Annotated in this window: 107 protein-coding genes (2 of these 107 only partly in view); 54 read left to right on the top strand and 53 right to left on the bottom strand. The window is 72.1% G+C overall.

All coding sequences use genetic code 11. The features are described from left to right. From ACFVGW_RS09420 to ACFVGW_RS09435, 4 genes are all read left to right on the top strand, one after another. Positions 1 to 283, top strand: the 3' portion of a protein-coding gene (locus tag ACFVGW_RS09420; RefSeq protein WP_385851478.1) for a hypothetical protein. The gene continues 128 nt to the left of window position 1, outside the view; only the last 283 of its 411 coding nucleotides appear in the window; its start codon lies beyond the left edge, outside the window; its stop codon occupies positions 281 to 283. 195 nt (positions 284 to 478) lie between these two features. Further along, positions 479 to 1282 carry a polysaccharide deacetylase family protein gene (locus ACFVGW_RS09425; protein ID WP_385851479.1) on the top strand — a complete coding sequence of 268 codons (804 nt, stop codon included), beginning with the start codon at positions 479 to 481 and terminating at the stop codon, positions 1280 to 1282. 394 nt (positions 1283 to 1676) lie between these two features. Then, positions 1677 to 2378 (top strand): hypothetical protein, encoded by a 702-nt coding sequence (locus ACFVGW_RS09430; protein ID WP_385851480.1) that lies wholly within the window; start codon positions 1677 to 1679, stop codon positions 2376 to 2378. Next, positions 2375 to 2743 carry a peptidase inhibitor family I36 protein gene (locus ACFVGW_RS09435; RefSeq protein ID WP_352192593.1) on the top strand — a complete coding sequence of 123 codons (369 nt, stop codon included), beginning with the start codon at positions 2375 to 2377 and terminating at the stop codon, positions 2741 to 2743. The genes ACFVGW_RS09430 and ACFVGW_RS09435 overlap by 4 nt, the downstream gene beginning before the upstream one ends. Before the next feature lie 51 nt (positions 2744 to 2794). On the opposite strand, the gene ACFVGW_RS09440 is transcribed toward ACFVGW_RS09435, so the two are convergent. The 7 genes from ACFVGW_RS09440 to ACFVGW_RS09470 form a co-directional block, all read right to left on the bottom strand. Next, positions 2795 to 3982, bottom strand: a complete 1188-nt coding sequence (locus ACFVGW_RS09440) for a globin domain-containing protein (RefSeq protein ID WP_385851481.1) — start codon at positions 3980 to 3982, stop codon at positions 2795 to 2797. Between the two features lie 90 nt (positions 3983 to 4072). Next, positions 4073 to 4525: an RrF2 family transcriptional regulator gene (locus ACFVGW_RS09445; RefSeq protein ID WP_383229038.1), complete on the bottom strand. Its 453-nt coding sequence runs from the start codon at positions 4523 to 4525 to the stop codon at positions 4073 to 4075. Positions 4526 to 4572: 47 nt separating this feature from the next. Next, on the bottom strand, positions 4573 to 5412 hold the full coding sequence (locus tag ACFVGW_RS09450; protein ID WP_385851482.1) for a hypothetical protein: 840 nt from the start codon (positions 5410 to 5412) through the stop codon (positions 4573 to 4575). Between the two features lie 95 nt (positions 5413 to 5507). Continuing rightward, a complete protein-coding gene (locus ACFVGW_RS09455; protein ID WP_383229040.1) occupies positions 5508 to 5903 on the bottom strand; it encodes an SHOCT domain-containing protein in 396 nt (131 codons plus the stop codon). Positions 5904 to 6045: 142 nt separating this feature from the next. After that, positions 6046 to 6501, bottom strand: coding sequence for a peroxiredoxin (locus ACFVGW_RS09460; protein WP_352192588.1), 456 nt, complete (start codon positions 6499 to 6501; stop codon positions 6046 to 6048). A 74-nt stretch (positions 6502 to 6575) separates the two neighbouring features. Further along, a complete protein-coding gene (locus ACFVGW_RS09465; RefSeq protein ID WP_383229041.1) occupies positions 6576 to 7166 on the bottom strand; it encodes a PadR family transcriptional regulator in 591 nt (196 codons plus the stop codon). Positions 7167 to 7207: 41 nt separating this feature from the next. Next, a complete protein-coding gene (locus ACFVGW_RS09470; RefSeq protein WP_385851483.1) occupies positions 7208 to 8422 on the bottom strand; it encodes an FAD-dependent monooxygenase in 1215 nt (404 codons plus the stop codon). A gap of 196 nt (positions 8423 to 8618) precedes the next feature. Between ACFVGW_RS09470 and ACFVGW_RS09475 the strand changes: the two genes are divergently transcribed. Next, positions 8619 to 9134: a TetR/AcrR family transcriptional regulator gene (locus ACFVGW_RS09475; RefSeq protein WP_385851714.1), complete on the top strand. Its 516-nt coding sequence runs from the start codon at positions 8619 to 8621 to the stop codon at positions 9132 to 9134. Positions 9135 to 9196: 62 nt separating this feature from the next. Beyond that, positions 9197 to 9991, top strand: coding sequence for an ArsR/SmtB family transcription factor (locus tag ACFVGW_RS09480; RefSeq protein ID WP_385851484.1), 795 nt, complete (start codon positions 9197 to 9199; stop codon positions 9989 to 9991). A 113-nt stretch (positions 9992 to 10104) separates the two neighbouring features. Here the strand turns inward: ACFVGW_RS09480 and ACFVGW_RS09485 are convergent, their stop codons facing one another. Together ACFVGW_RS09485 and ACFVGW_RS09490 are read right to left on the bottom strand one after the other, a co-directional pair. Further along, positions 10105 to 12603 carry an ATP-dependent Clp protease ATP-binding subunit gene (locus tag ACFVGW_RS09485; RefSeq protein WP_385851485.1) on the bottom strand — a complete coding sequence of 833 codons (2499 nt, stop codon included), beginning with the start codon at positions 12601 to 12603 and terminating at the stop codon, positions 10105 to 10107. A gap of 425 nt (positions 12604 to 13028) precedes the next feature. Next, positions 13029 to 14642, bottom strand: coding sequence for a poly(3-hydroxybutyrate) depolymerase (locus ACFVGW_RS09490; RefSeq protein ID WP_385851486.1), 1614 nt, complete (start codon positions 14640 to 14642; stop codon positions 13029 to 13031). A gap of 179 nt (positions 14643 to 14821) precedes the next feature. Here ACFVGW_RS09490 and ACFVGW_RS09495 point away from each other — a divergent pair, with 179 nt between their 5' ends. Further along, positions 14822 to 15376 carry a tetratricopeptide repeat protein gene (locus ACFVGW_RS09495; RefSeq protein ID WP_385851487.1) on the top strand — a complete coding sequence of 185 codons (555 nt, stop codon included), beginning with the start codon at positions 14822 to 14824 and terminating at the stop codon, positions 15374 to 15376. Positions 15377 to 15398: 22 nt separating this feature from the next. Here ACFVGW_RS09495 and ACFVGW_RS09500 read toward each other — a convergent pair whose 3' ends face one another. Together ACFVGW_RS09500 and ACFVGW_RS09505 are read right to left on the bottom strand one after the other, a co-directional pair. Then, on the bottom strand, positions 15399 to 15716 hold the full coding sequence (locus ACFVGW_RS09500) for a cupin (protein ID WP_352192580.1): 318 nt from the start codon (positions 15714 to 15716) through the stop codon (positions 15399 to 15401). A 121-nt stretch (positions 15717 to 15837) separates the two neighbouring features. Beyond that, positions 15838 to 17145, bottom strand: a complete 1308-nt coding sequence (locus ACFVGW_RS09505) for an amidohydrolase (RefSeq protein ID WP_385851488.1) — start codon at positions 17143 to 17145, stop codon at positions 15838 to 15840. A gap of 114 nt (positions 17146 to 17259) precedes the next feature. Here ACFVGW_RS09505 and ACFVGW_RS09510 point away from each other — a divergent pair, with 114 nt between their 5' ends. Continuing rightward, positions 17260 to 17601 (top strand): DUF5713 family protein, encoded by a 342-nt coding sequence (locus tag ACFVGW_RS09510; RefSeq protein WP_383296115.1) that lies wholly within the window; start codon positions 17260 to 17262, stop codon positions 17599 to 17601. A 106-nt stretch (positions 17602 to 17707) separates the two neighbouring features. Here ACFVGW_RS09510 and ACFVGW_RS09515 read toward each other — a convergent pair whose 3' ends face one another. Further along, positions 17708 to 18292, bottom strand: coding sequence for a TMEM165/GDT1 family protein (locus tag ACFVGW_RS09515; protein ID WP_385851489.1), 585 nt, complete (start codon positions 18290 to 18292; stop codon positions 17708 to 17710). Positions 18293 to 18601: 309 nt separating this feature from the next. Between ACFVGW_RS09515 and ACFVGW_RS09520 the strand changes: the two genes are divergently transcribed. From ACFVGW_RS09520 to ACFVGW_RS09530, 3 genes are all read left to right on the top strand, one after another. Further along, the gene (locus ACFVGW_RS09520) at positions 18602 to 19207 is read left to right on the top strand and encodes a TetR/AcrR family transcriptional regulator (protein WP_385851490.1); all 606 of its coding nucleotides are present in this window, start codon (positions 18602 to 18604) and stop codon (positions 19205 to 19207) included. A 35-nt stretch (positions 19208 to 19242) separates the two neighbouring features. After that, positions 19243 to 20667 carry an MFS transporter gene (locus ACFVGW_RS09525; RefSeq protein WP_385851491.1) on the top strand — a complete coding sequence of 475 codons (1425 nt, stop codon included), beginning with the start codon at positions 19243 to 19245 and terminating at the stop codon, positions 20665 to 20667. An 89-nt stretch (positions 20668 to 20756) separates the two neighbouring features. After that, positions 20757 to 21860 carry a PP2C family protein-serine/threonine phosphatase gene (locus ACFVGW_RS09530; RefSeq protein WP_385851492.1) on the top strand — a complete coding sequence of 368 codons (1104 nt, stop codon included), beginning with the start codon at positions 20757 to 20759 and terminating at the stop codon, positions 21858 to 21860. Positions 21861 to 21908: 48 nt separating this feature from the next. Here the strand turns inward: ACFVGW_RS09530 and ACFVGW_RS09535 are convergent, their stop codons facing one another. Beyond that, a complete protein-coding gene (locus tag ACFVGW_RS09535; protein WP_385851493.1) occupies positions 21909 to 22766 on the bottom strand; it encodes a hypothetical protein in 858 nt (285 codons plus the stop codon). Between the two features lie 273 nt (positions 22767 to 23039). Continuing rightward, positions 23040 to 23453, bottom strand: coding sequence for a cupin domain-containing protein (locus ACFVGW_RS09540; protein WP_385851494.1), 414 nt, complete (start codon positions 23451 to 23453; stop codon positions 23040 to 23042). A gap of 52 nt (positions 23454 to 23505) precedes the next feature. Here ACFVGW_RS09540 and ACFVGW_RS09545 point away from each other — a divergent pair, with 52 nt between their 5' ends. Continuing rightward, a complete protein-coding gene (locus tag ACFVGW_RS09545) occupies positions 23506 to 24540 on the top strand; it encodes a GlxA family transcriptional regulator (protein WP_385851495.1) in 1035 nt (344 codons plus the stop codon). Here ACFVGW_RS09545 and ACFVGW_RS09550 read toward each other — a convergent pair. Next, entirely contained in the window at positions 24537 to 25121 is a 585-nt protein-coding gene (locus ACFVGW_RS09550) for a nucleosidase (RefSeq protein ID WP_385851496.1), read from the bottom strand. The two genes, ACFVGW_RS09545 and ACFVGW_RS09550, sit on opposite strands and share 4 nt — an antisense overlap. A 78-nt stretch (positions 25122 to 25199) precedes the next feature. On the opposite strand from ACFVGW_RS09550, the gene ACFVGW_RS09555 reads away from it, so the two are divergent. Next, the gene (locus tag ACFVGW_RS09555; RefSeq protein ID WP_383229058.1) at positions 25200 to 25403 is read left to right on the top strand and encodes a cold-shock protein; all 204 of its coding nucleotides are present in this window, start codon (positions 25200 to 25202) and stop codon (positions 25401 to 25403) included. 21 nt (positions 25404 to 25424) lie between these two features. Here ACFVGW_RS09555 and ACFVGW_RS09560 read toward each other — a convergent pair whose 3' ends face one another. Next, a complete protein-coding gene (locus ACFVGW_RS09560; RefSeq protein WP_385851497.1) occupies positions 25425 to 25796 on the bottom strand; it encodes a hypothetical protein in 372 nt (123 codons plus the stop codon). A gap of 109 nt (positions 25797 to 25905) precedes the next feature. Here ACFVGW_RS09560 and dnaK point away from each other — a divergent pair, with 109 nt between their 5' ends. Beyond that, the gene (gene dnaK / locus ACFVGW_RS09565; RefSeq protein WP_385851498.1) at positions 25906 to 27786 is read left to right on the top strand and encodes a molecular chaperone DnaK; all 1881 of its coding nucleotides are present in this window, start codon (positions 25906 to 25908) and stop codon (positions 27784 to 27786) included. Positions 27787 to 27795: 9 nt separating this feature from the next. Here the strand turns inward: dnaK and ACFVGW_RS09570 are convergent, their stop codons facing one another. From ACFVGW_RS09570 to ACFVGW_RS09580, 3 genes are read right to left on the bottom strand one after another with little or no spacing between them, the layout of a single operon-like run. After that, positions 27796 to 28002 carry a helix-hairpin-helix domain-containing protein gene (locus ACFVGW_RS09570; protein WP_352190029.1) on the bottom strand — a complete coding sequence of 69 codons (207 nt, stop codon included), beginning with the start codon at positions 28000 to 28002 and terminating at the stop codon, positions 27796 to 27798. Between the two features lie 25 nt (positions 28003 to 28027). Beyond that, positions 28028 to 29422, bottom strand: a complete 1395-nt coding sequence (locus tag ACFVGW_RS09575; RefSeq protein ID WP_385851499.1) for a VWA domain-containing protein — start codon at positions 29420 to 29422, stop codon at positions 28028 to 28030. Next, positions 29419 to 30291, bottom strand: a complete 873-nt coding sequence (locus tag ACFVGW_RS09580; RefSeq protein ID WP_385851500.1) for an AAA family ATPase — start codon at positions 30289 to 30291, stop codon at positions 29419 to 29421. Before ACFVGW_RS09580 ends, ACFVGW_RS09575 begins: the two co-directional genes overlap by 4 nt. A 253-nt stretch (positions 30292 to 30544) precedes the next feature. On the opposite strand from ACFVGW_RS09580, the gene ACFVGW_RS09585 reads away from it, so the two are divergent. The 5 genes from ACFVGW_RS09585 to ACFVGW_RS09605 all read left to right on the top strand — a co-directional run bounded on the left by ACFVGW_RS09585 (position 30545) and on the right by ACFVGW_RS09605 (position 34745). Continuing rightward, a complete protein-coding gene (locus ACFVGW_RS09585) occupies positions 30545 to 31741 on the top strand; it encodes a PP2C family protein-serine/threonine phosphatase (RefSeq protein ID WP_385851501.1) in 1197 nt (398 codons plus the stop codon). A gap of 163 nt (positions 31742 to 31904) precedes the next feature. Beyond that, positions 31905 to 32519, top strand: a complete 615-nt coding sequence (locus tag ACFVGW_RS09590) for a hypothetical protein (RefSeq protein WP_385851502.1) — start codon at positions 31905 to 31907, stop codon at positions 32517 to 32519. 226 nt (positions 32520 to 32745) lie between these two features. Beyond that, positions 32746 to 33114, top strand: coding sequence for a luciferase family protein (locus tag ACFVGW_RS09595; protein ID WP_352190034.1), 369 nt, complete (start codon positions 32746 to 32748; stop codon positions 33112 to 33114). A 144-nt stretch (positions 33115 to 33258) separates the two neighbouring features. Then, positions 33259 to 34140, top strand: a complete 882-nt coding sequence (locus ACFVGW_RS09600; RefSeq protein WP_383229065.1) for a YhjD/YihY/BrkB family envelope integrity protein — start codon at positions 33259 to 33261, stop codon at positions 34138 to 34140. Positions 34141 to 34244: 104 nt separating this feature from the next. Next, complete coding sequence (locus ACFVGW_RS09605) at positions 34245 to 34745, top strand: NUDIX domain-containing protein (RefSeq protein WP_383296818.1); 501 nt, start codon at positions 34245 to 34247, stop codon at positions 34743 to 34745. A 63-nt stretch (positions 34746 to 34808) separates the two neighbouring features. Here the strand turns inward: ACFVGW_RS09605 and ACFVGW_RS09610 are convergent, their stop codons facing one another. Beyond that, the gene (locus tag ACFVGW_RS09610; protein ID WP_385851503.1) at positions 34809 to 35330 is read right to left on the bottom strand and encodes a hypothetical protein; all 522 of its coding nucleotides are present in this window, start codon (positions 35328 to 35330) and stop codon (positions 34809 to 34811) included. 171 nt (positions 35331 to 35501) lie between these two features. On the opposite strand from ACFVGW_RS09610, the gene ACFVGW_RS09615 reads away from it, so the two are divergent. Both ACFVGW_RS09615 and ACFVGW_RS09620 read left to right on the top strand, forming a co-directional pair. Next, positions 35502 to 35720: a hypothetical protein gene (locus ACFVGW_RS09615; protein ID WP_385851504.1), complete on the top strand. Its 219-nt coding sequence runs from the start codon at positions 35502 to 35504 to the stop codon at positions 35718 to 35720. A gap of 57 nt (positions 35721 to 35777) precedes the next feature. After that, positions 35778 to 36275: a peptidylprolyl isomerase gene (locus ACFVGW_RS09620; RefSeq protein ID WP_352190039.1), complete on the top strand. Its 498-nt coding sequence runs from the start codon at positions 35778 to 35780 to the stop codon at positions 36273 to 36275. 102 nt (positions 36276 to 36377) lie between these two features. Here ACFVGW_RS09620 and ACFVGW_RS09625 read toward each other — a convergent pair whose 3' ends face one another. Then, the gene (locus tag ACFVGW_RS09625; protein ID WP_352190040.1) at positions 36378 to 36635 is read right to left on the bottom strand and encodes a type B 50S ribosomal protein L31; all 258 of its coding nucleotides are present in this window, start codon (positions 36633 to 36635) and stop codon (positions 36378 to 36380) included. A gap of 112 nt (positions 36636 to 36747) precedes the next feature. Further along, the gene (locus tag ACFVGW_RS09630) at positions 36748 to 39246 is read right to left on the bottom strand and encodes a SpoIIE family protein phosphatase (protein ID WP_385851505.1); all 2499 of its coding nucleotides are present in this window, start codon (positions 39244 to 39246) and stop codon (positions 36748 to 36750) included. A 136-nt stretch (positions 39247 to 39382) separates the two neighbouring features. On the opposite strand from ACFVGW_RS09630, the gene ACFVGW_RS09635 reads away from it, so the two are divergent. The 4 genes from ACFVGW_RS09635 (at position 39383) to ACFVGW_RS09650 (ending at position 42058) form a co-directional block, all read left to right on the top strand. Beyond that, positions 39383 to 39700 carry a hypothetical protein gene (locus ACFVGW_RS09635; RefSeq protein WP_385851506.1) on the top strand — a complete coding sequence of 106 codons (318 nt, stop codon included), beginning with the start codon at positions 39383 to 39385 and terminating at the stop codon, positions 39698 to 39700. A 15-nt stretch (positions 39701 to 39715) separates the two neighbouring features. Then, on the top strand, positions 39716 to 40225 hold the full coding sequence (locus tag ACFVGW_RS09640) for a DinB family protein (RefSeq protein WP_385851507.1): 510 nt from the start codon (positions 39716 to 39718) through the stop codon (positions 40223 to 40225). Positions 40226 to 40332: 107 nt separating this feature from the next. Continuing rightward, on the top strand, positions 40333 to 41739 hold the full coding sequence (locus ACFVGW_RS09645; protein WP_385851508.1) for an FAD-binding oxidoreductase: 1407 nt from the start codon (positions 40333 to 40335) through the stop codon (positions 41737 to 41739). A gap of 52 nt (positions 41740 to 41791) precedes the next feature. Further along, a complete protein-coding gene (locus tag ACFVGW_RS09650; RefSeq protein ID WP_352190044.1) occupies positions 41792 to 42058 on the top strand; it encodes a hypothetical protein in 267 nt (88 codons plus the stop codon). 25 nt (positions 42059 to 42083) lie between these two features. On the opposite strand, the gene ACFVGW_RS09655 is transcribed toward ACFVGW_RS09650, so the two are convergent. The 13 genes from ACFVGW_RS09655 to xylA all read right to left on the bottom strand — a co-directional run bounded on the left by ACFVGW_RS09655 (position 42084) and on the right by xylA (position 57393). After that, the gene (locus ACFVGW_RS09655; RefSeq protein WP_385851509.1) at positions 42084 to 43952 is read right to left on the bottom strand and encodes a hypothetical protein; all 1869 of its coding nucleotides are present in this window, start codon (positions 43950 to 43952) and stop codon (positions 42084 to 42086) included. Positions 43953 to 44042: 90 nt separating this feature from the next. Further along, entirely contained in the window at positions 44043 to 44255 is a 213-nt protein-coding gene (locus ACFVGW_RS09660) for a DUF4287 domain-containing protein (RefSeq protein WP_385851510.1), read from the bottom strand. Between the two features lie 181 nt (positions 44256 to 44436). Further along, positions 44437 to 45747, bottom strand: coding sequence for a polysaccharide lyase family 1 protein (locus ACFVGW_RS09665; RefSeq protein WP_385851511.1), 1311 nt, complete (start codon positions 45745 to 45747; stop codon positions 44437 to 44439). Between the two features lie 61 nt (positions 45748 to 45808). After that, on the bottom strand, positions 45809 to 47149 hold the full coding sequence (locus ACFVGW_RS09670) for an ABC transporter substrate-binding protein (protein WP_385851512.1): 1341 nt from the start codon (positions 47147 to 47149) through the stop codon (positions 45809 to 45811). After that, positions 47146 to 48711 carry a family 43 glycosylhydrolase gene (locus ACFVGW_RS09675; RefSeq protein WP_385851513.1) on the bottom strand — a complete coding sequence of 522 codons (1566 nt, stop codon included), beginning with the start codon at positions 48709 to 48711 and terminating at the stop codon, positions 47146 to 47148. Before ACFVGW_RS09675 ends, ACFVGW_RS09670 begins: the two co-directional genes overlap by 4 nt. Continuing rightward, positions 48708 to 49547 (bottom strand): PmoA family protein, encoded by an 840-nt coding sequence (locus ACFVGW_RS09680; RefSeq protein ID WP_385851514.1) that lies wholly within the window; start codon positions 49545 to 49547, stop codon positions 48708 to 48710. The genes ACFVGW_RS09675 and ACFVGW_RS09680 overlap by 4 nt, the downstream gene beginning before the upstream one ends. Next, positions 49544 to 50710 (bottom strand): Gfo/Idh/MocA family protein, encoded by a 1167-nt coding sequence (locus ACFVGW_RS09685; protein ID WP_385851515.1) that lies wholly within the window; start codon positions 50708 to 50710, stop codon positions 49544 to 49546. Before ACFVGW_RS09685 ends, ACFVGW_RS09680 begins: the two co-directional genes overlap by 4 nt. A 5-nt stretch (positions 50711 to 50715) precedes the next feature. After that, the gene (locus tag ACFVGW_RS09690; RefSeq protein ID WP_385851516.1) at positions 50716 to 51642 is read right to left on the bottom strand and encodes a carbohydrate ABC transporter permease; all 927 of its coding nucleotides are present in this window, start codon (positions 51640 to 51642) and stop codon (positions 50716 to 50718) included. Beyond that, positions 51642 to 52598, bottom strand: coding sequence for a carbohydrate ABC transporter permease (locus ACFVGW_RS09695; protein WP_385851517.1), 957 nt, complete (start codon positions 52596 to 52598; stop codon positions 51642 to 51644). Before ACFVGW_RS09695 ends, ACFVGW_RS09690 begins: the two co-directional genes overlap by 1 nt. 88 nt (positions 52599 to 52686) lie before the next feature. Further along, positions 52687 to 54447, bottom strand: a complete 1761-nt coding sequence (araD, locus tag ACFVGW_RS09700; RefSeq protein ID WP_385851518.1) for an L-arabinonate dehydratase — start codon at positions 54445 to 54447, stop codon at positions 52687 to 52689. Continuing rightward, positions 54444 to 55352, bottom strand: a complete 909-nt coding sequence (locus ACFVGW_RS09705) for a dihydrodipicolinate synthase family protein (protein WP_385851519.1) — start codon at positions 55350 to 55352, stop codon at positions 54444 to 54446. Before ACFVGW_RS09705 ends, araD begins: the two co-directional genes overlap by 4 nt. A 4-nt stretch (positions 55353 to 55356) precedes the next feature. Further along, positions 55357 to 55998 (bottom strand): GntR family transcriptional regulator, encoded by a 642-nt coding sequence (locus ACFVGW_RS09710; RefSeq protein ID WP_383224379.1) that lies wholly within the window; start codon positions 55996 to 55998, stop codon positions 55357 to 55359. A gap of 210 nt (positions 55999 to 56208) precedes the next feature. After that, positions 56209 to 57393 carry a xylose isomerase gene (xylA, locus tag ACFVGW_RS09715; RefSeq protein WP_385851520.1) on the bottom strand — a complete coding sequence of 395 codons (1185 nt, stop codon included), beginning with the start codon at positions 57391 to 57393 and terminating at the stop codon, positions 56209 to 56211. Positions 57394 to 57605: 212 nt separating this feature from the next. Between xylA and xylB the strand changes: the two genes are divergently transcribed. From xylB to ACFVGW_RS09735, 4 genes are all read left to right on the top strand, one after another. Next, positions 57606 to 59093: a xylulokinase gene (gene xylB, locus ACFVGW_RS09720; protein WP_385851521.1), complete on the top strand. Its 1488-nt coding sequence runs from the start codon at positions 57606 to 57608 to the stop codon at positions 59091 to 59093. Positions 59094 to 59272: 179 nt separating this feature from the next. After that, positions 59273 to 60100 carry an FAD binding domain-containing protein gene (locus ACFVGW_RS09725; protein WP_385851522.1) on the top strand — a complete coding sequence of 276 codons (828 nt, stop codon included), beginning with the start codon at positions 59273 to 59275 and terminating at the stop codon, positions 60098 to 60100. Continuing rightward, complete coding sequence (locus ACFVGW_RS09730) at positions 60097 to 62823, top strand: molybdopterin-dependent oxidoreductase (RefSeq protein WP_385851523.1); 2727 nt, start codon at positions 60097 to 60099, stop codon at positions 62821 to 62823. Before ACFVGW_RS09725 ends, ACFVGW_RS09730 begins: the two co-directional genes overlap by 4 nt. Continuing rightward, entirely contained in the window at positions 62820 to 63809 is a 990-nt protein-coding gene (locus ACFVGW_RS09735; protein ID WP_385851524.1) for an antibiotic biosynthesis monooxygenase, read from the top strand. Before ACFVGW_RS09730 ends, ACFVGW_RS09735 begins: the two co-directional genes overlap by 4 nt. Positions 63810 to 63837: 28 nt before the next feature. Here the strand turns inward: ACFVGW_RS09735 and ACFVGW_RS09740 are convergent, their stop codons facing one another. Both ACFVGW_RS09740 and ACFVGW_RS09745 read right to left on the bottom strand, forming a co-directional pair. Further along, complete coding sequence (locus ACFVGW_RS09740; protein ID WP_385851525.1) at positions 63838 to 64764, bottom strand: universal stress protein; 927 nt, start codon at positions 64762 to 64764, stop codon at positions 63838 to 63840. 42 nt (positions 64765 to 64806) lie between these two features. After that, positions 64807 to 65706, bottom strand: a complete 900-nt coding sequence (locus tag ACFVGW_RS09745; protein ID WP_385851526.1) for an Lrp/AsnC family transcriptional regulator — start codon at positions 65704 to 65706, stop codon at positions 64807 to 64809. Positions 65707 to 65911: 205 nt separating this feature from the next. Here ACFVGW_RS09745 and ACFVGW_RS09750 point away from each other — a divergent pair, with 205 nt between their 5' ends. The 3 genes from ACFVGW_RS09750 (at position 65912) to ACFVGW_RS09760 (ending at position 68778) form a co-directional block, all read left to right on the top strand. Further along, entirely contained in the window at positions 65912 to 66913 is a 1002-nt protein-coding gene (locus ACFVGW_RS09750; protein ID WP_385851527.1) for a C-terminal binding protein, read from the top strand. Next, positions 66910 to 67689, top strand: coding sequence for a class II aldolase/adducin family protein (locus tag ACFVGW_RS09755; protein ID WP_385851528.1), 780 nt, complete (start codon positions 66910 to 66912; stop codon positions 67687 to 67689). Before ACFVGW_RS09750 ends, ACFVGW_RS09755 begins: the two co-directional genes overlap by 4 nt. Positions 67690 to 67827: 138 nt before the next feature. Next, on the top strand, positions 67828 to 68778 hold the full coding sequence (locus ACFVGW_RS09760) for a tellurite resistance/C4-dicarboxylate transporter family protein (protein ID WP_385851529.1): 951 nt from the start codon (positions 67828 to 67830) through the stop codon (positions 68776 to 68778). A gap of 38 nt (positions 68779 to 68816) precedes the next feature. On the opposite strand, the gene ACFVGW_RS09765 is transcribed toward ACFVGW_RS09760, so the two are convergent. Together ACFVGW_RS09765 and ACFVGW_RS09770 are read right to left on the bottom strand one after the other, a co-directional pair. After that, entirely contained in the window at positions 68817 to 69410 is a 594-nt protein-coding gene (locus ACFVGW_RS09765; protein WP_385851530.1) for a hypothetical protein, read from the bottom strand. A 287-nt stretch (positions 69411 to 69697) separates the two neighbouring features. Continuing rightward, positions 69698 to 71047, bottom strand: a complete 1350-nt coding sequence (locus ACFVGW_RS09770) for a serine hydrolase domain-containing protein (protein ID WP_385851531.1) — start codon at positions 71045 to 71047, stop codon at positions 69698 to 69700. A 180-nt stretch (positions 71048 to 71227) separates the two neighbouring features. On the opposite strand from ACFVGW_RS09770, the gene corA reads away from it, so the two are divergent. Then, on the top strand, positions 71228 to 72310 hold the full coding sequence (corA, locus tag ACFVGW_RS09775; RefSeq protein ID WP_383224679.1) for a magnesium/cobalt transporter CorA: 1083 nt from the start codon (positions 71228 to 71230) through the stop codon (positions 72308 to 72310). Between the two features lie 40 nt (positions 72311 to 72350). On the opposite strand, the gene ACFVGW_RS09780 is transcribed toward corA, so the two are convergent. Then, on the bottom strand, positions 72351 to 73715 hold the full coding sequence (locus ACFVGW_RS09780; protein ID WP_385851532.1) for an NAD(P)/FAD-dependent oxidoreductase: 1365 nt from the start codon (positions 73713 to 73715) through the stop codon (positions 72351 to 72353). A 177-nt stretch (positions 73716 to 73892) separates the two neighbouring features. On the opposite strand from ACFVGW_RS09780, the gene ACFVGW_RS09785 reads away from it, so the two are divergent. From ACFVGW_RS09785 to ACFVGW_RS09815, 7 genes are all read left to right on the top strand, one after another. Next, complete coding sequence (locus ACFVGW_RS09785; protein ID WP_385851533.1) at positions 73893 to 76532, top strand: SpoIIE family protein phosphatase; 2640 nt, start codon at positions 73893 to 73895, stop codon at positions 76530 to 76532. An 81-nt stretch (positions 76533 to 76613) separates the two neighbouring features. Beyond that, positions 76614 to 78128 (top strand): carboxylesterase/lipase family protein, encoded by a 1515-nt coding sequence (locus ACFVGW_RS09790; protein WP_385851534.1) that lies wholly within the window; start codon positions 76614 to 76616, stop codon positions 78126 to 78128. A gap of 106 nt (positions 78129 to 78234) precedes the next feature. Then, a complete protein-coding gene (locus tag ACFVGW_RS09795; protein WP_352190070.1) occupies positions 78235 to 78579 on the top strand; it encodes a hypothetical protein in 345 nt (114 codons plus the stop codon). Between the two features lie 240 nt (positions 78580 to 78819). Continuing rightward, the gene (locus tag ACFVGW_RS09800) at positions 78820 to 79707 is read left to right on the top strand and encodes a hypothetical protein (protein WP_385851535.1); all 888 of its coding nucleotides are present in this window, start codon (positions 78820 to 78822) and stop codon (positions 79705 to 79707) included. A 170-nt stretch (positions 79708 to 79877) separates the two neighbouring features. Beyond that, positions 79878 to 81293 carry a serine hydrolase domain-containing protein gene (locus tag ACFVGW_RS09805; protein ID WP_385851536.1) on the top strand — a complete coding sequence of 472 codons (1416 nt, stop codon included), beginning with the start codon at positions 79878 to 79880 and terminating at the stop codon, positions 81291 to 81293. A 277-nt stretch (positions 81294 to 81570) separates the two neighbouring features. Further along, on the top strand, positions 81571 to 82278 hold the full coding sequence (locus ACFVGW_RS09810) for a tRNA-dependent cyclodipeptide synthase (protein ID WP_385851537.1): 708 nt from the start codon (positions 81571 to 81573) through the stop codon (positions 82276 to 82278). After that, positions 82268 to 83452 carry a cytochrome P450 gene (locus ACFVGW_RS09815; protein ID WP_385851538.1) on the top strand — a complete coding sequence of 395 codons (1185 nt, stop codon included), beginning with the start codon at positions 82268 to 82270 and terminating at the stop codon, positions 83450 to 83452. The genes ACFVGW_RS09810 and ACFVGW_RS09815 overlap by 11 nt, the downstream gene beginning before the upstream one ends. Positions 83453 to 83530: 78 nt before the next feature. On the opposite strand, the gene ACFVGW_RS09820 is transcribed toward ACFVGW_RS09815, so the two are convergent. Beyond that, complete coding sequence (locus ACFVGW_RS09820; RefSeq protein WP_385851539.1) at positions 83531 to 84535, bottom strand: MBL fold metallo-hydrolase; 1005 nt, start codon at positions 84533 to 84535, stop codon at positions 83531 to 83533. Between the two features lie 82 nt (positions 84536 to 84617). Then, positions 84618 to 85400 (bottom strand): LysR family transcriptional regulator substrate-binding protein, encoded by a 783-nt coding sequence (locus ACFVGW_RS09825; protein WP_385851540.1) that lies wholly within the window; start codon positions 85398 to 85400, stop codon positions 84618 to 84620. A gap of 58 nt (positions 85401 to 85458) precedes the next feature. Between ACFVGW_RS09825 and ACFVGW_RS09830 the strand changes: the two genes are divergently transcribed. Then, on the top strand, positions 85459 to 85866 hold the full coding sequence (locus ACFVGW_RS09830) for a DUF5997 family protein (RefSeq protein WP_385851541.1): 408 nt from the start codon (positions 85459 to 85461) through the stop codon (positions 85864 to 85866). Positions 85867 to 85908: 42 nt separating this feature from the next. On the opposite strand, the gene ACFVGW_RS09835 is transcribed toward ACFVGW_RS09830, so the two are convergent. Continuing rightward, the gene (locus tag ACFVGW_RS09835) at positions 85909 to 86694 is read right to left on the bottom strand and encodes an SGNH/GDSL hydrolase family protein (RefSeq protein WP_385851542.1); all 786 of its coding nucleotides are present in this window, start codon (positions 86692 to 86694) and stop codon (positions 85909 to 85911) included. Positions 86695 to 86854: 160 nt separating this feature from the next. Between ACFVGW_RS09835 and ACFVGW_RS09840 the strand changes: the two genes are divergently transcribed. Continuing rightward, entirely contained in the window at positions 86855 to 87517 is a 663-nt protein-coding gene (locus tag ACFVGW_RS09840) for a class I SAM-dependent methyltransferase (protein WP_385851543.1), read from the top strand. 4 nt (positions 87518 to 87521) lie between these two features. Here ACFVGW_RS09840 and ACFVGW_RS09845 read toward each other — a convergent pair whose 3' ends face one another. Next, positions 87522 to 88043 carry an NUDIX hydrolase gene (locus ACFVGW_RS09845; protein ID WP_385851544.1) on the bottom strand — a complete coding sequence of 174 codons (522 nt, stop codon included), beginning with the start codon at positions 88041 to 88043 and terminating at the stop codon, positions 87522 to 87524. Positions 88044 to 88165: 122 nt separating this feature from the next. On the opposite strand from ACFVGW_RS09845, the gene ACFVGW_RS09850 reads away from it, so the two are divergent. Beyond that, positions 88166 to 88906, top strand: a complete 741-nt coding sequence (locus ACFVGW_RS09850) for a class I SAM-dependent DNA methyltransferase (RefSeq protein ID WP_385851545.1) — start codon at positions 88166 to 88168, stop codon at positions 88904 to 88906. Between the two features lie 26 nt (positions 88907 to 88932). Here the strand turns inward: ACFVGW_RS09850 and ACFVGW_RS09855 are convergent, their stop codons facing one another. Both ACFVGW_RS09855 and ACFVGW_RS09860 read right to left on the bottom strand, forming a co-directional pair. Beyond that, positions 88933 to 89199 carry a hypothetical protein gene (locus ACFVGW_RS09855; protein ID WP_385851546.1) on the bottom strand — a complete coding sequence of 89 codons (267 nt, stop codon included), beginning with the start codon at positions 89197 to 89199 and terminating at the stop codon, positions 88933 to 88935. Between the two features lie 5 nt (positions 89200 to 89204). Further along, on the bottom strand, positions 89205 to 89663 hold the full coding sequence (locus tag ACFVGW_RS09860; protein WP_385851547.1) for a DUF2269 family protein: 459 nt from the start codon (positions 89661 to 89663) through the stop codon (positions 89205 to 89207). An 83-nt stretch (positions 89664 to 89746) separates the two neighbouring features. Here ACFVGW_RS09860 and ACFVGW_RS09865 point away from each other — a divergent pair, with 83 nt between their 5' ends. Together ACFVGW_RS09865 and ACFVGW_RS09870 are read left to right on the top strand one after the other, a co-directional pair. Beyond that, positions 89747 to 90088: a helix-turn-helix transcriptional regulator gene (locus ACFVGW_RS09865; RefSeq protein WP_352190084.1), complete on the top strand. Its 342-nt coding sequence runs from the start codon at positions 89747 to 89749 to the stop codon at positions 90086 to 90088. Continuing rightward, the gene (locus ACFVGW_RS09870) at positions 90085 to 90795 is read left to right on the top strand and encodes a permease prefix domain 1-containing protein (RefSeq protein WP_385851548.1); all 711 of its coding nucleotides are present in this window, start codon (positions 90085 to 90087) and stop codon (positions 90793 to 90795) included. Before ACFVGW_RS09865 ends, ACFVGW_RS09870 begins: the two co-directional genes overlap by 4 nt. 26 nt (positions 90796 to 90821) lie before the next feature. On the opposite strand, the gene ACFVGW_RS09875 is transcribed toward ACFVGW_RS09870, so the two are convergent. Further along, a complete protein-coding gene (locus ACFVGW_RS09875) occupies positions 90822 to 92195 on the bottom strand; it encodes a cytochrome P450 (RefSeq protein ID WP_385851549.1) in 1374 nt (457 codons plus the stop codon). A gap of 151 nt (positions 92196 to 92346) precedes the next feature. Continuing rightward, positions 92347 to 94512: an RNA polymerase recycling motor ATPase HelR gene (gene helR, locus ACFVGW_RS09880; protein WP_385851715.1), complete on the bottom strand. Its 2166-nt coding sequence runs from the start codon at positions 94510 to 94512 to the stop codon at positions 92347 to 92349. A gap of 260 nt (positions 94513 to 94772) precedes the next feature. On the opposite strand from helR, the gene ACFVGW_RS09885 reads away from it, so the two are divergent. From ACFVGW_RS09885 to ACFVGW_RS09895, 3 genes are all read left to right on the top strand, one after another. Next, on the top strand, positions 94773 to 95207 hold the full coding sequence (locus ACFVGW_RS09885) for a DUF5990 family protein (protein WP_385851550.1): 435 nt from the start codon (positions 94773 to 94775) through the stop codon (positions 95205 to 95207). 83 nt (positions 95208 to 95290) lie between these two features. Continuing rightward, on the top strand, positions 95291 to 95737 hold the full coding sequence (locus tag ACFVGW_RS09890) for an SRPBCC family protein (RefSeq protein WP_383224444.1): 447 nt from the start codon (positions 95291 to 95293) through the stop codon (positions 95735 to 95737). Positions 95738 to 95903: 166 nt separating this feature from the next. Next, entirely contained in the window at positions 95904 to 96764 is an 861-nt protein-coding gene (locus tag ACFVGW_RS09895; RefSeq protein ID WP_385851716.1) for an endo alpha-1,4 polygalactosaminidase, read from the top strand. A 102-nt stretch (positions 96765 to 96866) separates the two neighbouring features. Here ACFVGW_RS09895 and ACFVGW_RS09900 read toward each other — a convergent pair whose 3' ends face one another. Both ACFVGW_RS09900 and ACFVGW_RS09905 read right to left on the bottom strand, forming a co-directional pair. Next, the gene (locus ACFVGW_RS09900) at positions 96867 to 97532 is read right to left on the bottom strand and encodes an HAD family acid phosphatase (RefSeq protein WP_385851551.1); all 666 of its coding nucleotides are present in this window, start codon (positions 97530 to 97532) and stop codon (positions 96867 to 96869) included. Between the two features lie 141 nt (positions 97533 to 97673). Continuing rightward, positions 97674 to 98693, bottom strand: coding sequence for an AraC family transcriptional regulator (locus ACFVGW_RS09905; RefSeq protein WP_385851552.1), 1020 nt, complete (start codon positions 98691 to 98693; stop codon positions 97674 to 97676). A gap of 100 nt (positions 98694 to 98793) precedes the next feature. Here ACFVGW_RS09905 and ACFVGW_RS09910 point away from each other — a divergent pair, with 100 nt between their 5' ends. Next, positions 98794 to 99723 (top strand): MBL fold metallo-hydrolase, encoded by a 930-nt coding sequence (locus ACFVGW_RS09910; RefSeq protein ID WP_385851553.1) that lies wholly within the window; start codon positions 98794 to 98796, stop codon positions 99721 to 99723. Positions 99724 to 99856: 133 nt separating this feature from the next. Here the strand turns inward: ACFVGW_RS09910 and ACFVGW_RS09915 are convergent, their stop codons facing one another. Beyond that, positions 99857 to 102916: a glycoside hydrolase family 3 N-terminal domain-containing protein gene (locus tag ACFVGW_RS09915; protein ID WP_385851554.1), complete on the bottom strand. Its 3060-nt coding sequence runs from the start codon at positions 102914 to 102916 to the stop codon at positions 99857 to 99859. Between the two features lie 181 nt (positions 102917 to 103097). Further along, the gene (locus ACFVGW_RS09920; RefSeq protein WP_385851555.1) at positions 103098 to 104081 is read right to left on the bottom strand and encodes a LacI family DNA-binding transcriptional regulator; all 984 of its coding nucleotides are present in this window, start codon (positions 104079 to 104081) and stop codon (positions 103098 to 103100) included. 382 nt (positions 104082 to 104463) lie between these two features. Between ACFVGW_RS09920 and ACFVGW_RS09925 the strand changes: the two genes are divergently transcribed. Together ACFVGW_RS09925 and ACFVGW_RS09930 are read left to right on the top strand one after the other, a co-directional pair. Beyond that, on the top strand, positions 104464 to 106308 hold the full coding sequence (locus tag ACFVGW_RS09925) for a ricin-type beta-trefoil lectin domain protein (RefSeq protein ID WP_385851556.1): 1845 nt from the start codon (positions 104464 to 104466) through the stop codon (positions 106306 to 106308). A 72-nt stretch (positions 106309 to 106380) separates the two neighbouring features. Continuing rightward, positions 106381 to 107880, top strand: a complete 1500-nt coding sequence (locus tag ACFVGW_RS09930; protein ID WP_385851557.1) for a hypothetical protein — start codon at positions 106381 to 106383, stop codon at positions 107878 to 107880. On the opposite strand, the gene ACFVGW_RS09935 is transcribed toward ACFVGW_RS09930, so the two are convergent. Continuing rightward, entirely contained in the window at positions 107873 to 108526 is a 654-nt protein-coding gene (locus ACFVGW_RS09935) for a Tat pathway signal sequence domain protein (protein ID WP_385851558.1), read from the bottom strand. The two genes, ACFVGW_RS09930 and ACFVGW_RS09935, sit on opposite strands and share 8 nt — an antisense overlap. A gap of 390 nt (positions 108527 to 108916) precedes the next feature. Between ACFVGW_RS09935 and ACFVGW_RS09940 the strand changes: the two genes are divergently transcribed. The 3 genes from ACFVGW_RS09940 to ACFVGW_RS09950 all read left to right on the top strand — a co-directional run. Then, positions 108917 to 109675 carry a TetR/AcrR family transcriptional regulator gene (locus ACFVGW_RS09940; protein WP_385851559.1) on the top strand — a complete coding sequence of 253 codons (759 nt, stop codon included), beginning with the start codon at positions 108917 to 108919 and terminating at the stop codon, positions 109673 to 109675. Positions 109676 to 109889: 214 nt separating this feature from the next. Then, the gene (locus tag ACFVGW_RS09945) at positions 109890 to 110555 is read left to right on the top strand and encodes a DUF6230 family protein (RefSeq protein ID WP_383224684.1); all 666 of its coding nucleotides are present in this window, start codon (positions 109890 to 109892) and stop codon (positions 110553 to 110555) included. 209 nt (positions 110556 to 110764) lie between these two features. Next, a protein-coding gene (locus ACFVGW_RS09950) for a DUF6114 domain-containing protein (RefSeq protein WP_383224465.1) crosses the window boundary here: on the top strand, positions 110765 to 110841 show its 5' portion. Its footprint extends 262 nt past the window's final position; the window shows 77 of its 339 coding nt (coding positions 1-77); its start codon is at positions 110765 to 110767; the stop codon falls past the right edge of the window.

Below are 110841 nucleotides of genomic sequence, written 5' to 3' on the forward strand. Positions count from 1 at the left end.
CGACCATGTCTACCGGCTGGAGGACATGAGCGCCCCCGGCCCGAAGGCGGCCTCGGCGCCCGCCCCCACCGTCTGGATGGCGACGTTCGACACGGCCGGCGGGCGTCGGGAGGACGCCGGTCCGGTGCATCTCAGCGGACAGGTCGGCGCGCTGCTGACCGGTGGGTACCACGCGGTCGAGGAGGTCGAGAAGACGCTCGCCGCCACCTTCGCGGTGCAGTCGACGCAGTCCGTCTCCGGCGACCAGGAGACGGAGGCACGCCTCCTCCTCGCATCCCGCTGACCCGGTCGGCCCCACCGGCCCACTGACACCCCGGACGGAGCGGACGGGCGCCGTCCGGGGCACATGCATGCCCCGCACCCCCCTATGCATCGCGTGTATACACGATGTGTAGAGTGCTTCCGTATGTACGCGACGGCGCCCCTGACCAGGCGTGGTCGCCCTTCGAAGCCATCTACGGGGAAAGCGGGTTGCAGCATGTTCCGAACCGATACGGGGAAGCGCCGGGGATCGGCCGCCGCCCTTCTGGCGGCGGCCTCTCTCGTGCTCGCCCTCACCGGGTGCGGGGTCGATCCGATCACCCCGGCCGACGCCAGGGGCAAGGCGGCCGGGTCGGACGACAAGCGGGGCGGGGAGGATGCCGCGGGACCGGGCGGCTCGGCCAAGCCCGTCGACTGCGCCAAGGTCAAGTGCATAGCGCTGACCTTCGACGCCGGCCCCGGCAAGGACACGCCCCACCTCCTCGACGTGCTCAAGGAGAAGGAGGTCCCTGCGACGTTCTTCCTGCTCGGCAGGAAGCATGTCGACCGGTACCCCGAGATCGTCAAGCGCATCGCGGACGAGGGGCACGAGGTCGCGAACCATACGTGGACGCACCGCATCCTGACCGACCTGGAGGCCGGCGAGGTACGTGAGGAACTCTCCCGCACCCAGGACGCGATAGAGAAGATCACCGGAAGCCGGCCGACCCTCATGCGGCCTCCGCAGGGGCGGACCGACGGCACGGTCTCGGAGGTGAGCCGCGATCTCGGGCTGGCGCAGATCCTGTGGAGCGTCACGGCCAAGGACTACTCCACGACCGATTCGGACCTCATACGGAAGCGCGTGCTCGAAGGGGCGCAGGGGGACGGGATCATCCTGCTGCACGACATCTACGACGGCACCGTCCCCGCCGTACCGGGGATCATCGACGAGCTCAAGGAACGAGGCTTCACCTTTGTGACGGTCCCTCAGCTCCTCGCGCCCGGCAAGGCGGAGCCGGGGTCGGTCTACCGTCCGTGATGTGAGACGCACGAACGGTAAAAAAGGGGGTGAGGTGTCTCACATCGGGCACCCTGGGCGCCGCGGAACTCGTCTTGAAGGTTTATCGTTCATCAATGTGTGATGGCGAAGGGGCCCGGTCCCCAGGTCCCCCCCTTGCGGTGACCGCTCTTCGTCGTCGCGGCAATCGGCCCCGGTTGGAATCCCCCGTCCAACCGGGGCTTTGTCGTTCCTCGGCCCGTGTCCGCGGTCGGTTCCCGGGCGCGGACCGCTCGTGAGGGGCGCACACTCCGGCGCGTTCAACCCCTTCGGGTGACTCCTCGCATGCCCTTTCCGTGACCGGGCAAGATCGTCACGGGCTGTGACGAACCCGTTACTCGCCCCGCTGACCTGGGGCGTCACGAGGGGGGCCACCATGCCGGACACAAGTGCGCACATCCGCCGTGCGGTCGGCGCCCTTGCCGCCGGGCTGTTGCTCGCGGGATGCGTCACGACCGAGCCCGGACCGGCCGTTCCGCGGACTCCGCAGGCGCAGGACGCCCTGCTCAGGACCGTGGAGCGCACCCTGGTCGACCGCTGCCTGGACGCCCGCGGACTCACCCTCGCCCGGCGGCCCGACACCCCGGAGGGAGACCGGCACCTCCAGGCGGCGCTCTTCGGCACCGGTCCCCGCGAACTGTCACTCACCCTGGCCACCGGACACACCGTCACCGCCCACACCGACGGCTGCCTCGCCTCCGCCCGCCGGACCCTGTACGGAGACCAGACGCGCTGGTTCCGCGCTCAGGTGACCGTCGACAACCTGCGGGCCGAGGCCCAGAACCGGATGAAGGACGACCCCGCCCACCGGGCCGCCCTCAGGCGCTGGAACCGGTGCGCGACCCCGTCCGGCCGCCCGCGCACCGAACGACCCGACCCCGCGCTCGTCGCCCGCTGTGACAGGGAGAGCGGACTCGCCGAGGTCCGGGCGCGGCTGGAACCCGCGGAGCTGGCGAAGGTGCGCACCCTGCGAGGCGACCAGCTCACCACCTACCAGCAGCTGCGCACCCGCGCACTGCGGCGGGCAGCCGAGCTGTCCGCACCCGTCACCGCACAGGAAGGCAACGACGCTTCATGAAGCGCATCCTCACCACGGCCGTCGCCCTGCTCGCCCTCACGGGCGGACTCGCCCTGACCGCACCCGCCCAGGCGGCCGATTGTCCGAGTGGCGAGTTCTGCGCCTGGGAGAACGCCAACTTCGGCGGCCAGCGCGCCAACTGGAGCGGCGACGACGGCTGGTGGGAGAGCTGGATCGCCGACACCGACTCCTCCTGGGCCAACCACGGCATCTCGGGACCGGGCATCAAGGACCACGTCCGGGTCTACGAGAGCGCACATCAGGGCGGCGCGATGACCATCTGCCTGACTCCCGGGCAGGAGGTCGGGTACAACGGCGTCGCCAACGACCGCGGCGACTCCCACACCTGGGCGATGAGCTGCTGAGCGGTTCTCCCGCCATGACACGCTCCCGCACCTCTCCGGGTGCGGGAGCGGTCAGTTCCCGGCGCCGAGCCACAGGTCCGGGCCGAAGACCTCGTAGTGGACGGCCGAAGCGGCGACGCCGCCAGCCAGCAGGTCGCCGCGCACCTGGCGCATGAAGGGCAGCGGGCCGCACAGGTACGCCGTCACGCCGGCCGGCAGGTCGAGCGTGGTCACGTCCGCGTGGCCGCGGCGCGCGTCCGCCGCGCCCGGCTGTTCGTACCAGAGGTGCAGGGAGCCGTTCGGCAGTGCGCCGACCAGCCGGCGCAGCTCCTCGCGGTGTGCGTGGTCGGCGGGGGAGCGGTCGGCGTGCACGACCGTGACCGGACGGTGCGAGCCGGTGGCGGCGAGGTGGTCGAGCATGGCCAGCATCGGTGTGCTGCCGATTCCGGCGGAGGCGAGGAGCAGAGGCCCTTCCCCCTCGGGCAGGACGAGGTCCCCGAACGGTGCGGACACCTCGACGGTGTCGCCCACGCGCGCGTGTTCGTGGAGCCAGGTCGACACCTCACCCGCGGGGTCGCCGTCGACCCGCTTGACCGTGATCCGCCACTCAGGGCGGCCCGGTGCGGCGGAGAGGCTGTACTGGCGGATCTGGCGCGCGCCGTCGGGCAGTGCGACGCCCACGCTCACGTACTGTCCGGGCCGGAAGGATCCCGTGGGGCGTCCGTCGGTGTGACGCAGGGCGAAGGAGACCGTGTCGGCCGTCTCCCGATGCCGTCCGGCGATCTCCATGGGGTGGCGGACCCCGCCCTCCTCGACCCCCGTCTCCTCGTAGAGCCGGGACTCCAGCGCGATGAGGGCGTTGGCCATCAGCCAGTAGACCTCGTCCCAGGCCTGGGCGACCTCGGGTGTGACGGCGTCGCCGAGCACGTCGACGATGGCGGCGAAGAGGTGCTCGTGGACGACCTTGTACTGCTCGGACGTGACTCCCAGCGAGGCGTGCTTGTGGGCGATGCGGGAGAGCATGACGTCCGGCCGGGTGTGAGGGCTCTCCAGGAGCGCCCCGGCGAAGGCGGCGATCGAGCCGGCCAGCGCCCGTCGCTGATCGCCGTTGACCTGGTTCCCGCGGTTGAAGAGGTCGCGGAGCAGTTCCGGCCGGGCCGCGAACATTCCGGCGTAGAAGCGCTCGGTGATCTCGCCGAGCGCGGCCCCGACGACGGGGAGGGTGGCTCGGACGACGGGGGTGGCCTGCTCGGACAACATTGAAGCTCCTATTGTGGTAGATGATCTACGTATTTAAAACTGCGCGTTTGGACAGGGTGATCGGGGTCTTGCGGAAAGGGGTGGTGGGTGTCAGTCGTCGTGCCGGATGCCCAGCGAGACAAGCACAGGTCCCGTGGGCGACTCGACCAGGTCCGCCACGGTCAAGGGATCGAGCGATGCGTAGAACGCCTCCTGCGCATGGCGCAGCGCGCCGCGCAGCCGACAGGCCGCGCGCAGCGGGCAGGGGGTCTCGCCCTCGCATTCGACGACCTCCTCCTCGCCCTCCAGGGTCCGGACGAGCCACCCCACCGAGGCGCGTCGCCCGGTCTCCGTCAGGGTCAGGCCGCCGCCGCGCCCACGTCGCGCCTCGACGACGCCGAGGTGCTGGAGCCGTGTGACGACCTTCGCCATATGGGCGTAGGGCACGGCCATCACCTCGGCCACCTCCCGCGTGGTGACCGCGGACTCCTGGCCGGGTGTTCCGGGGACCGCCAGACGCATCACGGCACGCAGCGCCAGGTCGGTGAATTTCGTCAACCGCACACCGGGACCGTATCAAACAAGCATCTTGGATGCCGATTAGGGGTGGGTCAGTGTGAGCGGCGCGCCGAGAGGTGGCGCCAGACCCAGGTGCCGCCCACCACCAGGGGGATGACCACCAGGACGAGGGCGAGCAGAGGCCACCGCCCTCCGCCGAGCTCCCGGTCGGTGAAGAGGACCAGGATCACCGCCACCAGCGGGAGCACGATCGATGCCAGCGCCCGCAGCGAGGCCACCACCATCTCCGGCTGAAGTCGTCCCGTGCGCGGCGGAGGAGGGTCCGGAGTGCCGCAGTAGAAGACGACGGCCCGATGCAGCAGCGCGGTCGTGGCCTTGTGGTACGAGACCCCCATGTACGGCAGCCACACCAGGGGCGCCACCAGTCCGGTCACGAACACCGCGATCAGCAGCAGCCACTGCCCGATCCGGGCGAGCCTGCCCGGGCCGTCGTCGCCCGGCGTGACGATGCCGAGAAGGCGGGACATCCGCAGTGTCAGTTTCCAGAGGGACGCGATCCGGCCCGGGCGGGGCTCTGTGCCGTCGGTGGGAGCCGGGCCGGCGCGCAGCCCGGCCGCGGCGGCCGTCGTGTCCGCGTACACCCCCTGCAGGACCAGGAGTTCGGCGGCGCGCTCGGGGTCGGTGGTGTCCCGGCCGTCCAGACCCGCCAGTACGAGGATCGCCCGCGCCTGGAGCAGCAGCGCGCCGCAGAAGGCGACGGGGATGAGCAGCATGAACGGCCCGCCCACGAACGCCCCTTCGGCGGTGACCGCCCGCCGGCCGCGCGCCGCGACCAGGGCGCGCAGTTCGGCGGGCGTGGCGTCCGGATGGTCCCGGCGCAGCCGCTCCACAGCCCGCCCGGCCTGCGGGCCCATGTGCCGCAGGGCGAACATGGCGAGCAGTTCGGGCAGCCGGCCGGGTTGGGCCCATGCTTCCCGCAGCAGTCGGCGGGAGAGAACGGGAGCCGGTGGGTCCGCGCCGCCCTTCCTCAGGAGAGGACCTTGGCCTTCGCCTTCTCGAACTCCTCGTTCGTGATGGCGCCCTTGTCCTTCAGTTCGGCGAGCCGTGCCAGTTCGTCGGCGTGGCTGCCACCGCCACCCGTACCCGCCGTCTTGCGGATGTACGACTGGAATGCGGCCTCGTTCTCCTTGGCCTGTGCCACGTCCCGCTGGGTCATGCTCTTGCCGCGGGCGATCACGTAGATCAGCACACCGAGGAAGGGGAGCAGGATGCAGAAGATCAGCCACCCCGCCTTGCCCCAGCCGCTCATCTCATGGTCGCGGAAGATGTCCGTGATGACCCTGAACAGGAGGAACAGCCACATGATCCAGAGGAAGAACCAGAGCATGGTCCAGAAGAGGTTGAGTGCGGGGTAGTCGTCCATTCCTGCGCTCCGTTCCTGCGGTGGCCTGAAGTCGGCCACATATGAGCGAGTTTCGCCCACCCCCCGTCGGCCCGCATGTCGAAGGCGCCGTGGATCATGGATATTGGATCCACGATCTACGATCCAATGTCCATGACCGGGCTCAGGCCGTGCGTGCCCTCAGCGCCGCCAGGGCGCGGTCGGCGTGGGCGCTCATCCGGAGCTCGCTGCGGACGACCTCGAGGATCCGACGGTTCTCGTCGATGACGAAGGTGACCCGCTTGGTCGGCGCGAGCGAGAAGCCCCGCTTCACCCCGAACAGGTCGCGGACCGAGCCCTCGGGATCCGAGAGCAGCGGGTAGCCGAGGGAGTGGCGGTCGGCGAACTCCTGCTGTCGTTCGACGACGTCGGAGCTGATGCCGACGGGGCGCGCCCCCGCCTCCCGGAACTCGGCGGCCAGGTCGCGGAAGTGGCAGGCCTCCGCCGTGCAGCCCGCCGTCATGGCCGCCGGGTAGAAGAACAGCACGATGGGTCCGTCCGCGAGGAGATCGACCAGCGATCGGGGTGTCCCCGTCTCGTCCGGAAGAGTGAAGTCCTTGACGATGTCACCGACGTTCATCAGGCCCGCCCCTTGTCTCCGACCGGCCCGTCCGGTCGTCGACGGGTGACGCTACCGCAGGGTAGGAACGTGCGTCACCGGCGGGCCGCCGAGCCTCCGGCCCGCTGCCGCGCGGCCAGCCGCCGGTCCAGAATCGCGAGTACCTGCTCGCCCCAGCGCAGGTTCTCCTCCTCGAGGTAGCGGCCGCGCATCAGCGTGAGGTACGGCCCGATCCGCTCGGCCTCGCTCAGGTACGTGGCCTCGTCGCGGCCGGCGAGCATCCACTCCCGGAGCCTCTCCCAGCGTGCGAGCTTGCCCCGCGCCCACTCCATCCGCTCCTGGACGAAGCCGCGCACCGCCTCGGTGTCGCCCTCGTCGCAGGCCTGCACCTGGACCATCAACTCGTCCCGGATCGCGGTCGGGCGCGGCGGCTGGGCCGTGTACGCGACGAGGTCCTGCCGGCCCGCGTCGGTGAGGGAGAACATGCGCTTGTTGGGGCGCCGTTCCTGTTCCACCACACGGGCGGCGATCAGTCCCGCCTCGGAGAGCCGGTCGAGCTCGCGGTAGAGCTGCTGAGGTGTGGCGGCCCAGAAGTTGGCCACGGACACGTCGAAGATCTTGGCCAGGTCGTATCCGGACGCCTCGCCCTCCAGGAGGGCTGCGAGGACCGCGTGCTTCAGGGACATCCGGACACGCTAGCAGCCCCGTTGACCAGGTGGTTTCGCACCTATTCACCAGGTTGGGGCGTCGCGGCGGATCCCGGCAGCCACGGCGGGGTCCAGTCGGCGTGCCTCAGGATCACCCGCAGCGTGGCGCCGGACGGCGCGAGGCGCAGGGCGGCGTTCCGCAGCCGCACCGCTCCCGGCCGGGAGAGTTGCTGCCCCATGCGCCCCGCCTTGCGGGCGGCGACGCCGACGGACTGGGACCGGGGGCGCCTCTCCGCGTCGTAGGAGGCCAGCGCGCTGTCCGTGTCCGGTCCGCTCGCCAGCGCGGCGGCGAGGACGACGGCGTCCTCCAGGGCCTGGCACGCGCCCTGCCCCAGGTTCGGGGTCATCGCGTGTGCCGCGTCGCCGAGCAGGGCGACGCGGCCCACGACGAAGGACGGGAGCGGGGTGGCCAGTTCGTGGATGTCGTGGTGCAGGACGGCTTCGGGCCGTGTCGCGTCGAGCAGCCGCGGGATGGGTGCGTGCCAGCCGGCGAAGCGCCTCCGGACCTCCGCGAGCGGGTCGGCGTACCGCACTGCGGCGGGGGAATTGAGGACGGCGTGCCATTCCGCCCGCCCGTCGGTGAAGGCGATGTGCCCGAACTCGGTGCCCCGCCCCCAGGTGATCTCGAAGTCGGTGGGGAGGTCCAGCGAGCGGTGCGTGAGGGCGCGGAGCACGGTCGATCCGCTGTAGGCCGGGCCGGGATGGCCGGGGAACAGGGCTGCCCGTATACGGCTGTTGACGCCGTCGGCGGCCACGACCAGGTCGGCGTCGATCCCCGCCCCGCCTTCGGCCGCCGGAGCCTCGGCCGCCCGTGTGCGGACACGGACGCGGCCCGGCGTCGTGCGGTCCAGGGCGGTCACCTCCAGGCCGACGGCCAGGCTCCGTGGCGGCAGGGCCGCGCGCAGCAGTCGGTGGAGGGTGGCGCGCGGGATGCCGACGATGGGCGTGCCGAGAGCGCGTTCGAGGGCGGCGCCGTCCATCCGGGCGAGCCAGGACCCGTCCGGCGTGCGCGTGCCCCCGGTGTACTGACCCCGCCCGGCGGCGCGGACGGCGGCCCCGACGCCGAGGGCGTCCAAGGCGCGCACGCCGTTGGCGGCGAGCGAGATTCCGGCGCCCGCGTCGTCGAGCACGGGCGCGTGCTCCACGACCGTCACGTCCCAGCCGACGCGCCGCAGCCCGATGGCCGCGGCGAGCCCGCCGATGCCCGCGCCGACGACGACAGCGACGTTCCCCATGGCGATCAGCCTCTCTTCGCTTCTCCCGGACTCTTCTACATCTGTAGAAGAGCGTAGCGCGCACCCTCTACAGGTGTAGAAAGAGGGGGTGACTTCTGATCGCCCCGACGTGAAGCGGCCTGCCGAGAGCGGCGCCGCGTCCGACCGCCGTACCGTGCTCGCCGACACCGCGCTCGGCGTACTCGTCGACGCCGGGATGCGCGGCCTGACCCATCGCGCCGTCGACGCGGCCGCCGGGCTCCCGGCCGGTACCACCTCCGCGTACTACCGCACCCGTTCGGCTCTGCTGAGCGGACTGGTCCGGCGCCTGGTCGAGCTCGACCAGGCCGAGCTGCGCGCGGCCGGGGAACGTGTCGGTGAACTGCGCTCCGCCGCCGAACTGGCCGACGCGGTCGCAGCGCTCGTCGCCGCGCGGCTCAGCGGCGAGGGTCGCCGACGTTCCCTCGCCCGCTACGCCTGCACCGTCGAGAGCGTGCGGGACCCCGAACTCCGCGAAATCCTGGTCCCACGGGAGAACCCGGGGCGGGACGCGGTCCGCCGCTTCCTCGCCGCCCGAGGGGTGCAGGACCCCGAGGGGCGCACGCTGGCGCTGCTCGCATGCGTGGACGGGCTCGTGTTCGACCGGGTGGTGCGAGGCGGAGGAGTCTCCGCGGAGGAGGTGGAAGGCCTGGTGGTGGCGGCCCTGCGGCCCGGCGGCGCGGTCGGTCGTTGACGTGCAGCCGATCGGCTGCCTATCGTAGAGGCAGTTAAATGGCTGCATGTTGAGGTGGGGCGATGGACGAGGTGTTCAAGGCGCTGGCCGATGCCAGCCGGCGACGGCTGCTCGACAGTCTGAACGCCCGCAACGGCCAGACCCTGCGCGAACTCTGCGCGGGTCTGGACATGGCACGGCAGTCCGTCAGCAAGCATCTGGCGGTCCTTGAGGCGGCGGGGCTGGTGGTCACGGTGCGGCGCGGGCGGGAGAAGCTGCACTACCTGAACGCCGCTCCGATCCACGCCATCGGGGACCGCTGGATCAGCCGGTACGCCCGCGAGCGCGTCAGCGCGCTCGCCGACCTGAAGTCAGCATTGGAGCAGAGCCCGATGGACAGCAACGCGTTCGTCTACACCACCTACATCCGCACCACGCCCGAGGAGCTCTGGCAGGCGCTCACCGACCCGGAGTTCACCCGGCGCTACTGGGGCGTGGCCTTCGAGACGACCTGGACCGCAGGATCCCCGATGGTCTGGGACGAGGGCGGCCGGAGGACGAGCGACCCCGAGCAGGTCGTCCTCGCGGCCGACCCCGGCCGCCGCCTCTCCTACACCTGGCACACCTTCACGCCCGAGTGGGCCGAAGCGGTCGGGATCGGCGACGAGGTGTACGCGAAGCTCGCCAAGGAGCGCCGCTCGAAGGTCACCTTCGACATCGAGCCGGCCGGCGACATGGTCAAGCTCACCGTCGTCCACGACGACCTGGAGCCCGGCGGTACGATGCGCGGCATGATCGGCGAGGGGTGGCCGGCCCTGATCTCCAGCCTCAAGTCCCTCCTGGAGACGGGCGAGGAACTTCCCGAGCCGCCCCGCTGACCGTCCTGCTGACCGCTCCGCTGACCGCCCTGCGAGGTCCACCGGGTGCACGCATGGCCGCGGGGCCTGAAGAGGAGGACAACACGCTTCAGGCCCCGCGGGGTTCGAGGGCGTCAGCGCGAAGCGGCTTCCTGGTGCTGCACCTGGCACACCAGCGCGTCGTTCACGACGTCCGCCACGATCGTGTCGCCCGGGTCCGCCTCACCGCCCAGGAGCAGGTCGGCGATCCGGTTGTCCAGCTCCGTCTGGATCGTGCGGCGCAGCGGTCGCGCGCCGAACTCCGGCTGGTGCCCGTGCGCGACGAGCAGCTTCTTCGCCGCCTGGGTCACCTCAAGGTCCAGCCCCTGCGCACGGACCCGGCGCTCGCTCTGGCGCAGCAGCAGAGCGAGGACGTCCCCGAGATGCTCCTCGCCCAGACCGTGGAAGATGATCGTCTCGTCGATGCGGTTGAGGAACTCCGGCGTGAAGTGGCCCCGCAGATCCTGCTTCAGATCGTCGCGGATCTCCGAGACGTCGCCGTGGTGGGCCAGGATCCGCTGGGCGCCGATGTTGGACGTCATGATGACCACGCAGTGACGGAAGTCGACCGTCCGGCCCTGCGAGTCCGTCAGCCGGCCGTCGTCCAGGACCTGGAGCAGGGTGTTGAAGACGTCCGGATGGGCCTTCTCCACCTCGTCGAAGAGCAGGACGCTGTACGGCTGGCGGCGGACCTTCTCGGTGAGCTGGCCCGCCTCCTCATGGCCGACGTAACCGGGCGGCGCGCCGACGAGCCGGGAGACCGTGTGCTTCTCCTGGAACTCGCTCATGTCGAAGCGGACCATCCGCGTCTCGTCGCCGAACAGCAGCTCCGCCAGTGCCTTCGCCAGCTCGGTTTTGCCGACTCCGGTCGGGCCGAGAAAGAGGAACGAACCCACCGGACGGTTCGGGTCACCCATGCCCGCCCGGTTGCGCCGCACGGCCTGCGCGATCGCCGTGACGGCCTCGTCCTGACCCACCACCCGGCTGTGCAGCGCGTCCTCCAGCTTGAGGAGCTTCTCCTTCTCGCTCTGGGTCATCTGCGCCACGGGGATGCCGGTACGGCGCGACAGCACCTCCGCGATGTCGTCGGCCGTCACCTCCATCACGCCCTCGCGCCGTTCCTCGAGACCGGACAGTTCGGCCTCCAGCCGCGCGATCTCGTTCTTGTGCTCGTTCGCCTTCTCGAAGTCCTCGGCGGCGACGGCCTCGTCCTTCTCGCGGCGCAGCTTCGCCAGCCGGTCCTCCCGGTCGACCACCTCGGTCGACTTGCCCAGCGAGCGCAGCCGCACCCGGGCGCCGGTCTGGTCCATCAGATCGATCGCCTTGTCGGGCAGGAAGCGGTCGGAGACGTAGCGGTCGGAGAGCTCGGCGGCGCCCACGAGCGCCGCATCGCTGTATCGGACCTGGTGGTGGGCCTCGTAGGAGTCCCGCAGTCCCTCCAGGATCTGGACGGTCTCCTCCACCGAGGGCTCCGGGATCAGCACGGGCTGGAAGCGCCGCTCCAGGGCGGCGTCCTTCTCCACGTACCGGCGGTACTCGTCGATCGTGGTGGCGCCGACCACATGCAGCTCACCGCGGGCCAGCGCGGGCTTGAGCATGTTGCCCGCGTCCATGGCGCCCTCGCCCGCCGCGCCCGCACCGACCACGGTGTGCAGCTCGTCGATGAAGAGCACGGTCGCGTCCGCGTCGGCCTTCACCTCGTCGATGACGTTCTTCAGCCGCTCCTCGAACTGGCCGCGGTACTGGGCGCCGGCGACCAGCCCGGACAGGTCCAGGGCGACGACCCTCTTGTCCTCCAGGGTCTTCGGGACCTCGCCCGCCACGATCCGCTGGGCGAGCCCTTCCACGATCGCGGTCTTGCCCACGCCCGGCTCGCCGATCAGCACCGGGTTGTTCTTCGAGCGGCGGGAGAGGATCTCGACGGTCTGCTCGATCTCCTCGGCCCGTCCCACCACCGGGTCGAGCTTCCCCGCCCGTGCCTCCTCCGTGAGGTCCCGGCCGTACTCGTCGAGCGTGGGCGTCCTGCTCTCCGGCCGGGCCGTCGGGGCGCCGTCGGGCCGTACCGCGCGCTCGGCGGTCGAGCGCAGTCCGTCGACGTCCGTTCCGTACGCCGTCAGCGACTTGGCCGCCGCGGAGTTCGGATCGCCGAGGAGCGCGCCCAGGATGTGTTCGGGGCCGATGTACGAGACCCCCGACGCCTGGGAGCGCTCGTACGCCCTGAGCAGCACGCGCTTGGCCGACGGGGTGAGTCCGGGCTCCGCCGACGGGATGCCGCTCTCGCCGGACAGCGCGCCGGAGATCGAGGTGGCCAGCCGGTCGGGATCGGCGCCCGCCTGGGCGAGGAGGGAGCGCGCCGGGTCGACCTGGGTGCAGGCCCAGAGCAGATGCTCGGTGTCCAGGTCGGCGCTGCCGTCCTCGGAGGCGCGGACGGTGGCCCGGCCGATCAGGTCCCGCGCGGAGTCCGTCAGGAGTCTGCCGATCGGCACGCGTTGCACGGCCGGCGGAGAGGCGGCCGGCGACATGCCGAAGAAGCGGTTGAGAAGCTCGTTGAACGGATCCGATCCGCCGAGGGAACCGAAAGGGGACATGGTCATGTGGTGCCGTCCAGGTGCGTCGACGTCCGGGCAGTACTCCCTACCACTGGACCAGCCGCCGGCCGACCCCACCTGCCGAACCGTGGCCGTGAAGCACGGCGGAGGCGGGCACCCGCCGCCCCGGCTCGCGGTCCCGGAGGTTCGCGCGGAACGAGAGGCCCCGGCCCGCCCGGTCGGCCGATCGGGTGAGCCGTGCGGGCCGATGACCGGAGTGCCTCACTGTTGGGTGCGCGGTGCCGCAGGGAATCCGGGTGCCCGGCCGCCCAGGACCAGCCACCGTATCTGCGTGTCATCACTCGTCACGCCACGGAATGCAGCAGGCGTTACATCGCCCACGGAACGGTGCCGGTGCTGGGTGCAGGGGTGGCTCGGCGCAATGGCCCCCGGGGGTCGAACCGCGGGGGCCGTGCGTCGTCGTGGCGAGGTCAGCGGTACTCGACCGTCAGGGTCACCGGCGTGTCCCTGTTCACGAAGAGGTACGCGTTCGAGGCCGGGGCCGTCTCGAAGCGCAGCCGGACCTGCGTCGTACCGCTGCGGTCGAGGGCCGCGAGGGCAGGTGCCGACAGGTCGGTGGAGGTCGCGGAGCCCGAGGAGAACGCCGCGACCAGCGCCCCGCCCGGGACGGTCGCGGGCGCCGACCAGTCCGAGGCTTCGACGGCGCAGCCGCCGAAGCACCCGGTCGTCACGTCCGCCAGCAGCCGGTTGCCCGCCGGGGAGCCCCAGGGATCGCCCGCACCGCTGCTGCGCACCACCGACAGGTACGCGCGCGTGATCTCCTTGCCGGCCGGGATCCTCGACGTGTCGAAGGAGAGCAGCGTCCGGTTCACCTTGGCGTCCGTGCCACGGCCGAGCGCGAGCCCGTACGTGTCCTCCAGCGTGCCCACCGCCGCACCCGTGCCGTCGGCCGACGCCTTGACGTAACCGTCCTGCGCGTCGAGGCTCGGCAACGTCACCCGGTCGGCCACGGGCGGGGGAGTGGAGCCGCCGCGCAGCGCCCGGACCATGGCCATGATCGTCTCGATCTGGTCGCCCCCGTGCCGGGCGTAGTCGGAGTCGCCGAGGTAACCCCACCAGTTCCAGCAGCCGTTGGGGTTCTCCAGCGTGGTCGTCGCCTCGGCCTGCGGGTAGAGCACGATCATGTCGTTGGTGTCGGCGTACTCGTTGAGATACGCCTTGTCCACGAACTGGGTCCCGAAGCCCTGGTACCCGTACCCCTGCTTGCAGCCGTGCAGCGCCACCATCAAGGAGCAGGACGCACCCTCGGCGCAGGACTTCGGCACGTACACGAAACCGTTGTCGTCGAGCGACAGCGCCGCGGCGGATCCACCCGGGGCGTAGGCGTTCTGGTCGAACCGGATCAGCGTGCCGGCGGGGGTCGAAGCGGGCGGCGCGACGGATCCCCGCAGGTGGCCGAGGAGATCACGCTCGGCGTCGAAACCGCAGTTGTTGATGAACGGACTCTGTGTGACGGTGCAGGAGTTGGGGCCGAGCGGACTGATCCAGGCGTGACCGGCCGCCGTGCTCCGGTTGTACTGGACGCTTGCGCCGAACCGCCCGTAGTAGTCGGCGAGCGCGTCCGCCACCGGCCGCTTCACGGTCGAGTCGCCCGAGCCGCTGAAGACGTACACCGGATCGCCCGCGAGGTTGGCGACCGGGTCGACGAGACCCTGCGCCGACCAGTTCCGCGTCGTCTGCTCCAGCTGTGCGAGCTGGAGGTCCTGGACGGTGTTCATGCAGGCGTTGAGGGCGGTGGCGAGCGTGTTCTGGGCGCAGTCGTACGGCCCCGAGGCGAACACCGCCGAGCCGCTGAACGTGCCCGAGTACGCCACGTGGAGCTGCGTGGCCATGTAGCCGCCCGACGAGATGCCGGAGCTGTAGACGGCGCCGATGTCGTACGGCCGCAGCTCACCGGGTACGGGTGTGGGTGCCGCGGCCGCGGCGGGTGTCACGGACGGGAACAGGGCCGCGGCGGCGCACAGCAGCAGGGCTGCCAGCCGGCGTGGCCCGCGCGGGCGGCGGCGGGTGTGGGGTGGACGCATGGGATCTCCCGGGCGGCTCGGTCATGCCGACGGCATGTCGGGGTGTGGCCGGGAGATTAGGGGCGGGCGACGGGGGCCTTCTATGGGTCCGGGCGCCACAACCGGCGGGCAGGAGTATGGCGTTCCGTCATCTGGCAGCCGCCCCGTCACACTCCCGGGCGACCTGCGACGATGCGTCCATGAGCGACTTCCTGAACGACGAAGGCTCCGTGAACGACGACTCCCGCTCCGGCCCCGAGCGGGACGCCTTGCTGGCCGCGGCGGTCGGACTGCGTGAGCAGGGCCGTCAGGAGGAGGCGCGGGACCGCCTGGTGGCGCTCGCCGCGCGCCACCCCGACGACGCGGAGGTGGCCTACCAGACGGCCTGGGCGCACGACGTGCTCGGTCTGGAGGCCGAGGCCGTTCCCCACTACGAGCGGGCGCTGAGGGCGACGGCCGGGGCGGCGCTCTCCGAGAAGGACCGCAGGGGCGCGCTGCTCGGCCTCGGCAGCACCTTCCGCGTCCTCGGCCGGTACGAGGAGGCCGTCGCCACCCTGCGCGGCGGGGTCGAGGAGTTCCCGGACGACGGCGCGCTGCGCGTCTTTCTGGCCATGGCCCTGTACAACACCGGCGAGCACCACGAGTCGACACGGCTGCTGCTGCGCCTGGTCGCGGGCACGAGCGAGGACCCCGCTGTCCGCCGGTACCGCCCCGCCATCGAGCACTACGCCGAGGACCTGGACGAGACCCTCTGAGCGCAGGGGCGCGAGATCGCGATCAGTCCATGACGGCGGTCAGCAGGACCACCGCGTCCTCCACGGCGGTGAGTCCGTGCCGCTCCTTGGGGATGATCTTCAGCTCTCCCGTGCCCAGCTCCTCCGACCACTCCGCCGCCGTCAGCTTCACCCGCCCCCGCAGCACCTGCAGACTCGCCGCGGGCGGCGCGGTGTGCTCGTCGAGCGAAGCGCCCGCCAGCAGGGCGATCACACTCTGCCGGAGCACGCCGTCGTGCATCACCACCTGGGCGCTCCGCTCGTGCGGCGCGGTGCGCGCGGCGGCCAGATGCTCGTCGGCGAGGGCTGCGAGGTCACTCATCGTCTCTCCCTGCGGCTACGCGGGTGCGGGTCGGCGGGTGCGGGTCGGCCGGGCAGGCGGCTTCCAGTCCCAGCCTCCCGCCTGTCACGTACGCCGCAACTCGGGACTTCCGCAACACGCCCTAGGGGGCCAGTGCGCCGGTCAGGTGGTCGTACGCCATGTGCGCGTGCAGCCGGACGCCGGTGACGAGGGTGTCGTCGTCGGCGTAGAAGTGCGGGTTGTGGTTGGTGACCAGGCCGCGCCCGCCCGGCAGCGGGACCGGACGGCCGTCCCCGTCCAGTGAGGCGTCCTGGACGCCCAGCATCACGTACAGGCCGCCGAAGCGGTTCATGAACTCGGACACGTCGTCGTACCCGAGCGTCGCCCCGGTCTCGACCGTCCGCTCCTCGCCGACCACCCGGCGGATCGTGGGAAGCCCCGCGGCGACCCACTCCGCGCTGTTGTGCACGGGCGGGACCGCCTGCAGGTACTCGACCGCGGCCGTGGCGCCGTACGCGGCGGCCGAATGCTCGGCGAGCGTGGCGAGCCGCCGCTGCACCTCGGCCATGTCCGACTCGACCGCGCAGCGGACCGTGCCCCACAGGGTGACGGTCTGGCCGATGATGTTGAACCGGCCGACGTCCTCGACGTGGCCGATGGAGACCGTGACCGGGTCGAACGCGGAGACCTGCCGGTAGAGCTGACCGATCCCGGTGAGCACCGCGCCCACCGCGGGCATCGGGTCGACGCCCTGCCAGGGCGTGGACCCGTGGACCTGCTTGCCGGTGACCACGATCTTCACCAGGGTGGAGGCCCCGTACTGGTTGCCCACCCGGTACCCCACGTACCCCTTGGGATAGGGCGTGACGTGCATCCCGAACGTCATCGTCGGCACCGGGTCGTCGCAGGCGCCCTCGTCGAGCATCGCCCGCGCCCCGCCGCGCTCGGTGACCGGCGGGCCCTCCTCGGCCGGCTGGAAGACGAACAGCACGGTCCCGGGCAGTCGGTCGCGCACGCCGGCGAGCACGGAGGCGGCGCCCATGAGCATCGCCGTGTGGCAGTCGTGGCCGCAGGCGTGCGAGACGGGGAAGGGCCCTCCGGGGTAGTCGGTGTCCACGACCCGTGAGGCGAAGTCCTCACCACACAGGTCCTCGACGGGCAGCGCGTCGATGTCGGCGCGCAGCGCCACCACGCGCCCGCCCCGCCCGCCGCCGGCCGCCGGGTCCGCGCCGCCGCCGCGCAGCACGCCCACGACGCCGTGCCCGGCGATTCCCGTACGGACCTCGTCCAGATCCAGGGAGCGGAGATGACCGGCGATCAGACGGGCCGTGCCGGCCTCGCGGTTGGGCAGTTCAGGGTGCTGATGCAGATGGTGGCGCCACGCGACGACCTGAGCGGCCGTCTTCTCGGCGCCCTGGTCCAGCTCCTGATGGATCGGATCGGTACTCACGGGCCACCCCTCGTCGTCGGACGGTCCCTCCAGAGTGGCATTCCGGCGGCGCTGTCAGTGGTCTGGTGCACGATGGGGGTGTCCGGTGATCATGCGGGGAAGGGACAGGCACGGATGTCGATCACGAACGAGCAGGTGGCGGGGTACGCCTTTCTCAAGGCGCTGTACGAGGACGGGTACTACCCGGACCACGTCGTCGACAAGGGGCGGGACATCCTGCTCAGGCTCTGCGAGCGGATCGAGGCGGAGCAGCCGTCCGACCTCACCGGGCTGTACGCGCTCACGGAGGCGGCCACCGAGGAGTTCAACGCACTGGAGGCGGACTTCGACGAGGCGGGGAGCGAGATCGAGACCGTCGCGCGCGAGGAGATCGCCGAGAACTTCTGGTTCGTGGCAACGGCATACGGTTTCGCGGACGCCGACGTGGAGGAGCTGGTGGCCGCGCGCGAGTGGTGACGGGCGATCGCGACGCCCGAGCGGTGCACCGCTCGGGCCGTGCACCGCGCCCCGGCCGGCAGTCGGCCGGCCGGGGCGGTTGTCGGTCGGCGGGGCGGTTGTCGGGTCAGCCGACGAAGATCTCGGTCAGCGACCAGATCGCCAGCGCCGCCATGCACAGGCCACCGATCCGCTGGACCGTCTTCAGCGGCACGCGCTTGGCGATGAAGCGGCCCGCGACCAGGGCGAGGGCCGAGACGCTCATCAGGGCCGCGGCGGAGCCGACCGCCGTGGACCAGGTGCCGTTGGTGGCGGCGAGGTTGGCCGTGGTGATCTGCGTCAGGTCGCCCCACTCGCTGATGAACACGGCCATGAACGCGGTCGAGTAGACCGGCCAGAAGCCGGTCACCGCCTTGCCGCCGGCCTCGTCGTCCTCGTCGTCGCCCCCGCCGCGCAGCAGCATGAAGGCGCCGAAGGCGAACAGCAGGGCCGAGATCAGCTTCACGATCCAGTCGGGCAGCAGTCCGATGAGGCTGCCGGCGCCCACGGCGATGGCGACGTGCGCGATGAACGCGGTCGACGTCCCGAACCAGACGTACAGCGGACGCATGCGCGTGCCCATGGCGAGGGACGCGAACATCGTCTTGTCGGGCAGCTCGGCGAGGAAGATCAGCCCGAAGGCGGTGAGGATCGCCAAGGGGTCGAGGTGCATACCGGGGCTCTCTGTTCGATCCGGGCCCGGGATCCGCACGGCACCACGGTGGGCGACGGGAAGAACCACTCGGCCCGGCATGACGGACCACGCCCACAGGATGCGGACATGGCGAATGCCTGGCCGAAGGTCTCGCCCGTCCGCGCCTTCGCACGGACCCGGTCACCGGGAACCCGAGGGCTCCAGTGTGTCGACGACCGGTTCGCAGGGCTACTCCCCTTCGCTGTCGAACAGTGTAGCGGAGTGCGTACTCGATCTTGCCCGGAGAGCTCGTAGACATTGTCTACTCACGCCTGGTAGACAGTGTCTATGAACGACGAGACCGAGGCCGGGCTGCGCGGCCGACTGATCGACACCGGAGTCAGGCTGGTGCACACGGAGGGCGCGCAGGCGCTGTCCCTCCGGGAGATCGCCCGGCGCGCCGGCGCCTCCCACGGCGCGCCCCGCCGGTACTTCCCGACCCACCTCGACCTGCTGTCGGCCATCGCCCGTGAGGGCTTCGGGGAGCTGGCGGGACGGATCGCCGCCGCCGTGGGGGAGGAGGCGGAGACCCGCGACGGGGCGCGAGCCCAGCTCGACGCCCTCGCCCGCGTCCACCTCGACTTCGCGCTCACCCGGCGCGGCATGTACGAGCTGATGTTCCGGCACGACCTGCTGGAGAGCGGCCGCCTCGGACTGCGCGAGACGACCCTGCCGCTCTTCGACCTCCTCGGCCGGCTCGTCGCCCGCGCCCGCCCCGATGCGGCCGTCCCGGAACCGGCCGTCGTCGCGGCCGCGCTCTGGGCGAACCTGCACGGCATCGCGCAGCTCTGGGCCTGGGGCAGCCTCCAGCTCGCCGTGCGCACCGACGACGTCGAACCGCTGCTCCGGGCCGCCCTCGACGCTCACCTCGGCCCCGCGGGGCGGGACCGGTGATACGTCAACGGTGGGCGACCCTCGCCTGCAGCGTCATGGGCGCCGCGGTCGTGGCCCTCGACGGCACCCTGCTCACCATCGCCCAGCCCACGCTCCAGCGAGATCTGCACGCGGACTTCGCCGAGGTCCAGTGGACCAGCACCGGATATCTCGTCGCGGTCGCGAGCCTGCTCGTCTTCGCGGGCCGGCTGGGAGACGCGTACGGCCACCGGCGGCTCTTCGCCCTCGGCACCCTCGGCTTCGCCGCCACCTCCGCCGCGATCGCCCTCGCACCGGGGATCGGCTGGGTGATCGCCCTGCGCGTCCTCCAAGGCGTGTTCGGCGCGCTCCTGCAGCCGGCCACCCTCGGCATGCTCCGGGCGGCCTTCCCGCCCGACCGCCTCGCCATGCCCATCGCCCTGCGCATGAGCGCGATCGGCCTCGCGGCGGCCCTGGGCCCGATCGTCGGCGGCGCCCTCGTCACGGCCTTCGGATGGCGCGCGGTCTTCGCCGTGACGGCGATCCCCGCACTCGCGATCGGACTCCTGGCAGCCGTCACCCGTCCTGTGGACCCGTCTGCGTCCCCCGAAGGCGGCCCGGCGCATCCGGGTCACCGGGACGGCGGTCCGGTGAAGGCGGCAGCAGGCTCGCGAGCCGCACTCGACCTGCCCGGCGCCGTCCTGCTCGCCGTGACGCTCGCCTGTCTGGTCCACGTGCTCGTCGCGGTGTCGGAAGCGGGCTGGACGACGCCGACGGTTGCCGCCCTCGGCGCCGCCGTCGCGGCGGGAGCGGCCTTCGCCCGGCACGAGCGGCGTACCGCACGGCCTCTCCTGCCCGCCGCCCTCCTGCGCTCCCGGCCCGTCGTGGCGGGCCTCGCCACACTGCTCGCCACCTCGGCCGTCCTCAACGGTGCGCTGTTCGTGGCGACCTACTTCCTCCAGGACGTCCGCGGACTCGACCCGCTGTCGACCGGCCTGTGGGTGCTGCCCCTCGCCGTCCTCATGGTGCTCGGCGCGCCCGCCTCGGCCCTGCTGCAACGGCGGTTCGGTGCTCGTCGTACGACCATCGGGGGCGCAGCCCTGCTCGCCGTCGGCGTGCTCCTGCTCTCCCGGCTCGACGAGTCCGCCACCGCGGTGCCGACGGGTGTCTGCTTCGCGCTGCTGGGCGCCGGGTTCGGCACGGTCATGGCCACCGCCACCGCTGTCGTCGTGCACCAGGCCCCGGTGGCCGACGCCGGAGTGGCCGGCGGACTCCAGCAGACCGCCATGAACATCGGCCCCGCGCTCGGCGTCGCCGCCGCGACCCTGCTGATGACGCTCGACCCGGACTCGGCCTTCGTCCCGGCGATGGGAACCACGCTGCTCGTGCTGGCCGGTCTTGCGGCTCTCGGCGCCGCCGCGGCGCTCGGGCTTCCGGGGCGAGTCTCGACCTCAGCCTCAGCCTCAGCCTCAGCCTCCACCCCGGTCTCCACCTCAGGCTGAGCATTCGCCGCGCCGGCGTGTCCGGCCCGGACACGCCAGCGCGGCGCGGGCACCCCGGCCACACCACCACCGCTGCGTACGATCACGAAATGCCCTCTGGTGCTCACCGCGGCGGCCCCGGGGCGCGGCCGCGCAAACAGATCGTCATCGGCCGGGTCCTGCCGGTGCTGGTCATGGCCGTGACGGTGGTCGCCGACCTCCTCTCGGCGAACGAGGAACGTTACGACCGGCTCCTCGGGGCCGCCCCCGCCCTCGCCGCCGTGACGTGGAGTGTCCGGGGAACCGTCCTCATCGGCGTGGTCGCCATGGCCCTGGGTGCGCTGCTCGGGGTAACCAGCGAGGACCCCTTCTTCCCCGTCATCGCGGCCAACCTGGTCGCGTTGGCGGCGGTGACCGTGGCCGCCGCGTGGGTCAGCCGGGCCCGGCTCCGCTACGAGCGGGACCTGCGCGAGGTGACCGCCGTCGCCGAGGTCGTCCAGCGGGTCGTGCTCCGCCCCCTGCCGCCGCGGCTCGGACCCGTCGACCTCCACCTGCTGTACGTCGCCGCCGCGGCCAAGGCCCGGATCGGCGGCGACTTCTACGAGGCCGTCCACGTGCCCGGGGGCGTACGGATCATGCTGGGAGACGTCCAGGGGAAGGGGCTGGGCGCCGTGGAGACCGCGTCCGTCCTGCTCGGCTCCTTCCGGGCCGCGGTCGACGAGGCGCCCGACCTGCCTGCCCTCGCCGACCGCCTGGAGGAGGGCCTCGGCCGCTACGCGGCCTGGGACCCCGACTCCGACGCGGCCGAACGCTTCGCCACCGTCGTCCTCGTCGAGATCCCCGACGACGAGGCCGTCGCGCGCCTCCTCAGCTGCGGGCACCCGGCCCCGTTCCTCCAGCACGGCGCCGACGTGCGGCCGGTCTCCTTCTCCGACCCGTCCCTGCCCGTCAACCTGTCCGCCCTCCTCGACTCCGGCCACCATGTGGAGGAGGTCCCCTTCGTGCCGGGGGACCGGCTGCTCCTCTACACCGACGGGGTGAGCGAGACCCGCGACCGGGACGGCACCTTCTACCCCCTGGAGGAGCGGATGCGTCACTGGGTGGACGAGCCGGGCGCGCGTGTCCCCACCCTGCTCCACGACGAGCTGACCGCCTACGCGGACCACGGTGTCGACGACGACGTCGCCGCCGTGCTCGTCGTACGGCAGCCCTAGCCGGCCCCCAGGCCCCCAGGCCCCCAGGCCCCCAGGCCCTCGGGTCCTTCAGGGGCTCAGGTCCCCGGGCGCCGACTCGTACAGCACCGTGTGGAAGCGGCCCGCCGACTCACGCCCCTCCGGATCCGCGCCCAGCGCCCGCGCCGCCTCGACCGCGTAGCGCTGCTCGCTCGCGTCCGTGAAGAGCCGCTGGGGATAGGTGCGCGACGGGTCGCAGACGGTCCGCAGCCCGTAACTCGCGAGGCACTGGGCGATCGGCTCGTACGACACCGTCCGCAGGACGAACGCGCTCACCCGCAGGGGCCTGCCCGCCCACTCGAGAAGCGCCGCGAAGGTGCGCCGGGTGAGATAGCTGCCGCCGCCGGTCAGGGTGATCAGACCGACGTCCGCCATCGCGGCGCGCAACCGGGTGCTCGGTGCCGCGCCCCCCTCCAGGTTCTCCGCGAACGCGTCGTCCAGGAGCCCCACCTCACGGGCGTAGCGCAGGGCGCTGCCCGCGACGTCGAGGCCGGCGACCGGGACGGCATCCGCATGGCGCCGGGACGCGTAGAACCCCTTGTCCTCCACGGCGAGTTCGGCGGCCGTCAGCCCGCTCACCGCCGGGTCGGTGTAGCGCGCGTACAGCTCGGCCAGCGTGACGTCGTGGTTGAGCAGAGCGGCGTTGATCCCGTACGAGCAGCACAGGTCGAGGACCGTCCCGCCGTCCCGCTCGGCCGCCGCGCGCCGGAACGCGCCCTGTGCCCGCTGCGGTATCTCGTACTCCAGCGGGGCGAGGCGCCGGAAGTAGGCCCGTGGGTCGGGCTGGTCGTAGATGTCCTCGAACCGCGCCTTGCCGACGGTGAGGCCTGCCCCGTCCGCCCCGCCCCTGCCCGCGTCCGCCCCGGACCGTCCCTCGGAATCGCTCATGTGTCCCGCCTCCCTCGAAGCCCGCGGTGGGCATCGTGCGCGGAAGGCGGCCCGGCCCTCGCGTCCGCATCGGGGGCGCACAGGCGCACCACCCGCACCGCCGCGCGGCCTCCGGGCGGTGCCCACCCCTCCAGGATCGTCCGCGCGTCGGCCACCCGCACGGGACGCCACGGCGGAGCCACGCGCGTACGCCTGCGGGCCGCCCGTCCCAAACGTGGAGAACCGGGCAAGGGGCGTCGTCCGTGACGGGTTCGGTGCCTCGTGCGCCGGGGCTCACGCGTCCAGGGCGTGGCCCGTCGTCGCGTCCACGTGGCCGGGGATCTCCTCGTGCCGGTCGCCGACCGAGAGGGTGCCCGTGGGTTCGAACATCAGGATCGCCGCGCCGGAGGGGGCGTACGGGCGGTGCTCCACGCCCTGGGGGACTGTGAAGACCGAGCCCCGGGGGAGGGTCACCGTCCGCTCCGCGCCGTCCTCGCGCAACGAGATGTGCAGCTCTCCCTCGACCACCAGGAAGAACTCGTCCGTGTCGTCGTGGGCGTGCCACACGTGCTCGCCCGCGACCTTCGCCACGCGCACGTCGTAGTCGTTCACCCGCGTCACGATGCGCGGGCTCCACAGCTCATCGAAGGACGCGAAGGCGGTGGCAAGGGCGATGGGAGCGCTGTCATCAGCGGTTTTCCTGCTCATGAGGCCATCCTGGCCGGTGGCCGTCACCCAGCGTGAGTGCTAGAAATAGCATATGTCGCAAGGATCCTCGCACGGCGGGCCGCACCGTGTCGTCGTCATCGTCGACGCCAACTCCAACCCCTTCGAACTGGGCTGTGCGACCGAGGTCTTCGGTCTGCGCCGCCCCGAACTCGGCCGCGATCTGTACGACTTCCGGCTCTGCTCGCCCGAGCCCGACACCCTCATGCGCGACGGCTTCTTCACCCTCAGCGGTGTCGCCGGGCTCGAGGCCGCCGACACCGCGGACACGCTCATCGTTCCCAACCGCCCGGACGTAGAGGTGCCCCGCAGGCCCGCCGTCCTCGACGCCGTCCGCCGCGCCCACGGGCGAGGCGCCCGCCTCATCGGCTTCTGCAGCGGGGCCTTCACCCTCGCCGAGGCGGGAGTCCTCGACGGCCGGCGGGCCACCGCCCACTGGCAGTGGGCCGACCGCTTCCGCGCCCGCTTCCCCTCCGTACGTCTCGAACCGGACGTCCTGTTCGTCGACGACGGCGACATCCTCACCGCCGCCGGCAGCGCCGCGGCCCTCGACCTCGGGCTCCATGTCGTCCGCCGTGACCACGGCGCCGAGGCGGCCAACGCGGTCAGCCGCCGGCTCGTCTTCGCGGCCCACCGGGACGGCGGTCAGCGGCAGTTCATCGAGCGGCCGGTCCCCGAGGCCCCCGACGAGTCCCTCGCCCCGCTCCTGGCCTGGGCACAGGAGCGTCTCGACTCCCCACTCACCGTGACCGGCCTGGCCGCCCGGGCGGCGGTCAGCCCGGCGACACTGCACCGCCGGTTCCGCGCGCAGCTCGGCACCACCCCGCTCGCCTGGCTCACGCGAGAGCGGGTGACTCTCGCCTGTCGGCTGATCGAGCGCGGTGAGACCCGGTTCGACGTCGTCGCCCGAGCCAGCGGCCTGGGCACCGCCGCCCATCTGCGCGCCCTGATGAACCGCGAGACGGGGCTCTCCCCGTCCGCGTACCGCCGGCGCTTCGGCCCGGCCACGTCTGTGTCGGCGCAGCCGGTTCCAGGGGCTCCAGGGGCTCCTGGGGTGGCGGTCTCCTAGGAGTGGTACGGGGTGTTCTCCGCCGCCCACCGCGCCAGCGACCGGGCGCACTCCGCGACCGACTCCCGCCAGGTCCTCGCCGCTCCGTCGCCCGCCTCGTCGCTCACGTGCTTGACGATCCGGATCGGCACCCCGGCCAGGACCGCCGCGCTCGCGAGGGCGTAGCCCTCCATGTCGACCAGCGGAGCACGGGCCGCGAGCCTGGCGCGGGCCGCCTCGTCCGAGATGAAGGCGTCGCCGGTCGCCAGCGTCACGTCACCGCCGTCCGACAGGGTGAGCGGCGCCCCGTACGTCTCACCGGTCAGGGTCGCGAGCAGTTCCCCGTCGAGGTCGTGCTGGATCACCGTGCCCACCACGTGCGTACCCGTCCACCCCGGCCGCAGTGCCCCGGCGGTCCCGAGGTTGACGATGCCCGACGGGCGCGGTCCCCGGCCCAGGACGGTGGCGAGCGAGGACGCCGCGTTCACCTTGCCCATTCCGGTGAGCAGGATCGGCAGATCCGTCTCCAGGAACTGCGCCTCTTCCTTGACGGCAAGGACGAGCAGGGGCCGGTCGGCGGTGATGTCTCCGATGAGTTCCATGCCGCCACGCTACCCGCCGGGACTTCCGGCCCGCGCCGAGGGAGGATGGAGGTGTTCGACCGTGCCGAGGAGATCACCATGGCAACCGGAACAGTGAAGTGGTTCAACGCCGAGAAGGGCTTCGGTTTCATCGAGCAGGACGGCGGAGGCCCGGACGTCTTCGTCCACTACTCGGCCATCGCCAGCACCGGCTACCGCGAACTCACCGAAGGGCAGAAGGTCGAGTTCACCGTCGTGCAGGGCCCCAAGGGACCCCAGGCGGAGAACGTCAGTCCCGCCTGATCGCGGCAGAGCCGACCAGCCTCATTTCAGCAGGTCCGTGGGGACGTGCGGGGCGAGTTCCCGTACCGCCCGCTCCGGATCGGGATGGGAGACGGCCAGCCGGCCGAAGGGCGCGTCCCGGCGCAGCTCGACGCAGACGACCGGAGTGCCCGGCTTCACCGCCACGAAGTCCCGGCCGTCCGGCAGGATGCGGATCCCGACGCAGATCCGGTCGGGGATCCACAGCCCGCGGCCGCGGCTTCCGCGCAGCGCGCGCCACCAGTCCGGCTCGATCCGTACCTCCCGCAGGGCGCCGACCGGCACGCGTACGTCCCGGCGGCGCGCGGCCAGCTTCTCGCGCGGGGAGAGCCGGACGACGATGTACCCGGCGTCGTCCACCGTCACCCGCGCCATCGCACCTCACCGACCGTTCCGGGCGTCGACCGAATCGGGACGTCCCCCTCCATGATCGGGCCGTGTGGGGGTAGGTGCCAGACGGGGGCGACGGGCTGAGGAGAGGGCCATGTCACGCGCAGTCGGTATCGACCTCGGAACGACGAACTCGGTGGTCTCCGTGCTCGAGGGAGGCGAGCCGACGGTCGTCACGAACACCGAGGGTGGCCGGACGACGCCGTCCGTGGTCGCCTTCGCCAAGACGGGCGAGGTGCTGGTCGGCGACGTCGCGAAGAGGCAGGCGGTGACCAACGTCGAGCGGACCGCCCGCTCGGTGAAACGGCACGTCGGCGACGCGCGGTGGCGCTTCCCCGAGAGCGGCGAGATCGACGGCCACCGGTACACGGCTCAGGAGATCTCGGCGCGCGTGCTGCAGAAGCTGAAGCGCGACGCGGAGGCCCATCTGGGCGAGGACGTGACGGACGCGGTCGTCACGGTGCCCGCGTACTTCAACGACAGCCAGCGCACGGCCACGAAGGAGGCGGGCGAGATCGCCGGCCTGAACGTGCTGCGGATCATCAACGAGCCGACGTCCGCCGCGCTCGCCTACGGCCTCGACAAGGAGAACGACCAGACGATCCTCGTCTTCGACCTCGGCGGCGGCACGTTCGACGTCTCCCTCCTGGAGATCGGCGAAGGGCTCGTGGAGGTGAAGGCCACCAACGGCGACACACACCTCGGTGGTGACGACTGGGACCAGCGGATCGTGGACCACCTGGTCAAGGAGTTCAAGAACGGGTACGGCGTGGACCTGACCAAGGACAAGATGGCGGTCCAGCGGCTGCGCGAGGCGGCCGAGAAGGCGAAGATCGAACTGTCCGCGGCCACGGAGACGGCGATCAACCTGCCGTACGTGACGGCGTCCGCCGAGGGTCCGCTGCACCTGGAGCAGCGACTGACGCGTGCTCAGTTCGAGCAGCTGACGGCCGACCTGCTGGAGCGCTGCAAGAAGCCGTTCCACCAAGCGGTACGGGATGCCAGGATCGACGTGTCCGACGTCGACCACGTGATCCTCGTGGGCGGTTCGACGCGCATGCCCGCGGTGAGTGAGCTGGTACGCGAGTTGACGGGCAGGAACCCGCACAGGGGTGTGAACCCGGACGAGGTCGTCGCCATCGGCGCCGCCCTGCAGGCCGGTGTCCTCAAGGGTGAGGTCAAGGACGTCCTGCTCCTCGACGTGACCCCGCTGTCGCTTGGTATCGAGACCAAGGGCGGCATCATGACCAAGCTCATCGAGCGCAACACCACGATCCCGACCAAGCGGTCGGAGATCTTCACGACGGCCGAGGACAACCAGCCGTCGGTGCAGATCCAGGTCTACCAGGGTGAGCGCGAGATCGCGGCGTACAACAAGAAGCTCGGCATGTTCGAGCTGACCGGTCTGCCGCCGGCCCCGCGTGGCGTCCCGCAGATCGAGGTCGCCTTCGACATCGACGCCAACGGCATCATGCACGTGACCGCGAAGGACCTGGGCACGGGCAAGGAGCAGAAGATGACCGTCACCGGTGGCTCCTCGCTGCCGAAGGACGAGGTCGACCGGATGCGCGAAGAGGCCGAGAAGTACGCGGACGAGGACCACGCCCGCCGCGAGGCCGCCGAGTCCCGCAACCAGGGCGAGCAGCTCGTCTACCAGACGGAGAAGTTCCTCAAGGACAACGAGGACAAGGTCCCCGGTGAGGTCAGGACCGAGGTCGAGGCCGCGGTTGCCGAGCTGAAGGAGAAGCTCAAGGCCAAGTCCGACGACGGCGAGGACACCGCGGAGATCCGTACGGCCACCGAGAAGGTCGCGGCCGTCTCCCAGAAGCTCGGCCAGGCCATGTACGCCGACGCCCGGGCCGCGCAGGCCGCCGGCGGCGACGCGCCGCAGGGTGAGGCCAAGGCCGACGACGACGTCGTCGACGCCGAGATCGTCGACGAGGAGGACGAGCGCAGAAGCGGCGGCGCCGCCTGAGCCCGAGGCTCAGCCGAGGGAGAGGCCGCGCTCCTCCAGGCTCTCCTGAAGCACGCGCAGCGCCTTCGGGCCCACTCCGTGGAGAGCCGCGAGTTCGGTTGCCGGCACTCCTGCGAGCGCGTCGAGCGTGGTGTAGCCGGCGGCGGTCAGCGCCCGCGTGGCGGGCGCCCCGATCCCGCGCGGCAGGTCGGTGGCGGGTTCCTCAGGTGTGGTCACACGCGTGATGGTGCCACGCGGGCGCTCACACCGGCAGCAGCCTGCCGACGAGGTCACTCAGCTGGCGCGCGTTGCGGCACGGACGCATGTCGACCAGTTCGGCGTAGGCGAGGGCGGCCGAGTCGCCCGTCGACCACAGCGCGGGCTGCTCGGGGTTGAGCCAGTGGACCCGGCGAGCCCGGTCCGCGATCCGCTTCAACGCCGCCAGGTTCGGGTCGCTCATGTTCGTACGGGCGTCGCCGAGGACGAAGACGACGGTGCGCGGGCCGACGGCTTCGGCGTACCGCTCGTCGAACTCGCCCAGCGCGGTTCCGTAGTCGCTCTGGCCGTGCCAGCCGGTCAGTACCGCCTCGTCGAGGATGCGGGCACCGAGGCCCGCCGGGTCCGCCGCACCCCGGGCGATGAGGTCGGTCACCTCGTCGACCCGGTTGACGAAGGCGAACACCCGTACCCTGCTGAACTGGTCGTGCAGCGCCTGCACCAGCAGCATGGTGAAGTTCGCGAACCCCGCGACGGACCCCGACACGTCGCAGAGCAGGACGAGTTCGGGGCGCGCGGGACGTCTGCGCCGCAGCACCGGCCGCATCGGCACGCCGCCGGTCGACAGCGAACCGCGCAGCGTGCGCCGCAGGTCGATGCGGCCCCGTGCGGCGCGCCGCCGGCGTGCCGCGAGGCGGGTCGCGAGCTTCCGCGCCAGTGGCCGTACGGTCGTCCGCAACTCGTCGAGCTGGGCCCGCCCGGCGAGCAGGAAGTCGACGCTGTCCGGGGTGCCGGCGACCGCGCGCCGCGCGACCCGGTCCCGGCCCTGCCGCTCGGCGACCCGGCGCCGTGCCTCGGTCCGTACCCGTTCACGGAACGCCTCGATGCGCCGCCGGATCTCGTCGTCCGTGAGCCGGTCGGTGAACTCCGGTCCGTCCGCGGCCGCGTCACGGAGCATGGCCCGGACACGGGCGAGCAGGGTCTCGGGCCGCAGCCGGGCGAGCGTCTGGTACGAGGACCAGCCGTCCGAGCCCGGGGCGGAGCCGTACCCGCCGAGACCGCCCACCGCCTCGCCCGCGAGCCGCGTGAGTGCCGAGCGGTCGTCGGCGGCCAGGGCGGCGGCCAGCCGGTCGCGCAGCGCCGCCGTGTCGAACGCACCGGCCGAGGCGGTGGAAGGGGCGGCAGCGACCTCGTCCGGGCCGGTCGAGGTGAGGGGGAAGTACAGGTCGAAGACGCGGTCGAAGAGCGGGCGCTGTCCCTCCTTGTGGAGCAGCGTGGCGGCGAGTGCCTCCCGCATCCGCTCCCGGTCGGTGAAGCCCACCGCCTCCAGGGCGTGTCCCGCGTCCACGCTCTCGCCCGTGCCGATCGACAGGCCGTGGGCCCGCAGCGCGTGCACCAGACCGGTGAGCCGGGGTGTCACCCCGGCCGGAGCCGTGGTCACAGCGTGTCCAGGTCGAGCTTGGCGGCCGCCTTCTGGATGTCGTCCTGGTGCTTGAGGATCACGCCGAGACTGTCGCGGACCACCGTCTCGTCGAGGGCGTCGGCGCCGAGGGCGAGGAGCGTCCGGGCCCAGTCGATGGTCTCCGCGACCGAGGGCACCTTGCGCAGGTCCATCGCGCGGAGCGCGCCGATCACGCGCACCAGCGAGGCCACCAGGGCCGCGTCGAGCCCGGGCACCTTCGACGTCACGATCCGGCGTTCGAGCTCCTCCTCGGGGAAGCCGATGTGGAGGAAGAGACAGCGGCGGCGCAGCGCCTCCGACAGCTCGCGCCCGGCGTTGGAGGTGAGAACGACGAAGGGGCGCCGGGTCGCGGTGATGGTGCCCAGTTCGGGCACGGTGATCTGGAAGTCGCTGAGTACTTCGAGGAGGAGCCCCTCCACCTCGATGTCGGCCTTGTCCGTCTCGTCGATGAGCAGCACGGTCGGCTCCGCGGAGCGGATCGCGGTGAGGAGCGGGCGGGGGAGCAGGAACTCCTCGCTGAAGATGTCCGTGCGCGTCTCGTCCCAGGTCTCGTCGCGGCCCGCCGTGATCCGCAGCAGCTGCTTGGCGTGGTTCCACTCGTACAGGGCCCGTGACTCGTCGACGCCCTCGTAGCACTGGAGCCGCACGAGCCGGGCGTCGGCGACCTGGGCCACGGCCTTGGCCAGTTCGGTCTTGCCCACCCCGGCGGGACCCTCCACGAGGAGGGGCTTGCCCAGCCGGTCGGCGAGGAAGACGGTGGTCGCGACGGCGGGCGAGGCCAGGTAACCGGTCGCGGCGAGCCGCTCGGAGACGTCGTCGACGGAGCTGAAGTACGCGGTCGTCGTCATGGTTCCCCCAGAAGCATCGCGGTTCCGTACTGGCCGGTAGCCATAGGCGTACTCGATCAGTTCCCGCCACGTTGCACAACCGTGCGGACCACACGTGCGGCCGAGGTCACCGGCACGATGATCTGGCCACGGGGTCACGGAATGTGATGAACTCCTGGTTCGGCCGGTGCGGCGCGCGGGCAGGTCGCCCCGCTGGTCCAATGGGATGTGTGCGCTGTGCGCTTCTCGGGGCCGTCGCGGCGGTGGAGGTGTCTTGTCGGAGCGAGCGGGGGAACAGGCCTCCCTGGTCGAGGAGCACGCGGCGGTCCTGGCCCGGCTGCGAGCCGCGACGGACGCGATCGAGGAGATCGGCTCGCACTCCGACGAGCAGAGTGTCTGTGAGGGCCTGGCCGGGTTCCTCTGCCGGCACGGATTCGAGGCGGCGGCCGTGGACGTACGGCCCGAGGACGAGCCCGGCTGGGCACGCCTCGCCGTGGCCGGCGACCCCAAGCTCGTGGACCGGGTGGAACCGTGGCAGGAGAGGGGGGCTCCCCGCACCTACGCGGACGTGGCCCCCGGCGGCGACCCCGTCCGGGTCGTGTCCGTGGCCCTGGAGCGGCAGGGGCGCGTCGTCGGATCCGTCAGCGCCGTCAGCGCCCGGGCCCACGACCTCCACGAGCACGAGACGGCCATGGTGCACGACGCGGCGCGGCTCGCCGCCGTCCACCTCGGCCACGCCCGCCGGCTCGCCGCCACCGAACGCACCGCCTTCCACCTTCAGCAGGCGCTGGTCGCCGAGCCGGGCCGGCCCCACCCCAATCTGGAGGTCGCGGGCCGCTATCTGCCGGCAGGCGCCAGGACGCTGGTCGGCGGTGACTGGTTCGAGAGCGTACGGCTCCACTTCGGCCGGAGCCTCCTCGTCGTCGGGGACGTGATGGGGCACGGCCTCGACGCCGCCGTCGACATGAACGCGTACCGCACCGCCCTGCGCGACGTGGCCTCCACCGACCTGCCGCCGCACCGCGTACTCCGCCAGCTCGACTCCGTCATCGCCGACGACGGCGGGCTGCGCCCCGCGACCTGCCTGCTCGTCCAGGTCGACCCGGCGCGCGGCGCGGCCACCTTCGCCAGCGCGGGCCACCTGCCGCCCGCCGTCTTCGCCGCGGACGGCTCCGCCGACCTCGTCGACCTCCCCGTAGGCCCCCCGCTGGGCACCGGGGTCGGCGGCTACGAACCCGTGACCCGCACCCTCGCCCCGGCCGACACGCTCGTGCTCTTCACGGACGGCCTGGTCGAGCGGCGCGGCGAGGACATCGACGTCTCGCTCGCCCGGCTGTCCTCGCTCCGCCTGCGTCCCGGATCCAGCCCCGAGGAGCTCGTCGACGAGGTCCTCCAGCGGCTCGACGCGCACCACGCCGAGGACGACGTCGCCGTCCTCGCGGCCCGCATCCGGGAGCGCTCCCAGCCGTAACGGCCCGGTGGGCCGGCCGGGGGGCGCGGTCACCCGGACGCCCCGGCCCCCTTGCCGACCGTCCGCCGAGGCCATCGCATGGAACGGGAGCGGGTCCAGCCGGGTCCGCCACGATCGGCGAGCCCCCGGCGGGCGTGACGCCGAGCAGGACGAAGGGACCGCCGTGTACGTACGCACGCTGTATGCGACAGGAGATCCGGCCCAGCTCGGCGCCGCGGTCGACACCACCGCCTCGGAGGGCCGTGCCCTGGTGTCGGAGCAGCCGGGGTTCCGGGGCATGGGGCTGTTCGTCGACCGGGAGCTCGGCAAGTTCCTGGCGGCGACGTGGTGGGAGGACGAGAGGTCCAGGGACGCCAGCGACGAGGTGCTCCGCGAGACGCGGGCCAGGCAGCTCGCGCCGTTCGCCCAGACCGCGGCCGTCGACAACTGGGAGGCGGCCGTGGCCCGGCCGCCCCGGTCCGTCGGACCCGGCGCATGGTTCCGGCTGGCACGCCTGGAGTTCGATCCCGCCGGAACGGACGCCCTGGCCGAAATCTTCCGGGACATGGCGCTGCCGAGGCTGGAAGCGCTGGCGGGCTTCGAGGGCGCGTCCCTGCTCGTGGACCGCGCCAAGGGCCGGGCGATGGTGGGCGTCGTCTGGAGCGACCGCGACGCCCTGGCCGCCTCACGCGCCGGTGTGGCGGCGATCAGAGGCGAGGCCACCGCGCAGGCGCGCGTGATCACGAGGAGCGTCGAGGAGTTCGAGGTCGTCTACGCCGGCGTCAACCCGCCGTCCTGAACGCGAGACGCCTCCACCGGTGCTTTCGCGTCGTCCGTTCCCGACCGCACTTTCACGCCCTCCACCGGGAAACCCACTCCGACCGGCCCGAACGGCGGTCGCCACGAAGCACGTTGTGAGACGGCAGATGCCGTGTGTGACCAGGGACGGCCGGTTTTCACCACTCGGTGCGATTCTTTCCGCCGGACGCTTGTGCAAGCCCCTCCGTCCCGGCACGCTCCTGGGTATGAACACCGCCCGGCACGCCAGTGAACGTCTGATGAGCTGGCCCTCGCTGGCCCCCGGCCGCGCCCAGTGCGGCGCCGAGCTCGGGCTGCGTAGCGCGACGCACGACATCGTGCACTTCCACGGCGAGCACGAGGCCGACGTCCACCTCACCCGAGCCATGATCGCGAAACTGCGCCCCGCCCTTCTCGGGTCCAGCGCCGTGCGACTGCGCGCCGGTTCGGGGTGGGTGACGGTCCGTCTGGACATGGGGTCCGACATCGACCTGCTGGCGACCCTGGTGAGCGCCGCGCTCCAGGCGTCGTCAGGACACCCGGACGCGGCACCGGACGGCTGCACCCGCACCTGTCTCACGCCCGCCCGCACCTGAACCCACCGACACCGGGCGGGCGCGCCCACGACCGGTCCGCCCGCCCCTCATCCCGTCGTACACCGCAGTCCACGACGGGCCTTCATCCCCCGTTCGGCGGCATGTCGGAGGGGTCCTGCCGCCTGGGCGGGTACTCCCCGTGGCATGCCCCCCACTCCCGGTGCGCCCCACGACGGTGCCCCCACCGAGCACGGTCACTGGTTCCGTCGGCTCCACCGGTCCGTCCTCACCTCGGTCGTCGGGCTCGCCTGGAACCGCGGCCGCGAGGTGGAGCTGATGCATCGCGCCATGGGCTTCGCGGCGCTCAGCCTCCTCACGCTCGTCCCGCTGCTCATCGTCGTCGCCGCGGCCGACCTCGCCAGCGGCCAGGGCTTCGCCCGCTGGCTGATCCAGGGGCTCGGCGTCGCCGAGGTCTCGCAGGAGGAGGTCGAGGAGCTCTTCGGCAAGCCGGGGCAGGCCCTGCAGCGCACCACGGCCTTCGGCCTCGCCGCCCTCGCCGCGTTCGGTGTGACCTTCGGGTCGGCCGTCCAGACCGGCTACGAACGGATCTGGGACATCCCCACCGCCCGCTGGCACACGATGTGGCGCCACGTCGTCTGGCTCGCCGTCCTCGTCGTCGCGCTCCTCCTCTTCGTCACCGCCCCCGTGCCCGCGCAGTCCTCCACGGCCACCACCGTCCTGGTCGCCGTCGGCGATGTGGCCGGCACGTTCTTCTTCTTCTGGTGGTCGCAGCGCTTCCTGCTCTGCGGCCGCATCCGCTGGCGCGCCCTCGCCCCGGGCGCGGTCTGCACGGCTCTGGGGCTGTTCGGACTGCGGATCTTCTCCCAGTTCGTCTTCTCCCCGCTGATCGTCTCCAACGCCTTCACGTACGGACCGTTCGGCACCGTCCTCGTGCTGCAGTCCTGGCTCGTCGGCGTCGGCTTCGTGGTCTACGGCGCCGCCCTCGTCGGCCGCCTCATCCACGAACACCTGGTCCGGCGCCATATCGACCGGCTGCCCGCGGAACTGCCGGACGACCTCGCCTGACCGATCACACGATCCGGTGGACATGATCGCGAGGCCCCGGTCAGGGGCGGGGCGAACGGTTGGATGGAGGTGTTTCACCCGGCCCGTCGAAAGAGAGCTGACCCATGCCGAACACCTGGCTGCCGCCCGCCGACTACATCGCGACGCTGCCGAGGGCGACGGCGTACGCCTGTCTGTACTTCACCGACACCGGCGGCCGGCCCTTCCAACTGCGCGCGACCTACAGCACCGAGCTGTGGCAGTGGCCCGGCGGGAACATGGACCCCGGGGAGACGCCGTGGCAGACCGCGGTCCGCGAGTGCCACGAGGAGACCGGGATCGTCTTCGAGGGCGAGCCGAGGCTCATCGGCACCCACTTCGTCTCCGACCGGGGAGAGGAGTGGCCCGCCAATCACATCGGATTCATCTTCGACGGGGGCGTCCTGACGGACGAACAGCTCGCCGGGGTCGTCCTCGACCCGGACGAGCACAGCGAGTTCCGTCTCCGCAGCCTCGCCGAGTGGGAGCGGGAGATGACGCCGGCGAGCTTCGCCCGGCTCGTCGAGATCGACCGCGCACGACGGGCCGGCGCGACCGTGTACGTGGAGTCGGGCACGGACCTCTGAGCGGACGGCCTCGGACGGCCCGGCGGGGGCGTCACCGGTACGGCCCCGCCGGGGTGTCCTCCCTCAGACCCGGCAGCCGACCGGGTGGTTGATGTCGAGCACGACGCGCTCGGGGGAGTGCAGCGTGCGGACCTTGTAGACGGGCTTCGTGTCGAAGGCCGCCCCGATGGTCACCACACCCTCGAAGTCGCCGGTGAGGGCGACGCCCTTGAGCGTGGGGAGATAGATCTTCAGGAGCCGGGGGCCCTGGTAGACGGAGCGGCCCGACTCGTCGTGTGCGGCGGCGGGGGAGAGCCTGATCTCGAGGAAGTACTTTCCAGCGAGCGGAACCCGCTGGCCCGAGCCGTCGTAGTGGAGTGCCGGGACCGGCGTCACGGTGACCGGGGGCATCGTGCCCCGGACGTCGACGACGAGCCGGTCGAAGGTGGAGTGCCCGCCCCAGCGGGCGTCGACCACGAGAGCGGTCGAGGGCGGCGCCGTCGCCCCCGACCGTTCCGTGGAGGCTCCGGCGGGGATCGTGGCACCGATCCCTGCGGCCAGAACGATGCCGGCGGCCGCGGCCGCGAGGCTCTGACGGTGAAGCATGACGTCCCCCATCTCTGCTGCTACGGGGACAGTGGTGTCAGTAGGAAAGACATCCACCACAACCATACGGTTGCACGGGTTTTGAGGTGAATTCGGGCGATATGAAGTCCGCGTTCCGTTCACCTGGGCCGCGGACCGTAACCCCTCGGCCTCTCGGTAGTTGACCAGGGCATGAAGAAGCGCAGCATGCTCGCCATCGCCTCCCTCGCCGCCGGTGTCGTCACGGCCCTCGTCACCCCGCCGCCGCACGCCTCCGCGGCGGACCACGGTGCGACCGGCACCACCGGACTCCTGCAGAACGACAATCCGGTCGGCCCCCTGCTGGACGGAGCCGCCCCCCTCGTGGCCGACAGCCTCCCCGAGACTCCGGACGCCGGCGGACTGGTGTGACCCTCCGAAGGGCAGCCCGTGCGCGCGCAGCGTGAGCGGGAATGACAGGATGTCCCCATGAGCAACAACGTTTACTTCGACATCACGATCAACGACGAGCCCGCGGGCCGCATCGTCTTCAAGCTGTTCGACGACGTCGTCCCGAAGACGACGAAGAACTTCCGTGAGCTCGCCACCGGCGAGCACGGCTTCGGCTACGCCGGCTCCCCGTTCCACCGCGTCATCCCCGAGTTCATGCTCCAGGGTGGCGACTTCACCAACCAGAACGGCACCGGCGGCAAGAGCATCTACGGCGAGAAGTTCGCCGACGAGAACTTCACCCTCAAGCACGACCGGCCGTACCTGCTGTCGATGGCGAACGCGGGCCGCAACACCAACGGCTCCCAGTTCTTCATCACCACGGTCCTCACCCCGTGGCTCGACGGCAAGCACGTCGTCTTCGGCGAGGTCGTCGAGGGCCAGGACCTGGTCAAGAAGATCGAGTCCCTCGGCTCCCGCTCCGGCGCGACCAGCGCCAAGATCGCCGTCGCCGCGTCCGGCGTCGTCGAGGCCTGAGCCGTACCGCATCCGTACGACCGCCCCCGCAGAGCACCACGCGGGGGCGTTCGTCCGTTTCCCGCGGGCGGCGGTCCGCGGGGGCGGAGCCGACCTGGCGGGTCAGGACTCCTCGTCGCCCTCCCCGTACCGGCGTTCGAACTTCGCGATACGGCCCTCGGTGTCCACCGTGCGCGCCTTGCCCGTGTAGAACGGGTGGCTCTCGGAGGAGATCTCGACATCGACCACGGGATAGCTGTTGCCGTCGTCCCACTCGATGGTCTGCTCGCTCGTCGCCGTGGACCGGGTGAGGAAGGCGAACCCGGCGGAGCGGTCGCGGAAGACCACGGGGCGGTACTCCGGCTGCTTGTCCTGCTGCACACGTCCTCCTCGGGCTGCCTGTCTGATGCCCCCAGCGTCTCCGGCACCGGCCCCGCCGACCAGCGCCACGGGGCCGACCGGGTGAGGCCCCCCCGCACGGTTGGGCGACCGCTCAGTGTGTCCAGCGGGCGGCGAGCAGGACCGCGATGTCGTCCGGGCGGTCGGTGGCCTGCCGGGCGTCCCGGATCAGCCGGTCCGCCGTCTCCGTGAGGGGGATCGACCCGGTGACGGAGAAGGTCCGGCGCAGCCACTCGGTCCCCTCGTCGATGTCCCGGCCCGGACGCTCCACCAGACCGTCCGTGTACAGCGCGAGGACCGCCCCGGGCTCCAGGTGCAGTTCCGTCACCGGATACGTGGCCTCGGCGTCGATCCCCAGGACCAGACCGCCCGCCAGCTCCAGGACCTCCGCCAAGCCGTCAGGGCGCCGCAGCAGTGGCTGAGGATGCCCGGCCCGAACGGCCTGGACCACGCCCGTCGCCGGGTCGAGCACCATGTAGCAGCAGCTGGCGAACTGTCCTGGATCGAGGTCGATCAGCAGCCGGTTCGTACCCATCAGCACGTCCTCGGGGGACTGGCCGCCGAGTGCGAAGGCCCGTACCGCGCTCCGCAGTTGACCCATCGTCGCCGCCGCGGCCACACCGTGGCCCTGGACGTCGCCGACCACCAGGGCCAGCAGCCCCTGCCCGGTCTCGACCACGTCGTACCAGTCGCCGCCCACGTCCATGCCCGTGGTGCCGGGAAGATACCGCGCCACGGTGTCGACGTGGTCGCGGACCGGCAGCCGCGCCGGGAGCAGCGCGTCCTGCAGGCCGCGGGCGAGGGCGGCCTCGCTGTCGTACCGCCGGGCCCGCTCCAGGGCCTGGGCGATGAGCCCGGCCAACGCCGTCAGGACCGTCCGCTCCTCCGGGCTGAAGCCGCGCGGCCGGTCGAAGCCGAGGATGCACGAGCCGACCGGCCGGCCCGAGGCGATCAGCGGCAGGAATGCGCGGGCCCCCGAGAGCGCGTCCAGCGGGAGCTCCGGATAGGCGCGGCTCATCTGCTCGATCGACTCGAAGAACAGCGGCCGGCCGGTCGTGAGCGATTCGACGCCGGGCAGGTGGGCGTCCAGCCCCACACCGTCGAAGGGCTCCAGGAAGCCCGGTGGGAACCCGGTCTCCCAGGCCAGGTACAGATGACGCTCGCTCAGCAGATAGATCGCGAGCTGCCGGCCGCCGAACGCGGGCAGCAGCTCGTCGGTCACCACCGACGAGACCTGGCGGGCCGTGACCGCCTCGCTGAGCGCGATGGCGAGCGCCACCGGCCGGTACAGCGCCGATGCCCGGTCCGCCGGCGAGCCGAGACCGGAGTCCGGCTGGGCGACCGAACTGGGTTTGTAGGCCGGGTCGGTCTCGGGGAGCAGCACGATCGTGACGCCGTCGTGGCCGGGGTAGAGCGAGACCGACAGCCACTCCCCGTCGGGTACGTGGGCCAGGAAGTGCACGGGCTCGTCGGAGAGCAGCGCCGCGCGCAGATGCTCCTCGTACGCGGGATGGCTGAACCACGGCAGGGCCTCCCACATGGTCAGCCCGGCGAGCGAGGCGCGGGGTCTGCCGAGGAGGGCCTCGGTCAGATGGTTCACGTACGTGATCCGGCCCAGGCGGTCGATCGCGATGATGGCCCGTGGCAGCCGGTCGGTGGCGTCCGAGCCGACCAGACCGGTGCCGAGGTCGACCAGGGACCCCTTCAACCGCCCCGGCCGGTCGCCCGCGGCGCGGGCGGAGACCTCCAGGAGGTGGAGCCCGCCGTCGGGGCCCTTGAGCCGGATCCGGCGCGCCATCTGGGCACCCGACTCGGCCGCGCGGCGGGCCATGGTCCACAGCGCGGCGCTGTCCTCCGGAGCGAGGCGCGCCGTCAGCGCCTCCATGGTCCCCGGGAACGGGTCGTCGGTGCTCTCCCCGATGATCGCCCGCAGCCCGGCGTCCGCGGTGACGGTTCCGGTGGTCAGGTCCCAGTCGAAGTAGCCGATGCGGACCGGCTTCGTACCGCCCGAGGGAAGCTGGACGCACACAGGCTCGCCGGGCCACTCGACGACCGTGCCGCTCTCGGCGAGGTTCATGAGGGTGTCCCCGAGCCGGCGCGCCTCCCGCGCCATCCGCATCCGGTCCCGGGAGTTCACCGGTACGCCGGGGCTCGCCGTGCGCAGCACCACGAGCACCCCGAAGCGTTCCCGGCCGCTGACGATCGGCGCGTACAGGGAGGCGAAGGGGAAGGGGAGGCTCGCCACCAGCTGCGGGAACTGGCGCATGGCCTCGTCGACGTCGGAGAGGTGCACCGGCTGGCCCGAGCGGTGTACCTCGGCCACCGGGAACGGACGGTTCGCGTGCATGCGCCACCAGGGCCGGAACAACTCGCCGGGGAGTCCGGCGAGCGCCGCCATGCGCAGCAGATCCGGTGTCCCGGAGCGCAGATAGACGGTGCCCGCGTAGCCTCCGACCGCCTCGATCGAACGCAGCGTGCCCTCGGCCAGAACCAGAGGCAGGGCGTCCAGCAGCCGCCCGTCGGCCTCCACGTTCCCAGGAACGTCCCCGGTCCGGGCCGACGGGGTCGGGCCGGCCTCGCGGTGCGACGTCACACAGACAGGATGCTCCAGGGCCCCGCGGGACCGCATCTCGGGTGGTCGCGCACCGCGTCGGTCCCCTCACATGAGGTCACACACCTGTGCGCGCCCGTGGGTCTGCGCGACCATGGGCGGCGAGAGGCAGGTGGCCATGGACGCGTCCGTGATGACCGCGGTGGTGGCCGCGGCTGTGCTGGTGTGCCGTGCCGCGGTGCTCGAGATGCGTACACCCGGCGCCGGCCGTCGTGCCTGGGCCTTCGTCACCGACCGGCGGGCCCTGGGCGCCGGGGCGGGCGCGGCGCTCGCGCTCGGTGCCGTGGGAGGGGCCACGGTCGGCGGCGCCGCCGTGCTGGTCTGGGCCGGCCTGGCCGGTGTACTCGTCGCCTTGCTGACCGCGGAGCGGAAGCGCCCCCCGGCGGGTGAACCGCCGGAGGATCCGGGTACGTTCGGGGAACGCGACGGATCTTGACGAGGAGCAGCGCCCGTGACCACCGACCCGCGCATCGCACCGCCCCTGCTCGGCGGCGAACGCGAAACCCTCCGCGCCTTTCTCGACTACCAGCGCGCGACGCTCGCCCTGAAGTGCGAGGGACTCGACGACGCGCAGTTGAGGGAGCGCTCCATGGCTCCCTCCACGCTGTCGCTGCTCGGTCTCGTCCGGCACATGGCCGAGGTGGAACGTGCCTGGTTCCGCCGGGTCTTCGAGGACGGTGAGGCGCCGATGGTCTGGTCGGACAAGATCGACTTCCAGGCCGCCTACGACGCGAGCCGGTCGACCCGCGCCGAGGCCTTCTCCGCCTGGGAGGCCGAGGTCGAGACCTCCCGGCGGATCGAGCGGGAGGCCGCGTCCCTCGACCTGACGGGACACCAGCCGCGGTGGGGCGAGGACGTGTCCCTGCGGATGGTCATGGTCCACGTCCTGCTCGAGTACGGCCGCCACAACGGCCACGCGGACTTTCTCCGCGAGGGCGTCGACGGAACCATCGGCGCCTGAGCCGAGCCCCGGGCACGTCAGCGCTCCGGCGCGCCCGGACCGGGCTGGCAGCAGCTCCCGGCGGGTGGGAGCCTGGCAGGAGGAGCCCGATCGGCCGAGGAGTGACGATGGGCGCACCTCCCGCAGCCGCGCGCGTGGACGAGGCGGCCTTCCAGGAGCTGGAACGATCCTTCTCCGGCAGGCTCGTCCGTCCCGACGACCCCGCCTATGACGAGGCACGGCGCATCTGGAACGGATCCATCAGCAAGTTCCCCGCGCTCATCGCGTACTGCACCGGCGTCGCCGACGTCGTCGCGGCGCTGGAGGGCGCGACACGCAGTGGGCTGCCGGTCGCGGTACGGAGCGGGGGCCACAGCTTCCCCGGCCAGTCCCTGGCCGACGGCGGTCTCGTCATCGACACGTCGGCCATGAACGGCATCCGCGTCGACCCCGTGAACCGCACGGTGCGAGCCCAGGCAGGGGTCCTGCTCGGCGCACTCGACCGCGAGACGCAGCACTTCGGGATGGCCGTGCCCGCGGGGATCGTGACGCACACCGGCCTCGCCGGACTGACCCTCGGCGGAGGGATCGGCTGGCTGATGCGCAAGTACGGGCTCACGGTCGACCAACTGCTCTCCGCCGACCTGGTCACCGCCGACGGGGCCTTCGTCACGGCGAGCGCGGACCACGAACCCGAACTCTTCTGGGGCCTGCGCGGCGCGGGCGGCAACTTCGGCGTCGTCACCGAGTTCGAGTTCCGGCTCAACCCCGTGGGGCCCACCGTGCTCGCCGGACCGATCCTCTGGCCGCTGGAAGAGGCGCCGCACGTGCTCGCCTTCTACCGCGAGTGGATCACCGACGTCCCCGACGAGCTGACCACCATCGTCGTCCACCGCAAGGCGCCGCCCCTCCCGTCGATCCCGCCGGAGCTGCACGGCAGGCCCGTCATCGCGGTGATCAGCTGCTACGCGGGGGACATCGAGACCGGACAGCGGGTGCTCCGTCCCCTGCGGGCGTTCGGAACTCCGCTCCTCGACCTCTGCGCGCCCAAGCCCTTCCTCCAGCACCAGTCCATGTTCGACCCGTCGTTCCGCCCCGGCTGGTGGTACTACGTCCGCTCCTGCGACATCGAGCGCCTCGACGACGAGGTGATCGGCATCAGCGCGGCCCACGCCCAGCAGCTCACCTCGCCGCTCTCGACCTGCAACATCTTCCATCTGGGCGGCGCGGTCGCCCGCGTGGGTGAGGACGAGACCGCGTGCAGCGGGCGGAGCGTGGGCCACACCTTCAACATCAACGGCAACTGCTTCGACGCCGAGGGATTCGACGAGGCGAGAGCCTGGGCGCGGGAGTGGTGGACCGCTCTGGAGCCGTACCACGCGGGCGTCTACGTCAACTTCCTCATGGAGGAGGGCCCGGCCCGTGTCGAGCAGGCGTACGGCGCCGAGAAGCTCCGCAGGCTGCGCGCCCTCAAACGGGAGTACGACCCCGGCAACGTCTTCCGCTCGAACCAGAACATCGCCCCGGCGGCCTGACCGCCCGTCCGCGACCGGGCGGGTGTCAGTGCCGGGTGCGATGCTGCCGGGTATGGACGAGCTGATGCGAGGCCGTGTGTACGGCGCCGACCATGACGATCCCCATCCCGGCCCCCGACCCGGACGGGTCTACCGCGAACTGGTGGCCGGCCCCCTGGACGGCCTCCTGCTCGACGTCACGGGATGGACCGCGGGACAGCTCGAGGAGGGGGCCGCCCTCGCCACGGAGATCGGCGCCTACGGCCCGGGCGGTCACGCCCGGTACGGGCCGCGGGAGGGCGACGGCGTGCACTGGGACTGGGAGGGCGACACCCGCTAGCCCCCGGTCACCCCGCCGGCCGCGGTCAGCTGTCGGCCCGCCCGGGGTTTCCGTCGTCTGCCGGCCAGGGGAGGCCGAGCGCCTCGGCGTGCTCCCTGCTGCCGCCTCTGACCTGGGCGAAGGTCTTCGGATCGGTCGTTTCCAGGCGGGCCAGGGCGGCAGCCGCCCTGGCCTCGGGGGGTGTGTCGTCGTCCGGCAGGTTCCACACGAACTGCAGCCACGGCCGGTCCATGTCCAGCCGCCCTCCGGCGAGGCCGTCCCGCGGGGCGAGCCCCGGCTGGTAGGTGAAGGACAGCACCGTGGTGTCCGGATCGCGGTAGTCGGTGCCCACCCACCCGAAGCGGGCGTCCCAGCGCGTCAGGAGGTCGGGCCGGTCACGCAGACCCGCGGCGAGGAGGCGCGCCGTGATCCGGGCCGGCCACGCCCACGAGTGGTCGCTCTCGGCGCGCGCGATCTCGGCGTCGTAGTCGGCCGCGTCGAAGCGGTACGCCGGGAGTTCCGGCTGCCCGCGCCGCACGGACGACGGGCGGCGCCAGTCACGCCAGACGACCTGGTCCCCTTCCCGCTGCACGGTGACGTAGAGGGCACCGCAGCAGCCCTCGGTGCAGTAGGCCTCGGCGAGCTGGACCTCCCGGGGCTCGGCCGTCGCCCGCAGACGCCCGCTGTCGAGCAGCCTCTCCGGCGCGTTTCCGGGACCCAGGCCGAAGGCCTTCGGGAGGAGCGGGCGGCCGTCGATCAGCGGCCGGGTCTCGGCGACGTCCGGGTCGGCGGGATCGCGTACGGCGACCTCGATGCGGAGCCGTGGCGCGCCCACGGCGCGATGGCCGAAGGGCTGCCGGGTCGTGCGCCGGATCCACTGGATCCGGCGGCGTTCGGCGGGGTCCTCGGAGTCGAGGTCTGCCACGGCCGTCCACCCGGGTCCGTGCAGGACGGACTCGAGGGTGTCGAGCAGCGCCTCGCGGCTCCCCGGCCGCCAGGGGAGCAGGCTGCTGGGCCCGCTGTGCAGGTCGAGGGCGAGCGAGAGGAGCGTGGCGCAGTGGTCGAGTGACGGAGGGAGCAGGGCGGCCCGCTCGACGACGGACTCGTACGCGGTGACGGCCTCGTCGTAGAGGAGGATCGCGGGACGGTAGTCACGCTGGCTGGTCATCCGCGAGAGCAGCCTGGCCGCCTGTGCCAGGACGCCCGGGTCGACCGGACCCTCGCGCAGGACGTCGGCGAGCCGGACCGCCTCCGCGATTCTCCGGGCGGTCTCCGGCCCGACGGCACGCGGGCTCGTCGGCACTGACGTCAGGGCGGCCCTCGCGGCCGCGTCGTCGCCGGCCGCGAGGGCATCCACCAGGGGACGCACGGCAGGGTCCTCGACGCGTACGGCGAGCCAGACGAGGGCGGCCGTCGGGCGGTCGAGGCCGTCGAGTACCCGCACGGCATCGACGGTGAGGTCCTGGAACAGGCCGAGGATCCTGAGGAAGGGCACGTCCTCCGGTTCGCCGAGCCGGGCCAGGAGGCCGACGCCGAGGGCGACGGCCGCGCTGCCGGAGCCCGTACGGGTCAGCCGGCGGGCGAGCGCCCGCGCGGCCGTCTCGTCCTCCAGAGGGAGGCCGTCGACGACCCGGCGGACATGGCGGTTCCGGAGGCCCGACTCGTCCAGGCGCCGGTGGACGCCGTCGGCGGCGCGTTCGGGGTCCGGGTCGGTCAGGAAGGGAGTGATGGCGTCGATCGCGGTCTGCCGTGCCTCCCGCAGCTCCGTTGGGGAGAGCGGCCGGGGCGGCGGACCGGGGAGGGGGTAGCCGCCATCGGGGAGGCGGCCGCCGGGCTCCGCGCTGGAGCGGCGGAGCGCGTAGTCGTAGAGGGAGGGCCGAGGGGTGAGCGCGCCGCGCTCGTCCGGGGCGCTCACAGGGCGGAGTGGGACTCGATTCCGTAGGTCATGCGGGGGATCCTGCCAGCCCGGCCGCTCGCGCGCGAGCGAATTGACCGGGCCGTGGGATCACCTGCCGCTGTCCTCGGCGAGAGTGTGCGCGACGAGGGCGTTGGCGTGGCCGTGCCCGATGCCGTGCTCGGCCTTCAGCCAGGAGACGAGCTCCATGTGCTTGGTCAGCGGCGAGGAGCGGATGAGCCCCTTCCACTCGGCGATCGGGCGGCCGTACTTCTTCTCGATCGAGGGGAAGTAGCTCGCGGGGCCCTTCACTGCGTCGGCCATGGCGTCGTGCTCCAGTTCTGTCGCTGCGGTGTGTCTCGTATGGAGGACCGGACGGGCCGCGTGAAGTGATCGGCCGGGGCGTGTGATCCGCGTCACGGAGCCGGGATGGCGTCGGCCGGATTCCGGACTCCGGCCGGCGCCGGGTGGCGGGCGTGGGCCGGCGCCCGCCACCCGGCGCCGGTCAGCGGAGTCCGCCCGCGCCCGCGCGGTGGCCGACGAGGCCGGGGACGGCCCGCGGGTTGTCCACGCGAGCGCGCAGCGTGGGCGTCCAGCCGGCGCCGTCACGCAGGATCTCGCCGGGGAACTCGGCGTTGTGCACGGCGAGGAGGTCGACGGGCCGGCCGTTGACGAGATTGCCCACGGTCGTGACCGGGGCGTCCTTCCACTTCTTGAGGATCGTGCCCACAGGGACGCCCGCCGGCACGGTGAACGCGTTCTTCTCGGCGACGAGCTGGGACTCCTGGCCGATTCCGAGGCTGTACGCGTATCCGGTGGCAGGCACCACGAAATGGTTGTTGTACGCGTCGACCTGACCGAAGCGGACCCGTGGCGCCCGCTCGATCACGTTCCTGAACAGGTTGTGGTGCAGCGTGACCCGCAGCCTGCCGCGGTCGGTGGCGCCCGCGCTGTCGCTGTTGCCGATCATCAGCGTCTTGTCGTGGTCCGCGAAGACGTTCCAGGACACGGTGACCAGGTCGGCGCCGCGCACGATGTCCAGCTCGCCGTCGTGCTGCTGGTACACCTCGCCGTAGTACCTCGGCAGCGAACTGTCGGGGTGGGCACCGTCGGTGAAGGTGTTGTGGTCGATCCACACGTGCGTGGAGCCGTACACGACCATGCTGTCGTACTCGGAGTTCCAGGCCCCGGTGGCCCCGTCGGTGGGGTCCCACTGGGGGAAGCAGTCGAGCGGGCTCTCGACGGTCAGGTTGCGGATCACGACGTTGTCGACGCCCTGGATCTGCACGCTCCCGCCGACGATTCCCGCGTTCCTGCCGATGCCGACGACGGTGGTGTTGGCGGGGACGTACGCCTTGATCGCCCGGCCCTGCGCCTGGGCGGATGCCGCCCGCAGCTCCTCCTGCGGGCCGCTGACGACGGTGTCATGGCCCCACACGGCCGGGTCGTAGTCGGAGAGGTACCGCGGGAAGTCGTAGCCCGGCGCCTCGAACGCCGAGCAGCCCGCGGCCGTGGCATTCAGTGTCCCCTTCACCTTGACGATCCTGGGCTCGGTGCCCGGGACGGCGAGGGCCGCCCGGAACTCCTCCCAGGTGGTGACGGTGAAGACGCGGGAGGCGACGGCCGCCGCGCCCCCGCTCGTCCCCGTGCCCGCCGAGCCCCAGCCGTCCCCGGCTCCCAGCGTCGCGCGGGCGGGGTCCGCCACGGCAGCCTGCGCCGCGGCCCCCTGTGCGGTGGCCGGCGCCGTCAGGCCGCCGGTGAGGGCCAGGACGAGCGCGGTCGCTCCCGTCAGGTACAGGTGTCTGCGTCCACTCATCTGTTCTCCTCGGAGTCGTAGCCGGAGCCGGAGTCGGTCCGGCGGCGCGTCGGTGCGGTGGTCACCGGTTCTGCGACTTCCACTCGGCCTGCGCCGTGTTGAGCTGCTCGGCCAGGCCGTCCAGGAACTCCTTGGCCGTGGACTTCCCGAGCAGCACCTTCTGGAAGGCGGGCTCGTTGTCGGCCTTGGAGAGGGTGTTCCAGTCGGGCAGGTAGTACGGCAACTGCACGATGGTCGCCTTGCCGCTGAAGAGCACCTCGGCGGCGAGCTTCGTCGGCTCCGCCTTCTGGATCCACGGGTCCTGGGCCGCCTCGGTGTTGGCCGGGATGGCGCCGGCCGACTCGTTCCACTTGCTGTTGGACTCGTGCGAGGCGGCGAACTCGATGAACTTCCAGGCCGCCGCCTTGTTCTTGCTGGAGGAGAAGAGCCCGAGTCCGTCGACCGGGTTGGAGACCTGGACCCGCTTGCCGTCGTCCGTCGTCGGGTTGGGGATGCCGCGGAACTTGACCGTGCCCAGCGCCTTCACATGGTCCTTGTAGGAGCCCAGGTTGTGGTTGAGCATGCCGATCTCGCCGCTGTCCCACTGGGCGACCATCTTGGTGAAGTCGTTGTTGACGTCGGCCGCCGGGGTGTTCCTCTTGAAGAGGGCCGCGTACTTCTCCAGGGCCGCCACGTTCGCGGGATCGTTGACGGTCGTCCTGTCGCCGTCCCAGAAGGACGTGATGCCGCTCTGGCCGTACATCGCGTCGAGCGCCTGGGCGATCGAGCCCGCGCCGCCGCGGATCGTGTAGCCGAACCTGTTCTTCTCCTTCGCGGTCAGCTTGTCGGCCGCCGCGTAGAACTTCGACCAGGTGGTGGGCTCTTCGAGACCGGCCGCCCCGAAGAGGTCGGTGCGGTAGTAGAGGACGCCGTTGCTCGCGGAGGTGGGGACGGTGAAGAGCTTGTCCCGGCCGCCCGCGGACCTGACGCTGTCGACCATGCCCGCGTTGAGCTTGCCCTTCAGCACGCCGGACTCGACCCGCGCGTCCAGCGGCTCCAGGGCGTTCTGGGCGGCGATGCCCGCGAGCATGGCGGCGCCGACGCCGCCCACGTCCGGCAGGCCGCCGCCCTGGATGGCGGTGTCGTACTTGGACTGCACCTCGGTCGAGGCGATGCCGACGTACGTCACCTTGATGTCGGGGTTGGCCTTCTCGAAGTCCTTGATGATCTCCTTCCAGACGTCGGTGCGGACACCGCCGTTGTTGTCCCAGAAGGTGATCTCTCCCTTGCCCGAACCCTCGGCGCCCTTGTCGCCGGCGGCGCCGCTGCCGTCGTCGCCGCAGGCGGTGAGGGTCAGGGCGAGGACGGTGGCGAGGGCGAGGGCGTCGGCGGCTCTGCGCCGCCCGCTGCGGAAGATGGTCATCGTCGGCTCTCTTCTCTCGGGGGAGTGTCGTTCGGTGTGATGCGGAACGCGCTGAAGACGGCCGTCCCGGCGGGGCCCGTGCCCGGCGGAGCGGCGGCGAACAGTCCGATCAGGGCGCCCACCCACCGCCAGGGGGTGGCCGCGAAGACCTGACCGGAGTCGGTGGGACCGTCACCCGTGTCGGACGAGAACCGACAGCGGGCACCGTCGTCGATCTCGACGCGCAGCCGGGCCCGGCCGTCCGGGGCGGGCCGCGCGAACGCCGCGTCCCGCTCCCGCTCGGCGGAGACCGGAGCGAATCGGTGGACCAGGAGGACGGTCCCGTCCGCCTGGCGACGGAGCCCGATCCAGCTGTACGCGTCGCCCAGGACCGTGAGCCCGGCACGGGCGCCCGACGCCTCGCCGTCCAGGCGGAGTTCGACCTCGACCGCGCAGGGCCGGGCGGGCAGCCGCTGGGTGAGGAGGTGCGGCAGCCGGCGCAGATCCTCGGTCTCCTCCGTACGGCCGCAGCTCAGCCACAGACCGTCGGCGGAGTGCCGGGTCGTCCAGCCGTCCCGCGGGTTGGCCGTCCACTGCCACTGCCGACCGAAGCGGCCGCCGGGGAAGTCGTCGTCCGTCGCCGGTGCCGAGAGCGGCTGCCGGGGCAGCGCGGGCTTCCGGTGCACGAGGACGGGGGAGCCCGCGTCGCCGAGGACCGGCCAGCCGTCGTCACCCCAGCGCATCGGCTGGAGATGGACCACCCGGCCGTACGCCCCGCGCTCCTGGAAGTGCAGGAACCAGTCCTCGCCCCGCTGCGTACGGACCCAGCCGCCCTGGTGCGGGCCGTTGACCTCCGTACCGCCCTGCTCCAGGACCACTCGTTCCTCGTACGGGCCGAAGAAGCCGCGGGAGCGGAAGGCGCCCTGCCAGCCGGTGGCCACGCCCCCGGCCGGGGCGAGGATCCAGAACCACCCGTCGTGCCGGTACACCTTGGGGCCTTCGAGCGTGAACCAGCCCGGGACCCGGTCGGCGTCGACGATCGTCTTCCCGCCGTCGAGGAGTTCGGTTCCGTCGGCGCTCATCCGGTGGCCGGTGAGCCGGTTGCTGACGCCCGAGCGGGACTTCGCCCAGGCGTGGACGAGAAACGCCTCGCCCGTCTCCTCGTCCCACAGCGGACAGGGGTCGATCAGGCCGCGGCCCGACTTCACGAGGTGCGGGGCGCTCCATCCCTCCCGTACGGAAGGGGAGTTGATCTGCCAGATCCCGTGGTCGGGGTCACCCCAGAAGATCCAGAACCGGCCGTCGTGGTGGCGCAGGGAAGGCGCCCACACGCCCCTGTCGTGCTGGGGCGAGGCGAAGGAGGCCTCCGGGGCCAGCCGCTCCAGTGCATGGCCGACGAGCCTCCAGTTGACCAGGTCGCGCGAGTGCAGGATCGGCAGTCCGGGTGCCCGGCCGAAGCTGGAGGCGGTGAGGTAGTAGTCCTCGCCGACGCGCACGACGTCCGGATCGGACCAGTCGGCGGCCAGGACGGGATTGCGGTACGTCCCGTCCCCGAGGTCCCCGGTGGGCGCGGGCCCTCTCATGCCGTCACCGCCTTGTGCACCAGGGCCGCCGCGCCGTCGCGGTCGAGGCGTCCGTCGGCGACGACGGTGACCACACGGCGCACCGCCGTCGCGCCGGCCGCGAGGGCGAGGCGCTCATGGGAGGCGAGGGAGGAGCCGACCCCCGGGTACGCGGCTGCGCGTACGAACCACGGGTCGCGCCGGGTCTCCTCGGTGGCCCCCGCGAAGACGAGCGTCCAGTCGCGGCCCGTGAGGGCGACCCAGTCCGCACGGGCACCGTGCACGGCCCGTTCGCCCTCCGCGTCCGGACCGAAGACATCCGGCGCGGCGGTCTCCCGAGGTGCCCGCCAGAAGAATCCGCCGTAGGCGGCGCCGGGCCGTCCGTTCGTGGCCGGGCTGCCGAAGGACAGCTTCTCGCCCGAGGTGTTGGTCAGCGAGAAGGCGAGGTCCAGAACCCACGCCGTGTCGTCGAGCGGGACGGCGGAGACGGTGCGGCGCTCACGGAGCAGGACCCGGCCTCCGGCGACCCAGCCCAGCTCCGCCACGAAGCCGCCGTGGTCCCGGCGTGTGAACCCCTCGTGCCGCTGCACGCCGTGGTTGTCGAGGACGGTCGGCCCCCGGCCGCGGACGAAGGTACGCCCGCCCCAGAAGTTGAACCCCGCGACGTCGGGGACGGCGACCCCGGCGCCCAGATGGTGCGGATGGTCGGCGGGCAGCTGCTCGGTGACCGTGACGCCGCCGAGTGTCGAGACGGGGTGCAGATACGGACGCGGTGAACGGCCGGGGCCGGTCGCGGGCCGCAGGACGTAGTGCGCGACGGGGCGGCCGGCGCAGCGCAGTACCGTCGGGTCGCTCATCGGCACACCACCTTCGGGGGCAGCGGCGCCCAGGGGGCGCCGAGTTCGGAGTAGAGGCCGAGGGTGTCGGCGCACGCGGCGACCAGGCCGTCGATGCCGGGGACCACCCGGCGCGGCGCGCCTGCGCCGGTCTCGGAGCGCCAGGCGTCCGCCGGGAGTTCCAGCGGGTCCGGAGCGAGCCGGACCGCCTCGACCACCCGCATGAACGCCCCGGTCGCCCCCGGCGGAACGAGCAGTTCGGCGCCGCCGCCCACATGGGCGACCAGGTTCTCCAGCAGATCGGTCCGCCCGTACACGGTCTCCTCGGGACCGTGTCCGGCCCGCTGGAGGAGCACCCGGTCCTGCTTGTACCAGAAGGTGATCCGCCCCCGGCTCCCGTGCACCACGACGTACGGCTCCGAGGCCGTCTCGGCGCAGAGCGTCGCCGCCACGCCGACCCTGGTTCCACGGGTGGTGAGGATCCGTACGCACGAGGTGTCGTCCGACTCGATGGCGTACGCCCGCAGCAGCTCGGTCTCGATGAACTCGACGTCCTCCGCGCGCGGGGCACCGGCCAGGGCGAGCGCGGTCGCCACCGCGTGTGCGAGCGGATTGGTGAGGGCGCCGTCGACCACGTCGACGCCGTCGAGCCTCCGTCGGCCCGCCCAGGGAGCACGCCGGAAGTACGCCTCGTCGCGGACCCAGGCTCCGGCCCCGCCGACACCGAGGAGTTCGCCGATCGCGCCCTCCCCGATCAGCCGCCGGATCGCGGGAACGGCATGGGAGCCGAGCGACTGGAAACCGATCTGGCAGGCCACCCCGGCCGCGGAGACCCCGTCTGCCATCCGCCGGAACTCGGCGTACGACGGAGCCGGGGGCTTCTCCAGGAGCAGATGCGCCCCGCGGCGGGCGGCGGTCAGGGCGAGGTCGGTGTGGGTCTGGATCGGGGTGCAGACGACCGCGATCCCGGCGCCCGTCGAGGCGAGCAGCGCGTCGAGGTCGTCGGACTGCTCGGGCGTACCGAAGCCGGCCAGCTCCTCCGCGTCGAGCGGCCGCAGCTCGCAGACGCCGGCGAGCCGTACGAGCCCGAGGCGTTCGAGCCGGCGGATGTTGACCAGATGCGACCGCCCGTGACCGCGGGCGCCGGCCAGGACGACGGGAAGGGGCACAGGAGCGGAGGACATGGCGGTCATCCCTTCACCGCCCCCGCGCTGAAGCCGGTGACCAGCCACTTCTGGATGAAGGCGAACACGATCACCACGGGCAGTGCCGCGATCACACCACCCGCGGCCAGTGCGCCGAGATCCACACTGTCCGCACCCATCAGCGTGTTGAGGCCGACCGGGATCGTCTGCTTCTCCTGGCTGCTGAGGAACATCAGGGCGAACAGGAAGTGGTTCCAGGAGTGGACGAAGGCGAACGAGCCGACCGCCACGAGCCCCGGCCTGAGCAGCGGCAGCACCACGATGCGAAAGGCGCCGAACCGGCTGCAGCCGTCGACCCAGGCCGCCTCTTCCAGGGAGTACGGCACGTTCCTGATGAAGCCGCTGATCAGGATCATCGACAGCGGAAGCTGGAACACGGTCTCGGCGATGATGACGCTGCCCAGCGAATTGATCATGCTCAGGCTGGCGAAGATCTGGAACAGCGGGACGAGCAGCAGGGCGCCGGGCACGAACTGGGAGCAGAGCAGGGCCAGCATGAAGCCCTTCTTGATCCGGAAGTCGAACCGGGCCAGCGCGTAGCCGCCGGCCAGTGCGACGACCGTGGTCAGCACCAGCGTCGCCACCCCGATGAGCAGGCTGTTCTGGAAGAACGTGGCGAAGCTGCGCTCGTTCCAGACCTTCTCGAAGTGGGCGGTCGTCATCGGCCAGGGCAGGAGCGAGGTGGAGCCCGCGGGGCGGACCGCGAAGAGCACGATCCAGTAGAACGGGACGAGGGTGAAGAGCAGATAGATGCCGAGCGGCAGGTAGATCTGCAGGCGCGGGGCCTCGTCCCAGGCGCGCCGCCGTGTGCGGCGCGGGGTCGGAGGCCTACGGGTCGGGGGTGCGGCGGCCACCGTGCCGGCCGCGACGGCCGGCGCCGCCGGCGCCGAGGTGGTGGCGTTCCGGGCCATCACGTGCTCTCGCCTCCGAACTTGCTCAGGCGCAGATAGACCATCGAGCAGAAGAGAAGGATCACGAACGCCACCGTCGTCAGGGCGGAGGCGTAACCGAAGTTGTGGGCGTCGACACTGGTGTTGGCGATGTAGAGGGGGAGCGTCGTCGTCTCACCCGCGGGTCCCCCGCCCGTCAGCGTGTAGAGCAGGTCGACGTTGTTGAACTCCCACACCGCGCGCAGCAGGGTGGAGAGGATGATCGCGTCCTTCAGATGCGGCAGCGTGATGTGGACGAACTGCCGTATCCGCCCCGCTCCGTCGACCTCGGCGGCCTCGTACAGATCCTTCGGCACGGACTGCAGGTCGGCGAGGATGAGGATCGCGAAGAACGGCACCCCGCGCCAGAGATCGGCGACGACCACCGCGGAGAAGACCGTGGACGTGTCGGAGAGCCACGACGTCCCGTACTCGCCGATGCCCAGGTCCGCGAGGTAACGGGTGATGCCCGTCTGGGAGTTGTAGAGCAGCACCCAGATCGCCGAGGTGAGCACCCCCGAGACGGCCCACGGGGAGAAGACCAGCGCCCGGCCGAGCGCCCGGCCGACGAAGGACTGGTTGACGATCAGGGCCAGCGCGAGTCCGAAGAGCAGCTGCAGCGTCACCTCCACGGCGACCCACTTCAGACTGAAGGTGAGCGTTCCCCAGAAGTGCGGGTCCTCGGTGAGGATCCGGGTGAAGTTCTCGAAGCCGGCGAAGCCGTTCCGCCAGGGCTTCGTCGGGTTGTGGTGCTGCAGGCTGTAGTAGAAGACGCTGAGCACCGGATAGGCGATGAAGCCCAGCATCAGCAGCGCCGCCGGGGCGATCAGCAGATACGGCAGACGGCGTGGTGCCACTCCGGTACCGCGGCGGGGACGGGTGCGTCCCGGGGGTGTTCTCGCTGGTGCCTTGGGCGGTGGGGTCACGGCTGTGGCCATGACGGCGGCTCCGTTCTCGGGCGCGATGCGCTTCGCAGACGGTGTTCGACATACCGAACGAGGAGGGGCTGGGGTGGACCGGGCCGGGCTAGCCCGCGTACGGATCCGGAGTCGTTCCCGGCCTGGCCAGGAACTCGAAGTCGCAGCCGGTGTCGGCCTGGGAGATCTGCTCGGTGTAGAGCGCGCCGTAGCCGCGCTCGTAGCGCTTCGGCGGGGGAGTCCACGAGGCTCGTCGGCGCTCCCACTCCTCCTCGTCCACCTCCGCGTGGAGCGTGCGCGCCTCGACGTCCAGGGTGATGAGGTCCCCGGTGCGGACGAGGGCGAGCGGGCCGCCGACGTACGACTCCGGCGCCACGTGCAGCACGCAGGCGCCGTAACTCGTACCGCTCATCCGGGCGTCGGAGATCCGGACCATGTCCCGCACCCCCTGCTCCAGCAGATGGCGGGGGATCGGCAGCATGCCGTACTCCGGCATGCCCGGACCGCCCTTGGGGCCGGAGTTGCGCAGGACCAGGACGTGGTCGCGCGTGATCCCGAGCTCCGGATCGTCGATGGTCCGCTGCATCGTGCGGTAGTCGTCGAAGACCACGGCCGGACCGGTGTGCTTGAGCAGCTGCGGCTCGGCGGCGATGTGCTTGATCACCGCGCCGTCCGGGCACAGGTTTCCACGCAGCACCGCCACCCCGCCCTCGTCCGCGAGCGGACGCGAACGCACCCTGATGACCTCGTCGTTGTGCACCAGGGCGCCGTCGAGCTGCTCCCGCAGCGTCGGGTGGGCGACGGTCGGCCGGTCCAGGTGGAGCACGTCCGTGAGCCGCGAGAGAAAGCCCGGCATGCCGCCGGCGAAGTGGAAGTCCTCCATCAGGTACCGCCCGCCGGGGCGGAGGTCGGCGAGCACAGGGACCGACCGTGCGATCCGGTCGAAGTCGTCCAGGGCGAGCCGCACTCCGGACCGGCCTGCCATCGCGATCAGATGGATGACGGCGTTCGTCGACCCGCCGAGCGCCAGGACGGCGGCGACCGCGTCCTCGTACGCCTCACGGGTGAGGATCCGCGAGAGCCGCAGGTCCCGCCGGACGAGCTCGACGATCCGCATCCCCGAGGCGGCGGCCATCCGGTCGTGACCGGAGTCCACGGCGGGGATGGACGAGGCACCCGGCATCGTCACACCCAGTGTCTCCGCCGCGGCGGTGAGCGTGGATGCCGTGCCCATCGTCATGCAGTGGCCCGGAGAGCGCGCGAGCCCGTTCTCCAGCTCGGCCAGCTCGCCGTCGCCGATCAGGCCGGCCCGCCGGTCGTCCCAGTACTTCCACATGTCCGTACCGGAACCGAGGGTCTCGCCCCGCCAGTGGCCCGGGAGCATCGGACCCGCGGGGACGAACACCGTCGGCAGGTCCACGGTGGCCGCGCCCATCAGCAGGGCCGGGGTCGACTTGTCGCAGCCGCCCATCAGGACGGCCCCGTCGACGGGGTAGGAGCGCAGCAGCTCCTCCGTCTCCATCGCCAGGAGGTTGCGGTAGAGCATGGGCGTCGGCTTCTGGAACGTCTCCGAGAGCGTGGAGACGGGGAACTCCAGCGGGAAGCCGCCGGCCTGCCACACCCCGCGCTTCACCGCCTGCGCGCGCTCGCGCAGATGGACGTGGCAGGGGTTGATGTCGGACCAGGTGTTGAGGATCGCGACGACCGGCTTGCCCAGGTGCTCCTCGGGCAGATAGCCGAGCTGCCGGGTGCGGGCCCGGTGGCTGAACGAGCGCAGTCCGTCGGTCCCGTACCAGCGATGACTGCGCAGCTCCCCGGGACCGTGCGGGGCCTGCGGGTCCGTGCTCCGGGAGTCGGCGGCGGCGCTCATGCCTGCCACCCGGCGGCTATCGCCGCCACCTCGGCCCTGCTCCGCTCCGGCAGTTCGCGGCTCGGGGGCCGGATGTCGCGGCGGCAGAGGCCCAGAGCGGCCAGCGCCTCCTTGACGACGGTGACGTTGTCCGCGTTGCCGTTGGCGGCCCGCAGCTCCTCGAAGCGGCGGATCTGCTCCCACACCTTCATCGCCGCGGGATAGTCACCGGTCCGCAGGGCGGTGAGCATCTCCAGGGACACCGAGGGCGCCACGTTGACCAGGCCCGAGGTGAAGCCGGTCGCTCCGCTCGCGAAGTACGACGGGGCGTACGGCTCGGCGAGCCCGGCCACCCAGACGAAGCGGTCGAGACCGGCGTCGCGGGCGAAGCCGGCGAAGCGGGACGCGTCCGGGACCGCGTACTTCACACCGATGACGTTCGGGCAGGCCGCGCCGAGCTCCGCGAGCCGCTCGCCGCCGAGCAGCGCGTTGCGGATGTACGGCACGATGCCGAGCTCCGGGACGGCCTCGGCGATCGCCCGGTGGTAGTCGACCCAGCCGCCGTCGGATACGTACGGATGGACCGGCTGATGGACCATCAGCATGCCGGCTCCGGAGTCCCGGGCGTGCCGGGCGGCCGCGATCGCGGTCGGCACGTCGTGGCCGACGCCGGCCAGCACGGCGGCCCGGTCGCCCGCCTCCTCGATCGTCACCTCGGTGACGAGGCGGCGCTCCTCGGGCGTGAGGGCGTAGAACTCGCCGGTGTTGCCGTTCGGTGTGAGGGTCCGGATGCCGGCGTCGAGCATCCGGCGCAACAGCGCGCGGTGGGCGGCGGTGTCCACCGAGCCGTCCTCGGCGAACGGCGTCACCGGGATCGCCACCACGTCGGCGAGCGCGGCCTTCTCGGTCTCGAAGTTCCTGGTCACCCGGTCACTCACCGTCCTCGGGGAAGGCGCGCTCGACGAACGAGGCGATGTGGTCGTGCACGGCGAGGCCGGCGCCGGCGGAGTCGCCGGCCAGCGCGAGCCGGAGGATCTCCTCGTGCTCGGCCGCCTCGCGCTGCCAGGAGGGCGTCGCGGCCCAGGCCACGGTGGAGACCAGGGCGGCCTGGTCGCGGACCTCGTCCAGCATCCGGCCGAGCAGCGGGTTGCCGCAGGGCAGGTAGAGGGCGCGGTGGAAGTCCCTGTTGGCCAGGGAGCGTTCGGCCGGATCCTCGGCGGCCTCCGCCCGGCCGAGCGCGTCCCGCGCCTCGTCGAGGGGCGCGCCGGCGTCCACGGTACGGCGCACGGCCTCCGGTTCGAGCAGCAGCCGTACGTCGTAGACCTCGCGGGCCATGTCGGCGTCCACCATCCGTACCGTCACGCCCTTGTACTGGCTCATCACCACGAGGCCGCTGCCGGCCAGTGTCTTCAGGGCCTCGCGCACCGGGGTCTTCGACACCCCGAAACGGGCGGCCAGTTCGGTCTCCACGAGCGCCTGGCCGGGGCTGAGTCCACCGGTCAGGATGTCGTGCTTGATCGCCTCCAGGACGTACTGGGTGCGGGAGGGGATGGGGCTGGGGGCGAAGGTCATGACGCACTCTCAGATCTCATGTATCGCGTCTCATATATGACGTACGAAGGGCAACGCCGATGAAGCTAAGGGGGTGTTGATGTTTCGTCAATGCTTCGCGCAGGATTATCGGAAAGCGCTTACCGTCTTCTCCCGTCCGGGTTGTACGGCAACGGGCGCCCGGTCCGTGGCCCGGGCGCCCGTCGTGGTGAAGAGTGGGAGGTGGCGCGGTCAGCGGACCGCCAGCAGGTGTTCGAGCGCCAGCTGGTCCAGTCGCTCGAACGCCATGGAGCGCCCGGCCGCCGCCTCCACGTCGAACTCCTCGAACGCGCCGGTGTCGGCGAGCAGTCCGGCGAGACCGTCGGAGGCCGTGGGCACGGCGAGTTCGGGCAGCCGGGAGGCGGTCAGGGCCTCCTGGACCTCGGGGTCGGCGCGGAAGGCGGCCGCGCGCTCCTTCAGGATCAGATAGTTGCGCATGCAGTTCTTCGCGGACTCCCACACCCCGTCGAAGCCGTCCGTGCGGACGGGCTTGAAGTCGAAGTGCCGCGGCCCCTCGTACCCCCCGGTCTCCAGCAGGTCCACCAGCCAGAACGCCTGGCGCAGATCCCCCGCGCCGAAGCGGAAGTCCTGGTCGTACTTGATGCCCGACTGGCCGTTGAGGTCGATGTGGAAGAGCTTGCCGGCCCACAGTGCCTGGGCGATGCCGTGCGGGAAGTTGAGTCCCGCCATCTGCTCGTGGCCCGTCTCCGGGTTCACTCCCACCAGTTCGGGCCGTTCCAGACGCTCGATGAAGGCCAGGGCGTGGCCGATCGTCGGCAGCAGGATGTCGCCGCGCGGCTCGTTCGGCTTGGGCTCGATCGCGAAGCGCAGCTCGTAGCCCTGCTCGGAGACGTACTGACCGAGCAGGTCAAAGGCCTCCTTCATCCGGTCGAGCGCCACCCGGACGTCCTTCGCCGCACCCGACTCGGCACCTTCACGGCCGCCCCAGGCGACATACGTCGTGGCGCCGAGCTCGACGGCCAGATCGATGTTGCGGATCGTCTTGCGCAGGGCGTAGCGGCGGACGTCCCGGTCGTTGGCGGTGAAGCCGCCGTCCTTGAAGACGGGGTGGGTGAAGAGGTTGGTCGTGGCCATCGGCACCTTCAGGCCGGTGCGTTCGAGCGCCGACCGGAAGCGCTTGACCGTCGACTCGCGCTCCGCGTCCGATGCCCCGAAGGGGATCAGGTCGTCGTCGTGGAACGTGACGCCGTAGGCCCCCAGCGCGGCCAGCCGTTCCACCGACTCCACGGGGTCGAGTGCGGGGCGGGTGGCCTCGCCGAAGGGGTCGCGGCCCTGCCAGCCGACGGTCCACAGGCCGAAGGTGAACCGGTCCTCGGGGGTGGGGGAGAAGCGTGCGGGGGAGATGTGTTCCGTCATGGTCTATCCCTTTTGTTGCCGTTCTCGGACGAAAGGAAGGGCGTGGCGCGGCCTGGCCCATCTATTTGTTTTCTGAGATAACTAATACGGTACGGCGCGACCCGGCGCCAGAGTGGGCGACGACTCCGCGCCGGAGAAGCCGACGACTCCGCGTCGGAGTGCCAACGACTCCGCGCCTGCGTGAGCACGCGGTCCGACGAAAGGTGAGACCCATGACGGCGACGCGCTCCGCGCCCCCGGCCGTGATCGGCGTGGACAGTTCCACACAGTCCACCAAGGCGCTCGTCGTCGACGCGGAGACCGGCGCCGTACGCGGAACCGGCCGGGCCTCGCACATGGTGACGGGGGAGCACGGAGCCCGCGAGAGCGACCCCGAGCAGTGGTGGTCGGCACTGCGCGACGCCGTCGCCGCGGCCCTGACCGACGCGGGGACGCCCTCCTCCGCCGTGACCGGCATCGCCGTCGCGGGCCAGCAGCACGGGCTCGTGGTGCTCGACCCGGCGGGCCGCCCACTGCGCCCCGCTCTGCTCTGGAACGACACCCGGTCCGCCCCTCAGGCCGTCGAACTCACCGCCGCGCTCGGCGGTCCCGACGGCTGGCTCGCCCGGACCGGCTCGGTTCCGGTCGCCTCGATGACCGCCACCACCTGGCAGTGGCTGCGCGCCCACGAACCCGTCGTCGCCGCCTCCACGGCCGCCGTCAGGCTGCCCCACGACTTCCTGACGGAGCGCCTCTCCGGAGTCGCCGCCACGGACCCCGGCGACGCCTCGGGCACCTGCTGGTACGACACGGCCACCTCCGCATACGACCCCGGGATCCTGGCCCTCCTCGGCCTCGACGAGTCCCTGCTGCCCGTCGTCGCCCCCAGCGGTGCCACCCGGGTCGGCACGCTCACCCCGGCCGCCGCCCGCGCGCTCGGACTGCCCTCCGGCGTCGCCGTCGCCGCCGGTACGGGAGACAACATGGCCGCGGCCGTCGGCCTGGGCCTCGGCGGCGCGGGGCTCCTGGACCATCCCGTCGTGAGTCTCGGCACCTCGGGCACCGTCTTCGCCGCCACCCGGACCCGCCCGGCCGCCCCCGGCCTCGCCGGATTCGCCGCGGCCGACAGCACGTACCTCCCCCTCGGCTGCACCCTCAACTGCAGCCTGGCCGTGGACCGGTTCGCCGGCCTGCTCGGCCTCGACCGCGAGGACACCGCACCCGGTGACGGCGTCGTCGTCCTGCCGTACCTCGACGGCGAGCGCACCCCGGACCTTCCGCACGCCACCGGCCTCGTCACCGGACTGCGCCACACCACCACACCCCAGGCGATCCTCGGCGCGGCCTACGAGGGTGCCGCGTTCACCGTGCTGCGCGCCCTCGACGACCTCCTCCGCGCCTGCGGCCTCGACCCCTCGGACGCGGCGGTACGGGACCGCCCGCTGCGCCTGATCGGCGGCGGCGCCCGGGGACGTGCCTGGAGGGACACGATCCGCCGCCTCTCCGGCCGCCCCGTGACGGTCCCCGCCGCGACCGAACTCGTCGCCCTCGGCGCGGCCGCGCTCGCGGCCTCCGCCGCGACCGGCCACGACCCGGTCGCGCTCGCCACCGCATGGGGCACGGGACGGGGCGAGACACTGGAGCCGCCGGCCCGCGACGAGGAGACCTGGGACCGGATCGCCACCGTCCTGGACCGGGCGGCCCCGAGTCTCCTCACCTGACCCGCGACAGCCCGTTCCGGCCGTTCCGGCCGCGCGAGGACGGCCCGTCCTCGCTACGCTGGAAGGAAGTTGCCGTGTCCGGCGGTCCTGTCTCCCACGACGTGGGCGCGGCCGTCTCCAGGCGATCCCGATGCGCTGGACGGGGCACGCTCCCCGCGCGCTGGGGCAGGTGTCTCCCCATGGATCTGAACACCGTCACCGAAGTCGTCCGGCTGCCGTCCGAACGGCCGGGCGCGGACTGGCGCGAGGGCGACGCCTGGCTCGCGGGCGGGACGTGGCTGTACTCCGTCGAACAGCCGGACCTGCGCCGCCTGGTCGACCTCGCGGCGCTGCCGTGGGCACCCCTCGTGCCGGGCGACACCGGACTGGAGATCGGGGCCACCTGCACGATCCACGACCTCCACGCCTTCGTTCCGCCCGGCGACTGGGCAGCGGGGACGCTCCTCGCCACGGCCTGCGAGGCGTTCCTCTCCTCGTTCAAGATCTGGAACGCGGCGACCGTGGGAGGAAACATCTGCCTGTCGCTGCCCGCCGGTCCGATGATCACGCTGGCGGTCGCCCTCGAAGCGGGCTACGAGCTGTGGGCCACCGACGGCTCCGTACGCACCGTCGACGCGCTGGACTTCGTCACCGGCGACCACCGCAACATCCTGGCGCCGGGCGAGATCCTGCGCCGCGTGCACATCCCGGCGCGTGCCCTGCGCAAGCGCGCCGCCCACCGCCGGTTCACGCTCACCCACCTCGGCCGCTCCACCGTGTTCCTGATCGGGACGCGCACACCCGGCATGGGCGACCTCTTGCTCACCGTCACCGCCGGAACCACCCGACCGGTACGGTTCGCCTTCGACCGGATGCCCGACGCCCCCACCCTGCGACGGAGCGTCGACGCCATCCCCGCCGACGTCTGGTTCGCCGACCCCAACGGGACTCCCGGCCACCGTCGCCACCTCACCCGGCACTTCGCCGAAGAGATCCGCCGCGAACTCACGGCAGAGGACCCGGCATGACCTACCTCGTCAACGGCAGGAGTTTCGACGCGGAACCGCGTCCCGGCCAGTGCCTGCGCACGTACCTGCGGGAGCTGGGCCACTTCGGCGTCAAGAAGGGCTGCGACGCGGGCGACTGCGGCGCGTGCACGGTGTGGCTGGATGGCGTCCCGGTCCACAGCTGCGTCACCCCCGCCTTCCGCGCGGAAGGCCACGAGGTGACCACGATCGAGGGTCTCGGGGCGCCCGGCGACCTGCACCCGGTGCAACGCCGCTTCCGGGACGCGCCGGGTTTCCAGTGCGGCTTCTGCACGGCCGGGATGATCATGACCTCGGCCACGTTCACCGGGGAACAGAAGGCCGACCTTCCGCGGGCCCTCAAGGGCAACCTCTGCCGCTGCACCGGCTACCGGGCGATCGAGGACGCCGTACGGGGCCGCTCCGCCGTGCAGGACGCCGAACCCGGCAAGGCCGTGGGAACGAGCGTGGGCGCGCCGGCGGCCGAGGACGTCGTGACCGGCCGCGCCGAGTTCACGATGGACACCCGCATGGACGGCATGCTGCACCTCAAGGTGCTGCACTCCCCGCACGCGCACGCCCGGATCATGTCGGTCGACAGGGCCGCCGCGCTCGCCGTCCCCGGCGTGCGTCGCGTCTACACCTGGGAGGACGTGCCGCGCAGGCGGTTCACCACGGCGATCCACACCGACCACCTCGTCGATCCGGACGACACGTACATCCTCGACGACACGGTCCGCTTCGTCGGCCAGCGCGTCGCCGCGGTCGTGGCCGACACCGTCGGGGCGGCGGAGGAGGGCTGCCGTCGCCTCGCCGTGGAGTACGAGGTGCTGCCGGCGGTCTTCGACCCCGAGGAGGCCATGGCCGACGGGGCGCCCCAACTCCACGGCTCGGAGGACCCGTTCGTCCGCGATCCCGACCGCAACCTCCTGCTGGAGATCCATACGCACATCGGGGACGTCGACGCCGGCTTCGCCGCGGCCGACGTGATCCACGAAGGCACGTACGTCTCCCCCCGCGTGCAGCACGCGCACCTGGAGACCCACGGCTCCATCGCCTGGATGGAGGACGGCCGGCTGAACGTCCGCACCAGTTCGCAGTCACCGTCGATCGCCAAGGTCAAACTGGAGTACCTGTTCGCACTGCGCCCGGACCAGCTCCGTGTCTTCTGCAAGCGCGTCGGCGGCGGGTTCGGCGGCAAGCAGGAGGTCATCTCCGAGGACCTGGCCGCGCTCGCCGCGCTGGACACCGGGCGGCCCGTCTCCTTCGAGTACACGCGCGAGGAGGAGTTCACCACGGCCTCGCCGCGCCATCCGATGAAGCTGACGGTCCGGCTCGGCGCGAAGGCCGACGGCACCCTCACCGCGTTCCAGGTCCGCAACGTGTCCAACACGGGCGCCTACGGCAACCACGGCGGCGAGACGCTCCACGCGGGCGGGGCCGCCGTGATGATCTACCGCTGCCCCCACAAGAAGTACGACGCCTACTCCGTCTACACCAACACCGTCCCGAGCGGGGCGCTGCGCGGGTACGGCATGACGCAGCCCGCCTTCGCCGTGGAGTCGGCGATGGACGAACTGGCCCGCGCCCTGCACATGGACCCCCTCGCCCTGCGCCGCCGCAACATCGTGCGGCCCGGCGATCCGCTCGTCGCGATGCACGACGGCCCCGACGACGTGATGTTCAACGAGGACGGCCTCGGCAAGTGCGTCGACCTGGTGGCGGGCTCCCTCGCCCGTACGGCAGACCAGCCAGGGCCCGGCCCGGAGTGGCTCGTCGGTGTCGGCGTGGCGAGCTCCCTGCACGAGACCGCGCCCCCGACCGAGCACATCTCCGAAGCCCGGCTGACCCTCGGTGACGACCTCGTCTACGAACTGGCGGTCGGCACCGTCGAGTTCGGTGAGGGCACCTCGACCGCGCACGTCCAGATCGCAGCGACCCAGCTGCGGACGGTGCCGTCGCGGATCCGCCTCGTACAGTCCGACACCGACCGCACCGGATTCGACACCGGGGCCTTCGCCAGCGCCGGACTCTTCGTGGCGGGCAACGCGGTGCTCCGGGCGGCCAACGCGGTGCGCGACCGCATCCTGGAGTTCGCCGCCGCCCACGCGGGCGTCCATGTCGTGATGTGCACGATGGACGACGAGGACGTCGTCTGCGGGGACACCCGGGTCCCGCTGGCCGAACTCGTCGCCCTCGCCCGTTCCCGCGGCATCCGGTTCACCGCCGCCCGCAAGGCGTACGGATCGCCCCGGAGCGTGGTCTCCAACACGCAGGGCTTCCGTATCGCCGTGCACCCGGTCACGGGGGAGATCCGTGTCCTGCACAGCGTCCAGGCGACCGACGCCGGTGTGGTGATCAACCCCGAGCAGGTCCGGGGACAGGTGGACGGCGGGGTCGCCCAGGGCATCGGATTCGCGCTGACGGAGAACCACCAGGTCGACGCCGACGGCGTCATGGTCAACCCGAACCTCCGCAACTACCGGATCCCCACCTTCGCCGACGTCCCCCGCACCGAAGTGCTCCTGGTGTCCTCCGCGGACTCCGTGGGGCCCATGCGGTCCAAGGGCATGGCCGAGTGCTGCGTCAACCCCGTGGCCCCCGCGCTGGCGAACGCGCTCCACGACGCCACCGGCGTCCGCTACCGCGAACTGCCCCTGACCCCGGAACGGATCTACCACCGGCTCGCCGGGAGCAGGCTCGCGCGGACGGGCACGGGCCGATGACCACCGAGAGGCACCCGGAGGCCGCGGCACCCCCCGACGCCGCCGCGACGGTCATCATCGGCCGCAGGGTCCGGCCGGGCATGCAGCGGGCGTACGAGCGGTGGCAGGAGGGCGTCAACACCGCGGCGGCACGGTACGCCGGGTACCTGGGCGCCGAGGTCTCCCCTCCTACCGGCCTGCAACCCGACTGGGTCATCGTCTACCGCTTCGACTCGGTGGCCCATCTGCAGGCGTGGATGAACAGCGCGACCCGGCAGAGCCTCCTCGACTCCGGCGAGAGGTACTTCGACGGCCCCGCGACCCAGCAGGTCATCAGCGGCGGAACACAGCCCACGGACCCCCTCGTGACCGTGGTCGTGACCCACCGCGTCGCCCCGCACCAGATCGACGACTTCCTCGACTGGCAGAAGCGCATGAGTCAGGAGGAGAGCCGGTTCGAAGGCTTCCGCGGGACCGAGCTCTTCCGGCCGATCGAGGGCGTCCAGGACGAGTGGACCACGCTGTACCGCTACGACAACGCCGAGCACCTCGACGCCTGGCTGACGTCCAGGAAGCGACGGGTGATGCTGGCCGAGGGCGCCAAGTTCGACGACTTCAAACTCCGTACGATCGACAACTCGTTCGGCAGCTGGTTCGCCTTCGAGGAGAACGGCAGAGAAGCGCCGCCGCCCTCGGAGACCAAGACCGCCATCGCCGTCTGGGTCGGCCTGTACCCGACCGTCGTGCTGCTCACGCTCGCCCTGTCGCCGCTGCGATGGCCGCTCTGGCTGGGGCTGCTCGTGGGAAACCTGCTGTCGAGCTTCATCATGAGCTTCTTCACGATGCCGTACTACGTGAACCCGCTGCTCAGGCGGTGGCTGAGGCCCGCACCGGGGGAGTCGCGGGCGAAGACCAACCGCATCGGGCTCGGCATCGTCGCCGTCGTCACCGTCTTCTGGGTGGCCGTCTTCTACCTGATCACGCGACAGTTCTGGACCCTGCCGTGACGGTTGGACCGCCGCCGGCCGGCCCTTCTCACGTCGACGTGGTTCCGTGGGGCGGGACGATCGCGACCGGGCAGTGGGCGTGGTGCAGCACGGCGTGGGCGACCGACCCCATCAGGAGCGTCGCGACCCGGTGTCTGCGGTGCCGGCCCACGACGACCAGCGCCGCGCGCCGTGACCCTTCGACGAGCCGCCCCGCCGCGTCCGCCGGTACGACGACGGGCACGACCTCGACGTCCTTGTACCGCTCGGTGAACGGCCGCAGCCGGTCCTCCTGGAGGCTCACGGTCTCCTTGACCAGGTCGGGGGTCTCGTCCACGGGCACCGGCGGCGGCATCTGCAGGGCGGGCGCCGGCGGGCCGACCAGCATGATCGGCGACGGCGGCAACCGGTAGGCGGTCACCACCTCGAGGGCCACGCCACGCTGCTGGGCCGCGTGGAAGGCGAAGTCCACCACCTCGTCGCCGGTCTCCTCCGGGTGCAGCCCCACCAGGACCCGGCCCGACTCGGCGTCGCCCCCCAGGGACACGGTCCGCGCCTCGTGCGGCACCACGACGACGGGGCAGGGAGCGGAGACGGCCAGGGTCCGCCCGGAGGAACCGAGCAGCAGACTGGCGAAGCCGCCCCGTCCACGCGATCCGGTCACCAGGAACCGCGCGGTCCTGGCCGCGTCGAGCAGGGCGTCCGACACGGAGCCGTCGAGCGAGTCGAACCGCACCGGCACCCGCGGGCTCTGCTCCTCCACCCAGGCGCGCACACCGTCGAGAACGGCGTCCGGAATGTCGGGCGTCTCGCCGAGCGAGGCGATCCGGGCGCTGCCCAGCTGGAGCGCGTCGGAACGCACATGGGCGACGACCAGGGGAGCGTCGAGCCGCTGCGCCACGCTCAGGGCCCATTCGAGGGCCAGGTGGCTGTGCTCGGACCCGTCCACGCCGACGACAACCGGCTTCTCGTTCATAGGGGCATGATTCCCCGCCTCCCCGCGCCCCGCTCGGTGGATCTACTCCGCCGGTGCGCCGAGGTCGTACCGCTCCTTGACCAGTTCCAGATGGATCCAGCTCTCGACGCTCCGTACGCCCGGCAGTGCCCGCATCGCGTCCAGCGCCGCCCTCACGGCCCCGAGGGAGCCCGCCGTGACCGTGCCGACCAGCTCCGCGCGTCCCAGGCAGGCCGACAGGAAAGTGACTTCCTCGGATGCTGCCAGCGCCCGCGCCACCGGCTCCCGCGCGCCCTCGACCCGTACCGCGAACCCGCACGCGTACCCCAGCCCCAGCACCTCGGGGCGGACCAGCGCCAGCACCTTCACCACCCCGCCGTCCAGGAGACGCAGGGTGCGCGCGCGGGTGGCACCGGGGGAGAGGCCCACTCGTTCGGCGAGGTCGGCGAAGGGGAGCCGGCCGTCCTGTTCGAGGGCGTCGAGGATCCGCAGGTCGGTGTCGTCCAGGTCCGACACGGCCGGCTCGTCCGCCAGCAGATAGGGGTCCTTGAGATGACGGGTGCCGATCAGCGGGTCGACCACCGCGACACCGGGCACGGAACGCACACGCTCGATGCTCCGTTCCAGTGCCTCGAAGCCCTCGGTGCGCAACTCCGTCATGATCGCCCGCTGCCCGGCCGTCAGGCTGACGAACGGGGCCTCGGGGAGTTCGGCGACGGCCCGCGCCACGGGCTCCGCCGCGCCGTCGACGTCGATCGAGAGATGCGCGGACGCGGTCAGTCCACGGACCGAGGGGTGGACGACGGCGACGACCCGGACCGCTCCCGACTCCAGCAGGCGCTGCACCCGGGCCCGGGTCGCGGGCCGGGACAGGCCGACGTGCTGGGCCAGCGTCTCGTACGCGAGGCGTCCGTCCTTCTGCAGCGCGCGTACGACGGCCAGGTCGACGGAATCCAGCTCCACCCGGTGATCTCCTCGGCTCGGCGGCCACGGGGGCGGCGGCCCCGGGTCCGACTGCCATTCTCGGGCACCGCCCCGCGGTGCGGATCCGTTCGTGACACGGGTCACGCGCGACCGTGTCATGCGCTGGTGGACAGTGGTGCAGATGAAACGTAAGTTCATCTCGTCATCGACCGACGAATCAGCAGTACGACCGAGAGGGGGTCGGGTGAATCAGCCCGTCGCCGTTTTCACCGACACCGACGACCTGGATCCCGAGCCGGGCGTCCGACTGCTCGCCGAGGCCGGGTTCGAGGTACGTGTCGCCGGAACGCGGGACCCCGACGCCCTCGTGGACGTGGCCGGGGACGCGGTCGCCCTGATCGTCGGCTACGCGCGGATCGACGCCGCGCTCCTCGGACGGCTCCCCCGACTGCGCGTCATCGCGACCATGTCCGCGGGGTACGACATGGTCGACACGGCCGAGGCCCGGAGGCGAGGAGTGTGGGTGGCGAACCTGCCCGGCGCCGCGACCGAGGACGTCGCCGTCCACGCGCTCGCCTCCACGCTCTCCCTCGTCCGGCGGCTCCCCCAGGCCGACGCCCTCGTCCGATCCGGCGGCTGGAACGCGGAGTTCACCTCGGAGGGCCGACTCCCGCGCCGGGCGAGCGAGCTGACCCTCGGGCTCGTCGGCCTCGGCAGGATCGCCCGCTCCTTCGCGACGCTCGCGGCACCGGTCTTCGGACGCGTCGCCGCCTACGACCCGCACACCGACCCCGCCCACTGGCCGGCCGGCATCGCACGCCACGACGACCTCGGCGACCTGGCCGCGGCCGCCGACGTCCTCTCCCTGCACGTCCCGCTCACCCCCGCCACCCGAGGCCTCGTCGACGGGGCGCTCCTCGCGCGCATGCGCCCCGGCGGCTTCCTCGTCAACGTCGCGCGCGGCGAACTCGTCGACCCGGTCGCCCTGGCGGACGCCCTGGACCGGGACCACCTGGCCGGCGCGGCACTCGACGTCTTCCCGGTCGAACCGCCCCCGGCCGACGACCCGCTGCGCCGCCACCCCCGCATCCAGCTCTCCCCGCACAGCGCCTTCCTGTCCGACACCTCGCGCCGTGCGTACGTGTGCGGACCCGCCGAGAACGTCATCGCCTGGCACCGCACCGGCCGCCCCTCGACAGCCGTCGTCGATCCCACCGCCACCGCCCTCGAAGGAGTCCTCGCATGACCACCGCCACGCCGCTCGCCCCGCAGACGAGGACCGCCGAAGAGCTCCGGCTGCGCCGCGAACTCGCCGCCGTCTACCGGCTCGTGGCCCACTTCAGGATGACCGACCTGATCTTCACCCACATCTCCCTGCGGCTGCCCGGCCCCGACCACCACTTCCTCATCAACCCCTACGGGCTGCTCTTCGAGGAGATCACCGCCTCCAACCTGGTGAAGATCGACCTCGACGGCAACCCCGTCGAGCCGACCCCCCACCCGGTCAACCCGGCCGGCTTCGTCATCCACAGCGCGATCCACGCGGCCCGGGAGGACGCGCACTGCGTCCTGCACACCCACACCAAGGCCGGCTGCGCGGTCGCCGCGCAGGAAGGCGGACTGCTCCCGCTCAACCAGATGTCGATGGAGTTCTACGACCGCGTCGGCTACCACGACTACGAGGGAGTCGCCCTCAACCTCGACGAGCAGCGCCGTCTGGTCGCCGACATCGGCACCCACCCCGCCCTCGTCCTGCGCAACCACGGCCTGCTGACTGTGGGAGAGAGCGCGGCCCAGGCGTTCCTTCGCATGTACTACCTCGAGCGTGCCTGCGAGATCCAGATCGCCGCACAGTCGAGCGGCGTCCCCCTGGTCGTCCCGGACGCCGAGATCTGCGCCTACACGGCCCGTCAGCTCACCGGCGAGGCGACCTCCGACTTCGAGGACGACGACGCGTACGGCCTGGCATGGGCGGCGATGCTCCGCCTTCTGGACCGGACCTGCCCGGACTACAAGGACTGACCTGAGGCCCGTGGAAACGGGCCCGGCTGCGCCGCCTCGCCGGAACAGCCCCGTCGGGCACACCCCGCCGGGTGCCGTTCCGCTCCTCCCCGCCGCGCCGAGTGGCGGACACGGTGCAGAGCCGTTGCGATGGGGATCATGAACGAGCGCACTGCCCGCTGGTGGTCCGAGCTCCCGCCCGCCGCGGGAGCGGCGGTGATGGCCACCGGCATCATCTCGGTCGGCTTCCACCTGACCGGCCTGGAGACGGTGTCCCGCACGCTGCTCGGCATCGCGGGCGCACTGTGGGTGCTGCTCGCCTTCGACTTCGGCTCCCGCCTGCTGCACAGCCGTCGCCGCTGGTTCGCCGAGGCCGACACCCCGCCCGCGCTGACCGCCGTCGCCGCCACCACCGTGCTCGGTGTACGCGTCGCCCTCCTCGGCTGGACCCACCTGGCCGCGGTGCTCCTCGCCGGATCGGCCCTGCTGTGGGCAGTGCTGCTCACGGCGGTACTCACCCACCTGCGGGGCGGCATGCCGGGCGGTGTCTTCCTGATCTGCGTCGCCACCGAGGCGCTCGCGGTCCTGGGCGCCACCCTCACACCCTGGGCGGGCGACTGGCTCGGCTACACCTCCCTGGCCTTCTTCCTGCTCGGCCTGCTGCTCTACCTCGCCGCCCTGCTCCGCTTCGACTTCGGGCAGGTCGGCGCGGGCGCCGGCGACCAGTGGGTGGCCGGCGGGGCCATGGCCATCTCCGCTCTCGCGGGCTCCAAGCTCCTCGCGACGGGTGTGTGGACCGGAGTGACCCACACGTCCCTGCGCAGCACGACCCTGTTCCTGCTGGTCGTCGACCTCGTCTGGTACGTCGTCCTGCTCGTCGCCGAGCTGCTCCGGCCGCGCCTGGCCTACGACGTCCGGCGCTGGGCCACCGTCTTCCCCATGGGAATGACGTCGGTCGCCTGCCTCTCCACCTCGACGGCCGCGGCCGTCGGCTGGCTCGACACCCTGGGACAGATCCTGCTGTGGACCGCGACCGTCGCCTGGCTCGCCACCCTCGCGGCGACGCTCCGTGCGAACCCCCGGCGAGCGGCTGCTCCCCGGGGAACCTGAGCCCCGCCGGGACGCGCCAGGTTCCGTACGTACCCCACTCAGCCCGTGAACGGCGCGAGCGCCGCGAAATCGGGTGCCACGCCGGCGGCCTCGGCCAGCGCGCCGAGCACGTTCCGCACCCGGGTCAGCGGGTGGTCCGGGAACTCGGCGTCGTAACGGGCGTGGTCCGCGGCGTGGAACGGCAGCCCGCCCTGGACCTCCGGGGCGTAGGGATGCGCCCGGAAGAAGGCATCCGGACCGACCTGCGCCATCACCATCGCCTCGCGCATGCCGGTCGTCCCGCGCTCGGGCGCCTGGATCTTCACCACCGTGCTGCACTCCGCCCTCGGGACGGTGAAACTGCCGATGAAGACCTGCCCATGAGCCTGCCCGGGCATCGGCAGCTTGAGTATCTGACGCAGCGCGGGCAGCCCGCCCAGCGACTTCACCGAGGCCTCGATCAGCCCGCCGCCGGCGTCCGCGGTCATGCGGGTCAGCGCGGCGCGCAGCGACGGGCCGTCGTCCAGGGACGCGGGAAGATCCGGGCGCAGTGCGAAGAAGTGCAGCGACAGCACATCACCCGCGTCGCTGACCCAGACATCGGGCTCGACGAGTCGGAAGCCCGGCAGTTCGATGCCGACAAGAGCTCTCATGACCGGTGATCATGGCGCATGCCGCCGACCGCGTCGAAGCGGGGGCTCCCGGAGCGAGAACACCCCGGGCAGCCCGCCTGTGGCGCCTAGGGCCTGTCTTTCGGATCATGCCGGGCTCGCGACGCCTGGCACGCACGCTCGCCGCGTTGTCGTCAGTCGTCGACGCTCCGCGTCGACTCCATCCTCCGCCTTGCGATCGCACGCTCCCCCAAGCTCTCGGCTCCGCTCGAGCAGGGGGGACCCCCATGACGCCGCTCCCTGATCCGGCCTGATCCAAAAGACAGGCCCTACCGCAGGGACGCCTGGTGGAGCGCGTCCGGGCCGATCGGCAGCCCCGGCACCGCCTGCGCACCCTGCCCCGCCGCCGCACCGCGCGCGGGCGCGGGGGTGCCGGCGAGGGCGCCGTCGACATGGGCGACCAGCGCGTCCGTGATCGGATCCGGCAGCGGGCGGCCCTGCTCGTCGAAGCGCTGGTACTTCATCAGGTTGTAGCCGACGGCGACCTGACGACGACCGTCCTCCGTGGACAGCGCCCATGTGCCCGCGCCGAACACGCCGCCGTCATGACCCCAGTACCAGCCGCCGCTGCGCATCTGCAGGGTGTAGATGCCGAGGCCGTACCGCATCCGCGGCTCCTCGCCCGGCGGGGCCTCGTACGCGGGAACGGTGGTCTTCATCGCGCGCAGCTCCGCCGCGCCGAGCAGCCGGCCGCCGAGCAGCGCCCGGTAGAAGTCGTTGAGGTCGCTCGTCGTCGAGACGAGGGCGCCGGCCGTGCCGGCCCACGACATGTCGGTGACGCTGTAGTCGCGCGGCGGGTCGATCAGGCCGAAGAACGACTCGTACATCCGGGCGTGCGGCCCCTTGAGCGACGGGGAGCTCGGGAAGTACGTGTGGCGCAGCCCGGCCTTCCGTATGACGTTCCGGGTGATGTACGCCTCGGCCTTCTCGCCGGTCACGCGCTCCAGGAGCAGCCCGGCGAGGATGTAGTTGGTGTTGGAGTACGCGTGCGTACCGCGCTCCGCCACGGGCGGCGCCGCGAGACCCAGGCGGACGAGCTCCTCGGGGGCGATGCGACGGAGGCGGTTCTCGTCGAGGGCCTTGCCGGGGTTCTCGAGGATGCCGGGGAAGGCGGGCAGGACGTAGTCGGCGATGCCGCTGGTGTGGTTGAGCAGCATCCGGACGGTCACCTGGCGGCCGCGTTCGCCGGGCACCAGATCCGGAAGGTACCGGCCGACGGGAGCGTCGAGATCGATGCGCCCCGCCCGGGCCTGCTGGAGGACGGCGACGGCCGTGAACGTCTTGGTGATGCTGCCGACCCGGTGCTCGAAGTTCGGCCCCATGGGCCGGCGGCTGTCGATGTCGGCGAATCCGGTGGCCCCCCGCCACTGCGCCGAGCCGTCGCGGACCGCCGAATAGGCGCCGTACATCCCGGCCTTGTGGAAGGCGTCGAGCGAGCCGCGCAGCGCCGCGCGGTCGAGAGGGCCGCGCCCTGCCGGCGGCACGGCGGCGGAGGCAGCGGCGGCGGCAGGGCCGGGCTGCGCCGCCACGGCGGTCTGCGCGGGTAACACCGGGACGGAGAGGGTGATCAGCGCGGCCGTGGCGACCGCCGCGAGGCGGGCACTGGGGGACGAAGACATGGATGGTCCTGCTTTCCTCGACGAGTGCGGTGGTTCCATCCTTGTCGCCGTCCCCCGGCCGCCTCTCCACCCCCGGGAGGATCTTGTTCACAGGAAGATGTGACATTTGTCAGGAGTCCCACCTGCGGTCCGTCGGTGGCACACTGTCCGCTGATCGTCCCCGAGGAGCCCGCCGTGCCGATAATCCGCAACCTGAGGCGCACCGTCCGCCGTGCCTACCGCCGGACCGTGGACCTGAGCCACCCGGCACGCTCGCCGCTGGGCAGCTCGGTCGTCAACTGTGTGCTGTACGAGGACGGGGCGCGGCAGCGCGGAGCCTGCCCCGCCGAGGAGGCGGTGCGACGGGTCCGCAAGTCGGGTGACGGGTTCGTGTGGATCGGGCTGCACGAGCCGTCCGTCGAGGAGTTCGCCGGGCTCGCCGAGCTGTTCGGCCTGCATCCGCTCGCCGTCGAGGACGCCGTGCACGCGCACCAGCGGCCCAAGCTGGAGCGGTACGACGACACGCTCTTCGCCGTCTTCAAGACCGTCCGCTACGTGGAGCACGAGGAGCTCACCGCGACCAGTGAGGTCGTCGACACGGGCGAACTCATGGTCTTCGCCGGGCCGGACTTCGTCATCACCGTCCGGCACGGGCGGCACGGTTCGCTCGGCCCGCTGCGGGAGGCGCTGGAGGCCGACGCCGAACAGCTGGCCAAGGGCCCCGCGGCCGTCCTGCACGCCATCGCCGACCACGTCGTGGACGACTACCTCGCGGTCGCCGACGCCGTGCAGAACGACATAGACGCGGTCGAGACGGCCGTCTTCAGCGAGCAGGCATCACGCGGCGACGCCGGCCGTGTCTACCAGCTGAAGCGGGAACTCCTCGAACTCAAGCGGGCGGTGGCCCCGCTCGACCGCCCGCTGCAGGCCCTGGCCGCGGCCCCGCTGCCGCTGGTCTCGGCGGAGATAAAGCCGTACTTCCGGGACGTCGCCGACCACCTGTCCCGGATCACGGAGCAGATCACGTCCTTCGACGCGCTCCTCGACTCGATCCTCCAGGCCCATCTGGCGCAGGTGACGGTCGCTCAGAACGAGGACATGCGCAAGATCACGGCGTGGGCGGCGATCATCGCCGTCCCCACGATGGTCTGCGGGGTGTACGGCATGAACTTCGAGCACATGCCCGAGCTGGGCTGGACCTACGGCTATCCGTTCGTCGTCGGGATCATGGCCGTCGCCTGTTTCCTCCTCCACCGCAGCTTCCGCCGCAACGGCTGGCTCTGACACCCCGGCGCGCCACCGCCCGGATCCCCGTGGGGCCCTGTCAGATCCGGGCGTTCAGGGCGGCGGTGTGGGCCCGCACCTGCTCGGGAGTCAGGTAGGCGTCCGTGTACTCGAAGTCGGCGAGTGTGCCGGACCGGGACGCGAGGAATCCCGTACGGACGAAGTCGTCGCCGGCCACGGCGTTGAGCACCCAGTTCGTCATCACCCGCGCCTTGGCGACATTGGTCCGCAGCGCCGACCAGTGGTACGCCCGTGCCACCGCCTGCGCGGGGGTGCCGTGCAGTTCGATGCCCAGGGGCTTCGACACGGCGTCCCGGCCGCCCAGATCCACCACCAGGCCGAGATCCCGGTGGTGGTACGGGTACATCGGCTCGCCGCGCAGGGCGGCCACGACGTTGTCGGCGACGTGCTTGCCCTGCCGCATGGCGTGCTGGGCCGTCGGCGGGCAGATCGCGTCCTTCTCCTTCTTGGCCAGGTCCGGTACGGCCGCGGCGTCGCCGAGCCCGTACACACCGTCCACGCCGGGGACGACCATGTCGGGGCCGACCACCAGCCGGCCCCGGTCGGTCTCTGCGCCGAGCGTGGCGATCAGCGGACTGGCGGCGACGCCCGCCGTCCAGATCAGGGTGCGGCTGGGCAGCACCCGCCCGTCTGTCAGCGTCACGGCCTCGGCGTCCACGGAGGCGACCGAGACCCCGAGCGAGACCTCGATCCCGCGCCGCCGGAGAATGTCCAGCGCCGCCTGGCCCAGTTTGTCGCCCAGCTCGGGCATGAGCTTGGGCGCGAGGTCCACCAGATGCCACTTGATGAGCTTCGGGTCGATGCGCGGATAGCGCTTGACCGCGCTGTGGGTCAGCCGCTGCAGACAGGCGACCGTCTCCGTTCCCGCGTAACCCCCGCCCACCACCACGAAGCAGAGCCGGGCAGCCCGCTCGGCCTCGTCGATCCCGGCGTCGGCCAGATCGAGCTGGGCGATGACGTGGTCGCGGATGTAGACGGCCTCGGCAAGCGTCTTCATGCCCCGCGCGTGCTCGCCCAGACCCGGGATGTCGAACGTGCGGGTCACACTGCCGGGAGCGAGGACCAGATGGTCGTAGGTCTCGTTGACGAGTTCGCCCGTGATCGTCCGTACGACGCAGACCTTGGCCTTGGTGTCCACGCCGATCGCGCCGCCGGGGATGATCCGCGTGCGGTGCCGCTCGCTGCGCCGCAGCGACAGGGCGACCGACTGCGGGGTCAGGACACCCGAGGCCACCTGAGGGAGGAGCGGCAGGTAGAGCTGGTACGAGAAGGGTGACAGCAGCGAGATCTGCGCTTCGCGGCTCGTCAGCCGCCGTTCCAGGCGCCGCACACAGCCGATCCCGGCGAAGCCTGCGCCCACCACGAGAATCTTCGGTCGAGTCACGTTGCCCGCCTCCCGGATCGTCGGTCCTTGAGTGCTGACTAACCCCTCGGGCCGATCGGAAACCCGGTCCGTCCGCCGAAGAGGTGACGACGGAACCCGACCCAACAGTCGGAGACCGGTCATAGTGTGGTAGAAGGGAAAAACAGGGCGGGGTGTGGAGAAACGGAGCCGACGGCCGTGGGGAGACCTGAGGGCACAGACAGCACCGCGCACGAGGCGGTGTTCGGCGTCGCCGACTCCGTCGTCCTCCTCTTCGACGAGCACGGAGCGGTCGTCGGCCGCCCGTACGCGGCCGAGCAGCTGCTGGGCTACCCCGCGGCGGAGCTGGGCGGCAGGCGCGTCGGCGCGCTGCTCGCGGCGGACGAGGCGGACCGGCTCCCCGGCATCCTGGAGGCGTCGGCCCGGGACGGCGGCTGGTCGGGGGTCCTGCTCGCACGTCACCGGGACGGCCGAACGATCGCCGTGGACGTCACCGTGCTGCCGCTTCCCGGCGAGGCGGGCACGGCCCGTTGGCTCGTCGTCGCCGTGGGAGCGGCCCCGTCCCGGCAGTGGACCATGGGCCCCGCCCTGCTGGAGCGGATGGTCACCCGGATGCCCGTCGGATTCTGTCTGGTCGACACCGAGCTGCGGTGCGTGTGGTCGAACACCGCTCTCGAACAGTTCGGCGGCGGCACCGTCGAGGAGCGGCGCGGCAGGCGCTTGGCGGAGATCCAGCCCGGGATGAACGCCGACCTCGTGGAATCGAAGATGCGCCAGGTCCTCGCGACCGGTGAACCCGTCCTCGGGTACGAGCTCGTGGGCCGCCCCCGGTCCCACCCGGGCCGGGACCACGCCCACGCCATGTCCTTCGTCCGGCTGGACGACGACAACGGCCGTGTCCTCGGCGTCTGTTACGCGGTCGTCGACATCACCGACCGCTACCGGGCCCGGCTGCGCCTCGCCCTGATGGCCCTGGCCAGCGAGCGCATCGGCCGCAGCCTGGACGTGGTCGGCACCGCCCAGGACCTGGCCGACGTGGCGGTGCCAGGCCTGGCGGACTTCGTCGCCGTGGACCTGCTGGACACCGTCGTCCGAGGCGCGGAGCCGGCTCCGGGACCCACGGGCGGTGCCACGTCCGTGCAGCTCATGCGTGCCGGGGTGCAGACCGTTCCCGGCGGGATCCTGATCATGGTGGAGCCGGGGGAGCCGTGCGGATACCTCCCCTCCTCACCCCAGATCCGCTCCCTGGCCCACGGCCGCTCCTGGCGCGCCGCGCACCTGGACGCCGCGACACGGGACGCGGCCCTCCCGGTGCACCGGCCCCCGGCCGAGGAGCCGCCGGACGCGGAGCCCCCCGCCGACGGCGAGCCCACCGACGGCGAGACCAACGACTCCGGGCCGACGGGCGCCGGACCCACGGGCACCGGACCCACAGGCGCGGGACCCACAGGCGCCGAAGCCACAGGCGCCGGACCCATGGCGGCATCGGCGGCCGCCGAGCCCGAACCGCACACGGCGATCGTCGTGCCGATCCTCGCCCGGGGCGTCACGCTGGGCGTGGCCACGTTCTTCCGGGCCCGGCAGGACGAGGCGTTCGACGAGGACGACCTGCGGCTCGCCGAGGAGCTCGTGGCGCGTGCGGCCGTCTGCCTGGACAACGCCCGCCGCTACACCCGCGAGCGCGCCGCGGCCCTCGTACTCCAGCGCAGCCTGCTGCCGCACGGCGTTCCCACGCAGGAGGCCGTCGACGCGGCCTCCTTCTACCGGCCGGCCGACGAACTGTCCGGCCTCGGCGGCGACTGGTTCGACGTCATCCCCCTGTCGGGTGCCAGGGTCGCCCTCGTCGTCGGCGAGGTCGTCGGCCACGGGATCGAGGCGGCCGCCACGATGGGCCAGCTCCGCACCGCCGTACGGACCCTCGCCGATCTGGACCTCGCGCCCGAGGAACTCCTGGCCCATCTCGACGACCTCGTCCTCCAGGTCACCCGGGAGGGCTCAGAAGGCGAACTGGGCGGCGCGGCGACCCCCGCGGGCGTCGGCGCCAGCTGCATCTACGCCGTCTACGATCCGGTCGGCCTGCACTGCGACATCGCGAGCGCCGGCCACCTCGCGCCTGCCGTCCTGGCGCCCGACGGCACGGTCACCTTCCCCGCACTGCCGCCCGGACCGGCGCTCGGCGTCGGCGGGCTCCCCTTCGAGTCCGTGGAGCTGCCGCTGGCGGAGGGCAGCGTCCTGGCCTTCTACACCGACGGGATCATCGCCGCCCCGGGCGCGGGCAAGGAAGGGCTGCGCCGCGTCCTGGAATCCCGTGACCTGCCGCTCGACGAACTCTGCCGCGCCATCGTCGACGAGCTGGCCCCCAGCAGGCCGTACACCGACGACGCCGCCCTCCTCCTCGTCCGGACCCGCGGTCTTGCGGCCGGTCAGGTCGCCGTCTGGGAGCTGCCCGCCGATCCGGCCGTCGTCGCCCGCGCCCGGGTGATGGCCGCCCGTCAGCTCACCGCCTGGGGCCTGGACGAGCTCGCCTTCACCACCGAACTCGTCGTCAGCGAACTCGTCACCAACGCCATCCGGCACGCCACCGGACCCATCCGGCTCCGGCTCATCCTCGAACGCACGCTGATCTGCGAGGTCTTCGACGCCAGCAGCACCTCGCCGCACCTGCGCCACGCGCGCACCACCGACGAGGGCGGCCGGGGGCTGTTCCTGATCTCCCAGTTCACGCGGCGCTGGGGGACCCGCTACACGGCCGAGGGCAAGGTCATCTGGGCCGAACAGCCCCTGGAGGGGGACGGCACCGCGGCGCACACCCCGCAGGGCCTCGCCCAAGATCTTTAATCGCTTGTCCGGCCCCCGGGGCGCGTGTCAGCGTGGGCTGCCGCGCGGAGAGGCCGACGGTGTCGAGAGGGAGATCCACCTGTGCGTGCGGGCACCGCCGACCACACCGTCGTGACGCAGCGAGGACCTGTGCGCGGCACGGTCGCCGACGGGCTGCGGACCACGCTGGGCATCCCGTACGCCGCACCGCCGTTCGGCGCCGGGCGATTCCGGGCACCGAGGCCCGCGGAGGCGTGGGACGAGGTGCGGGACTGCACCGGGTTCGGCGCGGTCGCCCCGCAGTCGGCGGAGCTGCCCGGCTCCCCGGTCTGGCGTCCGGGCGACGACGACGTCCTCACGCTCAACGTCTGGGCACCGGACGGGGCTTCGAAGCCGCTGCCCGTCCTTTTCTGGATCCACGGCGGCGCCTACACCTTCGGTTCCTCGGCCCAGCCGGACTACGACGGATCCGCCCTGGCCCGCGCCGGCACGGTCGTGGTGAGCTGCAACTACCGGCTCGGTTTCGAAGGCTTCGGGCACGTGCCCGGCTTCCCCGACAACCGCGGACTGCTCGACCAGATCGCCGCACTGGAGTGGGTGCGCGACAACATCGCGGCCTTCGGCGGCGACCCGGACGACGTCACGGTGGCCGGACAGTCCGCGGGCGGCGGATCGATCGCCTGCCTCATGAGCAGCGGACGGGCCGACGGGCTCTTCCGCCGCGCCATCGTCCACAGCGTCCCCGACGCCTTCCTCCCGCCGGAGTTCGCCGAGCGCCTGGCCCGCGAGGTGGCCGACGCCGCGGGCGTCGCCCCCACCGCCGACGGCCTGCTCGCCGCGACCCCGCAGGCCCTCGTCGAAGCCTCGGACCGGGTGGCGGCGCGGTACGCGGGCGATCCCGCGTCGGGGTACCTCCACTACGACACCGTCCTCTACGGCCCCGTCCTCGACGGTGTGCTGCTGACCCGGGACCCGGTCGAGGCCCCGACCGCGGACGGCGCGGCCCACCCGGTCGACCTCCTCGTCTGCCACACCACCGAGGAGTACTGGCTGATGCACCAGGTCGGCAGTATGCCGACGGTCACCACCGACGACGGCCTCGCCCGGTTCGCAGCCGACTACGGTCTTCCCCCAACCCTCGTCACGGCCTACCGCGCCCTCATGCCCGACGCGCCTGTACTCGACGTCTTCCTGGCCCTCGCGGGCGACGCGGTCTTCTCCGTGCCCACCGTCCGCCTCGCCGAGGCCCACGCCCGCGCCGGGGCGGGCCGCACGTTCCTGTCCCGCTTCGACCGGCGCCGTACCCGCCCCGACGGCAGCCCGGTGCACGCCTGGCACGCGGCCGACGTGCCCTTCGCCTTCGGCACCCTCGACGCCACCGGAGTCGACTTCCTGACCGGCGGCTCCGCCGACGCCGACGACCGGGCCCTCTCCCGGCGGATGGTCCACGCCTGGACCGCCTTCGCCGCCACCGGAGACCCGGGCTGGGCCCAGCTCACCGGCACCACCCGGCCCACCGTCCAGGTCTGGGACGTGCCCGGCGACCGCACCGAGGGCGCGGCACCGGCGTACGCCCTCTGGGACGGTGTACGGACGGCCCCGCCGTCCCTTCCGTAGCGGAGGCGGGATAATCGGCGGGCGCGGACGCACCACCGCGCGGACCACAGAAGCACGCGAAACAGGCCGTCGCCCCGCGGGGCGACGGCAGGACAGGGAGAACCCGATGGACGTCCAGCACTTCGAGCGGATCACCGCGTTCATCGAGGACCGTCTCCGGCCGCTGTTCGACCCCGAGAACGGCAGCGACCACGGCTTCGGCATGGACGACACCTCCCGCGCGCTGCGGGCCCTCCTCGGCACCGTGAAGGCGGCCGCGGCGGTCAAGGGCCTCGCCGACCAGCGGGCGGCGGCCGACCCGGCGCTCCGTCACATCATCGACCAGGCCCTGGAGCACAACTGGGACGTCCTGCGCCGAGTGGCTCGCAACTGGGAGGACCACCCCGACTTCGTCCGTGACTTCAAGCGCCACGCCTGGGAACTCGACGAAACCCCCGCTGCCACCGCCTGACTCGGGATCATGAACTCCGGGCCGCCGGCGGCGCCGACGCTGCCGGGGCGCCCGACGACACGCCGGGGGCGGGTCTCCGGGGTGAAGCACTCTCCTGACGGGCTTTCAGGTGACGGTGGGCCGTGACACGCCGTCCGCTCTGCCCCGGTCGGGTGAGTACACCGTTCATCCGACAGGCGCGGACGCGGATCGGGTAGGTATGGCGGCATTGCCGTCCCCAGCGTCGGAGGATGCTGCCCCATGCCTGTCAGGAACGTCCGCACCGGCCCGCGCGTGGTGGCCGCCGCGATCTGCGCGACACTCGCGGTCATCGGCTACATGAAGGTGTCGGCGGAAGAACCCGCTCCGGCCGCCGCGCCGGGAGCGCGTGCCGCGTCGAAGAACGCGGGTCCGGCCACCACGCCCCGGTCGCCCGAAGCAGCCGTGTCCCCCGGGACACCCGTGGCCGGACGCGGTGGCTCCGCCGCCCCCGGAGCTCCTGGTGCCCCCGGCGCCCTCGGTGCGCCCGGGGCCGCCGTGGCCGAGCCGAAGGGACCCGCCGGGCCGCCCGGTGTCGGACCGGCGATGCTGGCGCAGATCCCGGACGGTACGAAGCAGGCGTTCGTCGTCACGGGCGGGTCCCTGGACACCAGCAAGGCCACGGCCGTGCTCTACGAACGCGACGCCGCAGGGCGATGGCAGCGCACGGGCGGCCCCTGGGCCGCCCACAACGCCCTGCGCGGCTGGACGGACGACCACTGGGCCGGCGACCTGCGTACCCCGATCGGTGTGTTCCGGCTCGGGGACGCGGGCGGACGACTGCCCGACCCCGGCTCGAAGCTCCCGTACGACCAGGACGAGCAGTTCGTCTCCCCGGGCACCGGTTTCCTCGGCGAACCCCTGGAGGGCTCGTTCGACTACGTGGTCGCCATCGACTACAACCGCGTCCCCGGAACGACGCCCCTGAACAGGGAGCGGCCGCTCGGCGAGGACCGCGGCGGCGGCGTCTGGGTCCACGTCGACCACGGCGGGCCCACCCAGGCCTGCATCTCCCTGACCGAGGACGTCATGCGCGACCTCCTGCGCGCCCTCGACCCGGCCAAGGAACCGGTCATCGTCATGGGCCCGGCCGCCGAGATCGGGCGCTGACCCATGGCCTGACGGTCGCCGGCCCGTGCCCTGACGGTCGCCGGCCCCAGTCCTGACGGGCGCTGACATCCGCTGTCGGCGCCCGTCAGTGTGCGAGCCGCCGGCTGTCAGGACATCCGGGCATCGTCGTGGTCATCGAGAACGACGACACCCGATCAGGAGAACCTCCCATGAGTGCGCACCGCACCGAGCAGTCCCAGGCCGAGCCGTCCGAGCTGGCCGAGTTCGTCACCCGCACGGCCACCGTGCACAAGATCCCCGGTGTCAGCGTGGGCGTCTGGGCGGACGGCCGCGAGACCTTCGCCGGCCACGGCGTGACCAGCATCGAGAACCCGCTCCCGGTCGACGAGGACACCCTCTTCCTCGTGGGCTCGGCGACGAAGACCTTCACCGCGACCGCGCTCATGCGGCTGGTGGCCGACGGCCGCGTCGACCTGGACGCGCCCGTACGCCGCTACGTCCCCGAACTCGTCCTCGCCGACGAGAAGGCGGCGGACGAGATCACCGTCCTCAACCTGCTCAACCACACCTCGGGCCTCGACTGGAACCTCATCGTCGACACCGGAGACGGCGACGACGCCCTCGCCGCCTTCGTCGAGAAGATGGCGGACCTCCCGTTCATCGGTGAGCCCGGCGCCAGGGCCTCCTACAGCCAGGCGGGGTTCAACCTCCTCGGCCGGGTCCTGGAGAACGTCACAGGTCTGACGTACGAGCGGGCCGTCGCCTCGCTCCTGATCGAGCCGCTGGGTCTCCCGAACAGCTTCTTCGGCACCGGCGAGGTCATGACCAGGCGGTTCGCCGTGGGCCACAACATCGACGAGCACGGCAACCCGGCCGTGGCGAGGGAGTGGAAGCTCACCCGGGCCAACAACCCCGGCGGGGGCCTCGCGACCTCCGCCTCGGACGTCCTCGCCTGGGCGCGGTTCCACCTCGGTGACGGTCTCACGGAGAGCGGTGAGCGCCTGCTGCCGGCGGAGTTGCTGCACGGGATGAGGCAGCGGACGGTCGAGCTGCGCGGCAGCAACCTCGGCGACGGCTTCGGCGTCTGCTGGTTCCTGCGCGAGGCGGGCGGCGTCCGCACGATCGAGCACGGCGGCTCGGTCAACGGCCAGTTCGTCGAGCTGGTGCTCGTGCCCGAGCGGAACTTCGCCGTCGTCGCCATGTCCAACGCCGGCCCGGACGGCATCCCCTGCAACCGGTCGGTCGTCCGCTGGGCCCTGGAGCACTACCTCGGCGTCGTGGACGAGGACCCGCAGCCGCTGCCGTACGACGCGGGGCGGGCACGGACACTCGCCGGGGCGTACGAGAACGAGGCCATGACCCTCACCGTCGCCACCGACGGCACGGAACTGACCCTCGCGGCTGCGATCAAACCCGAGATCCGGGAGTCGGCGGAATTCGAGATGCCCGCGGACTACGAGCCCGCCGCCATGGGCCTGCTGCCGGGCGACGGCGACGAGTTCATCGTCACCGCCGGTGGACTGGAGGGACAGCGAGGCTTCTTCTCCCGTGACGCGAGCGGAGCCATAGCCGGCATCGACCTCGGCGGACGGGTCTTCAACCGGGTCCCCACCGGCTCCGCGTGACGCCCCACCGGCTCCGCGTGACGGCATGACCGGGCGAGCGGCCTCGGCTCCTCATGGCGAGGCCGCTCGCGGCGACGGACCCATCGAGATTTTGGCCGGAATGCACCGCTCCAACTCGAAGTGGTGCGCCATTTCCCGCCATGTACAGACGACTTCAGGTCACGTCTCGATCAGAATCGTCACTCTCCGGAGATCGCCGGTAACTTCATGCCGTCGCCGCCACACCAGGGGCACACGGCCCCCACGGGACTAGCGGCGACGAAGGACATCTCTTCACTTGACGACAGCGACCGACAGCTTCAAGGTCCAGCCGTACACGCAGCACTGCCAAGTGATCCACACCGAAGGCGCCCACGCGGTCGTCGGCATCTCCCCGGGCAACGGCTACTTCTCCGCCCAGCGGGTGGCCGACCTCGCCGCCTGGGGACTCCGCAACTTCGAGCAGGTCGACCTCATCTACACCGACCTGCACGTCGCCGACATGTACGAGGCCCTCGGCTACCCGCCGGACGAGGCCCGCCGCAAGACGGTCAAGAACCTCCGCGGCGTACGCGCCAAGGTCAACAACGCCGTCGCCGCCACCGACCCCGGCGGCGAACGGCTCCGAGGACGCCCCATGTCGGCGCTCCTCGACATCCCCGCCTACCGGCACCTGCGCAAACACCTGGACGACCTGCTCGCCACCGACGCCGAGTTCCTCGCCACGTGCGACATGCTCGTCTCGGCCTTCCTCTCCTCCAAGGTCCTCGAAGGACAGACACCCACCGCCCGCCAGCGCGAGGTCTGTCTCCAGTACATCTGCGCCGAGGCACCGCTCTTTCTGGACACCCCCGCGATCCTCGGTGTCCCCTCCTCGCTCAACTGCTACCACCAGCTCCTGCCGATGGCCGAACTCCTCTACTCACGGGGCTCCGGACTGCGCGCCTCCCGCAACCAGGGCCACGCCATCGTCACCGCGATCCTCGGAGACCACGATGACCACTGAGACGCTGATCGACTTCCCCTTCTCCGCCCGCGGCGACCGCCTGCCGCCGGAGATCGAGTCCCTGCGCGCCGAGCCGGTCAAACGGGTCCGTACGATCGCCGGCGACGAGGCCTGGCTGGTTTCCTCCTATGCGCTCTGCAAGCAGGTCCTCGAAGACCCGAGGTTCTCGCTCAAGGACACCTCCGCCCCCGGAGTGCCCCGGCAGTACGCACTGACCATCCCGCCCGAGGTGGTCAACAACATGGGGAACATCACCGGCGCGGGACTCCGCAAGGCCGTCCTCAAGGCCATCAACCCCAAGAACGACGGCCTCACCGACTGGATGCGCCGCCACGCCTCCGAGCTCGTCGACGAACTCCTCGCCTACGGACCGCCGGTGGACCTCCGCTCCCGGTTCACCAGCCCGTACGCGGAACACCTGCACTGCAGGATCCTCGGCATACCCGAGTCCGACGCACCGCGCCTCGCCGCCAGCCTGGACATCGCGTTCATGAACTCGGCCTGCCCCGTCACCGGCGCCCGGCTCAACTGGGACCGTGACATCGCCTACATGATCGAGCGCCTCGACGACCCGGCGACCACCGGCCTCATGGCCGAACTCGCCGCCCTGCGCGGGAATCCCGACTACGCCCATCTGACCGACGAGATGCTCGCCACGGTCGGCGTCACCTTCTTCGGCGCGGGCATGATCTCCACCATGGGCTTCCTCACCATGGCCCTCTTCTCCCTGCTCCAGAACCCCGACGTCTGGGAGCGGCTCCGCAAGGAGCCGGAACGCATCCCCGCCGCCGTCGACGAGCTGCTCCGGGTCAACCTGTCCATCGCCGACGGCCTTCCGCGCCTCGCCCTGGAGGACGTCACGCTCGGGGACGTCGACGTACGGAAGGGGGAACTCCTCCTCGTCCTCGTGGAGGCCGCCAACACCGACCCGGCGGTCTTCCCCGACCCGCACAGCGTGGACATCGACCGGCCGAACGCCGGCACCCACCTCTCCTTCGGCGGCGGCGGTCACTACTGCCCGGCCACCGCGCTCGGAAAGCGGCACACCGAGATCGCCCTGGAGATCCTGCTCGACCGGATGCCCGACCTGCACCTCGCGGTGCCGCTCGACCAGCTCGTCTGGCGCACCCGCTTCATGAAGCGCATCCCCGAACGTCTGCCGGTCGCCTGGTGATCCCCGTGTGACCCTCTCCGTACGCGCACGTACGCCGACCGCCGTCGCCCCCGGCCACCCGCCGGGGGCGACGGTGCGTCAGCGGCGGGGCCGCATGTCACCGCCGTACACGGTCCGGTAGTCGGGGACGACGACACGGCTCGCGGGCGACTCCTTGTGGACCTGGCCGATCAGCCCGGACAGGTCCATCGTCGGGTCGGGTACCACGGGCCCGCGCAGCGGCGTCTCGAAGTTGTCCCAGTGGACCGGGACGACCACCGGCGGGTACCCCAGGGTCCGCAGCAGCCGGGGGGCGTACCGGTGGGTCGCGGTGCTGGACGGGACCGCGACCATCGCCACGTCGGGCCGCAGCCCCGCGGCCGCCCGCTCGGCGAAGTCGCTCGCGCCCATGAGGAACAGGGCGGGCCCATCGGAGCCGGCCGTGACCTGGAAGGAGAGCGTGTCGCCCTCGGGCAGGTCGGAGATGGTCGCCGGGGCGGCGGCGGGCGGCGCCGTGAGCGTCCCCGGCGCGAAGTACGAGTGCTTCTTGTTACGGCTGTGGAGGCTCGCCACCACCTCCACGGTGAGGCCGCCGCCGAAGTCGAGAACCTCGCCGCCCTTGACCACGGAGATCTGGAGCGGGTCGACACCGAACGCCACCAGCAGATGGAAGGTCGTCTCGGTTCCCACCACCCGGGCGCCGGTGGTTCTGGCGAGGTGAGGGACGTCGGCGATGTGGTCCCAGTGGGAGTGGCTGACGAGAATCAGCTCCGGGCGGCCGGCGTACTCCCGTACGAGGGTGGGGTCGGTCGCCGCGATCCGCGTGGCCGGGTCGAAGCCCCCGTCGAAGAGCCCGGTCCTGAAGCGGGTGAGATACGGGTCGAAGAGCACCGTCCGCCCGCCGACGTCGATCCGCCAGCCGGACGTGCCCAGCCACCGCAGCGAGGCCGAACCGTGCGCGGGGGCCTCGGCGCCCGCCGTGGTGGAGGTGGCGGGGGAGGGGGTGCGGGCGTGGGCCGTTGTCGGCAGAAACGGTAAGGCCGTGCCGATGGCGGCGCCCCGGAGGACGTTCCGCCGGGCGTACGCGTGCGTGTCGTCGGTCATCCCGCCAGAAGATCATCCGCCGTGTTCCGCTGTCCATCACCGGAACGCGCGGATGTCATGTCCGCCGACGCGCGGTGGACCGCTACGGCCTGCGGCGGGGCTTGCCGGGCTTGCCGCCGCGCTTGACGCTCTTCGAACCCTTGGCGCCCTTCGCACCGCCGGAACCGGCTCGGGGGCTCTTGTCCGCCGGCCGCCCGCTCTTCTCCGGACGCTTCGCCTTCGCCTTGGCCTTCGCCTGTGGCGGTGTCGCGGCGCGGCCCCGCGTGCTGTTGACCGTCCGCCCGCGGACGATCCCGATGAACTCCTCCACCAGGTCCGGGGTCGGCTCGGCCTGCGGCCAGGAGAGCGCGACCCGCGACTCGGGGGTGTCCGACAGCGGCCGGTAGGTGAGGTCCTTGCGGTGGTGAAGGCGCGCGAGCGACTGCGGGACCACGAGCAGACCCACACCCGCCGCGACCAGCTCGATCGCGTCGGCCGTCGTCGCCGGGCGCTCGAGCGCCGGCCGCCCCGGCGGACGCTCCCAGTCGAGGGTGTCGTCGAGCGGGTGCAGCAGGATCTCGTCCGCCAGCTCCCCGGGCGACACCTCCTCGACCGCCGCGACCACATGGTCCTTCGGAACCACGACCACGGTCGTCTCGGTGTACAGGGGGATCGCGCTGAGCTCCGTACGGTCGACCGGCATCCGCACGAGCCCGGCGTCGGCGCCTCCGGTCCGCAGCAGGTCGTCCGCCTCGGCGGCGGGCACCTGGACGAGGGTCAGCGGGACGTCCGGCAGGCGCTCGTTCCAGACCCGCACCCACTTCGTGGGCGTCACTCCCGGTACGTACGCGAGCCGGAACGAGGAGGGTTCTTCCTGGCCAGTCACTCCGCCAGGTTACCGGTCGTGGTCAGAGGTAGCTCACACGCTCGATACCCTTGACACCATGACGTCGCACCAGACCACCCAGACGATGAAGCCCGCGACCGCGGCGAAGAAGCTGGGTGTGTACCTCGAGGCCACCCCCGCCGAGTTCCGGGAGGGTGTCGTCTCGCGCACCGAGCTGAACGCCCTCCAGACCGATCCGCCCGAGTGGCTCCGCGAGCTCCGGCGCACCGGCCCCCACCCGCGTCCGGTGATCGCGGCGAAGCTCGGCATCTCCATCTCCGGCCTCGCCCGTGGCGGCATCACGGAGGCCCTCACCACCGAGCAGATCGAGACGCTGAAGGCGGACGACCCCGAGTGGCTCCAGAAGGAGCGCGCCACGCAGGCGGAGGTCCGCAAGGAAGCGGTCCGCATCAAGGAGAAGCAGGCCGAGAAGGCGGCGAAGGACGCCGACCGCTCGGACTCCTGACGCCGTCCGGCGCCGAGTGAGCGGTACGGCCCGCCCCGTCCCTCACCCGGCCGGCACCGGCACCAGCTCGGGACGCTTCGCCGTGCGGCCCTCCCCCGAGGAGCGGCCGCGCAGGCGCCTTCCGAGCCACGGGCCGAGGAAGCCCGCGACCCACCGCGCCTCGTCGAGCGCCCTGCGCGGGACGGACGGCGCGGGGCCCGGACGCTCGGGCAGCGGACGGGTCCAGGCGTCGTCGCTCCCGGGAATCCCAAGGGCGTGCGCCACCGCCGCCGCGATCCGCTCGTGACCGAGCGGACTCGCGTGCAGCCGGTCCGCGCTCCACAGCCGGGGGTCCGTCACCACCGGATGGTGGAAGGTCTCGGCGACCGCGACGCCGTGCCGCGCCGCCGCCTCACGGATGCGCTCGTTGAGCGCGAGGACGCGTGAGCCGAGCGGCCGGGCGAGCGGGATGACCCGCCCCGTGTCCGGGAACGTCACCGTCGCCACCCGCGCGCCCTCGGCGGTGAGCCGGGCGAACATCGCCTCCAGATGACCGGCCACCTCGTCCGCGTCGAACCGGGGGCGGAGCAGGTCGTTCATCCCGGCGACCACGGTGGCCACGTCCGGCCGCAGCGCCAGCGCCGGCCCGAGCTGTTCGGCGTGGACCTGACCCGCGAGACGGCCCCGTACAGCCAGATTGGCGTAGGCCAGCCCGGGGCTGCTCGCCGCCATCAGCTCCGCGAGCCGGTCGGCGCAGCCACGGAGGCCGGTCGTGTCGTCACCGTCCCCGAGACCTTCGGTCTGACTGTCGCCCAGGGCGACGTAACGCGTGTACGGGCCGGTGTGCATGGGCCTCTTGCTCCTCCGTGCGGCGTGCCCTCAGCGGCACGCGTCGACGATATTCAACACCGTACCTATTCAATTTCGCGACTAGGTGCGGCGGGGTGGCCTCGTCGCGCGCGAACGCGGCTCCCGGCCCGCTGTCAGTGCCCGATGCCAAGATCGTCGGATGACCTACCGCACCGAGACCATCGCCGCCTACTGGGACTCCGCCGCCCCGGCCTTCGACGACGAACCCGACCACGGACTGCGCGACGACCGCACCCGCGAGGCCTGGTCCCGGCGCCTCGACGCCTGGATGCCGACCGCGTCGGCCGACGTCCTCGACATCGGGTGCGGCACCGGTTCCCTCTCGCGGCTCCTCGCCGCCCAGGGGCATCGGGTGACGGGCGTCGACCTGGCGCCGAGGATGGTGGAACAGGCGCGGGCGAAGCTCGCGGCCGCCGGCCTCGGCGGCCGCTTCCTGTCCGGTGACGCGATGGCGCCGCCGACCGGGGACGAGCGGTTCGACGTCGTACTGTCCCGGCATCTGCTGTGGACCCTGCCCGACCCCGAGGCCGCGCTGCGCGGCTGGGTGAGGCGCCTGCGGCCGGGCGGCAGGCTGGTCCTCGTCGAGGGGCGCTGGCGGGAGTCCGGGCAGAGCGGCGTCCCGTACGTCGCCGGGGCCGAGGCCCTGCCATGGCACGGCGGCATCGGCGCCGAGGACCTGGCCGCGGCCGTCCGCCCGCTCGTCGCCCGCCTCCGCGTCGAACCCCTCGACGGGGACGCGGACGACGACCTGTGGGGCAAGCGGGTGGACGACGAGCGGTACGCGCTGGTGGCCGAGGTGTGATCCGTCAGCGGCGCTGCACCACGCGATAGCGGTGGAACGGCCCTTCCTCGATGGGCAGTTCGGGGCGCCACGTCCTGAGCGCCTGGGCGGAGGGCGTGAACAGCGGCTGGGGGAGCCGGTCGAGCGGAGTCCACTCCCAGCGCCGGATCTTGTCCGGCTCCGCCACGGCCGGGGTGCCGCTGAAGGCCCGTACGACCGCCACAGCCGTCAGCCGGGTGAGCTCCGTCGAGGTCAGCGAGTCCAGCAGGATCCCGATGACCTCGACATCGGCCGGGTCGGCCACGAGGGTGGTCTCCTCGGCGAGTTCACGCACCGCCGCCGACTCGATGGACTCTCCCGGATCGACCTTCCCGCCGGGCAGCTCCCACGCCCCGCTGGGATGCAGCCCCAGGAGTACCCGTCCGGCGTCGTCGGTCACCACGACACCGGCGCCGAGCGAGGCCTGGGCGGTCGGAGGCTGCGCGTTGCGGTGGGGCGTGCCCGGGCGGGGATTCGGCTCCGGGGATGGCTGGTCGGCGGGGGACATGTCGACTCCTCGTACGGACGCGGGGCATGGTGTCGGATGCCAGCCAACACCATGCCCCCGGCCGAGAACGCCCGACGAAATCAAGTCGACAGCCACCTCGGCACCCGGCAGAGTGGCCGGTCGTGACGAGCAGCGAACTGTGGACCCGCGCGACCGCCGACCGCTACGACGCCGAGGAGGCCGAGATGTCCTCGGCCGCCGCTCTCGGACCGACTCTCGCCTTCCTCGCCGAGCTCGCCGGAGACGGCCGGGCACTGGAGTTCGCCATCGGAACCGGGCGAGTGGGGGTCCCGCTCCGGGAGCGCGGCGTGCCGGTCGTGGGCATCGAACTGTCCGAGCACATGGCGGCGGTGCTGCGGCGCAAGACCGACGAGAGCGTGCTCCCGGTGACCATCGGGGACATGGCCACCACCGTCGTCCCGGGCGAGTTCGCCCTGGTCTATCTCGTCTACAACACCATCACGAACCTGCTCACGCAGGACGAGCAGGTCGAGTGCTTCCGCAACGCCGCACGTCATCTGCGGCCCGGCGGCCGATTCGTCATCGAGCTGGGCGTGCCGCCGCTGAGGTCCCTGCCGCCCGGCCAGGTCGCGGTGCCGTTCGACGTCTCCGAGCGGCATCTCGGCTTCGACGCCTTCGACCTGGTCGAGCAGATTCTCGTCTCGCACCACTTCACGGCTGACGGTGACGACGGCCGCTTCCGTCGCGGCAACTCCCGGCACCGGTACGCCTGGCCGGCGGAGCTCGACCTGATGGCACGGATCGCCGGGCTCGAGCTGGAACGCCGCGTCGCGGACTGGGACGGGGCGCCGTTCGTCCAGGACTCCACGAAGCACATCTCCGTGTGGCGCAAACCGGTCTGAGGTCGGCCACCGGCCTCCACGACCCGTCAGGAGGTCCGGGCGCCTTGGCGGCCGCTCCGGAGCCGGCGGAGCGCGAGCAGTCCGCCGGCCCCGGGGACGACGGCGAGCCATCGGGCGCCCGACGCGGCGGCGCCGGGTGCCGGCCAGGCCGCCGCGATCGTGACCAGGTAGGCGGTCCCGTGCAGCGGTCCGAGGAGCGACGAGACCGCGGGCGCGTGCACGGTGAGCAGGTTGACCAGGAGGGCCACCAGGGAGGCCGCCTCCGCGGCGGCGGCGACACGAAGGACACGCACGGTCCTCACGCCCCCGTCGTCGAGCCGGGCCGGACGATCATGAGGACCACGACGACCGCCCACAGCACGTTGAAGACGCCCGTGAGCATGGCCAGCCGCGACGCCGTCGCACGCGAGGCCGTGTCGTCGCCACCCTCGTCACCCCCGGCGGTCCCGGCCCCGTCCAGCATGCGCCCTTGGCCGGGGAGGATCGCGAGGATCAGGACGGCGGCGGCGATCGCGGTCAGCACCAGAGAAGTGAGCAGCCAGGCGTCGGTGAGGACGCCGAGCTGGATCGCCGTGGCGATTCCGAAAACCGGGACGGCGACGCCCGCGACGGCATAACCCCGGCAGATCCGGTGCAACAGCGCGGCGACCGGGGAGGCCTGCCGTGCGTAGCGGGGGAAGAGCGAGGCGGCCACGGTGATCGGCCCGATCACCAGAATCGCCGCGAGTACGTGTATGGACAGCAGCAGCTTGGTCACTGCGGGCCCCTCCAGCCGATGAGCTATATGTTGGCTGCCAATAGATAGCATGCCTACGGCTTCATTGAGTAGGCTGCCTACCTATGAGGGCGGATGCGGTGCGAGGGCACCTCGACGGACTGCTGCTGGCCGTGCTGGAGCCGGGGCCGCTGCACGGGTACGCGATCATCACGGCGGTCCAGCAGCGCAGCGGAGGCGTGCTCGATCTGCGCACGGGCACGATCTACCCGGCGCTCAACCGGCTGGAGCGCGTCGGGCTGCTGAGCAGCAGCTGGGACGCGGTCGGCGAACGGCGCCGACGCTGCTACGAACTCACCGACGCCGGGCGCGGAGCGCTCGCGGGGGAGCGGGCGGCCTGGCGCGAGTTCACGGCGGCGATCGGCTCGGTCCTCAATCCCGCCGCCCCGCCCAGGCCCGCGACATGAGGGCGCGCAGGGATGCGGCGAACACCGCGGACCCGAAGGCCTCCCGGGACCCGAGGGACCCGAAGGCCTCCCGGGATCCGATCGACGCGTACGCCGCGGAGCTGCGGAGCGCCCTGCACGGTCCGCGCCGCATCACGGCGCGTCTCGTCGATGAGGTGCGCGACGGGCTGACCGACGCCACGGAGGCGTACACCCGTGAGGGCACGCCCTACGCGGAAGCGGTCCGCGAGGCGGTACGGGAGTTCGGAACGCCCGCCGAACTCGCACCCTCCTGCCAGCGCGAACTGACGATCGCCCAGGCCCGCCACACCGCCCGCTCCGTCGTCCTCGTGGCCCCGCTGCTCCTCGCCTGCTGGTACACCCTCGTCACCACAGGGACCGGTCAGGACGCTCTGCTGCCCCGCACGGCTCAGCTGCTGGCCGTCGTCGCGGGCGCCGCCGCCCTGCTCGCCGCGAGCGCGCTGGCGGCCACGGGTACGCTCGCCCGCCGACTGCCCACCCCGAAGCGACTCCCGCTCCTGGTCGCCTGGACCGGCACGACGGCCACGGTGTCCATGGCCCTTGCCGCCCTCTCACTCGCCGTCGCGTCCTTCATGACCGCTCAATGGCCCCTGATCGCCCTGGCGTGCACCCTCGCCGCGGCCTCCCACGCCCTGACGGCCTCCTCGGCCCGCGCCTGCCGCCGCTGCGCCCGGCTGCCCGCCTGACCGCCGGGCCCCGGTGTCCGACCGCCTCAGACTCCGGCGGACAGGGCGTCACTCACCCGCACCTCCAGCGGTGCGCGGAACGAGAGCAGGTCCAGGACGGGCGGAGGCGGCGCACCGGGGGTGAGCCGGAGACCGGGGAGACGGCCGGCCGCCGCCTTGAGGGCCACCGCCGCTTCCGTACGCGCGAGGGACGCGCCCGGGCAGCGGTGACGGCCCGCCCCGAACGACAGATGGTGGCGGACGTTGGCCCGCGAGGGGAGCAGCCGGTCCGGGGCGTCGAAGACCTCCGTGTCGGAGCCGCTGCCCATGAGCATCAGCAGCAACTCGGCGCCGGCGTCGAGCCGTACGCCGCCCAGCTCCACCGGAGCCGCCGTCAGCCGGCGCCACGTCGTCACGGGCGGCTCGCGGCGCAGCACCTCCTCGACCCACGCCTCGGCCAGCCCCTCCTCGTGTGCCACACGCCGCCACAGGCCGGGTTCGGCGAGCGCGCTGCGCAGGACCGTCGCGATGAGCTGGCCGGTGGTGGACTGACCGGCGATGAAGACGAAGAAGCACGCGCCGACCGCCGTGTGCACGTCCACCGCCTCGCCGTCGGGCAGACGGTGACGGGCGAGCGCCCCGACGAAGCTGTCCGGCGCTGCCTTCCGGTCGACGACGACCGACGTCAGCCACTGGTGGAACTCGCCCACGAGCGCGGCGAGTTCGACCTGCCGCTCCGGAGTCGGCCGACCGTAGAAGAGCTCCAGCGAGGCGTCGCTCCAGCGCACCAGGGTCACGGGGTCCAGATCGTCGATCCCCAGGAGCTCCATCATGACCCGGCAGGGCAGGGTGTGCGCGAACGTGCCGAAGAGGTCGCCGGAACCTTGCGCGTCGAGCTCCGCCCGTACGCTGTCGAGCAGTTCGCCGGCCACCCGCTCGATCACCGGCACCGCCGCGGCGACCCGCTGGGCGTTGAAGAACCTCGTCACCACACGGCGCAGTCCGGCGTGGCTTTCGGTCGCGTTGTTGGCCAGGGCGGGCCGCAGCCGGAACCCCGCGCGGGCGAGCAGCCGCAGCGCCGGAACGGTCAGCGGAGTGACCGCGTGCTGGGCGTTGTCCGGCCGGAACGCCTCCGGATCGAGCAGCACCCGGCGGATGTCCTCGTACCGGCTGACCAGCCACAGCCCGGTGGCGGCATCGTGATGGACCGGGGCCCCGGTCCGCAGCGCGTCCAGCCAGGGGTGGGGATCGGCGACGAACTCCTCGCCGAACAGGTCGAGCAGCTCGATCCGGTCGACGGGACCGACCCGGTCGCGCGGCGTACTCGGCGCGGGCGCGGAGCCGGTCCCGCCACCGTACGGGCAGGGGCTGGCCGGACCCGTCGGAGATGCGGGCCGGGGCCCGCCGAGGGCGGAAGTCACGCTCGCGGACGCTAGCACGCCGCCGCACGCCTACCGGTCGGTCTGTGCGAGGGATCACGCGAGGATCCGCGCAGGCCAGAGGCAGTGCCACCACGGAGGGGCGCCGGCCCCGCACACCACGGGACCGGCGCCCTCGTCCGTCACCCCCGGGTCAGGAGCCCGTCAGGACGACCAGCCGCTGCGTCGCCCGGGTCATCGCGACATAGCGGTCGACCGCTCCCTCGATGCCCGTGCCGAACGCCTCCGGGTCGACGAGGACGACCAGGTCGAACTCGAGACCCTTCGACAGCCCGGGCGTCAGCGAACGGACGCGGGACGTCTCCCGGAACGCGGGGTCGCCGATGACGCAGGCGGTCCCTTCGGCATGCCCGGCCAGCCACTCGTCGAGGATCGCGTCGCGCTCGGCGACCGATCCGTGGACGACGGGCACGCCGCTGCTGCGGACGGAGGCCGGCACGTTGGCGTCCGGAAGCGCGGCCCGGATCGCCGGCTCGGCCTCCGCCATGACCTCCTCGGGCGTGCGGTAGTTGATGCCGAGGGAGGCCACCTCGATCCGGTCGAACCCGACCCGCTCCAGCCGCTCCTCCCACGACTCCGTGAACCCGTGCCGGGCCTGCGCACGGTCGCCGACGATGGTGAAGCTCCGGGACGGGCAGCGCAGGAGCAGCATCTGCCACTCCGCGTCGGTCAGTTCCTGCGCCTCGTCCACGACGATGTGCGCGAACGGACCCGCGAGGAGGTCCCGGTCGGTGCCGGGCAGGGCGGTCTCGTCGATCAGGCTGTCCTGGAGGTCCTTCCCGCGCAGCATCCGCACGGCGCCCTCGCTCTCGTCGCCGGCCTGGTCGATGTCGGCGGTCGTGATGATCTCGTCGATCACCCGGGCCATCCGCTCGCGCTCGGCGGAGACGGCGGCCCGGTGCTGCCGCTTGCGGCGTGCCGCCTCCGGGTCCCCGAGGCGCTGCCGCGCCGCGTCCAGCAGCGGCAGGTCGGACACCGTCCAGGCCTGGGCGTCCGCGCGCCGCAGTTTCCGCACGTCGTCCGGACCGAGCCACGGGGCGCACATGCGCAGGTAGGCGGGGACCGACCAGAGATCCCCGACGAGGTCGGCCGGTTCGAGAAGCGGCCACGCGCCATGGAGCGTGTCGGCCAGTTCCCGGTCGTTGCGCAGCGACCTCTGGAACACCTCGGGCTCGACGTCCCCGTCGAACTTGCCCAGCAGGATCGTGGTCAGCTCCTCCCAGATCAGGTCGCGTGCCTCGTTGTGCGGGGTGCCCGGCTCCGGCGCCGCGAACGCCTCGGCCCAGTCCTCGGCGCTCAGCCAGAAGTCGGCCCAGTCGGTCGTGACGTTCATGCCCTCCGCGGGCGGCTCCTCGTAGAACGCGACGGCCTTCTCGATCGCCCGCACCATGTCCGCGGACGACTTCAGGCGGGCCGCCTCCGGGTCGGCCTCGGCCGGCGCCCCGGCGCCCTCCGCGACGAGGTCCCGCACGGTGCAGGTCTGCACACCCTCCTCGCCGAGACTGGGGAGCACGTCCTCCACGTAGGCGAGGTAGGGCTGGTGGGGCCCGACGAACAGCACGCCGCCGCGGCGATGACCGAGACGCGGGTCGGAGTAGAGGAGGTGCGCGGTGCGGTGGAGGGCGACGACCGTCTTGCCCGTACCGGGGCCGCCGTCGACGACGAGCGCGCCGCGCGACCCCGCCCGGATGATGGCGTCCTGGTCCGCCTGGATGGTGGCGAGCACGTCGCGCATCCGGGGCGACCGCGTGGCGCCCAGGCTGGCGATGAAGGCGGACTGGTCGTCGAGCGCGGCGTGCCCTTCGAGTCCGTCGGCCGTGAACACCTCGTCCCAGTAGTCGCTGATCCGGCCGCGGGTCCAGCGGTACCTGCGGCGGCTCGTCAGGCCCATCGGGTCGGCGTGCGTGGCCGCGAAGAACGGCGCGGCCGCGGGGGAGCGCCAGTCGAGCAGCAGCCGGCGCCCCTCGCTGTCGGTGAGGCCGAGCCGTCCGATGTACACGGGCTCCGGGTCGTCGGCGGCGACGACGTGCCCGAGGCACAGGTCGAGGCCGAAGCGGCGCAGGGTGCGCAGGCGGTTGCTCAGCCGGTGGATCTCCGCGTCCCGGTCCATCGCCTCGCGGCCGACGCCGCCGGGCGCCTTCCGTGTGGCGTCGAGGCGCTCGGACAGTTCGGCGATCGTCTGCTCCAGGCTCTCCGCGATCGCCACGAAGTGCTGCTCGTCGCGGCCGATCAGCGCCGGGACGGCCTTGGCGGAGAGGTGGCCGGGAAGGTCGAACGCACTGGTGGTCAGGGCGGTCACACGCACTGGGTGAATCTCCTATGTCCGCAGGTCGCTGGCTTAGATGGGCGATTGTGCGGCACCACCGGGGCCTTGCCGCAAGCCCCCCTGTGCGCTATAAGTTGAGAGTGGCGAGGAGTGGGTACACCTCCCCGCCCTCTCGCCCGCAGGGTCCGGGCAGCCTCACATCCCGCAGCACGCCGACAGCCGCGCCCTACGGTGTGCGCGGGAGGCCGAGAGCCGATGACGACACCACAGGGCGGCGACGAGGTGGACTCGGAGTGAGTGACAGGACGGCGCTCTCCCTGCGCATCGTCGGCAGCGACCTGCCCGGACGCAGCTGCGGCGACCACAGCAACGTGCATGTCGCGGTCCAGCGCGGGCGCGAGCCGGAGGGCGCGGTGCCGGCGGACGCCGCCGAAGCGGTGTGGGAGTTCACGGTCGAGACGCTGCTCGCGCCGGACGGGACGCGGGACTTCCGCGGGCCGTACGTCCAGGGCCGGCGCGGCGCCCGCTTCCTCTACCTCACGTGGGGCGAGGTGCCGCCGGGGGGAGCGTTCACGATGTTCCGCCGGGCCAAGCTCTTCCTCGACGACCTCCCCGCCCGGGCCATGGAGCGAGGCTCCGCCGAAGGACGGCTCGGTCTGACCGACGCCTGCGGCATGCCGCTCTGTGCCGCGGTGCGCCCGCCGCGCGTCCGGTGGACGCCCCGCTGACCGTCCGGCCCGGTCGGAGTGCGGTGCGTGACCCCCTCCCGTACGCTCGCCGGCAGACGGCGAACACACCAGGGAGTGGTCTCATGTCCGGACAGTTCGAGGCGACGACGGACGTGAACCGTCCCATCGACGAGGTCTTCGCGTTCCTCGCCGACGGCCGCAACGACCCGAAGTTCAGCCCCCGGGTGCAGAAGATCGAGCGCGTCCCCGACACACCGACGGCCGTGGGCACCGTCTTCCGCAGCACGGTGAAGGACGCCGGGATGAAGACGGCGCGCGAGTTCCGCATCACCGAGTTCGACGCACCGCACCGGATCCGCTGGGCCGAGATCTCGAAGAACACCGTCACGGCCGCCCAAGGCGGCTACGACCTCGAACCCCTCCCGAACGGCGGAACCAGGGTCAGGATCTTCAACGTCCTGGAGGGCCACGGCCTCGGCAAGCTCCTCGTCGGCCTCGCCCTCGGCGCCGCCCGCAAGGACGCCGACGCGTTCGGCCGCCGCATCAAGGCGGCGGCCGAGGCGTCGTGACCAGGTCCCGCGCGAGGCTCAGGGCCTGAACGTCCTCTGGCGTTGCCGGGACGTTCTCGTCGTGTCCGGCGGTCCGATGCAGGCCCGACGGGACCGCGCACGTACCGTGGGGATCGTGGGCGGCCGTGCGCCGACCCGAGGAATCGACGACCAGGAGCCCCGCACCGTGATCGCCCGCGCCCCCCGCCCCCTCCGCAGCGCGCTGTCGGCCCTGACCCTGGCCGGCGTGCTCGCCGCCACGGCGGTCGGATGCGCGTCGTCCGGTGACGGAGGTGACGGCGACTCCGCCCCGCCCTCATCGCCCCGCGCGGTCGTCCCGCCCGAACCCCACGTGGGGTTCGACTACCAGATCGGCGGACCCTACCCACCGCCCCCCGGAGTCGGCGCGGTCTCCCGTGACCGCACGGCGAAGCCCGCCGTCGGGCTCTACAACATCTGCTACGTCAACGCTTTCCAAGCCCAGCCGGACGCCACCGAGTGGTGGGAGGAGCACCACCCCGACCTGCTCCTGCGGAGCGCCTCGGGTGACCTGGTCGTCGACCAGGACTGGGACGAGGTCCTCTTCGACATCTCCACCCCGGCCAAGCGCGAGCGGCTCGCCGCGATCGTCGGCGCATGGATCGACGGCTGCGCCACCGCCGGCTACCAGGCGGTCGAGGCGGACAACCTCGACTCGTACGAACGCTCCCAGGGCCGTCTCACACCCGAGCACGACCTCGCCTTCGCCCGGCTGCTCGTCGGCCGCGCCCATGCGGCCGGACTGGCGATCGGACAGAAGAACGCCGCCGAACTCGCGCCGCGGGGCCGTGACATCGGCTTCGACTTCGCGGTCGCCGAGGAGTGCGGCCAGTACGACGAATGCGCCCCCTACGCGACCGCCTTCGACAACCGCGTGCTGGTCATCGAGTACGAGCGCGAGGGCCTCTCCCGGGCATGCGCACGCTGGGGCGACACGCTCTCCATCGTGCTGCGCGACACCGACGTCCGCCCCGCGGGCGCCGACGGCCACGTCCGCGCGACCTGCTGACGAAGGCCCGACCGATGACGGCGCCACCGCACAGGCCCGTGAGGCTGCGCCCCCGGACCTCGGCACCCGTGCGACACGGGCCGGTCCGGGGGCGCGGGGGTGTCAGGAGAGCTTGCCGTCGTAGTCCGGCAGCTTGAACGTCCGCTCGGCGTGACCGCCCGCGAAGTCGGTCGGCCGGTTGCCGATGTTCGCGATGATCGTGTAGCCCCGCGCCTCGATCTCGGCGCGCTTGGCCGTCTTGTAGGTGCTGACCTCCTCGAAGAGGTCGGGCAGGCTGCGCACGTAGAGCCCGGACACGGGGTAGCCCACGGCCTTCAGGTTGTACTGGGTCAGCGCGTGGATGATGCCGGGGCGCGCGGTGACGAAGAAGACGGCCACGCCGCGGGAGTGCGCGTACTGCGCGAGGTCGCGGACGTCCTGCACGGCCGGCGTCGGCAGGTGCAGGAAGAAGTGGAAGTCCGTCTCGAGCGACGTGTTGTCGATGTCGAGGACGATCGCCTGCTTCTCACCGTCGGCGTTCGAGCTGCGCTGCTCGATGTACGGCCGGGCCTGGTCGACGACCGCCTTGACGTCGCGCCGCCAGGTGCCGTAGTCGACACCGGCGAGGTCGGCGACGCCGCCCGTGGACGCTGCGGTAACGGCGGCGGGAGCAACGGCGGGCACGGATGCCGCGGGCGCGGCCATGGCCGTGGCCGGGGAGGCGACCAGGATGCCGACGGCCGCGGCGGCGGACAGGGCCGTTCTGGCGCGGAGGGTGTGGCGATGCATGTGGGGGATCTCCTGTGGACGAAGGCGCGTCCGGTGGGACGCGCCTGGACGAACACGACGGTTTGGCATGTTCGCGACTAGGTTCACGCTTGCGCGACGCCATGTCTACCGGCCGGTAGGAAATTCCTCGTTCACACGCGGTTAACGCACAACTCCTGTCCCGCGCACGGGATCTGCACCACCTTCGTCCTCGCTGCCCGCCCCGGCATCCCCCGACCCCACGTGCCCCGACCCCTCGCCGCCGCCCACCGCCCGTGCCCGGTACCGCCCCGGGGTCGTACCGAACTCGCGGCTGAAGGCATGCGAGAGCGCGTACGGGGTTCCGTAGCCGACCCGACGGGCGATCGCAGCCAGGGAGTCCCCCGTGTCGCGCAACGCGGCGGCCGCCAGGGTCAGTCGCCACCAGGTGAGGTACGCCATCGGAGGCCGTCCCACCAGGGACGTGAAGCGCCGCGCCAGCGTGGGGCGCGAGACGCCGGCCTCCGTGGCCAGCCGCTCGTTGGTCCACGCGGCGGCCGGGTCGGCGTGCAGCGCACGCAGCGCGGAAGCCGTCACGGTGTCCCCCAGGGCCGCCGGCCACGCGCCGCCGTCGCCCCGGTCCACCCAGGCCCGGATCATGTAGACGAGCAGGAGGTCGACCAGGCTCGGGACGGCGACCCCGGACCCGGGCCGCCCCGCGGTCAGCTCGCCGCCCAGCAGACCGATGGCGGCCCGCAGTTCGGGATGGTCGCCCACCCGGTTCGGCAGATGCACCACAGTGGGCAGCTCCGCCAGGAGCGGGTGGACCCGGCTGTGGTCGAGGCGGTACTTGCCGCACAGCAGCTCCACTCCGCCCGGCACGGACCGGGGCAGCCGGCTCGGCCCCGGCGGGCCACCCGTCCAGAGCTCGAACGGCATGGCCCGTGCGACGGTCGCCGCGTCGGCGGGGGAGTCGGCGATCACATGCCCCGTACCGTGGGGCAGCATGACGGCGTCCCCCACGCCCAGGGAGACCGCTGGACCGCCCTCGGGCAGCAGCCAGCAGCCGCCCTCCAGCACCACATGGAAGCCCGCGCCGTCGTACGGAGCCAACCGCGCGCACCAACTCCCGCTCAACCGCACCCGGTCGGACGCCGCCTGCCCCATGCGTACCGCCGCGATCGCGTCGCTCACCACATCCATGACGGTCACTATCCCTGGCATCACCCGTGAGACGCATGCGTATCCACGGGAGCAGTTCGGGCATTGAGAGCCTCGGCAAGGCGTCTTTAGGGTCGTGGACATGAACACCACGCAGAACCCGCAACGCATGATGCTGGGAGACGTCGAGGTCATCCGGGTCGTCGAATGGCGAGGGGCGTTCGCTCCGGCGCGAGGCCTCGTCCCCGATGCCGAGACCGAGGTGTGGCGCGACAACGCCGAGTGGCTCGCCCCGGACCACTGGGACCCGGACAGCGACAACGCCGTGATGGCGCTGCAGACCTGGGTCCTCCGCAGCGCCGGGCGGACCGTCCTGATCGACACCGGGGTCGGCAACGGGCGCGAGCGGCCCGGCTCGCCCCAGTTCCACCACTGGCAGGGCGACTTCCTCGGCGGCCTGGCGCGCGCCGGCATCCGGCCCGAGGACGTCGACGTCGTCGTCAACACCCACATCCACGCCGACCACGTCGGCTGGAACACGACCGACGCCGCGGGGGAGTGGGTCCCGACCTTCCCCCACGCGCGCTATCTCGTCCCGGCCGCCGACGACGTCCACTTCGGTCCGGACAACATCGCAGGAAGCGGGCGGCACCCCGACGACCGGCTGGTGTACGACGACAGCATCGCGCCCGTGCACCGCAGCGGCCAGGCCGTGCTGTGGGACGGCACCCACCGCATCGACGAACACCTGACCCTGGAATCCGCACCCGGCCACACGCCCGGCTCCGCCGTACTGCGCCTCGACTCCGGCGGCGACCGCGCGGTCTTCGTCGGCGACCTTCTGCACAGTCCGGTACAGATCCTCAGGCCGTCCTGCAACAGCTGCTTCTGCCTGGACCCGGCAGCAGCCGTCAAGAGCCGCCGCCGGGTCCTCGACCGAGCCGCCGCCGAAAGGGAACTGGTCGTCCCCGCCCACTTCAACGGCACGGGCATCGTGGAGGTCCGCCGCGAGACCGGCGACCTCTCCGTCGCCCCATGGCCGGCCGGCGACACCCCGCCCGTGCCCGCGTGACGATCCCGACGGACGAATCCCGACGGACGAATCCCGACGGACGACGGACGACGGACGACGGACGACGGAAGGGGGGTGGGGGCAGCCTGTGAAACGACTGCCCCCACCCCCCTTCCGTCCTTCCGCCCACGACTCAGGCGGCTGCCTTGTACGCGGCCCTCAGCTTCGCCACCGCACCCGTCAGATCACCCGTCAGAACCAGGTGGTCCGCCTCGGCGAAGGGCTTCGCCGTCGCCTCCGTGACGTTCTCCCCGATCCTCTGCTGGACGATCGACCGGGCCTTGCCGAGCAGCGCCCTGCCCTCCGCCGAGGTCCCGTGGCCCGTCGCCTGGAGCACCTTCGCGGCCACGCCGATGGCCCGGAGAGCCGAGTCCCCACCGGCCGGAGCGGCCGTGAGCGTGGTCAGCCCCCAGCCGTACGGGAACTGCGGATCGTACGCCGTGTCACCGACGTTGACCGGCAGCTGCGCCTCGGACTTCGGCCAGGTGACCGGGAGCTGCCCGGTGAACGGACGCACACCGTAGAGGACGTCCGCGACGCCGTCCCCCTCCGTCCCCGGCAGCCACGAGGCGACCAGCGCGTCGATCGCACCGAGCCGGTCACCGATGAGCTGCGGGCGGCCGGAGACCACCAGGACGGCGCACGTCATCGCGGCGCAGACCTTGTCGACGGCCGCCTTGTCGGCGGCGGTCAGTTCGAGGTCGTTGCCGTTGCCCACGTCGCCGAACCCCTCCGCGTACGGTGTCTCGCCGACGACAACCACGCCGACGTCGTAGCCGTCCACGGCGGCCGATGCGTCCTTGGAATACGCGATCTCCGCCTCGGGCGCAGCCTTCCGCATCCCTTCGAGAATCGTCGTGCCGGGAGTCGTCCTCCCCGACGAACCCTGCCAGCTGATCGTCCAGCCGCCCGCCTGGTTACCGATGTCATCGGCGTTGGAGCCCGCGACGTACACCCTCTGGGACTTCTTCAGCGGCAGCACCCCACCCGCGTTCTTCAGCAGCACCTGGGACTTGGCGACGGCCTCGCGCGCCACCGCACGGTGTCCGGCGGAACCGATCTCGTCGAGATGAGAGGTGTCCGCGTAGGGCTGCTCGAAGAGGCCCAGCCTGAACTTCTGCGTCAGGATCCGTGCCACCGCGTCGTCGATCCGCGTCTGTCCGATGCGACCGGCCGTCACCTCGTCCTCGAGGGTCCGCGTGAAGTCCTGGTAGTTCGTCGGCACCATGATCATGTCCAGCCCGGCGTTGACCGACGTCCGCACGTCGCTCGGATAGTCGCCCGGGATCTGGTCGATGGCCTGCCAGTCGCTGATCACGAACCCCTCGAAGCCCATGCGCTCCTTCAGGACACCGTTGATCATCTCCGCGTTGGCGTGCATCTTCACCGGCCCCTGGTCGTCGCCGAGGACGTCGAGCGAGGAGTACGACGGCATGACCGTGCCCGCCCCGCGCCTCACCGCCTCGGCGAACGGCGCGAGATGCACCGCCTCCAGCTCCTCCCGGGTGACCTTCGTGACGCCCTGGTCGATCGTGTACGAGCCGGTGGCCGAGGACCCGAACTCGGTCCCGCCGTCGCCCACGAAGTGCTTCGCGCTGGTCAGCACCTTGTCGTTCCGGTCCAGGTCCCGACCGTCCCGCGCGCCCTGCATCCCGTTGATCACGGTCTCCATGGCGGTCACCAGGGCGGGGTCCTCGCCGAAGGCTTCGTAGGAACGCCCCCAGCGCTCGTCGCGCGTGACGCACAGGCAGGGCGCGAAGTCCCACGGAATGCCCGTGGCCCGCACCTCCTTCGCCGTCACGGCGCCCGTCCGCTCGGCGACCTTCGGGTCACGCGACGCGCCGATGCCGATGTTGTGCGGCATGATCGTCGAACCGACGACGTTGTTGTGCCCGTGCACCGCGTCCACGCCGTAGATCAGCGGGATCTGGAAGCGGGTCGCCTGCGCACGCAGCTGGTAGGAGTCGATCATCTTCGCCCACGCCGCGGGGGTGTTGGGCGAGGGCACCGACCCACCGCCCGAGAGCAGCGAGCCGAGGTCGTAGGAGGCGATGTCGCCCGGCGACCGCAGCGCGTTCCGCTCGGCCTGCGTCATCTGGCCGGCCTTCTCCGCGAGCGACATCCGCCCCAGCAGATCGGCGACCCGCTTCTTCACCGGAAGCTTCGGATCCAGGTACGGCAGGCCATGGGCGTCCACGACGACGAGCGGGTTCTCGGTGGGAGCCTTCGCTCCGGTCACGCTCAGCGCGAGCGGGATCGTCTCGGCCGACTCGGCGGAGCGGTCCTTCTTCGTGGCCACGGCGATCGAGCGGGAAGAGCCGGAGGCCGTGCCGGCCGGGAAGGTGAGGGTGCCGGTGACCGGCGTGTAGTCGGCGCCGGGCTGCGCGCTGCCACCCTCGGTCGTGTACGTGACGGTGACCGGCTCGCCGAGCGGGGTGGAGCCCGTCGTGGCGACGGAGACCTTCACCTGGGCGGTGCCGCCCTCGCCCACCGGGTGGACGACGGACTCGGTGACGACCTTGGTGTTCAGCGCCGGTTCGGCCTTGCCGTAGAGCTCCACGCCGTCCAGGGCGAACGTGCCGGGGGAGCCGGGCGGCAGGGTGAGGGCGTAGCCCCACATCGCGTCGAGCCCGAGAACCTGGTCGATTCCGCCCACCGGCTGGTAGTCGGCGCGGTACTGGAAGTCGGAGAACGGGATCTCGACGAGGTGCCAGCCCTCCCAGTCGTCCGTGAACGAGGTGGTCCACAGCTCGGACGCCTCGCCGTTCGCCCCGCCGTCCTTGAGCTCGAAGTGGATGCGCTTGCCCGATCCGGGCGGCAGGGGAGCGGTGTTCTGGCCGTACCACCAGAAGCGGATGCCCTTGGAGGCGGTCCAGTCGTGGGCGGGTCTGTCGAAGGCGAAGTCGTGGGTGAAGCCGCCCCAGCCGCTGATGTCGTAGTCGCCTTCGAGGACCTTGGCGCCCTCCGGGGCGTCCGCCCGCTCGGCGATCCGCAGCTTCGGCTGGTCGTCGGCATCGCTGCCCCAGGTGAAGATGCCCTCGGCGGGCGGGTTGGCGAAGGGGATCTCCCCCTCGAACCGGTCGACGGCCACCGGCGCAGGCGGGGGCTCGTCGGCGGCGGCGCTCGGCAGGGCTCCGGTGAGCAGAGTGCCGAGCAGAGCGGTGACGGCGATCACCGCCGTGGTTCGTGGCATTGCGGCTCCTTGTACGGGACAGGGACGTGACGGAACGACCCGGGACAGGGACGTACCGGATCAGGGGCGTGTGAGGGCGTGCCGGCGCAGGCAGGGACCCGCGCGTCGAGGAGGAGCTACGGGGACGGTCGGAGCCGGGCCGGATGCGACCCGGCCGGACGCGGGGGACTGGCGGCCCGGCTCATCCGCGTGCGGGCGCGGAGCGCCGGACCACGAGTTCGGTGGGCAGGACGACCGGCTCGCGGGGGATCGGTTCGCCCGCGAGGCCGGCGAGAAGCATCGCGGCGGCCGTCTCGCCCATCCGGCGCATCGGCTGGCGGATCGTGGTCAGTGGCGGTTCGGTGTGCCGGGCCACGGGGATGTCGTCGAAGCCGACGACGGCGACGTCCTCGGGGACGCTTCGCCCGGCCTCCCGCAGAGCCCCCAGGACGCCCGCGGCGATGAGGTCGTTGTGCGCGAAGACGCAGTCGAAGTCCCAGCCTTCGGCCAGCGCCCGCCGGACCGCGCGGCGGCCGGTGTCCTCGGTGAACTCGCCCTCGACGACCAGCTCGGCGGGCAGGACGTCGCGGAACCCGTCGAGCCGGTCGCGTACGCATCCGAAGTCGCGTCGGCCCGTGACGACGAGCGGCCGGGTACGGCCCGAGGCGCGCAGATGGTGCGCGGCGGTCGTGCCTCCGTCCCGGTTCGTGGTGGCGACCGAGGGGAACGCGGGGTGGTGGCCGCGGTCGTCGATGAGCACGACGGGCAGGCCGCGCCGGTGCATCGCCGTGATCGTGTCGAGGGTCCCCTCCGGTTCGACGACGAGGAGCCCGTCGAACGCCCTGGCCGATACCTGTCCGGCGAAGTGGCTGACGGAGTCCGCGCCCCGGTTGCAGGTGAAGAGCAACAGGCCGTATCCGGCGGCTTCGACGGTGTCGACGACGCCCTGGAGCACCTCGCCCATCCACGGCCAGGTGAGCGAGGGCGTCAGCATGCCGATCGTGCGGCTGCTGCCGCGGGCCAGGCCGACGGCCCCCGAGCTGGGGACGTAGCCCAGCACATCGATCACTTCACGAACACGGGCGGCCGTGGCGGAGTCGACTTCGGCCCGGGTGTTCAGGACCCGGGAGACCGTCGTCTTGCTGACACCCGCCCGACGTGCGACATCGGCGATCGTGACACGCATCGGGGCCTCCGCGTAGAGCGACTGACATCGGTGTCGGAACCGCTTCCGGAACCGGTTCCGGCGCGGTGCGGCGAGTCAACCGCCACCTCCCCTTTGCCGTCAAGAGTTCACACCGTCAACGTCCCGAACTCCTCGCCGAACACCACAACTCCGGTCATGCGTTCAGGATTTGAATACGCGACACCTTGACGGCCGCCCCGATGCCCAGTTCACTCTCGACTCGATCCGGCGCGACACGATGTGACGCCGCGGCCGGGACGACGCGGGCCCGGCGCGCTCCGGCCCGACCCGCGACCGGACTCTCGGACCTCCCCCACACCCTGCCGAGAAGGGCACCGACATGCTCCGTCCGAACCACAGGCCACAGGCTCCCCGCCGACTGATGAGAACCCTCCTCGCCGGCGCCCTCGCCGTCTCCGGCCTCACCACCCTCGGCGGACTCTCCGCCGCCCCCGCGCGGGCCGCCGCCGAGCAGGTGAACATCTGGCTGACCACCACCGACGACGCCGGCGGCCGCCATGTCACCCGCGGACTGCAGCAGCAGACCCCGATCACCTTCCAGGCCGGAAACGGAGGGAGCGGCACCACCCTCACCGTCGACGAGAACACCCGCTACCAGACCTTCTCCGGGGGCGGTGCCTCCTTCACCGACACCGCCGCCTGGCTGATGGCGGGTTCCGGCGCGCTCTCCCAGGCCACCCGGGACGCGACGATGAAGAAGCTCTTCTCGCCGACCGAGGGCATCGGCCTCTCCTTCGTCCGCAATCCCATGGGCGGCTCCGACCTCGCCCGGTTCGGCTACACGTACGACGACCTGCCGCCCGGCCAGACCGACCCCACCCTCGCGCGCTTCTCCCTCGCCCACGACCTCCAGGACGTCCTGCCGCTCACCAGGCAGGCAAAGCAGCTCAACCCGGCGCTCACCCTCGTCGCCTCACCCTGGACCGCCCCCGCCTGGATGAAGGACAGCGGCCGGCTGAACGGCGGCTGGCTCAAGGCCGAGAACTACGGCACGTACGCCGACTACTTCGTGAAGTACCTCCAGGGCTGGCGTGACCAGGGTGTCCCCGTCGACTACGTCACCGCCCAGAACGAACCGACCTGCTGCTCCGGCTATCCCTCGATGAGCTGGAACGCCTCCGGCCTCGCGTACTTCACCAAGAGCGAGCTGCTGCCCAGGCTCCGGTCCGCAGGCCTGCCCACCAAGGTCCTCGCCCACGACTGGAACTGGGACACCTACGACGCCTACGCCGCCCAGACCGTCGACGACCCCGCCGTGCGCAGCCACCCGAACTTCGGCGGTGTCGCCTGGCACGGCTACGGCGGGAACGTCGCCAAGCAGACCGAGATCCACGACCGCCACCCGCAGCTGGACGCCTTCCAGACCGAGCACTCCGGCGGCACCTGGATCGCGAACCAGCAGCGCGAGGACATGACGAACATCATCGACTACACCCGCAACTGGGCGAAGTCGGTGACCAAGTGGTCCCTCGCGGTCGACCAGAACCGCGGCCCGCACAACGGCGGCTGCGGCACCTGCGACGGCCTGATCACCGTCCACGACGGCGACGCCCGGCACGGCCAGGTCGACTACACGATCGAGTACTACACCATGGGCCACCTCACGAAGTTCGTACGGCCCGGAGCCCAGCGGATCGCCTCCACCGGCAGCTCGACAGTCCCCAACGTCGCCTGGCGCAACACCGACGGCTCGAAGGCGCTCATCGCCTACAACGACTCCGCCGCAGCGCGGCCCGTCACCGTCAACTGGGGCGCGCAGCACTACACGTACACCCTCCCCGGCAAGACCTCCGTCACCTTCACCTGGGCGGGCACCCAGAGCGCCACCCAGGGCCTCGTCGGCCTCGGCGGCAAGTGCCTCGACGTCGCGGGCGGTGCCGACGCGGACGGTACGCCCGTCCAGCTCTGGGACTGCAACGGCACGGCGGCCCAGCACTGGACCGTGCACCCCGACGGCACGGTACGGGCACTGGGCAAGTGCCTGGACGTGACGGCGGGCTCGACGTCGGACGGAGCCAAGGTCCAGCTGTACACCTGCAACGGCACGGGCGCCCAGAACTGGCGCCATGAAGCCGCCTCCTCGGACCTGGTGAACGTGGCTGCCGGCAAGTGCCTGGACGCCTCGGACCAGTCCTCGGCGAACGGTACGCGAGCCCAGATCTGGGCCTGCACGGGAGCGGCCAACCAGAAGTGGCGCCTGACCTAGCGACCTGGCGACGTACGTCCAGGCCCCGGGGCCCTGCGGGCAACGCCCCGGGGCCCCCTAGGGTGAACACCCATGACCGACCCCGTACTGCAACTCCTGCGTACCCGCCCCGACCTGGCCGAACTCGCGGCCTACCCCTTCAACTTCGACATCGACCGGGCGTACCACGTGGAGGGGGTCCACCTGGCGTCAGGCGCGTCGCTGGAGGCCATCGCGGGAGACGACACCGGCGGCACGTACTTCCTCTGTGGCGGAACGGCCGTCCTCCACGCCTCCTCCGACGGGTACGCCTCGCTCCTCGCCGACTCCGTGAGCGAGGCGCTCGAGATCCTCGTCCGGCTGCCCTGGTGGTGCGAGGACGTCTCCGCCGACCTGGACGAGGAGGGCCTGATCGCCGCCGTACGGGAGGGGGACGCAGACACCTATGAAGAGACCGCCCACGAAATCGACGCGCAGAGAAGGACGTTGATCGCCGGTCTGGGACTTCCCGACCGGCCGCTCACCGAACTCCACGCCCTGTCCGAGGCGGCCACCAGGCGCACCGAGCCCGACCACGTCCTGCTCAACTCCGACGAGCTGTGCGCGTACCAGCTGGAGGAGTGCTACCGGCAGCCGCTGCGGGAGATCGTCCTTGCCCCGGGGCGGGCGGCGCTGGAGCGGCTGCGCTCGGACGACCCTGCCGTACGGGAGGAAGCGGCCGCCGATCCGGTGCTGCGCGCGGGGGTCCTGCGCGCGGCCCGCTCCGACCGCCACGACGGCGATCTGCCGCTCCTGCGTCTCCTCCTGGAGCACGAGAACGCCGAACGGACCGAGCGGACCGAGCGGTTCGAGCGGGCCGAGCGGTTCGAGGAGCGGTGGCTGGCCGCCATGCTGGTCGCCTCGTACGGGCGGGACGAGGACGTACCGCTGCTGCGCGCGGCGACGGCCGGCCGGATCACCAGCAGTGCGGAGGCCGTCGAGTGGGCCCGCGCCGAGGAGGCCCGGCGCCCGGAGGACGACTTCACGTGGATCGACCTCGCCCACCGGCAGGGACGGACCGAGAACGCGCGGGTCGCCCTCATCCGCATGCTGGACGACACCGGCCCGGACGCGGACCGGCTCCGCCGGCTGACCCGCGCACTGGAACGCCTCGGCGACCACGCCCAGGCGGCCCGCGGCCAGTTCAACCTCCTCTCCCTCCAGGACTCACCGCAGGACCGGGCTTCCGAGGCCTCCGTCCTCGCCCGCCTCGAACGCCGCAAGGGTGACCTCCCGGCCGCCGCCCGCGCTCTGGAGAAGGCACGGACGGCGCTGGACGCGTTCCCCGAGGCCCGTCGCCTCGGGCTCGGCCGGCTGGTCACGGAACAGCACCTCGAACTGGTCCTCGCCGCGGCGGAGGCGGGAGACACGGAACTCGCCCGCACGACGATGGGCCACGCCAGGCGCCTGCTCGCCACCATCGCCGAGGAGTCCGCGAAGGCGCTCAGCGCCCTGTCCACGCAGGCCAAATGGACCGTCGCCCGGCTTCCGTCCGGGAACGCGTCGAGCGCGCTCCCGGACGGACCTGGGGCGACGGGCGCAGGACTCAGTTGACGAAGACGGGGGCGCCGGCCTGGGTGCTGTCCTGGACCGGCCCGTACTTGGCGGTGAAGTAGCCGTTGGCCGGGCAGGTGCCGGGGCCGGTGGCCTTCGTGAACTGCTGGTTGGAGAAGGAGAGCGAGTTGTCGGTGTTCGACGGGGTCGCCGTCAGACTGGCCGCCCGGTAGACGCAGGTCGTCACACCGAGGATCGTGTTGATCTTCAGCGTGGTCTGGATGGGACCGGTGCTGCCGGCGGTCACGGTGAGCGTCCCGCCCGAGGTGACGGCCGTGGTGTAGGGCAGGTTGTTGACCGTGATGCTCTGTACGCCGGTCGCTCCCAGGATGTTGGTCGTACAGGTGTTCAGGGTGTGGGACGTCAGTGTCTCGGTCGCGGTGCCCGGCGCGGCGGGGTTGCTGGTGACGGTGGCGCCGAAGGCGGAGGAGTTGCAGGTGATGCCGGTGCTGCCGCCCGAGGTGGTGGCGATCTTGGCGGTGGTGCCGGAGGCGAGCGAGGCGGCGAGGACGTCGCCGACCGCCACCGACGGTCCGCTCGCACTGCCGGTCGTCAGCACCGCGCTAGCGGCGCCGGCGGGGTGGGTGACGGCCAGCACGGCGGCGAGAGCCGCTCCGGCGGAGGCTAAGAAGGCACGCTTGTTCATGGTGGGGGTCCTTTCGTACCAGGGTGGCGAGGGGACGGCGGTGGTGGAACTCGCCTCTGCCGGGGGATGTGGGGACATCGCCCGGTGCGGGCACGCGTGAGTGGCCGGCGGCAGCCGGTGGCGGGGGAAGGGTGCGGCTCGAAGGGGACAGGCAGAGCGAGGGGCATCTCCTGTCGGACCGATCCGGCGCCACGGATCGGCCCGACGATGTCGCGGGACGCGACGAGAGCGTGATACACGGTGCTGTGTGCGGTGCTGTCCGGTGTGCGGTGCCGGGCGGGTCCGCGTCCCCGGGGGACCGGGCCGCCGACCGCACAACGAGAGGAAAACCCATCAGGGTTGTAAACCTGTCGAGTATGTGACGTCAACAGCCCTGGGGGGATGTGGCCGGTGAAGGGTGCTCGTCCGACCGAGGAGTGGCAGGTCCTGCCCGGCGCGCGTACGGGCCGCGACCCGGAACGCTCCCTGCGCCCGGGCCCCCGGCGCCTGACACCGGAACAGGTGGCGTCGAGGCAGCGCGAGAGGTTGCTCGACGGGGTGGCCCGGATGGTCGCGGCGCACGGGTACGCCGGTGCCCGGATCAGCGACATCTGCCGGGCCGCCGGGGTGACCCGGCCCGTGTTCTACGCCCTGTTCACGGGCAAGGAGGACGCGGTCCTCGCCGCGTACCGGAGCGGTACCCAGATGGTCGTACGGGCCATGCAGCGGCCGTACGAGGAGGCGGGCGGCGCGGCCTCCTGGCCGGCGGCCGTGCGGGCCGGACTGCGGACGATGCTGGCGCTGCTGTCGCAGACCCCTGCGTTCGCCCGGATGGTCGTCGAGATCGAGTCGGCGGGGCCCGCCGGGCGCCGCGCGCGTGCCGAACTTCTGGCCAGTTTCCGCCGGTTCTTCGTCGACGCGCCGCCCGCGCCGCCGGGGGTGGAGCGGGCGGAGCTGGTGGACACCGTCGTCGGGGCCGTCCATGCGGCGGTGCACCGCGCGGTCGACCAGGACAGGACCGGACAGCTGCCCGGTCTGCTGGACACGCTGGTGCACGTCGTGGTCGCACCGTTCACGGGTACATGCCCCGCGAACGATGGGGACGACGGGACCGGCGGGTCCGGTGCCGTCGGCGATCCCGGTATGGCTGACGTGGGCACGTGCACGTGACATCCCGTACCGTGCGCCCCACCAACACCTTTCTACTGAACGGTAGTTGACTGGGCAGTAACGACGGGTTTACGGTCCAGGCGGTTCCCTGCCACGCGGCCGCCTCCGTGCACGAGACGTGAGGAAAACCCGGGCGGGTCGGGGGGCCGTCCGCGCCAGGACACCGCCGCCACCAGGTCTGTTTCCTCGTCATTGTCAGGAGCACCTCATGGCCATGTCCGAAGGCCCCGCCCTGCCCGAAGAGCCCACCCCCGCACGCTCCTTATCCCCGGCCGAGGCGGTACGGCGCCGCGGCCGCGTCCGTTTCCGGCGCTCCGCGCTCATGGCGGCCCCCGCCTGTGCGATCGCCGCGACCCTCGTCGTCCTGACGGCCCAGGGCGCCCTCGCCGCCCAGTTCGCCATTTCCGGCATGCCGTTCACGGTGAAGGCCGACACGCTCAAGGGCACCGGCTTCGGTCAGTTCGGGGCGTTGGACACCATGCCGGAAGGCAGCCCGAACGCCGGTGACACCGGCGGCCAGGTCCTGGTCATCGTCACCGCCATCCGCCAGGCCGAACTGACCAACCTCTGCCAGAGCGTGGAACTCGGCGGCACCCATCTGCGCATCACGGCGGGCAACCGGGGCACGCCGGTCAAGGCGACCGGTCTGACCACGGACTCCACCGAGATCTCCGGCAAGGTCGCCGCCTTCGACAACATCGAGATCGGCGGGGATGCCAGCACCTTCGACAAGCCGCCCGTCAAGGGTCCGCTCGGAGTCTTCGGGCAGCAGGCCGACACCGTCACCATCACCGACGTGCACCAGACCAACTACGCCACCACCGCCACCCGCTTCACGCTGCCCGACCTGCACATGAGCTTCGCGTCCGAGGGCTGCTGACGATGGCACCGGCGTCACCGGCCGACCCGGCGTCATCGTCGAACCCGGCCGCGCCGAACGGGGCGTCGTCGAACCCGGCGTCATCGTCGAGCCCGGAGGCACCGGCCAGACCGGCCCGGGCGGCCGCAGGCTCCTCGGGAGACGCCGGCCGTCACCCCTGGCGCACGTTCCGCCGATGGCGCCACCGCCGTCCCTTCGGCCCCGGGGTCATGATCGTGCTCGGGGGTGGCGAGATCCTCCTCACCCAGCAGGCGAGCATCTCCGTGATCCTCGCGGCCGGGGCCGA

Source organism: Streptomyces sp. NPDC127129 (genome assembly GCF_042671585.1).
GTDB lineage: Bacteria > Actinomycetota > Actinomycetes > Streptomycetales > Streptomycetaceae > Streptomyces.

Bases quoted from the DNA above. Each gene is read 5' to 3' on its own strand.
- ACFVGW_RS09695 (WP_385851517.1), bottom strand. From the start codon at position 52,598: ATGGCCACAGCCGTGACCCCACCGCCCAAGGCACCAGCGAGAACACCC.
- dnaK (WP_385851498.1), top strand. From the start codon at position 25,906: ATGTCACGCGCAGTCGGTATCGACCTCGGAACGACGAACTCGGTGGTC.
- ACFVGW_RS09690 (WP_385851516.1), bottom strand. From the start codon at position 51,642: ATGGCCCGGAACGCCACCACCTCGGCGCCGGCGGCGCCGGCCGTCGCG.
- ACFVGW_RS09560 (WP_385851497.1), bottom strand. From the start codon at position 25,796: ATGGCGCGGGTGACGGTGGACGACGCCGGGTACATCGTCGTCCGGCTC.
- ACFVGW_RS09905 (WP_385851552.1), bottom strand. From the start codon at position 98,693: ATGGATGTGGTGAGCGACGCGATCGCGGCGGTACGCATGGGGCAGGCG.
- ACFVGW_RS09815 (WP_385851538.1), top strand. From the start codon at position 82,268: ATGACCACTGAGACGCTGATCGACTTCCCCTTCTCCGCCCGCGGCGAC.
- ACFVGW_RS09595 (WP_352190034.1), top strand. From the start codon at position 32,746: ATGAACACCGCCCGGCACGCCAGTGAACGTCTGATGAGCTGGCCCTCG.
- ACFVGW_RS09800 (WP_385851535.1), top strand. From the start codon at position 78,820: ATGCCTGTCAGGAACGTCCGCACCGGCCCGCGCGTGGTGGCCGCCGCG.
- ACFVGW_RS09735 (WP_385851524.1), top strand. From the start codon at position 62,820: ATGACCACCGAGAGGCACCCGGAGGCCGCGGCACCCCCCGACGCCGCC.
- ACFVGW_RS09545 (WP_385851495.1), top strand. From the start codon at position 23,506: ATGTCGCAAGGATCCTCGCACGGCGGGCCGCACCGTGTCGTCGTCATC.
- ACFVGW_RS09500 (WP_352192580.1), bottom strand. From the start codon at position 15,716: ATGAGTGACCTCGCAGCCCTCGCCGACGAGCATCTGGCCGCCGCGCGC.
- ACFVGW_RS09470 (WP_385851483.1), bottom strand. From the start codon at position 8,422: ATGGGGAACGTCGCTGTCGTCGTCGGCGCGGGCATCGGCGGGCTCGCC.
- araD (WP_385851518.1), bottom strand. From the start codon at position 54,447: ATGAGCGCCGCCGCCGACTCCCGGAGCACGGACCCGCAGGCCCCGCAC.
- ACFVGW_RS09920 (WP_385851555.1), bottom strand. From the start codon at position 104,081: ATGCGTGTCACGATCGCCGATGTCGCACGTCGGGCGGGTGTCAGCAAG.
- ACFVGW_RS09530 (WP_385851492.1), top strand. From the start codon at position 20,757: ATGCCCTCTGGTGCTCACCGCGGCGGCCCCGGGGCGCGGCCGCGCAAA.
- ACFVGW_RS09540 (WP_385851494.1), bottom strand. From the start codon at position 23,453: ATGAGCAGGAAAACCGCTGATGACAGCGCTCCCATCGCCCTTGCCACC.
- ACFVGW_RS09645 (WP_385851508.1), top strand. From the start codon at position 40,333: ATGGGCGCACCTCCCGCAGCCGCGCGCGTGGACGAGGCGGCCTTCCAG.
- ACFVGW_RS09900 (WP_385851551.1), bottom strand. From the start codon at position 97,532: ATGCATCGCCACACCCTCCGCGCCAGAACGGCCCTGTCCGCCGCCGCG.
- ACFVGW_RS09755 (WP_385851528.1), top strand. From the start codon at position 66,910: ATGACCACCGCCACGCCGCTCGCCCCGCAGACGAGGACCGCCGAAGAG.
- ACFVGW_RS09635 (WP_385851506.1), top strand. From the start codon at position 39,383: ATGGACGCGTCCGTGATGACCGCGGTGGTGGCCGCGGCTGTGCTGGTG.
- ACFVGW_RS09830 (WP_385851541.1), top strand. From the start codon at position 85,459: ATGACGTCGCACCAGACCACCCAGACGATGAAGCCCGCGACCGCGGCG.
- ACFVGW_RS09945 (WP_383224684.1), top strand. From the start codon at position 109,890: ATGTCCGAAGGCCCCGCCCTGCCCGAAGAGCCCACCCCCGCACGCTCC.
- ACFVGW_RS09670 (WP_385851512.1), bottom strand. From the start codon at position 47,149: ATGACCATCTTCCGCAGCGGGCGGCGCAGAGCCGCCGACGCCCTCGCC.
- ACFVGW_RS09675 (WP_385851513.1), bottom strand. From the start codon at position 48,711: ATGAGAGGGCCCGCGCCCACCGGGGACCTCGGGGACGGGACGTACCGC.
- ACFVGW_RS09610 (WP_385851503.1), bottom strand. From the start codon at position 35,330: ATGCTTCACCGTCAGAGCCTCGCGGCCGCGGCCGCCGGCATCGTTCTG.
- ACFVGW_RS09515 (WP_385851489.1), bottom strand. From the start codon at position 18,292: ATGCACCTCGACCCCTTGGCGATCCTCACCGCCTTCGGGCTGATCTTC.
- ACFVGW_RS09450 (WP_385851482.1), bottom strand. From the start codon at position 5,412: ATGTTCGCCCTGCGGCACATGGGCCCGCAGGCCGGGCGGGCTGTGGAG.
- ACFVGW_RS09870 (WP_385851548.1), top strand. From the start codon at position 90,085: ATGAGGGCGCGCAGGGATGCGGCGAACACCGCGGACCCGAAGGCCTCC.
- ACFVGW_RS09620 (WP_352190039.1), top strand. From the start codon at position 35,778: ATGAGCAACAACGTTTACTTCGACATCACGATCAACGACGAGCCCGCG.
- ACFVGW_RS09535 (WP_385851493.1), bottom strand. From the start codon at position 22,766: ATGAGCGATTCCGAGGGACGGTCCGGGGCGGACGCGGGCAGGGGCGGG.
- ACFVGW_RS09915 (WP_385851554.1), bottom strand. From the start codon at position 102,916: ATGCCACGAACCACGGCGGTGATCGCCGTCACCGCTCTGCTCGGCACT.
- xylA (WP_385851520.1), bottom strand. From the start codon at position 57,393: ATGACGGAACACATCTCCCCCGCACGCTTCTCCCCCACCCCCGAGGAC.
- ACFVGW_RS09435 (WP_352192593.1), top strand. From the start codon at position 2,375: ATGAAGCGCATCCTCACCACGGCCGTCGCCCTGCTCGCCCTCACGGGC.
- ACFVGW_RS09795 (WP_352190070.1), top strand. From the start codon at position 78,235: ATGGACGTCCAGCACTTCGAGCGGATCACCGCGTTCATCGAGGACCGT.
- ACFVGW_RS09805 (WP_385851536.1), top strand. From the start codon at position 79,878: ATGAGTGCGCACCGCACCGAGCAGTCCCAGGCCGAGCCGTCCGAGCTG.
- ACFVGW_RS09600 (WP_383229065.1), top strand. From the start codon at position 33,259: ATGCCCCCCACTCCCGGTGCGCCCCACGACGGTGCCCCCACCGAGCAC.
- ACFVGW_RS09770 (WP_385851531.1), bottom strand. From the start codon at position 71,047: ATGTCTTCGTCCCCCAGTGCCCGCCTCGCGGCGGTCGCCACGGCCGCG.
- ACFVGW_RS09765 (WP_385851530.1), bottom strand. From the start codon at position 69,410: ATGAGAGCTCTTGTCGGCATCGAACTGCCGGGCTTCCGACTCGTCGAG.
- ACFVGW_RS09550 (WP_385851496.1), bottom strand. From the start codon at position 25,121: ATGGAACTCATCGGAGACATCACCGCCGACCGGCCCCTGCTCGTCCTT.
- ACFVGW_RS09580 (WP_385851500.1), bottom strand. From the start codon at position 30,291: ATGACGACGACCGCGTACTTCAGCTCCGTCGACGACGTCTCCGAGCGG.
- ACFVGW_RS09925 (WP_385851556.1), top strand. From the start codon at position 104,464: ATGAGAACCCTCCTCGCCGGCGCCCTCGCCGTCTCCGGCCTCACCACC.
- ACFVGW_RS09605 (WP_383296818.1), top strand. From the start codon at position 34,245: ATGCCGAACACCTGGCTGCCGCCCGCCGACTACATCGCGACGCTGCCG.
- ACFVGW_RS09520 (WP_385851490.1), top strand. From the start codon at position 18,602: ATGAACGACGAGACCGAGGCCGGGCTGCGCGGCCGACTGATCGACACC.
- ACFVGW_RS09730 (WP_385851523.1), top strand. From the start codon at position 60,097: ATGACCTACCTCGTCAACGGCAGGAGTTTCGACGCGGAACCGCGTCCC.
- ACFVGW_RS09845 (WP_385851544.1), bottom strand. From the start codon at position 88,043: ATGTCCCCCGCCGACCAGCCATCCCCGGAGCCGAATCCCCGCCCGGGC.
- ACFVGW_RS09650 (WP_352190044.1), top strand. From the start codon at position 41,792: ATGGACGAGCTGATGCGAGGCCGTGTGTACGGCGCCGACCATGACGAT.
- ACFVGW_RS09910 (WP_385851553.1), top strand. From the start codon at position 98,794: ATGAACACCACGCAGAACCCGCAACGCATGATGCTGGGAGACGTCGAG.
- ACFVGW_RS09760 (WP_385851529.1), top strand. From the start codon at position 67,828: ATGAACGAGCGCACTGCCCGCTGGTGGTCCGAGCTCCCGCCCGCCGCG.
- ACFVGW_RS09665 (WP_385851511.1), bottom strand. From the start codon at position 45,747: ATGAGTGGACGCAGACACCTGTACCTGACGGGAGCGACCGCGCTCGTC.
- ACFVGW_RS09835 (WP_385851542.1), bottom strand. From the start codon at position 86,694: ATGCACACCGGCCCGTACACGCGTTACGTCGCCCTGGGCGACAGTCAG.
- ACFVGW_RS09840 (WP_385851543.1), top strand. From the start codon at position 86,855: ATGACCTACCGCACCGAGACCATCGCCGCCTACTGGGACTCCGCCGCC.
- ACFVGW_RS09660 (WP_385851510.1), bottom strand. From the start codon at position 44,255: ATGGCCGACGCAGTGAAGGGCCCCGCGAGCTACTTCCCCTCGATCGAG.
- ACFVGW_RS09490 (WP_385851486.1), bottom strand. From the start codon at position 14,642: ATGCGTCCACCCCACACCCGCCGCCGCCCGCGCGGGCCACGCCGGCTG.
- ACFVGW_RS09485 (WP_385851485.1), bottom strand. From the start codon at position 12,603: ATGACCATGTCCCCTTTCGGTTCCCTCGGCGGATCGGATCCGTTCAAC.
- ACFVGW_RS09725 (WP_385851522.1), top strand. From the start codon at position 59,273: ATGGATCTGAACACCGTCACCGAAGTCGTCCGGCTGCCGTCCGAACGG.
- ACFVGW_RS09525 (WP_385851491.1), top strand. From the start codon at position 19,243: ATGGGCGCCGCGGTCGTGGCCCTCGACGGCACCCTGCTCACCATCGCC.
- ACFVGW_RS09710 (WP_383224379.1), bottom strand. From the start codon at position 55,998: ATGACCTTCGCCCCCAGCCCCATCCCCTCCCGCACCCAGTACGTCCTG.
- ACFVGW_RS09440 (WP_385851481.1), bottom strand. From the start codon at position 3,982: ATGTTGTCCGAGCAGGCCACCCCCGTCGTCCGAGCCACCCTCCCCGTC.
- ACFVGW_RS09680 (WP_385851514.1), bottom strand. From the start codon at position 49,547: ATGAGCGACCCGACGGTACTGCGCTGCGCCGGCCGCCCCGTCGCGCAC.
- ACFVGW_RS09480 (WP_385851484.1), top strand. From the start codon at position 9,197: ATGGACGAGGTGTTCAAGGCGCTGGCCGATGCCAGCCGGCGACGGCTG.
- ACFVGW_RS09930 (WP_385851557.1), top strand. From the start codon at position 106,381: ATGACCGACCCCGTACTGCAACTCCTGCGTACCCGCCCCGACCTGGCC.
- ACFVGW_RS09460 (WP_352192588.1), bottom strand. From the start codon at position 6,501: ATGAACGTCGGTGACATCGTCAAGGACTTCACTCTTCCGGACGAGACG.
- ACFVGW_RS09685 (WP_385851515.1), bottom strand. From the start codon at position 50,710: ATGTCCTCCGCTCCTGTGCCCCTTCCCGTCGTCCTGGCCGGCGCCCGC.
- ACFVGW_RS09425 (WP_385851479.1), top strand. From the start codon at position 479: ATGTTCCGAACCGATACGGGGAAGCGCCGGGGATCGGCCGCCGCCCTT.
- ACFVGW_RS09865 (WP_352190084.1), top strand. From the start codon at position 89,747: ATGAGGGCGGATGCGGTGCGAGGGCACCTCGACGGACTGCTGCTGGCC.
- ACFVGW_RS09455 (WP_383229040.1), bottom strand. From the start codon at position 5,903: ATGGACGACTACCCCGCACTCAACCTCTTCTGGACCATGCTCTGGTTC.
- ACFVGW_RS09740 (WP_385851525.1), bottom strand. From the start codon at position 64,764: ATGAACGAGAAGCCGGTTGTCGTCGGCGTGGACGGGTCCGAGCACAGC.
- ACFVGW_RS09555 (WP_383229058.1), top strand. From the start codon at position 25,200: ATGGCAACCGGAACAGTGAAGTGGTTCAACGCCGAGAAGGGCTTCGGT.
- ACFVGW_RS09935 (WP_385851558.1), bottom strand. From the start codon at position 108,526: ATGAACAAGCGTGCCTTCTTAGCCTCCGCCGGAGCGGCTCTCGCCGCC.
- ACFVGW_RS09465 (WP_383229041.1), bottom strand. From the start codon at position 7,166: ATGTCCCTGAAGCACGCGGTCCTCGCAGCCCTCCTGGAGGGCGAGGCG.
- ACFVGW_RS09430 (WP_385851480.1), top strand. From the start codon at position 1,677: ATGCCGGACACAAGTGCGCACATCCGCCGTGCGGTCGGCGCCCTTGCC.
- ACFVGW_RS09890 (WP_383224444.1), top strand. From the start codon at position 95,291: ATGTCCGGACAGTTCGAGGCGACGACGGACGTGAACCGTCCCATCGAC.
- xylB (WP_385851521.1), top strand. From the start codon at position 57,606: ATGACGGCGACGCGCTCCGCGCCCCCGGCCGTGATCGGCGTGGACAGT.
- ACFVGW_RS09495 (WP_385851487.1), top strand. From the start codon at position 14,822: ATGAGCGACTTCCTGAACGACGAAGGCTCCGTGAACGACGACTCCCGC.
- ACFVGW_RS09820 (WP_385851539.1), bottom strand. From the start codon at position 84,535: ATGACCGACGACACGCACGCGTACGCCCGGCGGAACGTCCTCCGGGGC.
- ACFVGW_RS09475 (WP_385851714.1), top strand. From the start codon at position 8,619: ATGCGCGGCCTGACCCATCGCGCCGTCGACGCGGCCGCCGGGCTCCCG.
- ACFVGW_RS09615 (WP_385851504.1), top strand. From the start codon at position 35,502: ATGAAGAAGCGCAGCATGCTCGCCATCGCCTCCCTCGCCGCCGGTGTC.
- ACFVGW_RS09510 (WP_383296115.1), top strand. From the start codon at position 17,260: ATGTCGATCACGAACGAGCAGGTGGCGGGGTACGCCTTTCTCAAGGCG.